Origin of the sequence: Paenibacillus sp. FSL R5-0345 (assembly GCF_000758585.1) — a bacterium.
Lineage (GTDB): Bacteria > Bacillota > Bacilli > Paenibacillales > Paenibacillaceae > Paenibacillus_AQ.
On sequence record NZ_CP009281.1, the window covers coordinates 3,685,927 to 3,801,269 of the forward strand.

The following is a 115,343-nucleotide window of genomic DNA, read 5'->3' on the forward strand; positions in this document are numbered from 1 at the left end:
GCTCCGATATGATGAACGCCACCACAAATTACGAGCAAGAGATCACGTCCGACAGCCGTCGCCGTCAGCTCAATATCATCAGGATTAATCTTGTTAGAAGCCAATAGTATCTCCTCACTACTCTACTTTATATAATGCCACGTATTTCATCCAAGGATTGAATATTTTCTTGCACCATGAATTGCTCAAGCTCTTCAACAAGCTGACTACCCGCTCTTAAATTCATGAAATTGTAGGTTCCCACCTGAATTACCGAAGCACCTGCCATAATAAATTCAATAATATCAGTAGCTGTGGTGATGCCCCCCATTCCGATCACCGGAATAGATATGTTCTGAGCAACCTGATGCACCATGCGCAAAGCCACTGGCTTAATTGCTGGTCCGGACAGTCCGGCATACAAGTTATTAAACACACTGCTTCTCCGTCTCACATCAATCTTCATACCGGAAATAGTGTTAATCAGAGAGACGGCATCTGCTCCCTCTTCCTCACACATTTGCGCCATTTCAACGATATTCTCAGCACCTGGAGACAGCTTTACCGCAAGTGGCAGCTTAGTAGCACGTCTAACAGCTTGTACTACTTTTTGAGCTTCAGAAGTCTTGATCCCAAATGCGATTCCACCCTCTTTTACATTTGGACAGGAAATATTCAACTCAATCATATCAACAGCTGTTTTACCTAAGCTTGATCGTAGATCAGCATCACGTTGGATCATTTCTGCTCCAAGTACGTAATCTTCAAGCGTCCCGCCCCCAAGATTCACCAAACGAGCGGTATCGAGTGTTTCCCAATAAGGGCATTCTTTTTCCAAGAACGCGGCTACACCAGGATTCTCCAATCCTACACTATTCAGCATACCAGAGGCTGTCTCATATACTCGAGTGCCAGGATTACCTGCTTTTGGATGGAGGGTGAGCCCTTTGCCTGAGATTCCACCTAGTAAAGATACATCATACAGCTTTCCGTACTCACGACCAAAGCCGAATGTGCCTGAAGCCATTACAATCGGATTCTTAAAATGCACGCCTGCAATTGTTGTGCTCATCTTAGTCATGGAATATCACCTCCTCTGAAAGGAACACAGGTCCGTCTGCACAGGCTTTTCGTTGTCCATCACGACATGAAACACTGCAGACAAGACAAGCACCAATACCGCAAGCCATTCGGTTCTCTAGAGAGAGGTAAACTTTTGTTTTGCTGCCTGCCTCTTCAGCTGCTATGCCTTTAAGCTGTGCAGCTTTAAGCATTGGGTGCGGACCGCAGACAAAAATATGATCATATTGACTAAAGTCTACACGATCCAAAATAAATCCGCCTACATCTACTGTAAGCTCGGCAGCCAATGGACGAAAGGCTTCTGTCCGATAAGCCTCCCGACTAAATCCTAGAAAGACATCACAACCGGGGAGCTGCTTTGCACAATAATATAGCGGCGCTATTCCGATCCCACCACCGATAAGTGCAACCTTCCCTTCTACCTGCGGGAATCCCGTACCAAAAGGTCCTTCAAGCTCCACAGAATCACCAGGAGTCAACCGAGAAAATATCTCTGTACCTTCCCCTACTACGTGATATAAAAATTCAATACTATCTTCGTTCACTTCATGTATACTTAACGGTCTGGAAAGGATGGGATAAGCTCCCCATGCCCGTAACATGTAGAATTGACCCATTTTACCGCCACTATTCGTTTCAACCTTAAGGTGGTACACTCCGTCTGTTAGCCTATCGTTACTTAAAACCATCCCCACGTTATCAAGCTCCTTCAAATTTTATCTTTATTAAGATTGCCTTAGAAGGAACATAAAATCTGTGACAAACTTCACATTCAAAGCGAGCTATCCTTTTTTCCAGATCCCACGTTCATAAGGTTTGGGTACGTTATGCACGCCTCCAAGCGCTTCTTCCGCATGTAAAGCCCAATATGGATCACTTAACATCCCACGGCCAACTGCTACCAGCTCCGCCCGTTCTTCCGCGACAATGGACTGTGCCTCAGGATAAGATTCAAGCCGCCCTACTGCAATTACTGGCACCTGTAATTCACTGCGGATAAACTCAGCCAGATCCACTTGATAAGCAGGTCCGGCATTGGGCCCGCCATTTGAACCTATTGGACCTTCCCCACCTGAAGAAACATGGAACATATCCACACCAGCATTCTTATACCGGCGGCAAATATCCAGGGCATAATTAGCATCATATCCGCCCTCTACATATTCCTTAGCAGATATTCTCATAATCAATGGCATGTCCACAGGAACTACTTCTCGGACAGCTTTAACTACTTGTTCTCCGAACAGCGCAGGATCTTGGCCATATTCATCTTTTCTGATATTGGTCAATGGTGAATGAAACTGGTGAATTAAATAACCGTGTGCACCATGAATTTCAACCGTATCAAATCCTGCCTCCACAGCTCTGCGCGCACCTTCACGAAAAGCTTCGATCAACTCTAAAATCCCATCCTTAGAAAGAGCCTGTGGCGTTTTAGATTTAGAATCAAAAGGAATTGCTGATGGAGCTACTGGCGGCTCTGCATCCACGGCTTTCCGTCCAGCATGTCCTAATTGAACTGCGATTTTTGATCCATAGGCATGTACACCATCTGTGATTCTACGATAAGCATCAATTTGTGAATCACTCCAAATTCCTGTATCTCGATTAGTGATTCTACCGTCTGGATGTACGCCAGTCATTTCCACGATAATAAATCCTGTACCACCAATAGCACGGCTTACATAATGAACATAATGCCAATCATTAGGGATACCATCCTCTTTATCCACCGAATACTGGCACATAGGTGGCATAACAATACGATTCTTCAGCGATAACCCCTTCAATTCATACGGTGCAAACAAATCAGACATTCATGTCTCCATCCTTCCGTAATCTATAATTGACTCGGGAATTCCCCGTTCTATTAGTATACACGCATTGGTTCCTTCAAGAAATCTTAACCAATACTGTATTGTTATCAGCATAAATCTACCCATCTATGGAGATAACAATTAAGAATATGACGGTGATCAGGTAGTAAAGGAGGCAGATGGGGATGTATTTTCAACGGAGAGGTCAGAAACTGCTTGTAATATTAGGAACAATCATAACTATGCTATTCCCAACCTATTCTTCAGAGGTTGCGTCAGCGCCTGTGCAGAGTCAGAAAACTCCGCAAGAACAAACACAAAGCGCACCTGTTTCAGACGAAGATAAGGCAATTTCAGCAGGTAGCGCTGCTACAAATAGTTCGACGCTTAACAACAATAAGAACACTAAGGGTCTGACGTTAAGTCAGCTATTACACAAATATCCAGAAACTTTTAAGACAAGTGGGCCTCGGAATAAAGTCATCGCACTTACTTTTGATGATGTTCCTGATCCAAGATTTACCCCCCAATTGCTAAACATCCTAAAAAAATATCATGTCAAGGCAACCTTCTTTGTGGTGGGAAGTAGAGCAAAAAAACATCCAGCGTTGGTAAAAAGGATGATTAGAGAAGGTCATGCGATTGGTAATCACTCGTATAACCACCCTCAGTTTGTGAAATTAGAGATGAATGATTTTCGGACACAAATCATTAAGACCGAAAATATTATACAGACCTTGGCGGGATATAAACCTCGTCTAATTCGCCCACCTTATGGGGACATCAGTGAACAACAGTTAAAGTGGGCGAAAAATCATGGCTACACGCTGGTGAATTGGAATGTGGACTCTTTAGACTGGAAGGGACTTTCCAAAAACCAAGTTAGAAATAACATTCTAGCTCATATTGGAAGAGGAGCGATTATTCTTCAACACGGTGGAGGAGGTCCTGGTAGTCAACTACAAGGAACGATTCAAGCCTTGCCTGAAGTAATCACTATTATGAGCAAACGGGGTTATACATTCGTTACTGTTCCTCAATTACTACAGGTATCCAAAAGTAAATAAAGAATCCCCACAAACATAGACTTAATGATATTTTCTAAAAAAAAACGGAGGCAGCCGCTAAGGACTCCCTCCGTTTCCTATTTATCTTTTTTAGAACTTTTCATATCTCTTATTTATCTATATAAGTCTTTCTATTTTTATCTCTCTATTTAACAATGTATAATTGTACATATTGATAACCAAAAGATGATACAAAGCTTTGGCTACCAGGAATAAAGATATCTATACGATTACCCTTTATAGCACCGCCCACATCTGTTGCCGTAGCTAAGAAAGCATCTTTAGGCAATCCATCATGTGAATGACCAGTTACCAACACTTTGGTACCGAGTGGAATCACATTTGGATCAACTGCAATAGTACCAAGCTTGAGCGGATTTCCGAAATAATCTACAGCACCCCATCCGCCATTCTCACTGCTTGCTGATGAATAAGCTGATGCTTTAACTTGAATCGTTTTGTCATAATTAAAGGTCTTACCCCATGCTTCAACTGTTTTGGTCCCTGAGTTTACATTCAGATTTGGTGTAATCACTGGTGAATTGTCAGTTGTAGTTGTAGTTGTGGTTACGGACTCAGCCTGCATTTTACTAGGTATCGTAATCTCAAGACCTTCGTAAATATTAAGTGCTGCAACGTTTGGGTTTGCTTTCATTAATTCATTCATACCTACATTGTATTGCTTGGATAAAGTATAAAAAGTATTGCCTTCTTTAGCGATATGAACGCTGTCTGCATGTGCTGGTACAGCATGCAACAATGCACTGATTCCCATTACTGCAGCAAGGGCTTTAATTGTTCTAAATTTGTTCTTCATAATTGCCTCCTCATTAGATGGGCGTGAACGGTATGACTTCCGTATACGCTCGTGTACATTTTGAGTACCTATGTACATCCCGTGTGATTTCATGGTGTGTTGTGGTCTTTTGTAAAACTGACAGGACTTAATATATCACAATTTTGTAACCTGTGCCTATGTAATTGTTACCATTACGAAATATCAAGTTTCAATTTTGTCATCTTTTCAGATTTCAGTTAACATATTTTTTGTTATGTAAACTTCGTATAAAGATTCATGCACCTTTTTTTAAAAAAATATCATATAAATTTCCCGAAGATTTTACATAGCGTTAACATTTCATGCTTTATCCAATAGTAGAATGATAGAATATGATAAATAGATTAGATATAGATAACGAATCATATTTGGAGGTCTCATGAATACAGAAGAGAATAAAAACAACCAAAGCAGTCCAGCCACTGCTTACCTCAATAGAGATTTGAGCTGGATCGAGTTTAATCGACGCGTGCTTAAAGAAGCGCAAGACCCAGATAACCCGCTTATGGAACGCGCTAGATTTCTGGCTATTGTCTCAAGTAATCTGGACGAATTTATAAGTGTTCGAGTAGCAGGAATTCAAGATCAAATCCGGGCGGGGTATACGAAAAAAGATTTCACTGGCTACACCCCTTCCGGGTTATATAAACGTCTCATTAAGAGAGTTACCAAAATTGTTGCCGATCAATACCGGATTTTCCGTGATATTTCACGGAGCTTGCATAAAGAAGGAATCGTTTTTGTGGATTATGAGGATCTCACTCATGCACAGGAACAGTCCATAGAACAATATTACCGGGATATTATCTATCCTGTACTTACACCAATGGCTGTTGACCAGAGTCGACCGTTTCCACTCGTTCATAGCCAATTCATCTATTTAGCAGTAGTTCTTACTCGTAAGAATGGCCTTGAAGAGGAGCCTTTTTTTGCAATTCTGCAAATTCCATCAAATCTGCCGAGATGTATCCCTCTTCCACACCGATCAAACAGTAAGAAACGGCAGTTCGTATTTATAGAGGATGTCATTCGTCATCACATTCAAACATTGTTTAGTGGTTACGAGCCAGTGGCTGTTAGTGAATTTCGTTTGACCCGCAACTCTGATCTCACGATCGACGAAGAAGGGGCCGAGGATCTTCTAGAAGAGATTGAAAAAGAGCTGCGCAAGCGTCGTCGCGGTGTCCCTGCAAGACTTGAAGTACAAAAAGGCATTCATCCTTATGCTTTGGAACAGCTGCAAGCTGAGTTTGAACTGGAGGACTTCGTATTCGAAATTGAAGGTCCACTAGACCTAAGTTTCCTTCGTAATTTCGCTGGAAGTATTAAAGGCTTTGGTTACTTAAACTATCCAAGTATCGAGCCCGTCTACCCTGCTGAATTTGAAGAAAATGAGGATTTCTTTGAGGTATTGCGTGAGCGGGATGTCCTAGTCTACCACCCTTACGAATCCTTTGACGCGATGACGGACTTTATCATTCAAGCCTCAGAGGATGAACAGGTGATGGCCATTAAGATGACTTTGTACCGGGTTAGTGGAAACTCTCCGCTGATCACTGCACTCGCTAATGCTGCTGAATCCGGGAAACAGGTAACTGTGGTTGTAGAGTTAAAGGCCAGGTTTGATGAGGAACGTAACATCGCTTGGGCTCGCCAACTCGAAAAATCCGGATGTCATGTCGTTTATGGTTTAGTTGGACTCAAAACGCATGCCAAAGTTACTTTGATCGTCCGTCAGGAAGGTCAAGAATTACGTCGCTACGTGCATGTAGGCACAGGAAACTACAATGACAGTACCGCCAAAGTATATACGGATCTCAGTCTATTTACCGCTCAAAGCGATATTGGACTCGATGCTTCTGAGCTATTTAATCAAATGACTGGCTATTCCGCCAATTTTGACTGGAACTCCTTTATTGTTGCTCCGACGAATATGAGTCTTTCCTTACAAAAGCTGATGCACCGTGAAGCGGAGCATGCTGCAGCTGGTAGACCTGCACGTATCATTGCCAAAATGAACTCTCTTTCCAATCAACAAGTCATTGACGATTTATATGGTGCTGCACAGGCCGGTGTATCGATCGATTTAATCGTTCGGGGAGTTTGTTGTCTTCGTCCAGGGATTGAAGGCTTGAGCGAGAACATTACGGTTCGTAGTATTGTCGACCGCTTTCTGGAGCATTCAAGAATTTACTATTTTGAAAATGGTGGAAAGCCTGAGGTTTATTTATCCAGTGCAGACTGGATGACAAGAAACCTAACCCGCCGGATTGAGCTGATGTGCCCAGTCAAAGACAGCAATATTCGTAAACAGATAGTTAAGATTCTTGAACTATCCCTTAAAGATAATGTGAAGGCCAGCTTCTTACAGCCTAACGGATATTACGAGCAACCAGACGACAAAAAGGCCCCTTTCCGGAGCCAGTTCGCAGCTATGGATGTTACACGTTGGAAGGGAACCCGAGTTTTACCTTTACCGCCCAAGCATTCTTAAATGCTTTTAAGGCGTTCTCAATGTCCTCTAGACCGATCAGAAGTGCTGAGGCGCCCTCAAGGTCCAGATGAAGTGAATTGCCGTGTAGATTAGCTTTCAAGCCACTTACAATCCCGATCTCGGTGCTGTCCAGTGCAATACTTAGCTGAACAAGCGATCCGAGCTTATGAATCCACTCTTCGTCGGAAGGCAGTAAAATGTCCTTATACATTTGGGACAGTTTCTGCTTCCGGCTTTTTGTGCTATACGAGGCAATCATCGCGCATAAGATAAGCTGACGGTGTGTTAGCCCACGAATCGGTGAATTCATTAGCCAATACAGGGTATGACGTTTGGATTGATAATAGTTAATGTTAGATCCCGTGCGATGCAGCATGATGGATACATAAATCAACATCTCATGTTCAGCTTTATTCTCCTCATCCTTGAATGCATCAAACAGACTTAGCGCAAGCTTGTTGATATGATCCAAATACCGTTTAGAGGTACGAATATCAAACCGAATGATCGTATTTAAACTGTATTCAAGCGCACTGTCTCGCACCGGTTGCTCCGGCTTCAGTAGATCATGAAGCATACCTTCTCTGAGCCCTTCACCGCTGATTACAGCCTGGCTAGCACCAACATACTGATATACCGTATGGAAAATAATTAAACCGGATACAATGATATCTGCTCGGCTCTTAGACAGCCCATCTAAATCTTTACGTTTATCGTAAGGCATTGAAGGTAATGTGTTCATAAAATGCTCAATCGTCTCACTAGCCATGGTGTAACCATGCGAGTTAGGTAATGAGTATGCTCTCGTTTTTTGATCCAGCTTGCCTAAAGAACGCACTGTCCCTCCCAGTCCAAATAACGGAAGACCCGCTGTTGCGTTAAGCCAATCATGTTCTACCAATCTCCCCAGAACAAAAGTCTCCAGCTTGTGAATCTGATCTCCGTTCCAGTTACCACCTTGTCCGAACATCAGGTTTGTATTCACCGCTCCAAATGGAAAGGAAATGCTATGTTGATAACGGCGTCCGCGAAAAAGTGTGATTTCAGTACTGCCGCCACCAATATCTATGACATAACCATCCTCAACATTAAAAGCGTTTATGACACCTAAGAAGCCAAAGTAAGCCTCCTGATGACCACTAATAACCTCTATTGGAATCGCAGAAGCTTCTGACAAGAAGGTAATAATTTCATTAGAGTTAGCTGCGTTTCTGATTGCCGCTGTAGCACCCGCACGTATAGTCTCCACTTCAAAAGCATTGCAGATCTCCTTAAACTGACGCAAGACAGGAATAATGGTCTCCATATCCTTCTGCTCCAGTCGACCTTCCTTCGTAATCTTCTCACTAAGACGTGCAGAGTACTTACACTCCTTGATGATCTTATAGCCTCCCTCCGGCGTTGTATCATAGATTACAAGACGTATGGAGTTAGAACCAATATCGATAATGCCTATACGGCGCAGATCATCTCTCATTATGTATGTACTCCTTTTCAAGTTGATTGACCATCTATTATACATGGTTTACATAAATAAATGAACTCAGTCCATTATATCCTCAATTAACGCAACTGTTAAAAAAATAAAGCGGCGCCCGGATAACTTGTCCGAGTGCCGCTGTAATTTAACTTATTATAACACTTTACTTAAAAAATCCTGCGTACGTGCATGTTGAGGATTCCCGAAGACTTGTGCCGGTGTACCCTGCTCTACAATGACGCCACCATCCATAAATAGAATACGGTCGCCCACTTCGCGGGCAAAGCCCATCTCATGCGTAACAATGACCATTGTCATCCCATCTTCTGCAAGCTTCTTCATAACCTCCAGCACCTCACCGACCATTTCTGGGTCAAGTGCTGAGGTTGGCTCGTCAAAGAGCATCACATGGGGCTGCATCGCCAGCGCACGGGCAATCGCGATCCGCTGCTTCTGTCCTCCGGATAGCTGAGCTGGATAAGCATCCTTCTTATCTTCCAGCCCTACAGTTTTCAGTAACTCCATTGCAAATTTATCTGCTTCAGCCTGCTGCTGCTTTCTCACCTTAATAGGTGCGAGAGTAATATTTTGCAGAACTGTTTTATGAGGAAAGAGGTTAAACTGCTGAAATACCATCCCCATCTTCTCACGTGTGACATTAATATCATGTTTTTTAGAGGTAATCGATTCACCTTCAAACGTGATTTCGCCACCTGTTGGCTGCTCCAGTAAATTCAAACAACGCAGGAAGGTACTTTTACCCGATCCACTCGGTCCGATCACGACGACGACCTCACCCTTATGAATCTCCAAGTCAATCCCTTTGAGAATTTCCAGCTTCCCATAATTTTTTTGCAAGTTCTTAACGGCGATCATCGGTATTCAGCCTCCTTTCCAATCTGCCAAGGATCTTGGATAGCGTAAATGTCAGTACAAAGTACATAAATGCGATTATTACCAGTGGTGTCATACCATCGTATGAAATCGTTGTAACCGTACGGGCTTGAAACATCAAATCCGTAACGCCGATAAAAGAAATAATCGATGATTCCTTGATAATGGTGATGAATTCATTTCCGATTGCCGGAAGAACACTTTTCAGTGCCTGAGGGAGAATAATATGACGCATAGTCATCCCTTGCTTCATTCCAAGCGAACGGGCTGCCTCCATTTGTCCGCGATCTACCCCCTGTATCCCAGCACGGAAAATCTCTGCAAGGTAAGCAGAACTGTTAATGGATAAAGTGATTGCCCCCGACTGAATCGGTGTAAACTCAATACCGAACGTAGCCAATCCATAGTGGATTAGGAAAAGTTGTACAAGCATAGGCGTGCCACGAAGGAATTCTACCCAGGCTGTTGCCAAGAAGCGAAGCACACCCCATTTGGACATACGCAGCAATGAAACGATAATTCCTAGAATAAAACCAAAGAAGACACCCAGAACGGCAAGTAACAAAGTATACTGCAAACCGGTCAGGAAAAAATCACGATAATCATAAGCCATTTTAAATAAAGTAATATCCATAACCTATCCTCCCATCTCCAAAAAAATAGAAAATAGCTATTGCCGCTATTTTCTGTATACACATACAATTTACTTTAGCAGACTTAAAAAATATCCGTTGTTTCTTTACTTCGTGCTATCTGCAAGCTCACTAGCTGCCGTCACATACTCATCAATTTTACCTTCAGAGTTTAAACGTGTCAGTGTGCTGTTTACTTGATCCAAAAGCTCTTTATTGCCTTTCTTAATACCAATTGCATAACCATCGTCTTCAACTTCCGGCTTAGCATCAGTAATTACAAGACCAGGAACATTCTTAACGAATGATTTGGCGACAGGTCCTTCAATGATAGCAGTATCTACACGATTAGATTGCAATTGTAGAACGATTTCGGAGATTTTACCAAGAGAAGTGATCTTAGCTCCCTCTATCCCTTTAGCGATTTCTTCTTGAATCGATCCAGTCTGCACACCAATTTTTGTACCTTTTACAGCGTCCATAGTGGCGTATTTATCTTTATCTGCTTCGCGCACAACAATGGCTTGTTCAGCTTTGTAATAAATGTCTGAAAGGTCAACTGCCTTTTTACGTTCTTCAGTTGGGCTCAGTCCAGAAATTACAATATCTACTCTTCCGCTGGACAATTCGTTTAGCAGTGAATCGAATGGCAAGTCCTTAATTACAAGTTCAGCGCCCATATCAGCAGCAATTTCCTTAGCAATATCGATATCGAAGCCCACGATAGTATCTTTACCGTCTACTACTTTATGGAATTCGTATGGAGGAAAATCAGCACTTGTTCCCATTGTAAGCTTCTTAGTAGCCCCACCGGAATTAGCATTACCAGTTGCAGCGGTATCATTATCATTTTTATTTTGACCGCAGCCTGATAACAGACCTACCGCTAATATCATACCTAAACCAAGTTTACCCCATTTGTTCATTTCTATATCTCCCCTATTCTTATGAAAAAAATCCAAGTTGTCTCTTTGACCGACTTATTATAAATCAGAACGCATGAATATGCAAAGGCATAATTGTGACAATAACTTCCTTTTATTGGGTTTCAAAGCAAATGATTCATTGTTCAGAAAATAATTATTCAACATTTATTCAAATTTTATATAATTTTATACATTTTTACTATTCCCTAACTTAACCAAATCATGCGGCTAGATTTCCATATCCCCCATAAAAAAGAGTACTCCTGAAGTATGAGCCAAACTTCAAGAGTACTCCTTATTAAACTGTTAGAGAATAGGATAAACCTTTAATCCGTAATTTCATTATAAATATCAATGTACTGCTGAGCGGATACATTCCAGCTGTAATCGCCAGCGAACGCGTTTTTCGTAATCTTTTTCCAGTGCTCAGGCTGCTTAAATAAAGAGATCGCCCGGCGAAGCGTAAACATCATATCGTGGGCGTTGTAGTTGCTAAACGTGAAGCCATTACCTTCACCGGATTCTTCATTGTAAGCTTGGACAGTGTCATTTAAACCACCCGTTTCCCGCACTACTGGTATGCTTCCGTAGCGCAATGCGAGAAGTTGACTGATCCCGCAAGGTTCAAACTTGGAAGGCATGAGAAAGATATCGCTAGCGGCATATATTTTGCGTGAGAGTGCATCATTAAACAGGATTTGTGAAGATAACTTTGTTGGATAACGCCAAGTTGCCTCCTTGAACCAACGCTCATAGGACTCATCCCCCGTTCCCAGCAGAACAAATTGAATGTCATCATTATAGAGTAGCTCATCCAATACTCGAGTAAGCAGATCTAAGCCTTTGGAATCCACAAGACGAGTAACCATGGCAACCATAGGGATATTAGCATCCACAGGTAATCCTAATTCCTCTTGCAGGGCTAGCTTGTTCTCCGTTTTCTTAGCCAGATTAGAACGATAACGTGTAACAAGACTTGTATCAGTTGCAGGGTTATAACTTTTCGTATCAATCCCATTCACAATACCGCTTAACACATCCGCTCTCGCATTCAACAATCCATCCAGCCCATAACCATAATATGGGGTCCGGATTTCTTCTGAGTAGGTTGGACTAACGGTGGTGACTCGATCGCTGTATACAATGCCACCTTTTAAGAAATTCACATTCCCGTAATACTCCACGCCTCCAAAATAACTGCTATCCAGACCTAATAGCTCCCCAAGCACCTCATAAGGAAACACTCCCTGATACAACAGGTTATGTATAGTAAATACACTTCGCATTTCGCTGTAAAATGGATTGTGTCGATAATGTCCCTGAAGCAGCATTGGGATCACAGCCGCATGCCAATCATGGCAATGCAAGACATCAGGCTGAAAATCAATAGCCGGTAGGCACTCCAGCACCGCACGATTATAAAACGCGAAGCGTTCACCATCATCCATATATCCGTAAATTCCGTCCCGCCCAAAATAGTACTCATTGTCAATAAAGTATACCGGAATACCGTCATAAACCATATGTTCGATCCCACAGTATTGATTACGCCAGCCGATTGGCACATAAACTTCCGTTATATGTTCCATTTTCGAAGTAAACTTTTCAGGAATCCCACGATATTTGGGCAAAATCACTCGTACATCCACCCCGGCACCCTTCAGCGCTTTAGGTAATGCCCCAATGACATCGGCCAGGCCACCCGTTTTGACAAATGGATGAGCTTCAGCTGCGGCAAATAAAACTTTCATGATTATTTCCCCCTTTAAAGTGTACGGATTCTCTATACTTGCTTTGAACTATTACTCATTACTATTACTCATTTGCCTCTTTACTCTTACCCACTCGTGCTGTTTTCTTAAACACTAGGAAGCTAAGAGGCGGTAATGTTAGCTCTATGCTGTTCACCTGATTATGCCATTCCAGCTTTTTGCTCTTCTGAGGTGCATTGTGTATACCCGAGCCTCCGAATGCTACATCTTCCGAGCTAAAGATTTCTTCATAAGTCCCTTGACGTGGGACACCTATACGATACTGTTGACGCTGGGCAGGTTGAAAATTGATGATAAACAGTAAGGTATCTCCAGGCTTCTTACCTTTACGCATATATGAAATTACGCTTTGTTCATTGTCATCTGCATCAATCCATTGATAACCCTCTTGGGAATGGTCAAGCTCCCACAGAGCTTTCTCCGAGCGATACAGTTTATTTAGAGCAGCAGTATAGGCTAGCATGCCACGATGGCTGTCATAGTCCAGCAGCAGCCAATCCAGCTGTTCCTGATCCTTCCATTCGATAAATTGACCAAATTCTCCTCCCATAAACAGGAGTTTCTTTCCGGGATGGGATATTTGATAACCAAGCAGCTGCCTAAGTCCTGCGAACTTTTGTTCATAAGAACCCGGCATTTTGTCGAGCAACGACTTCTTACCATGTACAACCTCATCATGCGATAGCGGTAATGCATAATTTTCGGCATAAGCATAACATATTGGGAAAGTTAATAAATTATGATGATATGGACGCCCCCAGAAATCATGTTCTATGTAGCCCAATGTATCATTCATCCATCCCATATTCCATTTGTAATTGAAACCTAGGCCACCTTCATGAGCAGGCGCAGTAACTCCCGGCCAAGCACTGGATTCTTCTGCCATCATCAATGCTTTAGGAAAATACTGAAATATCGCTTTATTCAGATTCTGAATAAACTTAATAGCCTCTAAATTCTCAAGACCACCATTCACATTCCGCCGATATTGATGAGCCTGCTTTTCAAAATCGAGACGAAGCATGCTGGTAACCGCATCTACACGCATCCCGTCAATATGATAATACTCAAACCAAAAGAGTGCGTTTGAGATAAGAAACGAAGAAATCTCTGGCTTGCTGAAATCAAAGGAAAGAGTTCCCCAGCCTGGTTTTTCCGCCAACATCGGATCTGCATATTCATAAAGCGGTGAACCATCAAACATTCTTAAACCGTGAGCATCCTTTGCAAAATGAGCCGGAACCCAATCCAGAATCACACCTATTCCAGCTTGATGCAGATGATCGATTAAATACATCAACTCGTGGGGTTCACCATATCGACTCGTCGCCGCGAAATACCCCGTTCCTTGATAGCCCCAAGATAAATCGTATGGATGCTCCGCCAGCGGCATAAACTCAACATGGGTATAGCCCATTTCCACCAAATAAGGAATTAATAATTCACTCATTTCTTTATAGCTGTAAAATTCTCCGTCTTCTTTTTGACGCCAAGTTCCAAAATGCATCTCATAAATGTTCATCGGTTGATGATATGGAGCTTTACTCTTTCTCCGCCATACCGCATCCCCCCATCGGTAACCACTGAGATCCGTAACAACGGATGCAGTCGCCGGGCGAACCTCAGCTTTGAAGGCAAATGGATCAGCTTTTAGGAAGCTTGAGCCATCACTGGCAACAATCCTGTATTTGTAAAAAGTTCCCGGCTCTATTCCCGGAAAAAAACGACTCCAAAATCCTGAATCGGGTATCTTATATAACGAGTCCATGTCCTGTGTTCCATCCCAGCCGTTATGATCACCAGCTAGTCCTACATATGTCGCATGAGGAGCCCACACGGTAAAGCGCACGCCCGTAACGCCTTCTTCAGCGGCAGTGTGCGCACCCAGCATAGAATAGCTGCGATAATTGGTGCCCTCATGGAACAAATAAATATCAGCAGCTGACGGAAGGGTATCGATTGTTGCTATTTCAGCCAATTCTACACCACCTTTTTTGAATGCTTGTACCTATTACATTAACCGAATATTACCATTTTGAAAATGATTTGATGTGAAAACAAAAGATTTTCTGATAAAGAAATATTAATTGTAATTTTTCTTTTTACACAGCAATATACTTCACCTATGTCGTTTCAAGTGCTTGTCGTAAGTTTATATTACAAGCATTGACAAAATAATGGGAGGGATAACAAATGAATAACAAAAAAGATTGTATCGCCATGCTCTTGGCAGGAGGGGAAGGCCGTAGATTGGCTCCCTTAACTTCCAGTATGGCTAAGCCTGCAGTCCCTTTCGGTGGACAGTACAAAATTATTGATTTCCCACTAAGTAATTGTGTAAATTCCAAAATTGATACAGTAGGTGTCCTGACACAGTATGAAGCTGAATCCTTGCATGATCACATCGGAGAAGGTGAACCTTGGGGCTTACATAGTCAAAAGGACAAAGGCGTCACCCTGCTTCCTTCCGGTGTTGAAGGCAGAGATAGCTATACAGGAACTGCTGATGCGATTTATAAGAACATTGAATATATCGATAGCTGCAATCCAGAACATGTACTCATTCTATCCGGTGACCATATTTACCATATGGATTATCGGAAAATGCTAGAATATCATGTAGGGAAAGCTGCAAAAGCCACCATCTCCGTGATGGAAGTACCGTGGGATGAAGCCAGTCGTTTTGGCGTAATGAACGTAAATGATGAACTAAAAATTTCTGAGTTTGCGGAAAAACCTAAAGTACCTAAAAGTAATTTGGCTTCCATGGGTATTTACCTGTTTGAGTGGGCTTATCTGAAGGAGCACTTGTTGCGGGATGCAGCTAATCCGAATTCCAGTCATGACTTTGGTAAAGATGTTATACCAACGATGCTTGATCAGAATGATGATTTATTCGCTTACCGCTTCAAAGGATACTGGAGAGATGTTGGAACTGTGGGTAGTCTCTGGGAAGCTCACATGGACCTTCTGCAAAAAAACAATGGCATGAAGCTCGACAAAGCACATTGGCCGATGTACAGCCGGATCCGCCGGACTAAGCTATCTGTCCATAAACCACGTGTTCAGATCCCATCAACGGACTCACTCGTGAATGAATTCTGCACACAAGAAGGCAGCTTACAACGTTCTGTAATCTTCAACGGTGTAGAAATCGGCAAAATGAGCCAGATTAAACAAAGTGTTATTATGCCTGGCGTCCGCATTGGGCGTGGAGTACAGATTGAAAATGCCATTATTGGCGAAGGTGCAATTATTAAGGATGGGACTGTCATCAAGGGAAGTATAAATAATATTGTAGTCGTTGGGCCTTATGAGACCGTAGCTCCAAAGCCAGCGGTTCGGAACCAACCCTCCCGTCTATTTCAGGATGTTTATGAGAAGACAGGACGTCTACGGGAAGTTCTCCCTTCATAATAACCATTATATAGAAAAATACTTTATCAAGCAAAAACGCCTTCGGCGTCCCAAATGGACGGTAAGCGTTTATGCGAGAAATATAAGGATAATGTATAGTGTGAAACTTATATATCCTTATATTTATAAAAAGGGGCTGTTGTCCTGGTCGATCATGACCAGAGCAACAGCCCTTTCGGTTGTTAGAGGTTAATCTTATGAATTTTGAAGTGCTGTCCATTCTCTATCTAACATGCTCATTTCCACACAATCTACATATTGATCCCCAAACAGCGCTGCCTCACGTTGAACGCCCTCCCGCTTAAAGCCCACGGCTTCGTAAGTTTTCAAGGCAACAGTGTTGAAAGCAAATGCACCCAGGGAAAGTCTATGCATCCCCATGCTCTCAAATCCAATCCGAAGCATTTCATTCATCATCCTTGTTCCAAAGCCTCTACCCTGACAATCTGGATCTACAACTGCCCTACCTATTCGTGCAAATCGATTAGACCGGTCTATGGTTGAAAAGCTGATATGACCCACGACCTCTAGAGTAGCTTCATGCACCGCACAAAAGATCAAGCGGTCAGAATTCGCTGGATGATTAGCTCCACTCAAATACTTAGTAAGCTGGTCATCGTCAAGTGGGAAGGTTAGTGAAGGTCCAGCCCACTGCTTCAGATAATCAGGTGATAAACTCCATCGTTTCAAGTGTTCAAAGTCCGATTCAGACATAAATCTAAGAATCAGACGATCGAGATCAGGTGTCTCCTCAAAATGCTCATAAAGGTTCACTAAACGACCATTTCCCATATCGTTAGTGCCCATGTAATGAAAACCCATGCTTTGATAATAACGATTGAGTTTAATGTTGTGTGCGACGGTATCAAATCTGAGTCCTCTGCACCCAAGTTCTTTAGCTAGCACCACAGCATACATAAGCATATGCTTCCCAAGTCCCTGACTGCGATGTGTACCCGCTACAGCCAGCTTATGCAAATAAGCATAGGCCTCATCATTTTTATCTCCCCAGTATTGAGGGTCAGTAAATTGTAACGTGAACATTCCAACTACAACATCATCGACAAGCGCAAGATAAACATGCCTGTCGTTAAAATAGCCTGCAATATCAGACTCATTGAATTGTCCTGGAGTCCATTGTTTAATCCCGTTTAGCTCCATCCAATTTGCTGCTTCCTGCAGTATACTTAAGATATCACCTGTCCGGTCGGGTTCTCCGCGAACAATCCTAATTGAGTTCCCCAAGACATCCATTTCCATACCCCCTAGACATCTGAATCAGGTAATATAGCTTGATTTGGCATTACTTGATCTGAAACGACCTCAGGTGGTTTCTCAGTAAGTGGTAAGATTACGGTAACTTCCGTCCCTTTTCCAAGCTCACTTACCATATCCAGTGTCCCATTATGAAGTTCTACAATCTGCTGTGAGATCGCTAACCCCAAGCCAGTTCCCCCATTGAGTGCATCCACTTGAAAGAATCGGTCTTTAACTCTGGAGATATGCGCTTCACTAATCCCAATTCCACTATCACGAACCATGATAGCAGTCTCAGTTGAGGACAGTCTCTTCGCAGACAATTCTATACTGGAGTCCTCATGGGAAAACTTCACAGCATTATCTACCAGATTCAAGAACACTTGCTTTAGACGATTAGCATCGCCTTTAACATAGATCCCATCTTCACATTCCAGAAGCAAGTGGATACGCTTCTTCTCCGCCTTAGCCCAAATATTCAGTATCGTCTCCTGAAGTAACACTTTCACGTCAACAATCCCAATGGATAGCTTCATTTGGTTCTGCTGCAGCTTTGAAAAGTCGAGAATCTCCTCCACTAGACCAATCAGTCGTTCACTTTCTTTAGAAATAATACTAACACCAAGCTTCGTCTCCTCCGGATCATAGCCGCCAGAGATCAATGTCTCACTCCAGCCCTTGATACTCGTAAGTGGTGTTCGTAGCTCATGTGAAATAGAAGAAATAAAATCATCCTTAATCTGATTGCTTCGCACAATTTCTTGAGCCATATAATTCAGCGTTGAAGCTAAATCACCAATCTCAAACTTGTAATTCCCCTTAATTCGCACATTAAATCTGCCCTTAGCCATCTGGGCTGAAACCGCCGTAATGTTATTGAGCGGTTTTACGATAGAATTGGCAAGTCCGAAGCTGAATACGATAACAACAGCCAAGACAGCTGCACCTATTCCAATCGACAGTAATGTAAGATTAAGCAAGTCGTTGTTAATGCCTTCTAGTGAAGTAAGATACCTTAGAACATACGTATCACGGCCGTGAATCTGTAACATTTTAGATACAGCCATAACGCTCTCGTTAGTACCACTCTGGCGCCCTACCCAGCGGCCAATACTGCCTCCTACTGCTTCTGGGACGTCACTGGTTGTAATCGTACGGTCAGGCTGAAAACCAGTTGAACTGGTAATCATATCCCCATTCAGGGTCAATACTTCCAGTTCGGTATTGTTCAGCGAAAATCTATCCAGCAGCTCTTGCAGCTGGTTCGAATTGTTATCGCCACCTAACTGATATTTATGGTAGAACGTCTCTGCCATGGTAATGTGGTTTTTTATCTTGCTATAAACACTGTCATAATAATACGTTCTGATGGCAAGCAAGAAGATAACTTCTACAAGGAGAAGCGCCAAAAAAACTACAAGAATGTAGTGTAGAACGATTTGCCTGCGCATCCCCTTCTTAATCATTGTACTTGGCCTTTCCATCTATATCCGTGTCCCCATACCGTTTGCAAAAATTCTGGCTCCGACGGATTATTTTCTATCTTTTGGCGCAGACGACGAATATTCACATCCACGATTTTGGGATCACCCATATACTCCTTACCCCACACATGATCCAGCAGAAGATCGCGGCTGAGCGGTGTATTTTCTTTTTCAAGAAAGAATTGAATTAATGAAAACTCCGTTGGCGTCAGTTCAATCGCTTCATTATCACGCTTGAAATGTTTGGAAATTAGATCCAGGGTGAAAGGACCTGAAACAAAAGAGACCTTCGCTGACTGTTCACGATGAACGTTCACTCGACGCAGCAAGGATTGAATTCTAGCTATCAGTTCTGTCGGGCTGAATGGCTTACTAACATGGTCATCAGCACCTACGGATAAAGCATACACTTTATCTTGCTCTTGAACCTTGGCAGTCAGAAAAATAATACCCAAACGTTCATTGGTTTCTCTAACTCGTCTACATACTTCAAATCCATCAATACCTGGAACCATTACATCCAATAGGGCGATATCAATATCAGGAATCGTGGTTAACTTGTGAAGAGCTTCATGCCCATCCGCAGCCTCTATCACTTCGAAACCATTACGCTTCAAGTTGATAACAATAAAACTACGAATAGACTCCTCATCTTCCAGTATCAGTACTTTACTCATCTATTCCCTTCCTTTCTATAGGGGAAGCAATTTTATTACTTCCTTCCGTTGTTGTACTTTGTTCTAACTTACCGCGGTAGGCGATAACCTTAGCTGCATCACGTGCAAGAAGATCCCAACCGTCATTCTTTACCCGGTCCCATTCAGAAGGAGAAAAGAAAGCAACCTCAGCAACCGTCTCACCTGTATCAGACATGATGAACTTAAGGTTCTCATCCAAAACCGATTTCGTATCAACCGTCACCTTCTCATGCCATTCTGGAGAAAAATTAATATTGAATCGATCCGATGGATCATGATATAGCTGGGTTGTGAAGGTCAGCCCGTCTTTTCCATCCCATTTATAATAGGAGGTAAAGTATGGAATTTCAGCTGGATCGAAATACTCCCACCCTTTGGGTACCTCAAGCAATCCAATTTCAATAATGCCATCATGATCAATATCTTCGCTTGCAATCCGTCGATCTTTATAAGTCCGCGCATCACCTGGTAAAACCACACGCAGCTTATTATTCTCCATAAGAACAATCGAGGAATAAGCAGATTGAGAATCCACTGCAGCATCCAATACGATTCCTTCTTTATCCTCCGAGATTTTTCCTGCAACAATATTGTAATAATTGTTAAAATAAGGGTCTATATCATCAAGTTTATCGAGAACCTTAAAGCCATCATCATTGTACTGATAGATTGAAATGGTCGAAAATTCATTTCTTTTAAAATAAACAACGGTGATGTCTTCAATTCCGTCTCCGTTTAGATCATCAATCATATATTTTGTATACGGATGTGAAAGCAACTCTACCAATGAACCGCTGGAATAGCTATAGACCACTAGCCCCTTTTCTTCACCTCGTGAATATCCGGTAACAATTTCAAGCTTCCCATCACCTGTCATGTCCTTTATATCAACCGACTCCAGCACAGTTCCGTCACCATCGAATACAAGCTTTTTGACCCAGGTGTCGCCTTGTTTCTCCAAGATCATCCCGTGAATCTCTACAGCTTCTCCAGGTGTCTTATAGAACACTAGTGTCTCCATTATTCCATCCTTATTGAGATCCTCAGTAAAGATGGTACTATCCTCGTCATTGGTCGGTCGAATCAACGTGGACCCCGCTGGCTTAAGTGAATTAATAGCAGCCATAAGTGTTGCTTTGTCAGCAGACAATTGTGGGGATTTCATCTTAGAAACAGGATCACTGATGAAAGTACAACCCGACAAAACGGATAAAGTCAGCGTTGCGGCTACAAAGCACCTAAGACTTCTCATATTCAACTTCATCACTCTTTTCCTTATCCGTGTCCAAAATTTAAAGATTTGCACGTTCTTGGAACGTTAACCTACGCCCCTTTATATCATGCTTAATTCTGCCATCTTCTAGTACCCAAAGACGAGTAGCAAAACGTTCGGCTAATTCTATCGGAAGTACAGTTATAACTGTAAGGCCAGTTTCTTTACACAGCTTCCGCAATGTTTCCAACACATTCTCTGCGGACTTAGGATCTAATCCCGTTACCGGCTCATCCGCTAAAATCACTTTCGCACCATGAGTCAATGCTCTCGCAATTGCTACACGCTGCCTTTCACCACCACTAAGTTGGCTCGCCTTCATCTTCGCCTTATCCAGAAGGCCGAGGGCATCCAATTCATCCATTGCACCCATATAATCATCTGAACGTACCATCCCAGTAACCATTCGCCATAAAGGCGTTTGCGCGGACTGGCCGATCAGTACATTTTTCAATGCAGTACGGTTCGGATTGAGCTCTGCATTCTGCTCCAGGTAAGCCCACTCGCGGCGGATCTTTCTTTTACCTGTAAAGGCACTCGCCATAATATCTATACCGTCTACTCTAAAATTCCCTCTATCCCATTTCTCACGCAACGCTAAACAGCGCAGTAAAGTCGTCTTACCGCTCCCGCTAGCTCCAAGTATTGCTACGAATTCACCCGGTTCTAATTGAAAGCCTATATCCTGTAGAACTGGATTTTTATCTTCCCCAACTGCCTTGGCTAAGTGTTCAACTGTGATCATAGTTCAGCCTCTCCCTGTCTTTATCTATAATCTATAGTGTACTCTGAAAGCCAGATGAATTTCCATGCGAGCACTCGTTCTTATCTTACCTCAAATTTTTTGCCGTGGCGAGAAAAATAACCCAAGCAATCCGAACATGATATATAAAGCGCCCATCAAACCGAAAATCCCCCCGCCCCAGCCGACTTGCATGAGCAAACCGCCGATACCTGGACCTATAATACTGCCTATACTAAAATGAAAAGAAGCAACCACATTTGCAGCAGGCAGTAGATGTCGTGGTAAAATATCCGCAGCTAAGCTTAGCCCTAATGAGAAAAAGGAACCTACAAGTCCACCTGCAATCATCAGCAGTACCATAGTCACTTTAAAATGGTCTCCTGCTAGCGGCAGCAATGCGAAGGCAATTCCGCCTCCAATCCCGGTTAGAATCAATACCTTCTTTCGACCAAAACGGTCGCTCCAGAGCCCTAGTGGGAATTGTAACAACAGTCCCCCTATACCTGCAAAAGGCAATAAGGCTGCAATTTGATCCGTGCTGTAACCGATCCGGAGGCCATACACTGGAAAATTACTGTTTAAACTCGCTTCCATGAAACCGTATAAGAGTGCAGGAATTAAGGCGAACCAGGCTAAACTGTAACAACGTCCAAACCGGCGTACCTGGCTTTCTCCACTCTCAACTTTATCTGGGCGGGAATCCGGAAGCATTGTAACGGCAAGTATTAGGACTAATAAAAAAAGAAATGCTAGAACTATAAAAGGTGTTGCCTGACCAAATCGCAGCAGGCTAATTCCCAGCGGTCCCAAGCTAAAGCCCAGGCCATAGGACATCCCGTACAGGGATAGATTTCGTCCGCGATGCTCGGCAGGCGTCATTAGCAGTACCCATAGCTGTGCGGCATAATTGATAGCTGCATCACCAACACCAACAAGCAAACGCAATACAAACCATATTTTGATGCCAGGAAAAAAGGGGAACAGAAGTAAGCTTACTAAGACTAGGCTGATCCCGCCAGCAATCAATTTTTTGAATCCAATCGCTCCGAGAACTCTTTCAGCAATCAAGGTCATTCCGAATGATCCTATGTATAGAGCCGCTGCATTTAGTCCATTAAGCGAAGAGGAAACTCCTTTCTGCTCCAATAGAATGGATAATACGGGAAGCAGCATTCCTTGGCTGAGTCCAGCCGCTATGGTAGCGGTAATAAGAATCATGAAATTCATTTTGCTGTTACTGCGAATAGATACTCTTGGCCGGTCTGACACAGATGATATCCCCCTAAGATTAATAACGCTAATTTGATCTAACGCCAATTGGCAAACACCGAACATTATAGTGGACAACCCTCTTCAAAACAAGAGATAATATGAAGATGTTACGGATTTCCTGGGGGTGCATGAGACATGGAGTATGAATTAAAGATCGACGTATCGCCGGTGTATGAACTGCTAGACAGTTTTATGTTATATGTAACTAGAAAATGGATCTCCAATTTGGATATTGGTTCCCACTGGATAAGTGATGTGGAAGATCGCATTTCTTCTCATAAGGTAACAGCTTTAATGCAAGCCGCTGAGTGGCCATTTACGGATTATGATGTGCTGTATGCCTGGGTTTACATTCGAGGACCTGCAACCTCAGTGCTGCATTTCTTCGATGATCTGGATTCCGCTTCCATAGAAGAATGTTATCAGCAGATTGCTCCCCTCATTCAAGAGTTTACGATTGAAGATGCATTGCGGATCCGGAACAGCTATAGTCCACTCTTGCGTCTCTGGTACGAACAATACTTCCGCCATGTGGAGCACAAAATTTTACCGCTATTAATTGAAGATGCTTCTGAGAAAAAAATGCTTGAAAGCAAAATGGACCCCATTTCTTTAATTGAATACGCATCAGGCGGTGTAGTTTTCGAGGAGATTAAGGATCTAAAGACGATTGTATTATTGCCAACTGTTCATAATCGTCCGATTAACACCTACTGCTTCTACAAAACTATGGTGATCGTACAGTATCCTGTAGATGTGCCTTTAGAAGACGAAAATGAACCCCCTATGGTGCTGTTGCGCATGACTAAGGCGCTTTCCGACCCCACCAGACTTCGGTTACTCCGCTATGTCGCACATGAACCAAAGTCATTGTGGGAGATGCAATCCGATCTCAATCAATCCAGAGAAATGCTCATGCACCACCTTATGATTCTACGAGTAGCCGGCTTACTCCGCATCCATCTAAGAGGTGAACAAGACGAACGCTTCAGTATTCGTCCAGATGGCGCCTCAGAGCTTCAAATGTTCCTAGAGTCTTATATTTACCTATAGACCACTATACAGATACAGATCCAAGGAGTGAGAGATATGAAATACATGACACAACAGGTGATTTTCGATCTAGATGATACACTGGTTCACTGCAATAAATACTTCGATTTGATTTTAGGGCAATATTTTGAGCTGATGACAGATTGGTTTAATGAATTTGGACCGAGCACGAGTGAATTACGCAACAAACAAATAGAAATTGATGTGCACACGGTCAACACAAGTGGTCTTGCCAGCGATAATTTCCCTAAATCCCTAATCGCTACCTACCGTTATTTTTGTGCTAAATATAATCGCCCGACAGACCGTTTTCAAGAACAGCAATTACACAAGCTCGGACTAAGTGTCTACGACCAAGAAATCGAAGCTTATCCCGGCATGGTTGAAACGCTCGATACGTTGAAGCAGGACGGTCACCATTTATTCCTGTACACAGGTGGAGACGATACGATCCAACAACGTAAGATAGAGCAAATGAAGCTGGATGCTTACTTTGATGATCGGATCTATATTCGTCAACATAAAAATGTTGAGGCACTTGAAAATATTTTGACTACACAAGGGTTTGACCGCAAACGTACCTGGATGATTGGTAACTCGTTACGTACAGATGTACTCCCAGCAGTGACCGCAGGCATTAACAGCATCTATCTAAAGCAGCAGAATGAATGGAGTTACAACCTTATAGAACTGGAGCAAGAGATGCAACAAGCTGTGAAGACCATTTCCTCCATCCATGAGGTGCCTCCTGTTATTCGTACAGCTACCCTGCAGAAACTCTAGGTGCTGCGTAAACTTAGACATTGTTACAAATGACATATCCACTCTATCTCTAGGATGATTATACTATTTTTGTATAATTCCCATATGAGGTAGGAGATGAGATATGAACAAGAACGTTAAGTCCAACCATTCTCGAACTAACAAACCAATGCTTCCCATGCTCTTAGGCGTAATAGTAGTAATCCTTGTCGCTGTTATTGTCTTTATTCTGAATGACAAGACGGACAGTACTGAGGGACTACCTAACTACACCGATGTGAAGGGGAGCATTGTTGTTGACGGGCTGAAATATGAAAAGCAACCTCATCTTGGTAGTCCTGATGCCAAAATCAAAGTTATCGAATTCGCAGATTTCAAATGTCCCGCCTGCAAAAATTGGACAGAGAAATATCTGGATACTTTTGTTAAGGACTATGTGGAGACCGGAAAAGTTGAACTCTTCTTCATGAACTTTGCCTTCTTGGATCGAGATTCCTATCTAGCGGCAAGTGCAGGTGAAGCCATCTATAAGCAAAGCAACGAGAAGTTCTGGGAATACCTCCATAAGCTATATGCCAATCAAGGTGATGAGAGCAAAATATGGGCCACACAGAAGTTCATTCTAAATTTCGTCAAAGATAACATTGAAGGCATTGATTATGCACAATTCGAGACAGATCTCAAGAATCATACCTACATGTTCGACGTCAAAGAAGACTTCAAAATTGCGGGATCCTACGGGGTTAATGGTACACCTAAATTTATGGTAAATGGTGCCCTACTTCCAGACTCCTCCTATGAAGGGCTAACTGCAGCGATTGAAGCGCAATTAGCTAAAGCTACTGAATAATTAGCGAATAAAAAAGGTGTCTCTGCCACGTATCCAACATGGCTGAAGACACCTTTTTGCCGTACATAGATTCTTTCCCATCGGCTATGACTCTACTGCTAGTTGGCCCGTATCCATATTCTGAAGCACTAATTTGCCTTCAAGTGGCGTACCGTCTTCGCTGGTTAGCTTTAGCTTGCCCGTCCGACCTTTCTCAATCAAGGCTTTCACTTGCGCATCCGTGAGTGTACGACCATGGTTCTCTTTCCAGATCACGAATTTGCAGCCCTCCTTGTAATGAGAGCAGCCGTAGCCTTTTTTACCCATAAAAATCATACCGCCGCAGCCGGGACGTGGACAGTTTCCGATAATTTTAGGCCCTGAATTTACAGCTTCCGCTTCGCTACTTGCCTTACGTTTTCGCGGTGCCGCAGGTTTTTCAGTGGTTTTACGGGTTGTGCTTGCACCGCCTCGACCTTTAGCACCTGTATTGACAGAAGGCGTCTCCCCTTCAAAAGAGGTTTTGGACGCCCGAGATTGTACTCGTACTTTATCGACGATCATACAAGCGAATCTTTTTACATTCTCCATAAACTGTCCGTCCGACGCCGTTCCTCTGGAGATTTCGTTCAAGCGACGCTCCCATTGTCCGGTCATTTCAGGCGAAGTTAACAGCTCAATGCCCGCTCCACGTATCAGCTCAATAGCTGTGCGTCCTTTTTGCGTGATGGCAATTTTTTTACCTTGCATTTCAATATATCCTACATTCTTAAGCCGTTCTATAGTTGCTGCGCGGGTAGCCGGAGTTCCTAGCCCTGAATCCTTCATGGCATCGCGAAGCTCTTCATCCTCAATCTGCTTGCCCGCACTTTCCATCGCTCTTAGCAGCGTACCTTCTGTATAGTGCTTTGGTGGCTGTGTATCTTTCTCTTTAACGACAGCATCACTACAGATCACTTCATCTGCTGGAGCGATAGCGAACGGTTCATTCACTTCAATTTCTTCGTCTTCCTCATCATCCTTGTTTTTACCTTTAGACGACTTGGCTTTATCCTTTTTCTGGTCGGCATAAATGACCTTCCAACCTAGGCTTAACAATTCCTTGACTGTGGTTTTAAACTTTTCGTCTTCTACCTCGGTCATCACGGTATGCACTTTATACTCCGCTGCCGGATAAAACTGAGACAAAAAGCGCCGTACAATCAAATCATACAGCTTTCCCTCATCTACACTAAGTCCTGATGCTTTACGATATGTAGGCAAAATCGCGTGGTGATCCTCGACCTTCGAGGGGTTACAGATGAATTTATTCCCTTTATGAACCAGATTGCGATTCGCACCCTTCACCCATTCATCATAAGCCGTCCCTTGCAGCGCTGATAAGGTCTTATGCATCTCAGGAATATTCTGTTCGGTAACATAGTTGGAGTTCGTCCGCGGATAAGAGATCACCTTATGCTTTTCATATAATGCTTGAGCAATATCGAGCGTCTTTTTTGCGGAAAATGCGTACTTTCCGTTCGCCTCCCGCTGCAGCAGCGTTAAATCATACAGCTTATTCGGATACTCTTTCGTTTCCTTGACCTCGTAGGACTCAATCCGGCCCGGTTTTCCTTTGACCTTGGCAGCTAGCGCTTCCGCCTTCTCTCCATCAGTCAGCCGATCTCCCTGCCACATCCCTTTATAGGTCATTTCATTCTGAGTAAAATGTCCCTCCACCTCAAAAAACTTAAGGGAGGAGAACGCCTCAATTGTCTTCTGACGATCGTAAATCAGCGCAAGCACGGGCGTTTGAACTCTACCCACGGACAGCAGCACATTATGCTTTGTAGTAAAAGCACGTGATCCGTTCATACCAATGAGCCAATCCGCTTCACTGCGTGCTTTTGCCGCTTTCGTTAGATTCTCATATTCCGATCCATCCTTCAGCTCCTGAAATCCTTTGCGAATAGTCTCTGGCGTCAAATCCGAGATCCATAGTCGCTTCACAGGATGCTCCAGCTTTAAATGGCGTTGAATAAGTGAAAAGATATGCTGCCCTTCTCGCCCCGCATCGCATGAATTCACTAAAAGGTCACTTCGTTTCGCAAGGTCTCCGATTACCTTCAGCTGATCGATCGTCCGCGCATTAGGCACCAGTTTGAACTGGTCTGGAATAATGGGCAGATCATTAATGTTCCACTTTTTGTATTTAACATCATAAGCATCCGGCTCGGCCAAACCGATTAGATGCCCTATTGCCCACGTAATAATGTACTGCTCCCCTTCAAGATAGGAACGGTAATTTTTGGCCTTCGGTTCTATTGCGGCGGCGATATTCCGCCCCATATCCGGTTTCTCCGCAATAATGAGTGTCTTCAAAAACAATCGCTCCTTACCTTTTCGTTCTTAAGTCCAAAATGCGTCCAGTATTCTATTATAACATTAACCTCGGATTTTTTTAATGGATAGGTTAGAAGGCTATTAAAATTCAGACTTCACTTAGTCTTTTCTATGAATTAGAATAGTTTGGTAAACTGAATTATAAATCGGAGGAATGAAACCGTGCCCGAGAATCACAAATTCACAGAACCTTTTACGGACAGAAACGGCCACTATCTTAAAGCAGAATGTGAGAACTGCTTCGGTTTGTGCTGTGCCGCCTTGCCTTTTTCAGCTTCAGTTGATTTTGCTATGGATAAAGCAGCCGGCCAGCCGTGTCATAACCTACAATCAGACTTTCGCTGTGGTGTACATACAGATTTAAGAACACTAGGATTTCGTGGTTGTACGGTATATGACTGTTTTGGCGCTGGGCAAAAGCTCTCTCAGGTTACATATACTGGTGAGGACTGGCGAACGAATCCAAAAACTGCGAAGCAAATGTTCGAGGTATTTCCGGCCATGTGGCATTTACACGAATTGTTATGGTATCTAAACGAATCTTTAAACTTAGAAGTCACCCATACTATCCATGTTGAGCTGCAAGCAGCACTCGATGAGACGGAACAACTCACTTTACTTAACCCTGAATCCCTACTAAAAGTAAATGTTGACGCTCATCGAGCAAAAATAAATCTGTTGCTGCTGCAAGTCAGTGAACTTGTACGTACTGAAGCTCGCCGTAAACTAAAAAAATCTTCGAGAACTTTCAGCCGGGGTGCCGATCTTATTGGTGCTAACCTCAAAGGTGCTGATCTCAGAGGCGCCAACTTACGTGGAGCCTATTTAATTGCTGCAGATCTTAGAGATGCTGATCTTAGAGGTGCCGATCTCATAGGAGCAGATTTCCGTGATACTGACCTTAGAGGCGCTAATCTAACTGAAAGTATTTTTCTAACTCAAGCTCAGATTAATGCGGCGAAAGGCGATGACTATACAAAATTACCGCCAGCACTCTCCCGCCCTGAACAATGGTATTCGGTTTGAGTTATAGAAATTAATTCAGCTGTGAAAAGATCGCTTGGATACGAGTAACTGCTTCGACTAACTCTAGGACCTCTTTTCCTGCTGTGTTTCTTTCTAGATACTCCACCCTTCCCTGTGTTGCTTCCTTACCAACCACTAGCGTTACAGGTATACCAATCAAGCTTGAATCCTTAAATTTAACGCCAGCACGTTCATCCCTATCATCCAGCAGCGTCTCAATACCGAGCTTAGTAAGCTGAACATATAGATCCTCTGCAACTGCCAGTTGCTCCGAGTCCTTAAGAGACATTATCAAAATATGAACCTGATAAGGTGCCAATGCAACTGGCCACATGATTCCTTGATCATCATGATTCTGTTCTACAATCGCGGACAATAGACGTGAGATCCCAATTCCATAACAACCCATGATCATAGGCTGACTTTTGCCAGAACGATCTAAAAAGGAAGCTCCAAGCTTCTCACTATATCTGGTACCTAATTTAAAGACATGCCCAACTTCTATTCCTTGTTGAAAATGAAGCACGCCATCCTCGCATTGTGGACAAGCTTCACCTTCTGCTACATTGCGGAAATCCCCCACATGTTCAAGCCCAAAATCTCTACCCGGTACAACATTACGGAAGTGATAATCTTTTTCTCCTGCTCCCGCAATCCCCTGGGTCATTCCAGACACTGTAGCATCAACTAGTACAGGTAGTGTCAAACCCACCGGCCCCACAAACCCACTCTCTACACCCGTTAAGGATTTCACAGCATCATAGTCAGCAAGCTTAATCTCCGTCGCACCTAAATATTTACTCACTTTTATCTCATTTACTTCATGATCTCCTCGAACCACTACAGCAAAGAATTGTCCGTTTCCTTCATAAATTAGTGTCTTCATCACTTGTTCTGGCTGGATATCCATTTCCTGCTCTAATTGATCAATAGTACGAAGATCAGGGGTGTGGAATTTCTCTAACACAGATAATTCGAAGTTCATTTCTTTCTTATTAGACTGTATGGCTTCTGCCTGTTCCAGATTCGCTGCGTAATCACAAGAAGAACAAACAGCAACCGTATCCTCCCCGATATCAGCCAGTGCCATAAATTCATGGCTGCCCCCTTCTCCGCCAATTGCACCAGAATCTGCATGAACAGCTCTGAACTTCAATCCACATCGCTTAAATATCCGGTGATAAGCATCGAACATTTGGTGGTATGATTTATCAAGTCCTTCTGAGCTTATGTCAAAAGAGTACGCATCCTTCATCAAGAACTCTCTACCTCTTAGCAATCCAGAACGTGGTCGCCGTTCATCTCGAAACTTAGTCTGAATTTGATACACGGTAACAGGAAGCTTACGATAGGAGCTGATCTCATTCCGCACAAGTGTGGTTACTACTTCTTCATGCGTTGGACCGAGAATGAATTCCCGCTCATGACGATCTTTAAAAGTCATCAACTCCTTACCATAAACATCATAACGTTCTGATTCCTTCCAAAGTTCCGCTGGCTGCATGGATGGCATTAAAATCTCCTGCGTTCCGGAATGATCCATCTCCTCTCTCACAATCGCTTCTATCTTCCGCAGAACCCGCCGTCCAAGTGGTAAATAGGTATACACTCCCGCAGCTAATTGGCGGATATACCCCGCACGCAGCAATAACTGATGACTGATTGTCTCCGCCTCCGAAGGCACCTCACGAAGAGTTGTTAATAATAAATTGCTTTGTCGCATCTTAAATACCCTCCCCAAAAATTATCTCTCTAAATGCAAAAAGACACATTCGTCAGGGACGAATGTGTCGTGATACCACCCTTATTCAACTGCCAGCTCAACATACAATCCATTCTGATTTGGCAATCCTCAAATCGGATAACGGTCGATTCCGGTAGCGGGTTAGTAGATACTATCGCTACAGCTACCAAGGCAGGATACCACTCACACGTGTTTGAGGAACCTTTCACCCGGTGGGTTCCCTCTCTGTTCTAACGCTTCTTGAATCGTAGATCCTTGTTCAATGCTTTTATCATGTGAATAATGTATTTAATTTATAGGATACTGATATCTATGTCAAGCATCGCTTTATTTAAAAAACCGTTTTTCCAGCAGGTAAACTGCTTTTGAAACGGCTTATTATACAATTATTATCTTAACGTTTTAAACAAGAACGGTTGACCCCATCAAGTATTTATCCACTTCACGTGCAGCTTCGCGACCTTCGTTGATAGCCCAAACCACCAAGCTTTGACCGCGGCGCATATCACCAGCAGCAAATACTTTGTCTACGTTCGTATTGAATTTACCATAACGTGCTTTCACATTTGAACGACGATCTGTCTCAAGATCAAGCTCTTGAATAATATCTTGTTCTGGGCCATCAAAGCCAATGGCAATCAGAGCAAGTTGAGCAGGATATACAGCTTCGGTGCCTGGAACCGGCTGATAGATCTTACGACCTGTCTCATCCACAATCCGGCGGATTTGGACGGTGTGAAGTTCTTTCAAATTCCCCTCTTCATCACCAACAAATTTAGTGGTCATGATAGAGAACTCACGCGGATCATCCCCAAAAATGGCTTTGGCTTCTTCTTGCGCATAATCCAGCGTGTATACATTCGGGAATTGTGGCCAAGGATTAGCTATCGGATCACGTTGTAACGGTGCTTTTTCATGTGTACCAAATTGAGTGATACTGCTGCAGCCGTGACGAAGCGCAGTGGCAACACAGTCAGAACCTGTATCCCCACCGCCCAAGACGATCACGTCTTTACCTTCAGCGGACACATAGTTGCCATCCTCAAGGTTGGAATTCAAATAGCTCTTAATCGTACCATTTAAATAGTCCATAGCATACATTACACCCTTAAGCTCACTACCTTCAACGTTAAAGCGGCGTGCCTTAGTAGCTCCACCACACAGAACGACTGCATCATACTCATCAACAAGTTGCTGCGCAGGAATATCCTTACCAATCTCTGTATTCACTACAAAATTAATACCTTCAGCGGCTAATAAATCTACACGACGTTGCACAACTCTCTTATCGAGTTTCATAGTCGGAATGCCATATGTGAGCAGACCGCCGATGCGGTCACTGCGTTCAAATACAGTTACAGTATGTCCAGCCTTATTAAGTTGTGCAGCTGCTGCGAGTCCAGCAGGCCCAGAGCCTACGATTGCAATCTTCTTGCCTGTACGTTTCTCTGGAGGATTAGGTACAACCCAGCCTTCTTCAAAACCTTTATCAATAATAGCTAGCTCTATGGTCTTAATGGTTACCGGCTGTCCAATTAGACCCACTGTGCAAGAGCCTTCGCAAGGAGCAGGACAAATACTCCCAGTAAACTCAGGGAAATTATTAGTCTTATGCAGGCGTTCCAATGCTTCTTTCCAGAGTCCGCGGTACACCAAATTATTCCACTCCGGAATTAAATTGTGAACTGGACAACCTGAGGTTCCTCCAGCCATATCAATTCCTGTATGGCAATAAGGAGTTCCGCAATCCATGCAGCGCGCTCCTTGTGTCTGAAGCTCGTCCTCGGATAAATGATGGTGGAACTCCTCCCAGTCTTTTACCCGCTGCTCAGGATCCCGATCCCCTGGGAGCTGCCGTTTATACTCCATAAAACCTGTAGGTGTAGACATGTTTACGTTTCCCCCATCCGTTCTCTTCGTGTTGAAGTATAGTACATTGTAGCATATTGCGGCTTCGTATGGTCGTGAGCAGCGCAATGAAGTACCTGCACATTCTATACCTGTAGATTATCATTTCTAATTTTAATTATAGTAGCACTCATTACTTTTGCACAGTAATGGATTAATCTACTGTTTTTTTGTACTATTTCACATGTTATGTCAGAGAAAACGTTTTATTGCTATTCCGTACGTTCATAAACAAGAAAACGGTAATCATACGGATTCTTCTCATCACGTATTCCCTTCTTATTGGAAATCTCTTTCCACACACTCCAGTCAATATCAGGAAAGCGGGTATTCCCTTCAAAATCCTGTTCAATTTGGGTTAACAACAACTTGTCAGCATAAGGTAACATCAGTTTGTAAATTTCTGCACCACCGATTACCATCAGCTCATCGTCTTTTCTACCCTCTCTGAGAGCCTCCTCAAGCGTGTTTACAACCTCTGCGCCTACAGGAGCATAATCTGTATCTCTTGTCATGATTAAGCTTGTTCTGCCCTTCAGAGGCTTCCCTCCAAGGGAATCCCACGTTTTGCGGCCCATAAGCATTCTCTTTCCTAGTGTCTCTGCTTTGAAATAAGCGAAATCCAGCGGTAAATGCCATGGCATATCATTATCTTTTCCAATGACATGATTGGTGCCCATTGCCCAAATTAAAGTAATACTCACGAAACACGCTCCTTCCTGCCTATAAAGAACAAAAAATCTTGATTTATGACAATAATGTTATACTGCGATCGGCGCTTTAATCGAAGGGTGCGGATTGTACCCTTCAATAACTAGGTCTTCCAGCTCGATATCAAAAAGTGATTTCTTATTTGAATTAATAACCAATGTAGGTAATGGTCTTAAGTCTCTTGATAATTGCTCTTTAACTTGTTCAACATGATTTGAATAAATATGTGCATCACTAATGCTATATACAAACTCGCCTACTTCTAGACCACACTCATGTGCTATTAAATGAGTAAGTAATGAGTAAGAAGGGATATTGAAGTTAGCTCCAAGAAAAGAGTCCGCACTGCGTTGCAGCAAGTGACAGCTTAATTTACCATTTGCAACGTAGAACTGGAACATAACGTGGCAAGGTGGTAACGCCGCTTTACTCCCTTTTGCCCCAGCATTTATAACATCTTCTGGGTTCCATGCGCTAACAATTAATCGACGGGAATCAGGGTTTGTTTTGATCTGATGAATAACATCTTGTAATTGGTCAATGGATTCACCTGTAGAAGATGTCCAATTTCGCCATTGCTTACCGTAAACATTCCCCAGGTCACCATGTTTCGCTGCGAACGCATCATCTTCTAAGACACGATCACAAAATGCTTTCATCTCTGCTTGATAAACTTGATTGAAATCTTCATCAATTAAACAACGATTCCCGAAGTCTGTCATATCTGGACCAGTATATTCATCTGATTCAACCCATCTTTTGAAAGCCCATTCATCCCAAATATGATTATTGTTTTTCAGGAGATAACGGATGTTTGTGTCGCCTTTAATAAACCATAATAATTCACTTGCGATTAAGCGGAACGGTGTACGTTTTGTTGTAAATAGTGGGAAGCCTTTTGATAAATCAAATCGCATTTGATAACCAAATACACTAATTGTGCCTGTTCCGGTACGATCTTCTTTTGTCACACCGTTATCTAAAATATATTGTAGAAAATCCAAATAGGTTTGTTCTAACTCATTCGTCAATTTACTGCACCTCCGTAATATTTCACCTCATATATTATATCTGAAAAATTCGATTTTTGTAGGAGGTAAGATATTTTTAAAATTTATTTAATAATATGAGGAGTTCACTACTCCGATATCCTTAACTCTACTCTAACCCCATACGCACGAAGTGAGGCTTGTCCACCTATAGGGAAAGTAATCATAGGAGATGTATGCCCAAAATCCACGTCCGCAATGACAGGAATATCTGATAACTCTTCTTTCGATGTTATGATTTTGGTCAACAAATTCTTTGTCATGCGTGATCCTTGTTGGAATCTGCCAATAACCATTCCTTTGACATGCTGAAAATCTGGTTGATGAATCAGTGATTGTAAATCCCTATCAAAGGTTACAGGCGATGATTCATAATCATCCTCGAGAAATAAAATCGAATTATTTAAACTAGGCATATACTCCGTTCCCTGCAAAAGATTTAACGTACAAAGGTTCCCGCCGATAATCGTCCCTTGCGCTTCTCCATCATTGATAATGTATGGACCTTCATTTCTGATAAACACACGGTTCTCCTGATCCAAATACCACTCATCATCACTCCAATGCTTAGATGGCCTTACCAATATTTCTTTATTGTCCATCATCAGCTTGCGGAAATATTGGGTGGTATATTCATTGTCGTGAAGCATAGCGAAGCTTGAAAAATGCGGTCCGGAATAAGTAACTAATCCTGTTTTGGCATAAATTGCATTACTTAGAGCCGTAATATCTGAATACCCGCATAATCGTTTAGGGTGCTCTGCAATCAGTGAGTAATCGATATAACGTAGCAGTTGATTGCTATTAAAGCCACCAATAGTCGTAAGAATTCCTTTAACATTCGGATCTAAAAAAGCTTCATGCAAATCCTCTATTCTAGATTCAATTGAAGAGGAAACAAACTCATCCTTCTCAAAGGAATTTACGGAAAATGATATCCGAAATCCTAATTGCTGTAGCTGCTCTTTGGCAATTTTCCTTTGTTCAGCAGCAATTAATGACAGACTTCTGGCAGGTGAGATGATCCGCAACTCATCACCAGGCTTTAACTTATTGGGTTTCATCATTTGTCCTCCCTATATAAGTTTTTTAAATACGGATGATTGATTTTTATAGTGTATTCGCTCAATTTGCTTCATCTCCTTCCATTATATCTATTTTCAAAAATAAGTGAAAAACTCAAAAAGGCGAAACGCAAATGCGTTCCGCCTTTTTTGTGCCTGCTAGAGCAATTGGGTAGAGAAATTATTTCATTACGTGAATAGGATGACCTTCAACCAGTTCAGCAGCTTCCATGACGATTTCGCCAAGGGTTGGATGCGCATGAATAGTCAAAGCGATATCTTCAAGTGTTGCGCCCATTTCAATTGCCAAACCAAGTTCAGCGATCAAGTTAGAAGCTTCGATACCAACGATTTGTGCACCAAGCACAAGGTTGTTTTCGGAGTTAGCAACAATTTTGATGAAACCTTCTGGGCTGTTCAAAGATACGGCGCGGCCATTCCCTGCGAATGGGAACTTGCCAGCTTTCACTTTGTAGCCTTTGTCTTTTGCTTCTTTCTCTGTTAGACCTACGCTAGAGCACTCAGGATCTGTAAACACAACTGCTGGGATGACTTTGTAGTCAACAACAGATGTAAGTCCTGCAATCGCTTCTGCGGCAATCTTACCTTCGTAAGAAGCTTTATGTGCCAATGCCAGACCTGGAACAACGTCGCCGATAGCGAAGATGTTAGGAATGCTTGTGCGACCTTGGTGATCAACTTTGATCAATCCGCGATCGTCAAGCTCTAGACCGATCAGATCCAGACCAAGTTCACCGTCTGTGTTAGGACGACGGCCTACAGTAACAAGCAAGTAATCCGCAGTTACTTCTTTGGATTCGCCACCAACAGAATATTTCACGGTAACTTCCTTGTCGTTCTGTACAGCACTTTCAGCTTTAGCGTTAGTTACGATTTCGATGCCAGTTTTGGCCATGTTCTTCGCAACAAGACGAGTCATATCTTTATCGAAGCCTGGAAGTACAGTATCCAATCCTTCAATGATTGTTACTTTAGTACCAAATTTGGAGTACATTTGACCAAGCTCAGCGCCGATGTAACCACCACCGATTACGATCATGCTCTTTGGAATTTCTGGAAGTTCCAGAGCTTCAGTCGAAGACAAAATGCGTCCACCGAATGGGAAAGGTTTCAATTCAATCGGACGGGAACCTGTAGCAATGATACAGTGCTTGAAGCGGTAACGTGGGGATTCATGATCATTGAACACACGCGCTTCTGTGTCGCTGATAAACATGCATTCGCCGTTAAATACTTCAATTTTGTTGCCCTTCATCAAGCTAGTCACGCCGCTAGTCATTTTCTTAACTACGCCGTTTTTGAACTCTTGAGTTTTGGCAAAATCCACTTTAACGTTCTCAGCTGTAACACCGAAAACTTCACCATGCTTAGCAGATTCGAACTGATGTGCAGCAGCAATCAGTGCTTTAGAAGGAATACAACCACGGTTCAAACATACACCGCCGAGTTCCGATTTATCCACGATGAGGACCTTTTGGCCGAGCTGGGCGGCACGAATTGCCGCCACATACCCACCAGGACCTGCACCAATGACCAATGTGTCAATATCTAGAGAAGCGTCTCCTACTACCATAATTATACCTCCATAACCAGCAGCTCAGGATTATTGAGCAGCGATTTAATGTAGTTCATAAAGTTTTGAGCAGTCGCACCATCGATAATACGGTGGTCAAAGCTGAGTGACAACGCCATTACAGGAGCAACTACGATTTCACCATTCTTCACAACTGCTTTTTCACTGATACGGCCAGTTCCGAGGATAGCCACTTCAGGGAAGTTAATGATTGGAGTAAAGAACATACCGCCAGCAGAACCAATGTTACTGATAGAGATCGTGCTGCCTTTCATTTCGTTAGCAGACAATTTACCGTCACGACCACGAACTGCAAGGTCAGTGATGCTGCTAGCGATCATCCAGATGCTCTTACGGTCAGCGTCTTTGATAACTGGAACAATCAAACCGTTAGGTGTATCAGTAGCAATACCGATATTGTAGTATTTCTTGTAGACAATTTCGCCTGCTTCTTCATCAATCATAGCGTTGAGTGCTGGGAATTGACGGGAAGCTGCAACCAATGCTTTAACGATGAACGGAAGGTAAGTAACCTTAACGCCTTTTTTCTCAGCGATTGGTTTCATACGTGTACGGAATGCTACCAGTTCAGTAACATCTACTTCGTCCATAATGGTAACGTGCGGTGCAGTGTAAGCCGATTTAACCATTGCATTGGAGATCGCCTTACGAATGCCCTTGAATGGTACACGTTCTTCTTCAAGACTAACATTACCGCTCGCCGCTGCTGCTGGTGCTTTAGCTTCGGTCTTAGCAGCCTTAGGAGCTTCAGAAGCTGCCGCTGCTGGTGTTGCAGATGCTGCTGGTACTGAACCGCCTTTCAGGAATGCTTCAACGTCTTCACGAGTGATTTTGCCGCCTTTTCCAGTTCCGTTCACTTTAGAAATATCCACTTTTTGCTCACGAGCAAATTTGCGAACGCTAGGTGTAGCCAATACATCACGGTCAGGAGCTGGTGCTGCACTAACAGATCCGCTTGCAGGGGAAGAAGTTGTATCTGCACTGCCTTTTGCTACATCTGCTTCTGCAGCTGCATGACCGGCTTGTTCAGGAACGTCACCTTCTGCAGCAATGATAGCTACAACATCGCCGACCCGGCATACTTGACCGTCTTTAGTCAGAACTTCCAATACAGTACCGTTCACTGGACAAGGAACTTCAACTACCGCCTTGTCATTTTGAACTTCCATGATAATATCATCATCGGTTACTTTGTCACCGGCTTTGATATGCATTTTGATGATTTCACCTTCATGCAGACCTTCACCCAGTTCTGGGAACCGATATTCAAAGTTCGCTGATTTAGCATTCGCAGGAGCTGGTGCAGCAGGTGCAGGTGCAGCAGGAGCTTCTTCAGCAGCATGACCTTCTTGCTCAGGTACATCGCCCTCAGCTTCGATAATTGCTACAACTTCGCCAACACGGCATACTTGACCGTCTTTAGTCAGAACTTCCAACACAGTACCGTTCACTGGACAAGGTACCTCAACTACCGCCTTGTCATTTTGAACTTCCATTACGATATCATCATCCGTTACCTTGTCACCGGCTTTGATATGCATTTTGATGATTTCACCTTCATGCAAACCTTCACCTAGTTCAGGGAATCGGTATTCAAACTTTGCCACTTTGAAAACCTCCTTGTGAAATTGGGACTGACCTTATGATTAGAATTTAGAAGAAGAAACGACGTTGTCATCCTATATAGGATGACAACCGTTTCTCATAGAATTTTTTAGAAATCCAAAACTTTCTTCACGCCTGCAATGATACGCGCAGGGTTTGGAAGCCATGTATCTTCAATTTGTGCGAATGGATACACTGTGTCAGGTCCTGCGATACGAAGCACAGGCGCTTCCAAGTGCAGCAATGCTTTTTCATTAATTTGTGCAATAACCTCAGCAGCAACACCGGAGCTCTTTTGAGCTTCTTGTACTACGATAGCACGATTAGTCTTCTTCACAGACGCTACAATAGTGTCGATGTCGATTGGACTTACAGTACGAAGGTCAATAATTTCAACGTTAATGCCTTCTTTTTCGAGTTGCTCGGCTGCTTTGGTAGCTGTATGTACCATCAGCCCGTAAGTAATGATCGAAACGTCAGTACCTTCACGAACTACATTAGCTTTGCCAAGTTCAACAGTGTATTCACCTTCTGGTACTTCAGCACGGAACGCATGGTAAAGGTTCAAATGCTCCATGAAGAATACAGGGTCATTGTCGCGAATAGACGCGATAAGAAGTCCCTTAGCATCATATGGGTTTGAAGGAATTACTACTTTAATACCCGGGCTTTGTGCAATCAAACCTTCAAGTGAGTCTGTGTGAAGCTCAGCAGCCTTAACTCCGCCACCAAAAGGAGTACGGAATACGATTGGAGCATTATATTTACCGCCAGAACGCCAACGCAGACGTGCCGCTTGAACGACGATCTGATCAAGTGCTTCAAAGATAAAACCTACAAATTGAATTTCTGCAATTGGGCGGAAGCCTTGTACACCAAGACCAAATGCCAAACCACCGATAGCGGACTCAGCTAGTGGAGTATCAAAAATACGATCTTCGCCAAATTCCTTTTGCAGTCCTTCCGTTACACGGAAAACGCCACCTACATTACCAACATCCTCTCCGAAGATAAGAACGTTAGGGTCACGATTCAGTTCAACGCGCATCGCGTCGCGGATCGCTTCTTTCATATTCATTTGTGCCATTGCCTGATATCCCCCTTATTCAAAATCGGCTTTTTGCTCTTCCAGATGTTTAGGTGTTACTTCGAACATGCTGTCGATCAAGCCAGGTATTGTCATTTTTTCGGTTTGTTCAGCTTTTTTAATCTGCTCGTTAACAGTAGCTTTCGCTTCGTCTTTCACGCGCAGCGTATCTTCTTCAGTCCAAAGACCTTTCTTCTCCAAATACTTGGCAAGACGGTTAATTGGATCCTTTTCACTCCATTGTCCTTCTTCTTCTTTCGAACGGTATTTACTTGCATCGTCAGAAAGGGAGTGTGGACGGAAACGGTAAGTTACAGCTTCGATCAATGTAGCACCTTCACCATTACGTGCACGCTCAGCAGCGTCACGAACAGCACTGATTACCGCAAAGATGTCCATGCCGTCAACTTTGATTCCCGGAATACCAGCTGCAACCGCTTTGTGAGCGATCGATTTGGAAGCTGTTTGTTTTGCGAACGGAGTCGTAATCGCGTAACCGTTGTTTTGAACAAAGAAGATAACAGGCAGTTTAAAGCGACCAGCAAAGTTCAAGCCTTCATAGAAGTCGCCTTCAGAAGAACCGCCATCACCAGTGTAAGTAATTGCAACACTCTTTTGTTTCTTCAATTTAAAGCCCATTGCAATTCCTGTAGCGTGCAGGATTTGCGCGCCGATGATAATTTGTGGCATCAATACATTAACGCCATCAGGAATAGCTCCACCATGTTGGTGTCCACGGGAATATAGGAATGCTTGGTACAATGGAAGTCCGTGCCATACTAGCTGCGGAATATCACGGTAGCCTGGGCATAAGAAGTCTTCTTTTTCCAAAGCGAATTCGCTACCAATCATAGTAGCTTCTTGACCGGATACCGGTGCGTAAAAACCAAGACGGCCTTGACGACCAAGATTTACTGCACGATCATCCCAAGTACGGGTAAATACCATACGATACATAATTTCTTTCAGTTGATCGTCGGTTAAATCAGGCATTTTATCCTTGTTGATAATTTCTCCATCCGGGGAAAGTACCGTTAGAGCCTCGACGTCCTCTGTATACACTTCATAAGGAACTTTACTCATTATCTTCACCTCAATAAAAAAATTTGAATATCAGCTGCCTCTGTTATAATATTATTATACACCTGTTTGGTTACTTTCGTCAAAGAAATACTTATAAAATTTATATTTCTTTAAATTTTGTATGTATAACAGGTGATATATTTTTATATAACAGTTTAAAGCTTTTGGAACAAGTAAATGATTAATCACACAGTTACTCAGCTATTTATTTTAGAGCAAACCGTTGTGTATTGCAAAATTCGACAAGAAAGGTGACGTGGCAACTATGAGCGATTCTGTTTTTCTGAAACGCACAATTGTAAAAGAAACGCTTTGGAGTGAACATCTGCAGGAGGAACGCAAATTACGCATCTATCTCCCTCCCGGCTACAACGAAGTCTTGAGCTATCCCGTTGTGTATTGCCAAGACGGAGAAGAATTCTTTAACTTTGGCCGCATCGCTACACTTGCTGGACGTCTTATTATAGAAGAAGACGTGGAGCCCTTCATCATTGTTGGTGTCGAAGTAGACGTCGCTGTTCGGACTCAAGAATATGCGCCGTTTGGCAGCAGATTCAAGCAGTACTTATCTTGCTTTTCCGAAGAGATTATTCCCTTCATTGAACAAAAATATCCTGTACGCCGTACTCCGGACGAACGAATCCTAGCAGGTGACTCTCTTGGGGGCAGTGTATCGCTCCATCTTGCACTTGCTTATCCTGCGATCTTTACACGTATCATCAGCCTTTCCGGGGCTTTCTATCCTGAGTCCCGCGAAATGCTGGCCAAAGAAGAGGATCTTTCCTGGCTCAACATTAATATGGTCGTCGGTCTTCAGGAAACTGACTACAAAACGGATACCGGCATTTATGATTTTGTTCAGATGAATCGAGAAACTAAAACATTGCTTGAATCACGCGGAGCAACCGTATCCTACCGAGAGAAGGACGGACGTCATCTCTGGGGATTTTGGCAGAAAGAGCTACCAGAGTCTCTACTCTATTTCTTAAACGCATAATGACCAGTTGATAGTAGTAAATAGTGAACATCTAAAGAACAGTATGTAGATTACTTGTTTGCGCTTACAGTTTAATCCAGCAACTTTCCTCGATTTACCATATGAATCATAACGAGAAAGCTGTAATCCAAATTGGGTTACAGCTTTTCTCTTATCATTCTTTCCAGCAATATGTCACAGCCCGCGTTGATCAAGTCATACACCTGTTCAAAATTACCTGTAAAATACGGATCTGGTACTTCACGCAGTTCCTCCTCAGGCAATAAATCCATGAAGAACATTAGATCAGCGTCATTTCCTCCTGGAACCTTTCGAACATTCTCTCCATTAGACTTGTCCATACAGACGATATAATCAAATTTTTGAAAATCTTCACTGCTAACTAGACGCGCCATCATATTCTCATAGCTAATACCATTATGATCAAGGATACGTCTCGTTCCTTCATGCGGTTCTTTCCCAATATGCCAGTCACCAGTTCCCGCAGAGTCTACAAGAATCTTGTCTGATAATTCTCGTTCATGAATCTTATGCCGTAGAACAGCCTCCGCCATCGGTGATCGACAAATATTACCTAGACATACAAACAGTACTCTTACGATTTTCGTTCACCTCCTGGTTGTTAAACCTAAAATATATGTGAAATTATACTCAAAAGATCACACACTCTCATTTTAGCGTTGTCGAGGTCAATTGTGCAACCTTTCGATCTGCATTATACTGGACAGGATACTCAACTAGAGGTTTAAGAGGAGGAATGGATGTTATGTCATCCAAACGCGTCGTTATTTTTGCCGGTGGTGAATTATCTCCGGATTATTTCGATCTATTAGATGAAGATGATTTTATTATCGGTGCGGATCAAGGGGCATTGTTTCTCATTTCACACGGATATACACCAGATATAGCAGTAGGTGATTTTGATTCCGTTTCGCCTGAGGCACTTCAAGATATTGAGAACCTAAGTAAAAAGACCGTCACCTGTGATGCCGTGAACAAGGATTTAACAGATAGCGAGATGGCACTCGATATTGCAATAGATCAGCAACCTGATTCTATTCTACTATTAGGTGTTACAGGGACTAGAATTGATCATTCTCTGGCTAGCATTCAAATGATGACAAGAGCCCTTCAACGTCAAATCAACTGCTACGTCATGGACACTCATAACTATATAACCCTTACAGGATCCCAGGCTGTTATCAACGATTTAGGCTACACCTACGTTTCTTTGCTACCCTTAACCCCAGAAGTATCGGGGATTACCATTGAAGGTTTTCAATATCCATTGACTGACGCTACGCTGAAGCTTGGACAATCTCTTGGCGTAAGTAATAAACTGATTTCATCCTCAGGAACGGTTTCCATCCGAAGTGGATTGTTGCTGATTATTCAGAGTAAAGATTAATTACATATGGCACATGTATAACGTAAAAATGCTCCCTTTTTGCATTTTAGAAACATCATTGTAACTTTTATAGCAAATTGAAAGAAGCCGAGAAAATCCTTATATACCAAGGGTTTTTCGGCTTTTTTTATGTCCTGACAGATTAAATTATTAATTTTTTGTAACTTTTAATGAATTTTTAATATAACGCTTCCAACCCATACCCAGCCTCACTTTATTGCACCTCTACCATTTTTTATGTAATAGATAACCTGCTATACTACGAATCAGGCAAGCAAGACAGACAAACACAACAACAAAGACTAACACCTTGGAGGTACTACAACATGAATAAACAACAATGGATTAAAAAAGCGATTGTTATAGGAATGGTTACTACAATGGGCTTAGGAACAATGATGGCAACAGGCGTAGGAGCAACTAAAGTTGAAGCTGCTTCGGTGTCTAAAGCTCAAAGCATAGTGAATCTCGGAAAGAAATATATGGGAGTGCCTTACAAATTCGGTGCATCCACATCTACTACTAAAGTTTTTGACTGCTCTTCTTTTACTAAATATATCTTTAAACAATATAACGTAACACTGCCTCGTACGGCTGCAGAACAATCCAAAAAAGGAACAGCCGTATCTAAAGCGAATCTTCGTGTAGGCGATCTCGTATTTTTCTCAAGCGGTAGCAGAGCAACTGGCAAAAACGTTACTCACGTAGCTGTTTATGCCGGCAACGGTAAAATTCTGCACACTTACGGTAAGCCAGGTGTTACGATTTCCGATCTTAACTCCGGTACTTGGAAAAAAACTTATTTAAAGGCTCGCCGCGTACTGTAAACAACGGCTCTGTAGTAGAGTTCAAACTATAATAGAGAAAAAGTCTCAGGATGTGGTGCTGCCTTCGGGCGCCCTCATTACATATCCTGTTCCGCGAACAGTATGAATTAACTTGTTCCGGTGACCTTTATCAACTTTCAAACGGATATGTCTAATGTAAACATCAACAACATTCGTATCTGCGTGAAATTGGTAACCCCATACTTCCTTAAGTATCTCGACACGGGAACATATCATTCCCTGATTTGCAGCGAGATAATACAATAGATCAAATTCCTTGGGCGTCATCTTTAACTCGATCCCTTCGCGACTTACAAATCTGCGACTGGGATCGAGCATTAAACCATCGACTCTCAGCAGTTGATTTAAATTTCGACGCCGTCCAGTAAGGGTTAATAAATTTAGAATTCTGTACTTGAATTCACCGGTATGTAAAGGCTTGGTCATATATTCATTACCCCCGGCTGAGAATGCCGAAACCGCCCCAGTTCCAGATTCAGATTGTTCACCGGAAATCACCATTACCGGGAGTATCATCCCCTCTGCTCTTACAGCGGAAATAATATCCCAGCCTTCCCAAGTCCCCACCTCGTATAACTCAGCAAGCAGCAGTACCGGTTCTACTTTTGATATGGTTAAGCGGAGATCCTCGGGATCTTCGCTTTTTGTTGCTTCAAGTCCAATATCTTGTAGCACACTTTGAATAACGACTCGATCTTCTTCGCTACTAGAGCTATCAGCCATATACCATATTATTTGCTCAATCACAAAGCTCCCCCATATCTATATGACTTGCAATAGCAACACTGCGGTACTTATAGAATTCCCGGAAAACAAAAAGACCATTCCTTAGAAATGGTCTGAACCCTATTTAGCGCTTCTTTATCCGAAATATCGATGATAAAAACTTCTAGCAGCAGCAATATCTTTAGTCCCATGAATTAAGGCTCTGCCATCCGCAAAAATAACCATTCGATAAGGCCCTTCTATAAAAGAAACCAGATAAGCATTGCTGTCCACGCTTCCGCTTCCTAAACGAGACAAACGATTCGCAGTTTCCTGCAAGTTAAGCTTCTGTGGTCTCGAAGGACGGATTTGTACGGTATCTCTCCCGCATAGGACATCGCTTCGCTCGGTATTTGCTGCCGTAAGATAGGGATAAATCGGATGACTCCCACAAGAAGGGCAGTTTTCCTTTTTGGCAGCCTTCACTCCAATCTCATGATGTTCATTCCGCCACACATCGAACGTTAATAATTTGTTTCTTAATTGTGTTTTACGCTTTCCCAGTAGCTTTAGCGCCTCTGTAGTAGCATTTGCCGTAACTAATTGTACAGCTTGCGGAAGGATACCTACAGTATCACAGGTGTCCCCCCCTATAGGTACTGTCCCTAAGAGACAATGGAGACATGGGGTTTCTCCTGGCAAAATCGTATATGTTATTCCATAACTGCCTACACATGCACTATAGACCCATGGGATACCGTGTTTTTGTGCCATATCATTAATAATGAGCCGAGTATCAAAATTGTCCGTACCGTCCATGATTAGATCAACCCCAGAAATGAGCCCTTCCAGCTCTTCTGCACGGACATCAATAACGTGGGATTCAATAACAACCTCAGAATTAATCTGTTGAAGTCTTCTCAGCGCAGCGGCAGCCTTTGGCATCCGTTCTAGTGCATCTGCCTCGGTATAGAGCTGTTGCCTTTGAAGGTTACTCCACTCTACATAATCACGGTCAGCTAAAATAATCCTCCCGACCCCGCAGCGTACCAGCGTCTCTGCAATTCCGGTACCAAGCGCACCCGCTCCTACTACTAATACACTAGACTGCGCGAGCCCTTGTTGTCCTTCTTCACCAAATGGCGCAAACCGCACCTGACGAGAATAACGGTCTTCACGCTCCTCTGTATGGATCAATTGATTCCCCTCCCTGTATCCAAAAACCGGAGAACAGCAGATAGTCTGCTATTCCCCGGAAAGATGTTGATTCTAAACTTGTACAGCTGACCACTGCTCTACATCCCAAATTTTCGTAACCCAATCTTCATAGAACTCAGGTTCATGGGAGACCAGCAGGACTGTACCCTTATATTCTTGCAGTGCCCGCTTCAGCTCAGCTTTGGCAATCACATCAAGGTGATTTGTAGGTTCATCGAACAGTACCCAGTTGCTCTCACGCATCAGCAGCTTACAAAGACGTACCTTAGCTTGTTCGCCACCACTCAGCATACTAAGCGGTCGTGTAATATGCTCATTTTTCAGACCGCAACGAGCTAGATGTCCACGCACTTCATTCTGAGTTAGACTAGAAAATTCATTCCATACATCCTCAATAGGTGTAAGATTAGCTGCTTTCACTTCTTGTTGGAAGTATGCTGAATTCAGATAATCTCCAAGATAAGTTTTACCGCTGTATGTTGGAATTACTCCGAGAATGGTCTTTAATAACGTCGATTTACCCACACCATTGCAACCAACGATAGCGATTTTCTCTCCACGTTCAATGGTCATATTCAGCATAGGTAGCAACGGACGGTCGTAGCCAATCTCGAAATCAATGCCTTCAAAGACTGTTTTGCCACTGGCACGACTCTCTTTAAACTTAAAGGTCGGCTTAGCAGCTTCTTCTGGGCGATCAATTCGATCCATACGATCTAATTGCTTCTCACGGCTCTTCGCCCGACCAGATGTGGAGGCACGGGCTTTGTTACGCTGAATGAAATCTTCTTGCTTCTTAATGAAATCCTGTTGTTTTTCATAAGCATCTATATGTTGAATCTTGTTCATCTCAGCCATATCCAGGAATTTCTCATAATTTGCAGTATAACGAGTAAGTTTGCCGAACTCCAGGTGATAGACCACATTTACGACTTTATTCATGAATTCCGTATCATGGGAGATCAAAATAAATGCATATGGATACTGCTTCAAATAGTTAGTTAACCAGTCGATGTGCTCAACATCCAAATAGTTGGTAGGCTCATCCAGCAACAGTACGTTTGGTTTCTCAAGCAGTAGCTTCGCCAACAGGACTTTTGTGCGCTGGCCCCCACTTAAAGAAGCGACATCACGGTCAAGTCCAATGACGGATAAGCCTAGGCCATTCGCCATTTCCTCCACTTTCACATCAATTAAATAAAAATCCCCGATGTCCAGCTGCTCCTGGATGTCCCCCATTTGCTCAAGTAAAACCTCTAACTCTTCAGGAGAAGCGTCCCCCATCTGCTCAGTGATCTTCAGCATTTCCTGTTCCAGCTCTAAAAGCGGCAAGAAAGCGTCCTTCAATACATCACGGATGGTTTTACCTGGTGTTAAGATGGTATGCTGATCCAAATAGCCATAACGGACACGAGGTGTCCACTCTACTCTTCCACTATCTTTCAACAGTTTCCCTGTCAAAATATTCATAAGCGTTGATTTCCCTACGCCATTTGCTCCTACAATTCCTACATGCTCTCCAGGTAACAACCGGAAAGAAACATTCTTAAACAACGTCCGATCCCCAAAATTGTGGGAAACGTCTTCTACACTAAGTAAACTCATAAATTCTCAGCAAGCTCCTATCTATACTTAAATAATGCGTAAACAAGCAAAAATGCCTTCGGCGTCTCCATAGGACGGTAAGCGTTTATACGAGAAATCTAAGAATAAAGTATAGTGTAAAACGTATACTTTATTATATTTTTAAAACACGTATAAATATATATTTTAACACACTTTAGCGCAACACTGAATTAAAAGTTCGTTGAGTGAGCCGTTAAAACATACAGAACCCCTTCATTTAGCATTTTTTTTGAAAAAAACACGACTTTTCACCTTACTAGGCGCATCTAATAATCCCTCAATTATTTCATTAATGACATCCGCCAACTTCCCCTTGGGCTTGAATGGATTTTGTTGAAAAGGAAGTCCATAAACTTTGGCTGTCCCAATAAAGCTTTGTAGCAGCTGTGCAGAGGAGTGTTCAGCGAGCGGTAACCCCACTCTCCAATTCGGTTCAGCCTGTATTCCTTTTCGCCTAATCCATAGAAGTAACTCTTCGATTCTCCAATCTGCACCTGAGGCAATTAGCAGCGGCAGATCGCTATGTTTAAACTCTTCAAGAGCCCCTCCATATTCGCCAGTGCCCAGGTCCAACACCACAAATTCATAGTTTCCTCTCAGTAGATCAGCCATTTCCCTGTTAAAAGAACGATTCCAATAATGTACTCCTTTCCATGAAAAAGCAGATTGTTCGTCAGTATATGGGACAGTTGCAATCTGTGCATATAACAAACTACGAATGCGATCAAAAATCGATGAATTCATAGAACAATCAACCCATGCAGTAGACCCCTTCTGTGCAAGTAAGCTACTCACAGCAAATGAAGTATGTGTTGTTCCAAGACCTGAAGCTACTCCGAGTAAAGCGATAACGATCGATTTTCCCTTTTCTAGCGGAAACGGGACTACTGCTGTTAGATCATTTTCACGGTCCATTTCGGATTCCACACGATCTAACGCCTTAAGAACTGCTCCTGCATTCTGATATCGCTCCTCTGGGCGATGTCTTAATAAGCGTCTTATGATTGGAATAATGCCTGCTGGCATGTAATTATATAGCCGATCCTCCATCCCGTACTCCCAATGGCTACATCGCCCTCCAGTTGCCATATAGAGAATTAATGCTCCGAGCCCGTATAAATCGGATACCGGCTGACTTTGCCCGCTTCCATATTGCTCAGGTGCCGCGAAGCCAACTGTACCAAGCTTAACCGTATCTTCGGATATACCGTGCTTGTAGCTTCGAGCGACCCCAAAGTCAATTAACATCAGTTCTTTTTGCAGCGTCAACATGATATTTGAAGGCTTGAGATCACGATAAATAATCGGTGGATGATGATCATGTAGGTACTGAAGAACCTCTAATAGCTGTCTAGCCACTTTAACGATGAAGTTACATGGCAAAGGTCCGGGATTGTCCTTCATTAACTGATTTAAGCTCACGCCTTCAATATAGTCCATGATTAAATAGGAATACCCTTCTCGATCTGGAAGATAGAAATCGACAATCCGAGGCAGACGTGGGTGGTCTAGAGTGATTAACATATCGGCTTCTGCTTGGATATCAGAATGAAGCTCATCTAAGCACAAGCTTTCTTTTACAGCCCATCGTTTACCCTTTAGGCGCAAATCATCCGCAAGATAAACAATACTCATCCCACCTGATCCAATCAGATCCGTAATTCTGTATCTGTCATTAATAACCTGTCCAATCTTAAGCTTTGTCTCAAAATACAATTTAACTCCCCCTTTTTCGTAAAAAAAAAGAGAAAGCTCCCGCCATTAACGTCTTACCGCAAAATACGGTCACGTTAATAACGGGATGCTTTCCCTTAGAAATTTAGAATTTTGTTTGATTTAGTACTTAATCATATAAAGCGTAATTTCATCACGATTATGGAATAGCTGCTTGGCACGCTGAATCTGCATGCGCTCTCCTTCAAACATCGCAATAATTTCCTTGATCATCGCTAGCGGCTTCTTATGCATCAGTTTTACGGTCACAATAGCTGTCCCACCCGGCGACAGGCTGTGTAGCAGCCCAGTTACAAGCTTCGCCATCAGCTTAGGACTCCAGCTCATATCGCAAACGAGCAGATCAAATTCATTATCGCGGAATTTCACTTCTCCAGCGTTTTTACGAAGGATCTTCAAACCCGGATAATTACGTAGGGATTCATGCATTAATGCAGGGTCAACCGCCGTAACCTTCATTCCACGTTCCAGCAAGAAAGAAGTCCACCCTCCTGGAGAAGCGCCAATATCTAACGCATTACGGAAGCTGTAAAAAGGGATATCAAACTCCTTCTCAGCTTCCATAAGCTTGAACTTAGCGCGTGAGATTTGTCCATCTTCCTTACGAAAACGGATGGCGCCGCCATTCCAGCTAGATAAATTCGCTTCTGGTCTGGATACACCTGCATATAAGGCATTCCCGTCAGCGTAGACAGAAATGACCCAGGCTGGATCTTGCACTGTAAATTCTGCGCCTAAGCTCTGCAACTGCTCTTGGAGCCATTCACGAAGTTCTCCCGGACTGTCCTGCCAGAAGGAAGGATCCCCCTTACGAACGTTCAGGGATACTTTCTCCCCTTCCAGCTCGCTGCGTCGACTTAAATAGACTGCCAAACGCTGTAGTGCCTCCATGGTTCCTTCATCCTGAAACTCAACAGGCTGTATATGACGCAGGAAAATAGGCAGGTTCTGAGTGAGTAGGCGCGTTACTTCCTCCGGTTCACATTGCAATGTAGCCAAAAAGATTTCTCCCGGCAACAGCAAAGTACTCTTCACAGCACCGAATAAACGGCGAAGCTCTTCTTGCGCATAAGGCGCAAAGCCGTGATTAGCTGTACAAATATATCGGGAATACACTACTTCTTCCGGAGCGATGGTCTGCTCTTCGGTATCTTGTCTAAAATCGTTCAAATCGTTTTGCCTCCAGGTCTAATTTTAATCCAGGGACGACCGCTATCCCATTCAACATCAACAGGAATATCATAAGTGGCCAAGATCATTTCTTTCGTTAATACTTCTTCTTTCAGTCCAGATCCAGCTAGCTTACCCTCACGAATTAATGCAACATGCGTGAAAAGCGGGACAATTTCTTCCACATGGTGAGTTACGTACACTACAGAAACATTACGCTGTCTCAGCTTATCTATTTCAGCCAGCATTTTTTCCCTTTCATATAGATCAAGGCCGGCACAAGGCTCGTCCATAATTAATAGCTTAGGGTCAGCCATAAGACATCTTGCCAGCATGGCTTTTTTACGTTCTCCCTGTGACAAGGTCCCAAAGGGATGAAATGCCATATTGCCTAGATTCATATCTTCAAGCATACTGATTGCTTTCTCTTTTACTTCGGTAGGGATCGTCTCGTAAAAACGCAAATAAGCGTAAGCCCCTGTAGCTACGACCTCCCACACCGGATCATTTAAAGACATCTTTTCCATCAAGGAAGGACCGATATAACCAATTTCTTTACGAACCTCACGTACATCACATTGCCCATATTTATAACCCAGCACTTCTACAGTCCCTTTGCTAGGAAACAGGTAACCTGTCACAATCTCTAGAATTGTTGTTTTACCAGAACCGTTCCGGCCCAAAATGACCCAGTTCTCACCTTCCTTAACTTCTAGCGACACATCATCCAAGATTAAGCTTTCTTCCCTACGAAGAGATAAATGTTGTAATGAAATGATTATGATATAACACCCCTTATGTATTCCAGCACCCGCTCAACTGAAACCATTGAATAATAAATATTCGGATCATCTGTCCGGTCTGCAGAAACCACTAGTAGCGCAGGTACGCTGGTTATACGATAATGTCTTACAAGATTGGGGAGCATATTCACATTGCCTGCAACCATCTGGAGTTCAGGGGGTAAAAGATGGGCCGCCACTTCTAACATTCGTTCAGCAGCCTTACAAGTACCGCACAATGGAGTGTGTAAAAATACTACAAGTGGTTCTCCAGCGCTCTTGAGCGCGTCCAGTAATTCTACTTCCTGCATTTCCTTCATTTCAAGTCCGTCTCCTTGGAGATATCACGAAGCTTATCAGAACTTAGGGGGCCATTTACCAAAAGCATCCCCTCAGGTTTTGCCGTGTATAAGATCTCAAACATTTCTCTTCGCCCCCATAGACTGGAAGTGTGCAAATAAATTTCTCGGGGATATAGTCCTTCCAGTACGATCCGTCTAGCAACTTCTCCACCCGAATAATCATCCGGCCCCATATCGTAATCCAGTGATAAAATATCCACCTCACACTCACGCAGCATCAGAAGACATTCTTCCGTCGTACGAGCCAGAGCGAACCCTTTCGGTACCTTTCGAAGATCATCCATATAGATATGAATCACAATTACGCCTCCGCTTCAAACCAACCACGCACAGTAGCAATTTCTTTTCGATGACTGCCATCCGCACCCTTCTCAGTTTCCATGACAACAGCTGAGCTTCGTAAAAGCTCGGAGGACAATAAGCTTTTCAGCCCTTGCTCTCCAATATGTCCTTGTCCGATTCCAGCATGCCTGTCACGTCTTGAGTCGAAAGGAAACTTAGAATCATTTAAATGAACCGCAACAAGATGTGGCCAAAATCCGAGTTGCTCTCCTCGTTCAAGGAAGTCTTCCGTTCGCTCAGGGTTCCAGATACCGGCTGCGTAAGCGTGACAGGTGTCCAAACAGAATCCTATGTTCTCCGGAAATTGGCTGAGCTCTCGAACTTTCACGAGTTCTTCAAGTGTAATTCCTTCCGTTCCATGGTTGCCTGCTTGATTCTCAATTAGGAGCTTAGCACGGCCATCCCAGGACTGCAGCACTTCATTCATACATTGTATAATATTTTGATAGCCTTGTAACGGCTCCATTCCACCAAAATGTCCAAAATGTACAACGATGCCTAATGAACCACAAGCTTCTGCAATCTCCAAATCATTTAAGAGAGAAGCTACATAAACCTTTCGCGGAGTAACATCCTCTATACCAGCCGCCATGTTAATCCCATAAGGTGTGTGCGCAATCGAATCGATCCCTTTTTCCTGACAATAGTGCGCACAATCCCTCGTATCTCGGACATCCACCTGTTTAAGTTTCAAACTACGCGGATTTTTAGGAAAATATTGAAAACATGTTGCACCGCTCTCCCAAGCAAATCGGGCAGCTCTCCCATATCCACCGCGAATGCTAACATGAGCCCCTATTTTGGGACTATTCTTCATGCTGACAGTCTGGGCAATAAAATACTTTGCGTCCAGTCTGCTCTGTTTTAATAATGGTTCCCCCATCACGAAGGCAAGGTTCGCCTTCACGATCATACACTTTACATTGATTATTATATGATCCTGTAACTGTATCCCCAGTCATAAAAGGCATTTCCATGTACCCACCAATTTCAGTAGCCTCAGTCAGTACTTTTTGGATGCTCTCATAAAGGCGGGCTATAGAATCCGATGTTAAATTCTGAACTTGTGCAGAAGGTAAAAGTCTAGCTTCGAAAGCAATCTCATCGGCATAGCAATTTCCGACTCCAGCCATCACATGCTGATTCACCAGCAGGCTTTTGAGCGCACCACGCCGTCCCTTTAATAATCCTGTGAATCGTTCCAGTGTCATTCGACGATCCAACAGCTCAGGTCCAAGCTTACCCATTGTGGCTTCGCTTTCCTTAACGGACAGCAAATGTAGATACCCTAAGCGAAGTCCTATGAAGTAAAGGATATGATCACCAAATGCGATTTCAACCTGTGTGTTACGATCCGGACGTTCTTCCTCTGCACCATAAAAAAGCAGTCCACCTAGCATCAAATGTAAAAGTAGTCTTCGTCCATCATGAAGGTGAAACAAAATATACTTGGCACGCCGCTCAACAAAAACAACACGTGCGCCGATCAATGCTTTTCTAAAAGCGTCTGTTTCCATGTTAATTGACTTTTCTCTGTTCACGATCACATCAGATATTGGCACATTTATAATATGCTGACTTAGCAGCTTTCTATAATTCTCCATTTCCGGCAGTTCCGGCATAGCTCATCGTCCCCTCTAAGTTGGTGAAGTAATAAGATCCTAGCTATTATACACCGAGAAACGTTTTAAGTTCAGTTAAATCGGCACAAATTTCATCCGGTGAGATCCCGGTAAGATTTTTATAGAGGTCAAGATTGTCGGCATTTGTTAATCCTGTAAATACAAGAACTGTCCTACAGCCCGCATTTACTCCAGCAGCTATATCAGTTCGCATATTATCACCGACAACCACTGCATGTTCAGGCTCGATACCAAGAAGATCTGTCGCGAATTTGATTAGATGAGATTCCGGCTTGCCAATTACTACCGGACTCACACCACTAGCAGCCTCAATGGCTGCACCAATGGTACCTGCCCCCGGCATGACGCCATCATCTGATGGCAGCATTAAATCCGGGTTGGTGAGTACAAACTTTGCGCCTCCCAGAATCCAACGCGAAGCTTGTGAGAGCGACGTATAGTTGAAGGAACGATCAATACCTTGCAGTACATAGTCAGGTGAGTCTGTCACGATGCGAAGCCCCGCTTCGTTACAGGCCTCACGCAAACCCTCTTCTCCAAGTATCGCCACTGCAGCCCCAGGTGATTCCTCAGCTATGTAACGCGCGGCCGCCATTGATGAGGTACATACCTCCTCAGCTTTCGCATCGATTCCCATTCCACATAAGTGAGCAGCCACATTAGCCGCTGTGCGCGATGAATTGTTGGTAACAAATAGAAAAGGAATGCCTGCGTCACGTAATCCTTTAATCAGTAAATCAGCACCGGGAATCATTTTATGCCCATGATATAACGTACCGTCAAGATCAATCAATAACCCTTTAATCTGTTCCATTATAAATCCCTCTATTTCCATAAGAAATTTAATTAATGTGGTAAATAAATAATGATATTAATAGACGATAAACCTAAGCCCAGCTTGAATTTGGAATGGTTCATTATCCTTTGGGTTTGGTCGTATTGCCCGCTGGTATTCGGCAAGATTTCCTGCCATTCGTACGTCTTCCACGCTGTGATCACTTTAAATCTAACACACTTCGTCGAAAGAAATCGAACGAGAGTCTCAGCCAGCATTTTTTAGCATAGGACTGTCATTTCCTGCGCTTTCCCGGAAAATAATCATTTCCCCAATTGCCCGTTTTGTCTTCGATAAATTGGATATGTGCTGAATTCTTCAGCTAACAATGTCTCTGGAAAAACGAGCTCAGCTTCTTCCAGCAAAGGAATCAACTCCTCAGACGAGCTGTACCGAGAGCTGAAATGAGTGAGCAATAGTTGACCTGCATTGGCTTCCTTTGCTAGCTCTGCAGCTTGACGTGCTGTACTGTGATGGTACTGATAAGCCATTTCTGCCAGATCATGCCCAAAGGTTGCTTCATGAACGATAAGGTCTGCATCAAGTGAGAGTTCTAAAGCTCCAGAACAAGGTCTTGTATCACCTAAGATCGTAATAATACGCCCTCTTTTAGGCTCTCTGACAACATCAGCCGCGCAGATACGAATACCTTCGTCCGTTATAACATCTTCACCTTTTTTTAATTTTCCATATATCGGTCCAGGTTTCAAACCATAACTCTTAAGTAATTCCGTATTGAGGCTCCCGGGACTATCCTTTTCCGTTACCCGGTAACCATAGCTGTCAATACGATGCTCTAATAATGCCGCCTCCACTTTAAAGCCATCATCCTCGAATACCGTTCCTCCGGTATGCTCGACAATCTCAATTTTGTATGGAATACGAGATTGACTCACAGCTAAGGATATATCTAAGTATGCTTTCAATCCAGGTGGTCCGTAAACCGTTAACGGCGAGGTCCCTCCCTGATAACCACGACTCGATAACAAACCTGGAAGGCCAAATAGATGATCTCCGTGCAAGTGAGTAATAAATAGCTTTTCCAGTTTTCCTAGGCGAATCGGTGAACGAAGAACCTGATGCTGAGTTCCTTCTCCGCAATCGAACATCCAAATACTACGGCGTTCTTCCAGTAGTCTTAATGCAATCGACGTTACATTGCGCTGCAGAGTCGGTACCCCTGCATTCGTACCCAAAAAATATAATTCCATCCTTTTTCCTCCCCTCTTCTTATTGGCTGAACCCTCTCTTGTCTATTCTAAACGTCCTTCTTCCAGCAAAAAACCCCCCAGTTACGGGAGGTTCCGCTGATAGGGATACAATCCCCTTACAGACCGGGTGAATAAATGACAGAATTACAGCTTCTCTACATTAAAATACTGCGCTTCTGGATGGGCGAATACCATTGCCGACACAGAAGCCTCGGGTTCCATCATAAAGCCTTCTGTAAGGTGGACACCGATATCTTCGGGGGATAATAGCTTAAAGAGTGGTCCCTGATCTTCCAGATCCGGACATGCAGGATAACCAAAGGATACACGAATCCCTTGATACCTTGCTCCATGTCTTTGCTTCATGGTCATATCCGCAGGATCTGGGAAGCCCCATGTATCACGCATCATGTGATGAACACGCTCCGCTAGTCCTTCCGCTACTTCAAGTGCAACAGACTGCAAGGCATGTGAGCGTAGATAATCACCATTCTCCTTAAGTGCTGTAGAGAGCTCACGAACACCGTGTCCCGCAGTCACCACGAGGAATCCAACATAGTCCATAATCCCACTGTCGACCGACTTCAAAAAGTCCGCTAGACATAGATAAGGCTCAACACCTTGTCTTGGGAAAGTAAAAGTATGCAGAATCTCATCCGTATTCTGTGGATTATACACGATGATATTGTTACCACTTGATTGTGCCGGGAAGAATTGATACATCGCATGTGGAGTAATCGTACCTTCCAGCATCGCTTGATGTAGAATATCATCTACAGTACCTTTCAACTCAACAGTCCGCTCGTCACCAGCAGCTAACTGCGCCTCTACAGAACCACGTAGACCCAGATGATGACCGAGCAACATTTGCATATTCACATAAGGGATAATATGCCCCAATGGATAATTACGAATTACATGACGCTCTAAGTCTGGCGGAACAAATACAGGTGCATCTGGTGAAATTTTGGAGCGAACTGCTCTAGTTAACTTAGGAAGCTCTTGTTTAGGAGCAACTGCTACTGCAGATTCCGCTTCTACTCGAATTTCCTCGGCAATTTTCTCCCGTTCAACAGGGTTCATAAGCCGATTAGCAATATCTAGGCCATCCATAGCATCCTTAGCATACAGTACTAAACCATCATACTCCGGACGTATACGTGTTTTGGTGAACTTTCGCGTCAGTGCAGCGCCGCCTACCATAATCGGTACATCAATCCCAGCCGTACGTAAGTCTTGTGCCGTCAGCACCATCTGCTGTGCCGATTTTACGAGTAACCCAGACAATCCAATCGCGTCAGCTTTTTCACGACGAAACGCTTCGATAATGGACTCAGGTGGTACTTTTATACCCAAATTAATGATCTGATAACCATTATTTGATAAGATGATCTCCACTAAGTTCTTACCTATATCATGTACGTCGCCTTTTACAGTGGCAAGCATGATCTTACCTTTTACCGATGTCTCATCCTTCTTCATAAACTGTTCCAAATGACCAACTGAAGCCTTCATTACTTCAGCACTTTGCAGCACCTCAGCAACAATCAGTTCATTGTTATTAAACAACCGTCCAACCTCTGACATCCCAGCCATTAGCGGTCCATTGATGATTTCCAAAGGTCCTGATTTAGTAAGCGCCTCATTAAGGTCAGGAATGAGACCTTCTTTAGTACCCTCAACCACATAAGAAGCCAGACGCTCTTCTAGCGAAAGATTAGAAATTTTCTCTTTTTTCTCAACCTTCTTTCCTCGGAAGGCGGCTACAAAAGCAGCAAGTGTGTCGTCGTTCGTATTATAAATCAATTCTTCAGCAAGACGACGGTCTTCAGCAGGGATAGAAGCATAACGCTCTACCTTCTCGGTGTTTACGATCGCATAATCCAAACCGGCCTTAGTGCACTCATAAAGGAATACTGAGTTCAACACTTCACGTCCTGCTTCCGGTAATCCAAAAGAAACATTGCTGATCCCCAAGATCGTGTGAACACCTGGAAGGGCTTCTTTGATCAACCGAATTCCATCAATGGTTTCTTTGGCAGAGCCAATATATTGTTCGTCTCCGGTTCCTACAGGGAATACCAATGTGTCGAAAATAAGATCTTCTCCAGCTAATCCGTATTTATTCACAAGTAAGTCGTAGGAGCGTTTAGCCACTTCCAGTTTGTCTGTAGCCTTGATTGCTTGTCCTGTCTCATCAATCGTTCCTACAACTATTGCTGCACCATACTTATGAATCAAAGGAGTAACCAGCTCGAATTTTTCTTCACCATCTTCAAGGTTAATGGAGTTAATTATAGCCTTACCTTGACAGTACTGTAGTGCCAGATCAATAACCTTAGGATCGGTAGTATCGATCATTAGAGGAACTTTAACCTTCTTTACAACTAATTCTAAAAAAAGTTTAATATCCTCAATCTCATCACGGTCCGGATCTTGCACGCAGACGTCAATAACTTGTGCACCGCTCTTCACCTGTGCACGAGCAATTTCTGAAGCTTCCTCATATTTGCCTTCGACGATTAGACGTTTAAATTTACGCGAACCTAATACATTCGTACGTTCACCCACCATGTATGGTCGGTTGTCATTCTCGATATAGATAGGCTCAATACCTGAAAGTGCCGGTGGATGATTCCCTGTAAGCGGTCGTGGAGGAAATTGTGAGAGTGCCTCCGACATAGCACGGATATGTTCCGGTGTCGTTCCGCAGCAACCCCCTGCAATGTTAAGCCATCCTTTTTCTGCAAACGCAGCAATTTTACGCGCAAGAGAATCAGGAGATTCATGATAATGTCCATTCTCGTCTGGCAACCCAGCGTTCGGATAACAACTCACAGCCGCTGAAGAGATTGCAGAAAGCGAACGAATATGATCCCGCATGAACTCAGGGCCCGTCGCACAGTTCAGACCAATAGAGATAGGCTTGAGATGTTCTAAAGAAATATAGAAGGCTTCGATGTTCTGACCGGCAAGCGTGGTACCCATCGGCTCTATCGTCCCCGAAATCATTACTGGCAATTTGATGCCTGTCTTCTCAAACGCATTACGTATGCCTATACTTCCAGCCTTCACGTTCAAAGTATCCTGAGAGGTCTCTAGTAGTAACGCATCCACTTGACCATCAATCAATGCGACTGCCTGTTCCTCGTAGCTATCAACGAGCTCTTGGAAAGTGACTCCTCCTGTAACAGAGAGCGTCTTTGTTGTAGGCCCCATTGCGCCTACGACATATCGAGGACGATCAGGTGTATCATATTTATCAACGGCATTGCGAGCTAGCTTCGCTGCAACCAGATTAATTTCGCGTGCCCGTTGCGGAATATCATATTCGGCAAGTACAACAGACGTTGCACCAAAGGTATTCGTTTCTATGAGGTCAGCACCTGCTTCGAGATACTGCTCATGAATCGTCTGAATCACTTCTGGACGGGTTAATACTAGCATTTCATTACAACCGTCCAATTCTTCCCCACCAAAATCCTCACCTGTCAGAGGCACCTGTTGGATCATTGTGCCCATTGCACCGTCTAGAATTAATATTCTTTGTTGTAAGCTTTCCTCAAGTGTATATTTAGCCAACGTATAGTCCCCCCAGTAAAACATTAGAGTAAGTTTAGCAGAATAAAGGAATTTCGGAAAGCCTTCCTTTCCACTCTGCATTATCTGTAATTATAGGATATCATTACTATTCTTTTAATTATGGTTTCACAGAGAGTTCCTTATTAGGCATAGAATGCTGAGTTCTAGCAGTTACGTGTGATGTAACAATATATTGTCCTTCTTTCTCAAGTGTTCCTTCTGCTTGATAGACTCCATCACCAACTAGCTTCCCTTTAAGTTCAATTTTCTGTTCATTATCATTTTTACTCACAATTTCGAATAGAACCTCTTTCGCATCATCCACCGCCAAGTTATCTTGCGTCACCACAGCCTCAAAGGTCACCTTCTGATTTACAACAACCTCTTCAGGACTCCAATGTAACTCAACTTTGATAGGTTCCATAGACATGTCCATGTTCATGTTCATATTATGTATTCCAGAATGTTTGGTTTGGTCTGATGAACATCCTCCCAGAACTAAAAGTGTTGCACCTAATAATAAAGGAACGATTGTTCTTGAAATCTTCATATAGAGTCCTCCCAGCCGATTTGAGTACTAAGAATCTACCAATTCATGTTATACATTCTCCATCTATTATACACATTATTATTGGTTTTTCAGTATTTCATATCAATTCAGCTTAACTCTTGTGACTAAAATCATATACTAGATAATTTCATCAATTTTAAAAAGCAATATGTAGATATAAAGAAAGACAGTAAGCCTCCTAGTAACCCAGGAACCTACTGCCTTCTTAAGGCTCAATGATTCAAAGCCTCTTACTCTACTTTATAAAGATTGGACTAATGAAAGAAGCTCTCCAAGATGTTTGATTTCATAATCCGGCTGAATTTCCGGATCCGGCTGTTTGCCTTTTCTATTAATCCAAACCGTAGTCAAACCTGTTGCCAACCCACCACGAATATCCGTTGTAAGCTTATCACCGACCATAACCCCTTGCTCAGGTGCAATATCTAGAAGCTCTAGAGCATGCAGAAAAATATCCTTATCCGGCTTTCCTTTGCCGAAGCTTCCGGAAATTACGATATGATCAAAGAAAGGAACGATTTCAGGTACACCATCTAGTTTCTCTTGTTGCAATGCAGGGCATCCGTTAGTCAAAAGCAATAACTTCACTTTTCCCTTCAGTTCTTCGAGCACCTGAATTGTTTCTTCATAGATGTAAGGCCGATTTCTACGCTCTGCTGCAAATTTGGCTGCTAATGTCTCAGCAAGAACTTCGTCCTCTACACCAAGTGCTGCAAGACCACGACGCCACGCCTCTTTACGGTAGCCCGGTGCAAGCTGCTCCAATTGACGGAATTCCGGTTGTTCACCTGCAGTAAAGTTCCCCCAAAGTGCTTCAAACGGATTAATCCCAATCATTTTTGTAAATGGGTTCGTTTCGTATGATTCATATAGTGCTATGGCTTCTTTACGCACCGCAAGTTCCAGTTCTTGTGGATCAATCGTATCCCCAGCGGCTTCACATGCAGAACGAAATGCTTCATTGACGCTCCGATCATCCCAGAGCAGTGTATCATCAAGGTCAAATAGTACAGCGGAAATTGGCATTACAGGTCTCCCTCTCCCATGGCTGGTTAATTTCTATTCGTGAACTACTTCAATTTGGTGAGCTTTTGCGAATGCTTCCAGTCGAGTCCCCATCGCAGTTGTATCATAACGATTCATAAGTCTGGTAAAAATCCATTTCGTGCGTTTGCCTTTATGCTTAATAACAACAGCTCCACGCGAAAGGATAATTTTCTCAATATCAGAAGCTGGTAAATAGCGTTCGCGATTGAATTTTATAGTGGATAGTCTAGCATTCTCCACCTTCAAATACGGACGTCGGAAAAACAGAAGTGCTGCTAGTAAGTAGTACAAAACGACTCCTAGCCAATTCATCAGCATACCATTGCCTTTGGCCTGATCTACCGAACCAATCATCCAAAACATAGTACCAAGCACTAATAACACTACTGGAAATGCAATGTTACGGCCTTTAAAGGTTTCACTGTTCTTGCCAGGAGATTTGGATTTTGATGCGTAAATCGTTTCCTTCCCCTGTTTCTTTCTTTGCTTGTTAATTTGCTGTGTGTTACGTTGAACCATTCTTTCCCAAGAACGGGCCATATGCGTTCCCCCTAGTCATCCAGTAGTATCTATGAAAAGGAACAGGGTGTTAATGCTTAAGCCCCTTGTTACCTTGTTCATGCTCATCATTATCGACCAATTCAATCGTATTCAATTGTGCTCGGAAGTTATTGCGAATATTCCCCAAATAGATTTCACGAAGCTTGGCGCGTTCCGCCGTTTCCTCTTGATTAAGGCCTACGCTCTTCTGTTTGCGTGCCAATTCGTTAATACGCGCGACCAACTCATCAATGTTCAAAACTTTCCCTCCCCATATAAATTAATTCTAACTCTGCCATGAGAAAAAGAGCTTGTCAAGGTTTACTCCCTGCAAGCTCTTTATGTCCTTCTATTATGTTCTTAGAATATTAATAAATAGGTAAACTGAGAATATCTCCAGCATTAATCTGACTGCCTTTAATGCCATTGGATTTTTTAATTCCTTCTATATATACAGCCGTCTTCATATCCGATGGTTTATTCTCAAGAGCAATACTCCAAAGTGTATCTCCGCGTTCAACCACTACGCGCTTCTCATCCTTCATTAAAGTAGTAGATCCTGCAAATACATTACCTACTACTGTGAGTCCTGATAGTACGAGCACAATGATCAATGTAAGTTTAATAACAAAATCTCTCCGGAACAAACGCATCAATCCTTCAAGCAAAAGCGCTGTAATCTCTTTAATCTGAGCTGAATAACGGGTAACAGGATTATGTCCTAAAGATTCAACCACGGGGGCTTTATCGTAGATGCTACGGTATGTACTGTATTTTAACATGAATATCATCCTCCAAACACTTGTTCTTACTTTTGAAATTATAATAACACGAACATGTGTTTTGTTCAATACTATTTCAGAACAATTGTTCTCTTTTTTTTGAAAAGAGTAAATCACCCTATCATCTATAAAAAGAATCCAGCTGATCATTGTTTTAAAGTTCGCTTTATCAATACGAGACTACCATTTATTAACTCTTTCGAATTAATATTTATAATAGTTAGAACTTATGTTTGTGCGAACGGTAGTTCTATGTTATAATTTTCCCAAACATTACTATATGGGGTTGATTCCAATGTCAAAGATTTCAAGTCGCCAGCTGGCGATCCTGGAATTTATACGTAGCGAAGTCCGCAGCAAGGGTTATCCTCCTTCCGTTCGGGAGATTGGAGAAGCTGTTGGTCTTGCTTCCAGCTCCACAGTTCACGGTCATTTGGATCGGCTAGAGAAGAAGGGACTTATCCGTCGAGATCCAACGAAGCCACGTGCAATAGAATTGCTTGGCCAAGAGGATTCCGAGAATGTCCATCAATTCGCACAAACCGTCGCACGCATTCCTGTCGTAGGTAAGGTTACCGCCGGGGTTCCTATCACTGCTACTGAGAATATTGAAGACTACTTCCCGCTTCCAACTCACTATGTAGGAGATAACAAAGTATTTATGTTATCGGTTCAAGGTGACAGCATGGTCGAAGCTGGGATAATGAATGGTGACTATGTTATTGTCCGTCAACAACAGACAGCTGATAACGGAGATATCGTTGTAGCTATGACCGAAGAAGATGAAGCAACCGTTAAGACCTTTTATAAAGAACGTGATCATATACGTCTTCAGCCGGAGAATCCGGCGTACGAGCCTCTTCGCCTTAATCGCGTGACCATTCTCGGCAGAGTTATCGGATTATTTCGAGATATCCACTAAGTATGCACTCCTACCAAGCCAAAACGGATACCGTCCATTAAAGGATGGTATCCGTTTCTACGAGAAGCATAATGATACTGTTTACTGTAATATCAAAAGCTGTTCCACAAATGTGGAACAGCTTTTTTTTATTTTCTAACTCAAATTATCCATACTAGAACACGCGTTCGCATACGCTAAAATGGCCATTTTCTATTAATAACCGTTTAGGCTTTCTGCTCATATCCTATTAGAAAGGAGTGTTGCGCAATGCCAAATTACCGAATTATTGTAGATCTGACCCAGCGTATGCTGTATCTTCTTGATAACAACATTGTGATCAGAGGTTTCCCCGTCGGAATCGGTAAAATGTTAACCCAATCACCCTTGGGTGACTTCACTATTATTAACAAAGAACCCGATCCAGGTGGTCCATTTGGGGTCTTTTGGATGGGTCTATCTAAGCCTCACTATGGAATACATGGAAATAATGATCCCTCCTCGATAGGTCACGAAGTTTCCCACGGTTGTATTCGGATGTACAATGCGGATGTGCTAGCACTAGCTGCGATTGTTCCGATTGGAACACAAGTAACGATCAGGAATTAAATCTATCCATAAATAAACACACCTCACTCATGGTTCAATGAATGGGGTGTGTTTGTATTTAAGAATTTTTTTGGGCGTAATAGGAATTATGTGGTTATATGTCGAATAATGTTAACAGGATTTCAAATAGAAAGGAAGTGTCTGGTTTTGAACAACTCCAAAATAAGAACCCTCGTCGATTTTAAAGTCGATGCACTTGTTAAACTCTCAGGATTATTGTTAAATAACGATCAAGCTAGTGGAAAAAAAGTAAATCTACTCACCTCATTTGGCAGTATTCAAGGGACGATCTCCCCTTCCGCCTCCAATAAAGAGGATGTTTTTGACTTAAAATCTCTAATGGATGATGTCATTGTAGATGAATACATATCTTATTTAGGTGCGGAACATCCCGATAAAAATTTCAGCTATAACTTTGTAGTCCTCAATGATGTTTCTGTAAGACCCTATGCTAACTATGAATCATCGATCGAATACAAGCAGCTAATTGTGTATACCGATCAAATTACGGCTTTCAATTTCTTATAATTTTGACCTATTTACATTAATAACTCTCATCTAAGCACTCAGTAACTGCCCAAGCATGCATTAAAGGCGGATCTCTGGGTGCTTTTTTTGCTAATGCTGTAATTGTTCCTATTTTTCAACGAATTTCACTTTTAGCAGATACTAGTCGAGAAGATTTAGGCATATCTTTCATTAAGTAATAAATCTTGCTCTGCTGAGATAACTAGGAGGTGTGATTCCATGCTGATTTTCTTGATGTACATATTCGGTATTATAGGAGTTGTCTTAATTCTTAGTGCCGGTTTTCTAGAATTGAAAAAGCTATCTACTTCTTCAGATCTTTCAAAGCTGTTAAACGCAATCTCATCCTTTAACATCATATTCACCAAAACGTTCATTCCACCCAATCAATCTCACTTGATCGCCCTTAACGAATCCTATAAGAAAATAGCCATAGGCAGTAGCGATCCGAAAACACGTAAAAAAGCTATAGCAAAACTGTATTCCTTCGATAATGTAATGGGATCAGAGATTGTTGTTAACGCGCTAACCCATTCAAAAGTATCCAAAAGTCAACAAAGCAGCAAATCAACCGCTTCAAGTGCGAATATTAATGTGCTTAATAGCGCTGACGAAGAGGCTAGTGTTATTGAGGAACTTACACTTAAAATATATATGAACAGCAGTGAAATGCCTGTGTATAGTATCTCCTTCTTGCCAGGCTTATTGCCCATTAAACAATCCGACAATCAGTATAAAGAAGCTTACTCCCAAGTACAGCAATTGCATGCATTTTTCAGGACAATCGTATCCGAATAATTATCTGATTTTTTCCGCAATAAGATGTGTGAAAATCGCTATGTCTTTATATGGTGATTCACTGCCTAATTTAAGCTCCAGCTCCACCATGTGTTTATTCCAATCTTCATTCATTTTCACTTCATTGTCTGCTATGTAACCATAGATATTATGAATTCCGTAAGTCCATCTAACCTCGTATCCGCAATTCTCAAGCCATTCCGCCAATTGATCATTCGTATAGATCGTAATTTCTGTTTGAATAATGCCACTATATTCTCGCATATTCCCAATGCTATCTAGAGCTCCCTTAGGATCTTTATTCATAATGGCTTTCTTCATCACCTTGGCCACAGGATTATGAGTGATCAGAGAGAGCATTCCATTTGCAGATTGTTTTTTACTAATGTCCATTAACATTTCTTTGGGATATTCAAGATATTCAAGCACGTTGTGGCAAAATATCCAGTCATAACGCTCCGCCAACACATCTGAATTCTGTAGCGTAGTTACGCTATAAGAAATGCTGAGACCTTCTTTCATCGCAGACTCTTGAGCCTTCGCTATCATCTCCGTCGTCGGATCTATTCCGGTTACTGTGTACCCCTTTCTGGCAAATTCATGACAAGTTATCCCAAACCCACAGCCGATATCTAAAATCGATGGCTTCTTTTCTAAAAGGATGTGATTTTCAATTTGATGCCAGGCGGTCAGGTAGAACAATCTCCCCCAAGGCATTTGGATATAATTCGAATAGGAACGCATCGATTGTGCAAAAGCTTCAGTTGTTGGTAACATTACTCCACTACCTCTTTCCTCTCAATTAATATCTCTATTTCCAACAGATGAAATCTACAAGCTCACAAGCTACAAAAAAACGGTCCTCTTTGAGGCCGTTTTACTGTTTTTAAAAACCATCAACGTATTTCTATTTCTACATCAACAGAACATCTATCTTTTTATTAGAATTGCACGCTAAACCCATTAAACCGATGAATCCCCGTACCATGTGCGACAAGTCCCTGTTCACGCAAAGCACGAACCGCCTGCTTTACTTCATGCAAAATAGATGGATCTAAACCTAACGTATTATGAGAGCCGAATACTTGGGTCACCTTTGCAATGTGTGCAATCTTTTCTAAAGAAGCCACTAAATCTTCCGGACTAGTCGAAGGATAAAATGCATAAACAGGTGTAACATCATACAATAAATCCCCTGTAAACAGATACCCTTTGGCATGATCAAAGACGCTTATATGGCCTGGTGAATGACCCGGTGTGTGGTAAATTTCTAATTTACGCCCTCCTATGTCAAGCACATCCCCCTCTTGCAATAGAGCTGTCGGTTTACCTTGAAATGGCGTGTATGTACTAGGATCAAAGGATTCAGGTGGAGTTAGCGTAAGGTCTCTGCTCATATCTTTTCTGATCTGGGCAAGGGACAAGCCTTGTATTCCATTCATCAGCCAATCCTCATCCTCTTTATGAACATAGATCGTATCGAATTGTCCATGACTGCCTATATGATCTGCATGCACATGTGTGGTGATAACAGCAATAGGTAAATCCGTTAACTGATCTGTGATTCTTTTTATATTATCGATGCCTAATCCTGTATCAATCAATACAGCTTGTTCTTTTCCTAACAGCAAAAACGAATGCACCTTTTCCCAATGACCATATTCACTTATCGCATACGTTGTCGGGTCAATTTCCGTAACTGTGAACCATCGATCTTCCATCAAGAGCGATCCTCCATTCCGTTCCATTTCTCTCGGACCTGTTCTTCACCTTTATAATAGTCCGCCTGCTCATCCGCTTGATAGATCTCTTGATATGGGAGAATGTTAATTTTACCTGAGTCAGGATATTCGCAAACATCTATGCCCTGATTTGTTCGAAGATCAAGATACCTGCAGGGTGCTTCCGTATGATTATAAAGTTGATGCGCACCTTCCGGTCCCATTTCAAAAAAAATCACATCGCCTTCACTAACCTCAGTAAAACCCTCTGGAGTTCTTAACATTGCTTTTCCTGCTAAGATCACAAATATCTCTTCAGCATTTCTATGAAAATGATAAGGAAAGGAATATTTATCTGGATCTAGCGATCTAATGTCGAAAACAAGATGTTTAGAATTAGCAACCTCAGCTAGCCTCTCACTTGTATGCCAAGCAAACTCAGGGATCGGAGATAACTTTTGTTTAAAAGAAACTGTATTTTCATTAAAAATCTTCGCCATTATTAAGCCCCCTTATCCTCAAAAACTGTGCATACCATATCATTTGATTGGAAATTTAAGCAACAATGATTAATCAGGATTCTAAGAAGTCAGGATTTTTATGTCTTTTACAACCAAATAAATAACATTTTGATTCAACATATGCCGTAAAATTCATACTAGGACGATAATTTAAATGTAGGATATTATCATAGCCTCTAAGATAATCCCGTTTATCAGCCTCCAGTTCCAACTTATATCTTTCGCGATCTTCTGGAGTAAAATCTTCATCTTCATCCGTTATGCAACTAATTAATTCTTCATTAATCTTAACCAAGGCATTGTTCAGAATGTCCTTAGCCTTATCCAAAAATCCACATTGAACGTTGGCATACAAATAGCGAAGCACCCAGTCCGGACTGACCCATAATTTAGTTCCCACATAAGCATTGACCACGTTAGTATACTGATCCAGCTCAAAATAAATGTCTGCTAACCCTTCCTTATCTATCTCTGAATTCTTATCATCCATAGACCTCACAAGCTCTTCAATAGCCTCTTTTGGGTAAGAACCTGTCTTAATTTTACATACAGCATAATAATACAATGCCCAGTAGCTGTAGCATTCATTTTTAACCTGATGAGCCTTCCAATAGTACTCTGAAGCTTCTTCCAGTTGTCCCAATTGAAATAAAGATGCTGCGAGATTATATTGATTTAGAAAGGTTGGTTTAACACTAAAAGATCGTTCTAACGCTGATTTCGCTTCATTCCATCTCTCTTTTGCAAAATAAAATTGACCAAGCATTGCACTGGGAACTTCTGACTTTGGATTCAGCAGCATTATTCTTTCTAATAATAGAATCGCATCTTCTTCACGATTGATCCATCCACCACTCTCGATCTCCGGCTCTCCTTCATGAAAATAAAAGTAAGCCAAATTAGATAATGACTGTTCAGAAGGGTTTATTTCAGCATTCCTCTTGAAGAGTTTAAAAGCTTCTAAATAATCATTAACTTCCATACTAGCTATCGCCAGTTGATTGGCTATTAATGGATTCGTTGAATCTTGTTTATACGCAAATTTTAAATCATTAAGTTCATTTGTATAATCAGTCATTCTTATTCCTTTCTAAAGTTCCAACATAAATTCCATAAATTAAAATAATGCAGAGCTCTATTTAAATGAAAATTAGTTCCGTATCAACCCTACCTATGAGAATGTCGTATTTACTACTTAGTCTATCATTATTATATGTAATTTTGGGAGAATAATCAGTTTTTTGGAAATTATCCAGTAGTTAATCTACCGAAACAGGTTTACCAAACATAAAAAACCCTCAACACCAAAGGTGTCAAGGGTTTGACGGATATAGTAAAGAGTTATGTATTGCCTTGGAATGTTCCAGAGAATAATTCCAACACCTACAATTATGTTATTCTTCGAGAGTAACTGTAGATAAACTATTTATTTACGAACGACGGTAAAGCCCTTATCCTCAAGCAGTTCAATGATTCCATACTCACCCAGATAATGGAGAGCACCAACGACAATGAAATACTCTCCTTCCTTATTGCTATTTAAGTAACCTTCAATCTTTTCAGCCATACCTATATTACGATCAGTCAGCATCACTTTTCCGTATTCTGGATCACTAAATAGGCTGTTAGTTATTTTGAGCAGCGTTTGTTCATCGCCTTTCTTCCACATCTCTATCAATTCGTCTGTTGGATCATTGATGACGCCAGAATTATAATCGTCTAGCGTAGTATTGAGACTCTTCTCCTGCCGCTCCTTAGAGAAGCCAGCTAAGGTCCCCATCTGGGATTCCTGAGTTTCTAGTCCTATTACCGGGATCTTGCGTTCAAGGGCTTTCTGAAGAAAATACAGATCAATTCCTTCTTCTAGGTTGTAGTCTGCCTTCAATGCCATAACTGAAATATTTCCTTCCACCTGCCAAGGCTTAAACGCATCATACGCGTTGGCCTTCAAACCGTTCTTCATCAAAAACTCTTTTACTTTCGCATACGTTTCCTTGGATACATGATCTTTTAGTGTAGTGCCATCCTTATACATCATCATATCCACAATCCTCTTCTGCTGCTCTTCATCAGGGGCTTTGGTAAAATCAATTTCAAGACCCAAATAATCCGCTTCTGCAAAAACTTTCTCATATTTCGAATGCAGGGGGTAGAAGTTATCATCCGTAAGATGTATTGATCCTACGAGGTAAACCGTCGTTCCGTTATTCTTCACTTCCCACATGAAACCACGAGCGCCATCAATTGTTACGTCTTTCATAGTAGGCGAATTTGATGCATTCTCGATCTCTTGATTATTTACCTTCGAGGCCGCTTGCTGTGGAGACTTCATAGAGCAGGCCCCTGATACGAGGATACATACGGAAAGAATGAGCCATAAGACCGATCTTCTCCATTTTTTCATATCGAATATCTCCTTCCAATGATTCACATCAAATCGATCAGATGTGATAACCGCTAATCTCCAAAATGCCGCCTTACTCTAGTGAATATCTAAGCTCCATTCCGTTGTGAATATATTTCTACTTACTTCGGACAGACCAAGCGGTACTACCCCAGTTGCGAGAACATTGTTTAATCTGCTGTCGTTTATCTTTTTTGTTCTTTGTCTGCTCTATATTTTTGATACTCTTCTATGTATGTTCTTTATGATGATTTCTTAATAATTAATTCATTGCACGCACTAAACACAGTCGTTTCCTAACTTTACTTTTATAACCATCCTCTTACTATTACTGGATACGATTAATTATGCATTATGGTTCCATTATTTTTATTCTTAATACTTTTTCAAATTGATGATGGTAGAATCGTCCAATATCCTTGCCTTGGGCTATGGAGCAAAAGTGAGAATGAGAATCCGGGTTAATTCAGGTATGCTGCGGAGTCCGGTGTTTTCAGAGATTATCGTATAAGAAAAACAGACCCGTCAAGCAATAGCTTGGCGGGTCATTTTATGTATGCTCTAATTCAAAGTATTTCCTGACAAGTTAGAGTATGGTCACTTTATGGACGCACATAATCCTCCACAAAACCTCCTAACCTTGCCACATAAAAAAACCCTCAACGCCACATTAGCGTCAAGGGTTTAACAGTCCTAGTAAAGAGTCATGTATTGCGCTCTTTCCCACTCGTGCACTTGCGTACGGTAGATATCCCATTCGATTTCTTTCAGCTCGTAGAAGTGAGCCAGAGCATGTTCACCGAGAGCTTCGGTAATAACATGACTGCGGATCATTTCGCTAAGTGCTTCTTTCAAATCGGATGGCAAGCTTGGAATACCTTCTTCAATACGCTCTTCTTCAGACATCACATAGATGTTACGGTCAATTGGAGCTGGAAGATCAAGCTTACGTTTAATTCCGTCAAGACCTGCTTTCAACATAACAGCAAGTGCGAGGTATGGGTTAGCTGCTGGGTCCGGGTTACGAACTTCAACACGTGTGCTAAGGCCTCTAGAAGCCGGGATACGAATCATCGGGCTACGGTTACTTGCAGACCAAGCTACGTAGCAAGGAGCTTCATAACCAGGAACAAGACGTTTGTATGAGTTCACTGTTGGGTTAGTAATCGCTGCAAAAGCACGAGCGTGCTTTAAAATACCTGCCATGTAGTAACGAGCAGTTTTGCTCAGACCCAACTTGTCGCTTTCATCGTAGAACATGTTTTCTTTGCCTTTGAACAAGGATTGGTGAGCGTGCATACCAGATCCGTTGATACCGAACAATGGTTTAGGCATAAAGGTTGCATGCAAGCCGTGTTGACGGGCTACCGTCTTCACAACCAGCTTGAAGGTTTGAATTTGGTCAGCAGCAGTAATCGCATCTGCATATTTAAAGTCAATCTCATGCTGACCGGATGCTACTTCATGGTGAGAAGCTTCGATTTCAAAGCCCATTTCTTCAAGGGTCAATACGATTTCACGACGACAGTTTTCTCCTAGATCTGTTGGCGCTAAGTCGAAATAACCACCTTGGTCATTCAATTCCGTAGTTGGATTGCCTCTTTCGTCTGTCTTGAACAGGAAGAATTCAGGTTCAGGTCCAACGTTCATAGCTGTGAAACCCATTTCTTCTGCTTCCTTCAGACAACGCTTGAGGATACCACGTGGGTCTCCAGCAAAAGGTGTTCCATCCGGCATGTAAACATCACAAATCAGACGTGCTACACGACTATCTGTCACCCAAGGGAAGATAACCCATGTATCAAGGTCAGGGAAGAGATACATATCGGATTCTTCAATCCGTACGTAACCTTCGATGGAAGAACCATCAAACATCATCTTGTTATCAAGTGCTTTTTCCAATTGGCTAACTGGAATTTCAACATTCTTGATAGTACCTAATAGATCCGTAAATTGCAGACGAATAAAACGAACATTCTCTTCCTTGGCAATGCGTAAAATATCCTCTTTAGAAAAGCTCATGTGATCCTCTCCCTTTCAAACTTCTATATATTATTATTTATTAAAAAACCGGGATAACTCACCTTGAATCAAAGACACTTGTCCCGGTCTTTTACCGGAAACTAGTTCTTGCTTCAGCATTCGGTGTAACTGGGAATCGGATAGCTCTCTACGTCTAACCTCTGTATCAGGAGTAATAACAGTTGCTTCCTCGGATTCCTTAGAGACAGGATTCATCACTTGCTTAATGCCAGCAATATTAACACCCTTCTCTATCAGAGCTTTAATTTCTAATAGGCGCTCAACATCATTAAAAGAGAACAACCGCTGATTCCCCGACGTGCGTGCTGGTACGATCAGACTGTGCTGCTCATAATAACGAATTTGTCTTGCAGACAGATCAGTCAGCTTCATTACAATTCCAATAGGAAATAGTGCCATATTTCTGCGGATTTCATCACCCATGACTCATCCAACCTTCCAATGATCTTTTTCTGATCTCATTGTACATTTCCTAATACAGCGTGTCAATGGTGTGTGAGATATTCTTACAGCAATTTTCTATCACGCATACTTTGGAGCGCCATCAAAACGCCATATTTCACATGTGAATAAGTTAATCCACCTTGCATGTACCCAATAAAAGGAGCACGTATAGGTGCATCTGCAGATAACTCCAAGCTTCCACCCTGAATAAACGTACCTGCCGCCATAATAACAGGATGTTCATAACCTGGCATATCCCAAGGCTCTGGTACCACATGGCTGTCTACAGCCGCAGCGCGCTGAATGCCCTGAACAAAGGCAATTAAGTGTTCTGGACCATCAAAGGAAACCGCCTGAATTAAATCTGTCCGAGGCTCATTCCACGCTGGCTTCGTCTCAAACCCGCAGCGCTGAAATACTGATGCAGCAAAAATGCTCCCTTTTAGTGCTTGCCCTACAGTGTGCGGAGCCATAAACAATCCTTGGTAAAGGCCACGAGTTGTTCCTAACATAGCCCCTACCTCACCACCGATACCAGGAGCGGTTAGTCGATAAGCCGCCAATTCCACAAGATCCTGTCGACCACAGATATAACCGCCGGTCTCAGCAATACCGCCACCTGGGTTCTTAATTAACGAACCTGCTACCAGATCTACACCAACCTGTGGTGGCTCAAGCTCTTCGGTAAACTCACCATAGCAATTGTCTACAAATACAATAACTTCCGGTTTCATCAACTTTATCTTCGAAGTCATCTCACCAATTTCAGCTACTGTGAAAGAAGCACGCCAATCATACCCTCGTGACCTTTGGATTCCAATCACTTTAGTATTTTCGTTAATAGAGAGAGCTACCTCATCCCAATCAATCTTTCCTTCTGCCGTCAGAGCAACCTCTCGATAAGTGATCCCAAAATCAGCGAGAGAGCCTGTCCCATCGCCGGCATGTCCAATTACCTTATGTAGGGTATCATACGGACGTCCTGTGATATACAGCAGCTCATCTCCTGGGCGTAACACACCAAATAGAGCTGTTGATATCGTATGTGTTCCTGAAGCGAAATGTGGGCGTACCAAAGCAGATTCCGCACCAAAAACGTCAGCATAGACAAGATCCAACACTTCACGGCCACGGTCATTATACGCATACCCCGTTGAACCGGCAAAGTGAAAATCACTGACTTGATGACGCTGGAACGCTTCTATAACCTTCCACTGATTCTTATCTACAATACGATCAAGGGCTTTGACAGCGCCTTCTATTTCAACTTCTGCGGCCTCTGCCGCGCTCAAAATATCCTCTGCAAAAACTACCATTCGTTCTTATTCGCTCCTTACATTTACTTGCCATCATAATGACAGAAAGCGGCAGTTAACTGACGCTTTCTAGATTAGCTATTATTTTATACCTATATACGCAGCATTTCCACTTTAGGAATAACTGACAAGATTACTGCAGGTCCACAAAATCAGCAAGCATATAACCCCATTTGTCATAATCCTCTTTGTTGAGACGAACGTTATAGAGCACATCGTTCTCGTCATAAGTCGTTTCCAGAACTTCACCCACCCTATAGAGCAAGGAAGAAATGTCACCTCGGTCTCCGGGAATACGGAAGTTGAGTGTGTCGCCAGCCAGTTCATCGGCGATCATTTCGGTAATCCGAGTTAAATCTTCAGGATTAAATGCACTGATCTTCAAGTACCCTGTACCTGTTGGCAACATTTCCAGTTGTTCAGGCTGACACAGATCGATTTTATTAAAAAGTACGATTTGAGGAGTACTAGCTGCACCTAAGTCCTGCAAAATGGTTTGAACAACCTCCATCTGCTCCTCACGCATTGGTGAAGAGGCATCCACCACATGCAGCACCAAATTGGCCTCATTGACTTCCTCCAGCGTTGCACGGAAAGAAGCGACTAGATCATGCGGAAGATTCTGAATGAAGCCTACAGTATCCGTGAGCACAACCTCTTTACCACCTGCTAGTTCAAGAACACGTGAAGTAGGGTCCAGTGTGGCAAACAACTGGTTTTCAATATAGACATCCGCATCGGTAAGTTGCTTAAGCAGCGTTGATTTCCCTGCATTCGTATACCCAACAAGTGCGACTTGCACCGCTCCCGCCTTGCGGCGACGCTCCCGATGTAGCTCCCGAGTCTTAACTACCTCATCAAGCTGACGCTTCAGCTCCGTAATCCGATCACGAATATGCCGGCGATCGGTTTCCAGCTTACTTTCACCCGGACCTCTGGTCCCAATCCCGCCACCTAGTCTAGATAAGTTCTTGCCTTGGCCAGAAAGCCGGGGTAACAGATAGGACAATTGTGCCAGCTCAACCTGAATAATCCCTTCTCGCGTCTTCGCACGCCCCGCAAAAATATCCAGAATAAGCTGCGTCCGGTCAATAATCTTAAGATCCAGAGCCTCCTCAAGGTTCCGTACTTGGGCTCCGGACAATTCTTGATCAAAGATAGCTGTATTTGCTCCGAGAGCATCAGCAGCCATCCGTAGCTCTTCTACTTTACCTTTACCAATAAACCATCTAGAATCAGGCGTTTCCTTGTTTTGACGCAGCACATCCAGTACTTCAACACCTGCCGTTTCAGCCAATTGCACTAATTCCTGCAGAGAAAGCTCTGGATCAATTCCTGTTCTTTTAATTTTATCTGTGACGAGACTTACCAATATCGCTCGATCTTGTACATCTGTTTCCGTATCATGCGTAGTTATTGCCATGTATGTCATGCTCCTTATGACGGTGATAGTTTCCTGTAAATCATAATTTAAAATCTTCAGTTCGAAGCGTCATTAATTCCTGCTTGCCTGGGCTGGTACTTTCATACTGGTTAAGCAGTCTTACAGCCTGACCCCGAACAGCTTTTTCAATGGCGTTGCGAACATACCGCGCATTACTGAAAGCATGAAGACTCTCCGTCTTCTCTACTAACAAATGCTGCTTTAACTTGAGTATCGCCTGTGGCATCAAAATATAGTCGCGATCCTTTGCCATTAGTTCAGCAATCTGCAACAGTTGGTCGATCGTATAATCAGGAAATTCTACTTGTATTGGAAACCGTGAAGGCAATCCAGGATTACTCATCAAAAAATACTCCATCTCCCCAGAGTACCCCGCTAAGATAAGTATAAATTGACTGCGATGATCCTCCATGGCCTTGACCAACGTATCAATCGCTTCTTTTCCAAAATCCTTTTCCCCGCCACGAGCAAGGCTATAAGCCTCATCAATAAACAAAATGCCGCCCAAAGCCTTTTTCACCAGATCACGAGTCTTCTGTGCAGTATGACCAATGTATTCGCCGACAAGGTCAGCTCTCTCCACCTCAATGAGATGTCCTTTGGTCAGCACACCCATACGTTGGAACAGCTTGGCTACGATTCTAGCTACTGTTGTTTTACCCGTTCCGGGATTCCCTTTAAAAACCATGTGATATGCTTGCCCACCGCTTGCAAGTCCTGCCTCAGCACGCATTTGTGCAATCTGTAATAAAGCGTAGATTTCAAAGACTAGCTCTTTGATATTGTCCAGACCCACTAAACCTTCCAATTCTTGTGTTAACTCTTGGAATAAGCTAGTGTGGCCGTGATTTTTTGGAGGCAGTGGCCGACTCTCTCCAGTAGGGTGAGTTATAGCCGGAGGCTCTTGACTCCGCAATACAATGTTGATTTGTCGAGACGGTCTTTCTTCCTCCCGTCCACTGGCCGCTGCTACGCGTCCGCTCATCGGTATCACCTCATTATCCAGGGCTGACTACTCTTATCAAGTCTATTCCATCAAATGAAGTGTTATTAGAAGATTCGGGATTTTTTGGACAAATCACAGGAATAGCTGCTGAAGCTTCCATTTCGTATAGGCTAGAATCTCACGTGTTTTATGTCTTGTCATCGAAAGTACGGTGGATTCTGTAAGTCCCAGCTCAGGTTTCACATATCCAAGCTCGTCAGCAATTTCATGAGCCCGCCACCCATGATAGGTATGCGTAATGATTATCGCTGAAGACAAGCTCTCACGCGCCATAATCTCTTTACTATACAAAAGATTCTCGTAAGTGCTGGTAGCTTCATTCTCTACAAAAATGGCGCTATCCGGCACGCCTTTAGCAACCAAATAGTTACGCATTCCTTGAGCTTCGGTATATTGTAAATCAGGTTTATCTAAACCACCAGAAACAATAAGATGCGGGAACATCCCTTCTTCATAAAGCTTCAGTCCGTAATCCAGTCTTTCCTTGAGTCCAGGGCTTGGCTCATCCCCCCACATCGACATGCCAAGAATGATCCCAACTTCCGCCTTTTGCATAGGATCCGTCGTGGCAGCTTTATTAATATTGTTTAACGCATAAGCACACCACAACAATCCAGCAATCACAATAATCGATAAAGCGATAAACAACGTTCGTTTCGACCAGAATCTGCGTTTTTTGGAAACAATCCGAATCGGGGAAGACCCTCTTCCGTAGACGTACCATTCCATTTCTTTATTTCCTCCTGAATTCTCCATGATGAAATAATTCGGCACGATGCTTCAAAGATAGTGAGAAATAAGGGAAAGCATGAGCATCGATGCCGCGTAAAATAGTATTGGCTGTCTCCCAGGCGAGTTTATAATCACTCTCGGAAATATCTTCCCTCTCCAGCGCTTCCTCTAATTCATCCTCATCAAGCAAGAAAACCTCGCCGTTCCAAAGCACAACCACATCCAGATACAAATCATCAAACCATGGAACGCCTTGGTCTGTGACGCCCTGCACCTTGCAGGTGTCTATGTACCATTGAATGATATTTTGCCGTTCGTCGAACATAGCCGTCACAATATAGTGACTGTCTTTGGGGAAATATTGCAGCCAGGAATAACCTTTATCCGCAATACGATATGTATGCCGTCCATAGCTCTTCCACAGTGGTTCTTTCAGCCCGTAGATGGTATAAAGCGTAATATATCCGCTGAATTCCCGGCTCTCCACATAGCGGCAGGCAAAATGGCGACGCGTAATCCGGCGCCAGTTGGCCCGGTCTCCGAATTTACGTTTCATAGAAATTACCCTCTCCAGTATGGTGTCTTCAGCTTAACACATTTAGCGGATACACTCAAAACATCCCGTAAAATACAACCAATTATTATCACAATACAATTCGCAAATTAAGGAGTTGTAATTAGTAATGTAGCTGAAATGGTTGAACAACAGTCGTTTCGAGAACCATCTTCTTCAAGGAACATATTAATCCTGCTCAAATAAAAGAAGCTGTCTCATTAGTAGCATTCACTACTTTTGAGACAGCTTCGGGTAAAGAATAGCTTAACTTCATAAATTCTAAGCGTGTTTATTGAACAGAAGAATCTCCATTCAAATGGCCAACCTCTTGATCAGGGCTCGTCGTTGCATTACCGCTGTCATTCCCTGAGGTTCCGCCTCCAGAAGGTACATCCGGTGGCGCGGTAGGTATCGGTGTTGCTGAAGGTGGAGGCGTAGTGATTTCAGGTAAGGTACCTGTTCCACCATTATTCCCGCCTCCATTGTTGTCACCACCATTATTTCCACCATTACCATTATCCCAGCCATTGTCCCCACCATCTTCAGGTGTTGGTGTCGGAAGATTAGGATCAATAGTCGGCTCAGGTGTTGGCATCTCATCCTGCACAGAGACAGTAACCACATTTGATGGTTCACTTTCCAATTGGGTCGCAGGATCATAAGAAGTAACATAGTACTCGTAAACCAGCCCAGGCATTGCACTAAAATCTCCTGCACTAGTCGTGACCGTATTTAACAATAAGCCAAAATCTGCCTCAGAGGTCTCTCTACGATATATACGATATTCCACACCTGCAACAGGAACTGCCTTCCAGCCCAGGTTTACTGTCATCGTAGATGGATCATAGGCTGCTGTAAGACCACTAACATTCTGAGCGGGTTCTGGTGTTTCAGTAGGCTCAGGAGCAATTTCATTATCTAGCTGTGGGAAAGACTTCTTAGGAACATCCCTTAACGCTTCCTCCATCACCTTGCCCCAGAATGCTGCGGCAAGCCCACTGCTATTCTTAAGCAGATGCTTCTTACTTGGCTTGTCATAACCCATCCACACAGCTGCTGTCCATTCTGGTGTGTATCCTACGAACCATACGTCACGGTTCGAGCTGATTCCAGAATATCCACTTTGAGTTGTACCGGTCTTACCAGCAACAGGACGGTCAATCCTTGCTTTTCTACCTGTACCACTCTCAACAACCTTTTGCATCATCTCGGTCATTTGATAAGCCGTCTCCTTACTCATTACACGTTCAGGAGTTGTATTGGCTTTGAAGACAGTCTCTCCGCTGCTATCAGTGATCGATTTAATCGAATAGGATTCTCGTAGTTCACCGCCATTTGCAAAAGCACTGTAGGCTTGTGCCATTTCCAGTGTATTCGTTCCTTTGCTCATACCTCCGAGAGCCAGTGAGAGGTTCTTGTCCTCATCTTCCAGTCCAATCCCTAATTTCTTGGCGAATTTAAATCCGGTATTCACTCCAATTTCATTAAGCAACCAGACCGAAGGAATATTCTCTGATTTCTGTATAGCATCACTCATGCTGATACTCTTAGAATACCCGTGAAGGTTAGTTGGGCAATAGTTCGCGAAACACTGCTTCTCGTTGCTAAGCGTAGAATTCATGTTGTATTTTCCAGTTTCCAGTGCTGGAGCATAAGAAACGATTGGTTTAAAAGCTGAACCTGGAGAACGTCGGCTGCCCGTTACACGGCTGTAACCTTTTTTCTCATAATTCCGTCCACCTAGAAGTGCGACGATGCCACCATTCTCCTGATTGACGATGGTCATAGAACCTTGCACCAGCTCGTCGTCTACACTCTTCTCGAAGTTATCACTGTCTGCAAAAGCATCCTCTACGGTTTCTTGAGCGTGCTTATCCATCGTGGTGTAGATCTTGTAACCACCAATATTCAGATCATCTTCAGACAAGCCAAACTTCTCTTCCGCTTCTTCCACTGCGAAATCAATAAAAGCTTGGTAACGCTGTTTCTTTTCAGGCGGCTTATAATTATAATCCACGGCTTGCGCTTCGTCTCTTTCTTGCTCCGTAATATATCCTTGTTCATACATGAGCTGAAGCACTACTGCTCGTCTTTCCTTTGAAAGTTCTGGGTTGCGCAATGGATTGTAACGAGACGGTCCCTTAGGCATCGCAGCCAATGTCGCAATTTCCCAAACCTTAAGCTCATTCAGATCGCTCTTGCCAAAATATCTTTCCGATGCCGCTTTAATTCCGTAGATCGTACCCCCAAAGTTTATTCGGTTCAGGTACATGGTAATGATCTCTTCTTTAGATTTCTGGTTCTCCAACGCTACAGCAATGGATACCTCAGTCGCTTTACGGAAAAATGTCTTATCCCGTGTCAAAAAGATGTTTTTGGCCAGCTGCTGAGTAATGGTACTACCACCTTCTACCATGCTGCGTGCAGCAATATCTTTTACTGCTGCTCGGCCGATAGACCATAAATCCACACCAGAATGCTCAAAGAAGCGTTTATCTTCTGTAGCCACAAAGGCATTGATCAATAACGGAGGAATCTTCTCATACTCTACAGGATCACTTTTCTCAAGCGATAATTCACCGATTAAATTAGCATTGCGGTCATATACTTTTGTAGTTTCATTAACGGTTAGCTTATCTTGGTTCTCAAGAAGAAGTTTTTGACCATTCAGCATAATGAACAGATAACCGCCCAGTGCACAGAAAATGGCCAACGCTGTAGCAAAGAACAAGCTCCACAGCACACGCTTCTTCGTTAAAAATTTCTTTTTCTTTTTACTTTTCGGTTTTGATTTTGAATTAGAATTGGAACTGGACGATCCTCTATTTCTATTGTTATTCGTCCTTGATGAATCATCTCTAGACATGATGCCTCCTGACTCCCTTCCTTGATAAATCATGTATGGACTGCTCTGAATGAAAAGAACAACCTTCTCAGGTTGCTCTCGCACTCTCTATTCAAACGATTTATAAACAAGAAAGGTTTCACTTCAAATTTGATAAATGTTATTCTTCGTTACTATTGTCCTGCATGAGTGACACACTGCGTTGTGGTGTAAATGTGGATATCGCATGCTTATACACCATTTGCTGGCGCCCATCACTATCAATAACGATTGTAAAATTGTCGAAAGCTTTAATAATTCCCCGGATTTGAAAACCGTTGGTCAGATATACAGTAGCAGGGATATTTTCTTTGCGTAGTTGGTTCAAGAATGTATCTTGGATGTTAATGGACTTGTTCATATGACGTACCCCCAATGGTTCAATTATATTGTTCAGAAGTATATTCAAGACCTGAGAGAAACTTTCCTGCTATTATAGCACGTATTTTTGAGAAATTCTCAGAAAAGTTTTGCTCACCTTCGACATCGATCCACTCGATTTCCTTCATGTGGCGAAACCATGACAACTGTCTTTTGGCGAATCGGCGAGTATCGCGTTTAAGCAGCACCACAGCTTCCTCTAGCGTCAGTTCTCCTGCGAGGTAAGCGGCAATTTCCTTGTAGCCCAACCCCTGCATGGACACAAGGCTTCTGCTGTAACCGTTATCCAGCAGTCCTTTTACCTCAGCAACAAGACCATCCGCAAGCATGCTATCAATTCGGTCCTCAATACGTTTATATAGTATTTTCCGGTCCATTGTCAAACCGATAAGGCATAAGTCATAGGGTGACTCCTTCTTTTGAGCGGCATGTGAAGCGGACAGAGTGGTGTTTGTCTGGTGATGAATTTCCAGTGCCCGGATAATTCTTCGACGGTCATTTGGATGCAATTTCGCCGCACTGACTGGATCAACCGCTTCAAGTTTGGCATGCAGTGCAAGCGCTCCATGCACTTCTGCGAATTGATCTTGTTCTTTTCGAAACGCTTCATCAGCTACAGCTTCAGAGAATTGAAATCCGTAACACAAGGATTCAATATATAGACCCGTCCCCCCTACAATAAATGGAAGTTTCCCACGGCTGCTTATCTCCTCGATCAGTCTGCTGCCCTGCTCCTGAAATTCAGCTGCAGAATATGGGTCCTGTGGATCATGAATATCGATTAGGTGGTGGGGAATTCCCATCATTTCAGATGGAGTGATCTTAGCTGTACCAATATCCATACCACGATAAACCTGCATCGAATCGCCAGAAATGATCTCTGCATTATAGGCGGCCGCTAGCTCCAGACTTAACCTGGTTTTACCTACGGCTGTCGGTCCTAATAAGACTAGAACCTTATGTCTCTCTTTAGTTGTCAATGTGTATCACCCCGTACGATGTTTTAGAGTTGCTCCGAAGCAGCTCTGTAAAACCAAGACGTTCGAATTCGCCGCTTAAAGCTTTCTCTTTCAAAAGAACCGTTTTACGAGCGACTCTCACTGCCTCAGCTACACTCTCTAGAGATAAAGCAGCTTGATTAGCAAACTGCCGCAGCGGAGAAATCGAAGCAGAACCCGTAAGTGGCACCCGGAACATCGGATCGAAGTAAACTATATCAATACTTCGATCCGGTTGAGCTCGTAAGTAGTCCAAATGCTCACTATGCACGACATTAATTCTACGTAACGCCTCATTCACCAATACTTGCCCAGAGGTATAGTGACGCATTCCTTCATAGAGCAGTGCGTACAGCGGCAATGAGCTCTCCAGAGCGGTAACTACAGAGGACTCACCACCATGTACAGCAAACAGCAAGGAATCAGCGCCTAGACCCGCTGTGCAGTCTAATACACTATCTCCGGGAAGCATTCGAGCGGCGACAAGCATCGGTTCTATATCACCCTTCAGAATCCGCTTCGCGCGAACGAACCCCATGCTAGGGTGAAACTCCATCGGCTCCATCCCTAATCGGTGTAAACGAACAGCTTCTTGAGAAAGAATTAGAATATCCTCATCTCCGTACTTTTCCACCAGCTTGGGTATGGAGAATTTCTCCCGTGGAGCGTAATTACAGCCCGTTCTCTCTGCGAGATTCTGAGCTCGCTCTACAATTTCCATTATCGGGCTATAACCCGTAGTTATAATCATGTTGCCTCCAGTCATACTTACAACAAATTTCTATATAAGTTCATCTTAAAAACATTCTAAAAGGAGACTTACAATCACATCACCCGTTTAAACAATTTCTCTAAATCATAGGATGAAAAAGAAATTACAATCGGCCGCCCATGCGGGCAGGTATACGGTTGCTTACAAGCTGCCAGACGAGACAACAATGCCTCGACTTCCTGTTCTGTTAGTTTCTGGTTAGCCTTGATAGAAGCTTTACATGAACAGAGTATTGATGATTTTTCACGCAGCTTCGCAAGGTCAATCAAGCGTTCACTTAAGACCCACTCCGCCATTTCTTCAACGATCGCTTTTTCCTCGCCTTCAGGAAACCAATAAGGCAAGGATCGAATTAAAAATGTCTGTCCCCCAAAATGCTCAAGGTACACTCCGGCCTGCTGAAACCAATGCAGACGTTCACTAAGTTGACGACTTTCCGAAGGGGTAAACTCTAGTGTAATCGGCAAAAGTAAATCCTGAGAAGCATCTTCAGGTCGTCCGAACTTCTCATAAAAAAATTCGTAATTTATTCGTTCGTGAGCCGCATGTTGATCAATGAGATACAGCCCACCGTCATTCTGAGCGATAATATAAGTTCCATGATGCTGCCCGATATAATTTAATTCCGGGAAGGCAGGGAGTCCTGGTTCTTCCTGCTGCTGCGGAGGAGCCCACAGCTTTTCAACAGAAGGCAGTTGCTTCTGTGATGAAGCAGTTTCTTGCGGGTGATAACTATTTGTATAGTTATTGCTCACATTATTTTGACGTCCTTGTGAAGAGGAAGGCTGATAACCCGACCCATAAGATGGAGCCGCTTCACGAGTCATTGGATGATCAGTCAGCCCCTCCTGCCTGAACTCACGGGCGTTAAGCTCAACGTTTGATGTTTGTTGTCTACTGAAGGAACTACCAGCTCCCTGAGGAACTGAATCCTTGCCTCCGTCAACCGATGGCGGTGGCGGAACTGTTCCTTTGGAAAAAGCAAACTGTTCCTGTATAAAGGAACTACTGCCCTTTGGTCCGATGGTTTCTTTACCAGGACGGGGTATTAAACTTTGTCCCAGCAATACTTTACGGATTTCTTGTTCAACAAATGAGTAAAGCTCGTTCTCTTTACTAAATCGAACCTCTAGCTTAGCCGGATGAACATTGACATCCACAAGTGAAGGATGCATGTCCAGTTCAAGCACCAGCAGCGGATAACGGTTTATCGGAAGCAAAGTATGATAAGCACGCATGATCGCCGCGTTCAGACCATTGCTGCGAATATAGCGTCCTCCAACAATGGTAGTCACTGCATTCCGATTTGATCGTGTCCATTCCGGACGGCTTATATAACCGGAAATACGATAATCCAAGTCCTCTGCCGTAATCGGCAGCATAGCCTTGGCTGCGGAAGTCCCGTATACTGCTGCGATCACTTGCAGCAGATCACCGTTACCAAGCGTGTGCAGCAGCTGATTGCCATTATGATGCAAGGTAAAAGAAATCCCCGGATGCGCTAGCGCCATTCGATACATGGCATCCGATATATGACCAAGCTCCGTCTGGATACTCTTCATATATTTCAGCCTTGCCGGCGTATTAAAAAATAATTCACGCACCGCTAGATCGCTCCCACGACCCGAAGGGGAATCTTCATTCCGAATTAAATTACCACCCTCAATATCGATCAAGCGCCCTTTGCCGTCATCGGCAGTAGCCGTGAGAAGAGAGACTTTGGATACCGCCGCAATACTGGGAAGTGCCTCTCCACGGAACCCTAAGCTAGTAATCTGGAATAAATCTCGCCCATTAGCGATTTTACTTGTAGCATGGCGATAAAAAGCGGTCTCGCAATCCTCAGGCTCGATCCCTGAGCCGTTATCTTTTACTCGAATGCTCTGTAAGCCGCCTTCCTCAACCGAAACCTCAATTCTTGTACTTCCGGCGTCAATAGCATTCTCAACCAACTCCTTCACGACAGAAGCTGGCCGCTCTACAACTTCCCCCGCAGCAATCTGGTTGGCAATATGCTCGTCCAATATATGAATTTTGGCCAATTTCATTCACCTCTTATTTAGGCAATCAATTATTAAAGATCCTTCGCTTTCATCTTCAGATCATTCAGCAGGCTCATAGCCTGCAGCGGAGTCATATTCATAAGATCTGCGTTACGTACAGAAGTGATAAATTCTTTTATTGCAGGGTTCTCTTGTACTTCAGATCCTACTGCCGCCTGATTTCCACCTTTGCGATTCTTACGCGGTTCTTCCTCACCAAAGATAGACAATTGAACAACTTCATTTCCTACGAAAGAATCCGCAGGAATTCCTGACGTTTCAGCGAAAAGGCTATCGGAATGTTGGATAGATGATGTTGTTGCGATCTCTTTTACAGCGGCATGACTCTCTAGTCCACCGCCATAATGTATTGAGGAGCCTCCCGGATGCGCTGCCTGCTCGATGCTCTGAAGCAGACCGTAAGCACGATCAATAATGCCTTCAGGAAGCCCGGCAAGACGTGCACAATAAATTCCATAACTGCTGTCTGCCGCTCCCGGAACGAGCTTACGCAGGAAGTTTACTTTATCGCCACTCTCTTGAACGGCCATAGAATAATTCTTAAGCCCTTTAAGACTTTCTTCTAAGTGAGCCAACTCATGAAAATGAGTTGAAACTAATGCTTTGCAAGAAATGGTATCGTGCACATACTCAATCACCGCCTGTGCGATCGCCATACCCTCACTAGTCGAAGTTCCTCTACCAAGTTCATCTATTATGATCAAACTCCGGGCGGTTGCTTTCTCTGTCATGACCTGAATGTCGGCCATTTCTACCATAAATGTACTCTGACCTCCGATCAAATCATCGGCTGCCCCAATACGTGTGAAGATCCGATCAATAAGAGGTACTTCTGCACTGGATGCCGGAACGAAACAGCCAATCTGAGCCATAATGCAAATAAGTGCAACCTGACGCATATAGGTACTTTTTCCAGCCATATTAGGACCAGTGATCAAAAGAATATTTCCCTCTTCCTTACTGAGCGTACTTCCGTTTGCAATAAACGCCGAGTCTTTTAACACAGCCTCTACGACAGGATGGCGACCGCCTTCAAGTCGAAGATCGTACCCATCGGATAGGACTGGTTTCACGAAGCGATGCTCTGCACTCACAGCTGCCAGACATTGATACACATCAATTTCCGCTACCTTTTCTGCAAGATTCTGCAATCGCGGTATTTGGCTGCTGATTCGATCACGCAGTTCAGTAAACAGGCTGTACTCCAAATCTGTCATTTTATCTTGCGCTTCAAGAATCAGTGCCTCTTTTTCCTTAAGCTCTGGTGTAACAAAACGCTCTGCATTTGCAAGCGTCTGCTTACGTTCATAACGCCCTTCCGGCAACGCGGCCAGATTGGATTTGGTAATCTCTATGAAATAACCGAAGATTTTGTTATAGCCGATCTTCAGTGATTTAATGCCAGTGACTTGTCGTTCCTTCGCTTCCAGTTCAGCAATCCAACGTTTACCATTACTGCTAGCTTCCCGCAGCTCGTCCAACCGGGCATGATAACCAGACCGGATAATACCTCCGTCTCGTACGGACACCGGCGCATCCTCTACAATTGCTCGGTCGATATCCTCCCGGATCTCGGCGCATTCATCCATACTCGCACCAATCTCGCGTAAGGTTGCAGACCCCGAAGTCATACATAATTCCTTCAAAGCAGGGATTTGTGCCAGCGATAGCTTCAAAGCATTCATGTCACGACCATTCGCACTACCAAAGGCAATTCGACCTACCAGCCGCTCTAAATCATAAATTTCCTTCAACGCTAAACGCAGGTCCTCCCGAACAATAAACTGATTGTACAAATAATCAACCGCTTCTAGGCGACGTTCGATCGGAGCTCGCTGCAACAGCGGCTTATCAATTCTACGACGTAACAAGCGCGCACCCATGGATGTTTCGGTACGGTCTAGAAGCCACAGGAGAGATCCTTTTTTAGATCGTTCTCGGACCGTCTCAGTAAGTTCCAGATTTCGGCGCGTGAAGGGATCAAGAATCATATAATTGCCTGGTTCATAAGGGGAAATTTGACTAAGCTGTCCCATTGAACGTCGTTGCGTCTCGTTTAGATAGGAGATCAGCAGCGCTAGACATTGTCCGCGTTCTTTCTCCAAACGTACCCATGCAGCTTCACCAAATTGACGGCGTGCCAGTTCCTCTTCGCGTTTCTCCCAAGGTGTGTACACCACAGGCTTCGCTAACAGAGGCGTTTCACTGCGTAAAAGTTCCAATAAAGCTGGGTCTCCGATGATCTCGGCCGGTTCATAAATACCAATCTCATCGCGCAGCCACTCTCCACCAGATAAAACTGAAGTAACATACAATTCACCTGTTGTTAAATCACAAGCGGCTAACGCCATCATCCCATCACTTTCGGTTACACAAACGAGATAATTGTTACTTTTGTCGGCAATGATTTTTCCATCCATAACCGTTCCCGGTGTCACGACACGTACGATATCCCGCTTCACCATTCCCTTAGTGACGGAAGCATCCTCTAACTGCTCACAAATGGCGACTTTATATCCTTTTTCAATCAGACGCTGAATATAACCCTCGGCGGCGTGATAAGGTACTCCACACATCGGGATCTTCTCTGCGCCCCCGCCTTCGCGACCTGTCAACGTAATTTCAAGCTCCTTGGAAGCCAAAATGGCATCTTCAAAGAACATTTCATAGAAATCGCCCAGTCTAAAAAATAGGAAGGCATCCTTTGCCCCTTCCTTTACTTTCAAATATTGCTCAATCATCGGCGTATATTGTGCCATGGTCAACCTCCATGCCTATTTATTGCTGTCCTCCATTATAACAGAAAGTCGGCGTACAAAGTCACCCTGCGACCTCATGGAAGCTCATCCTATTCAATCCTCAGGTAAAAAATTAAGAAATCTCACACAATTACTAAGGCATAATGGGTATTACCGTTTGTTTATTTTTCAAGCATCCATTGTTCCTTAGAAAGAGGTATATTCTTCTGCATTTTAATATTGTAAAATCTTAACACAGAGTGTCAACTCATAAGAAAATCAAAGGAGAATATCAGATGATACGAAGACTCACGGAGGATGATCGGGAACTACTAATGGCATTGCTGCGGAAAGAGCCGGCTCTTAATTTATTTATCATCGGAGATGTAGAGAATTTCGGGTTTGAACAGGATTTCATGACATTATGGGGGGAGATAGATTCAACGAATGGTCGAATGAAAGCCGTTCTTTTGCGTTTTTATAGAAGCTATCTTCCCTATGCAGATGGGCCGTTTGATGTCGAGGGATTTGCTACAATCATGCGAAAAGATAACGATATTCATATGATTTCCGGTGTAACCGAAGTGGTAAAAGCCTTTGACGGAGTGGTTGACTTTAAACAAGAAAAGCAATTGTACTTTTCTGAGTTAAAGGAAATGAATCCGAAAATTAAAGCATCCAATTCATCTACTGAAAACATAAAAAAGGCAACCGTTCAGGATGTAGAAGCGATTTGCTCGCTTACGGATACTATAGAAGAGTTTGAAAGCAGTCGGGACGGATCGAGAACTAGCCTACGTAAAACACTGGCGAGTGGTACAGGCCGCACGTATTATATGAAACGTGAAGATCAGGTAATTGCAACAGCCTCAACATCGGCAGAAAATTCCATGTCGGCTATGATCGTAGGGGTTGCCACCCATCAAGCATTCAGAGAGCAAGGATTAGCTACAAGCGTAGTTGCACAGCTATGTACAGACTTGCTCCATGAAGGGAAATCTTTATGCCTCTTTTATGACAACCCTCATGCCGGGGTTATTTACAAACGTCTTGGATTTCAGGATATCGGTTCTTGGAGCATCATGTACATGTAGACAAGCATGAACGCCTTGGGCGCCCTTATTAGGCGCCCAAGACGTTCATGCGAGAAATATTAGATATATGGAATATGCGAAAAACTAATACTTTCTAATATTTTGAAATATAAGCTCAACCTTTAACTTTGCTGCACCAAAGCTCACGGATATCGCGAGATTCATCCCACGTTCGTTCAGCGGCGATATATTGAAACAAAGGCTCTATGTGTTGGGCGGCCATCTCGTAGCCGCCTAGAGCGCGCAGCTGCGCCAGCAGAGGGGGTACTGCGTCGCGCAGCGGGGATTTATCGCCGCAGTAGTAGGCGATATGCAGGTCTTCCCGGTCGAGCGGGCGCAGCGTCAGGTCTTCATAATGGCTCACGATAAGATGAGCCAGATAGACCGCGCCTTTAGCGATGACCGGGGATACCAGGAAGCTCGGCAAGGTCCGGTACTCAAAGCCGCCATGCGGCTGAGTCCGGAAATCGCCGAGCACGCCGTAACGAGGACGACGCGCTCCCGCGCGGACGTCCTCAAGCAAAAGCATGGGCAGCGCGAGATAGTTATCGAGCGCGCGCAGCAGCGGCGCTGTCAGCGTCACGCCGCTGAAGTGCAAATGGCCGCCGAGGGCCCAGCCCGTCAGCGGCATGCCTCCCGCCCGCCAGCGCAGCGTGCGGTCAGCGATGAGCCGGTCCGCCGTGGCCGCGGCGGACAACAGCTGCGCCAGCAGCGCGCGCGGTTCCCCGCGCGGCTGGGGGCGCAGCTCGGCGACTGGGAACACGCCCCGCGTTCCCGGAGGTCCGGCGTCGCAGCCAGCGACGCCGTCCGTGGGCAAGTACCGCGACGCAGGCACGACGCGGCCGGTGGATTCCCGGAGGATAATGAACTCCGGGTCCATGCCCATGAGCAGGCCGCTGCGGCCTGGCTGCTCCAGAGCAAGGTTCCGTTCCAGCGCTAATGCCGCGGAACGATATGGCTCAGGCAATGATTTGCCGGAACTCTGTAAAAGTGGAGTAACTCTCTCCACAACATACCTCCGGTTCCCCATTGCCCTCAATAGTACTTCACCACTATCCAGCCCCAAGCTGTATAAAGTTCGAACAGCAATACGCTGAAGCAATTTCATCACCCCGCGCCACTCTCCTGAGGCACTGCTCATTGATTCACTGTTATCCAAGCGATCCTCATTTAATGCCCCGGAAAACACATCTAAGGCTGCTCGCATCCCTAAACCTGCTCCAAGTGGAGTGATCTGAAGAACATTCAGATTATATACGAGTATGTTATAGCACTGTTTATGAGCCTTTTCGAAAGACGGAGCACCATATGTATCGGCTAAACGAGTTCTTTCATCAGAGGTCTGGTTTCTCTGCGTCTGTATAGATGTTTTTGTGCCTTTTTTTCGCGACAGGATCTGTTTTGCAGACGACAACGTCGCTTCAATACCACTCCTAAGTAACCTAGACTCTCTCTGCGCTGCTGACAATCCAGAATACACTTTATAGCCTTCATTCATTTTTCTCGCCCCTCCATCCCTTCCACCCGAGATTGAAAGCTCAGCACTAACTCCTTCACATCTTACTTCCCTGAATTCGAACCGATTCTCACTAAATGCATCCGATTTCCTAAAAATAAATAAAAAAAAGGAGGGCATTCGCCCTCTACGCCGCCGCCCCTCCTACATATAATGGACCATAACCCATCGATACTCAGTTAGCGGCGGCGCATCCTTCCTTACAGTTCATCATCCAGATTGTCAGGGTCCAGATCATCGTAATCGAAGCTATCACCGTCAAAATCATAATCCTTGTCTTCCGGATCATCACTTTGCTCAGTAACATACACACGGACTTTGGTCTCAGCCACCAACTCCACTTCGAATTCGCGCTCTACGCGAAGTGTCACACTGCCTCCGCCTGGCGATACGCCCGCTTCTACACAGTTGGGTTCCTGCGTTGCCTCCGCAGAGACCTCAACGGTAGAAGTGCGGTGTCTCGTGTCCAGGTACGAGAGCGGAATGAGCTCCACATAGGAGACCGTTTCTTTAGCTACCTCGGTCTGCTTGTTCTTGTCGTACGAGTACCAGATGTTTACATCGTAAGTACCAATTACTTCGATTCCGTTCCCGGCGGCAACCGCTTCGTACTGGTGGTTGATAATCCAAGCCCCCAGAATACTAGTCGGATGATGTGGCGGAGTCACGGTATGGGTTGCTGTAGAGAACTTACGACCTTTGCCGCAAATTGCCTTCGTAATGATCTCCCTTGTTTGACGTTTATGGCTTAATGACATCTTTAAACCTCCTCCATACAATCATTCACTATCAAGTGTATGCAGGTTCTAGGCATTTGTTGATTGTTAGTCTATAAATTTATTTGAGTAAGCCCTCCAAAAGGTCTTATCAGAAGACTCATAGTTCATTTTATTTCAAAATTTGTACAGATATGAGTAGATTATAAAAATGGTCCAGCCTATTACATATCTATCCTGAATGTTAAAAAAGCCTTATAAAGCGCGCTATTGCGGGATTACGCGTACAATACCAAGTGATCTATGTTTGCTTAAGTCAATAAAGTCCTCATCAATATTCACGAGCGGGCGCAGTGGATCCGTAGCAAGAATCATTATGATTTTTCCTGTCCGTCCATCTGTCAATTCCACTTCATTCCCTATCATTGACTGCATTAACTTATTAATAAAGACTCTACAAATATAAGGGTCAAGCTTACCAAACACATTTTCCTCCATTTGCAACAATACTTCATATAGAGGGGATGCTTTACGATAAAAACGGTCGGATGTCATTGCATGGAACACGTCTGCGACAGCAACAATTTTACTGAAATCAGTGATCCGATTTCCAAGAACGCCGAACGGGTAACCGCTGCCGTCCATTCTTTCATGATGCTGCAGGGCGACGAGCGCTTGCATATGATTGGTTCCAATAGTGTCACGGATCATCTCGTAACCATAAGTCGTATGCTTTTTCATAAGCTGATACTCTTCATTGGTCAACGGGCCCGGTCTAGTTAGTAATTCATCCGGAATCCTCATTTTGCCGATATCGTGCAGAGTCGCAGCGATCGTCAGCATACTCAAATCCTCAGGCTTTAATTTTAGCCATTTCCCTAGCAAAGTAGATAAAATGCCAACCGCTACATTATGTCTATATGTATAATCATCCTTGGACTGCAATGCAGCCAATACGCCATAAAAATCATTTTTTTCACTTACCTGCTGTATAAACGGAATGACTTCATTTCTAACTTCAAGCATAGGAATTCTTTTGTTTTTGTTATGTCGAATCTGTTCAAAAATATTCTCTATTGCAGCTGTGCAATCATCAATGGCTAGTTGGAAAAACTCCGCGCTGTCCAGCTGCACGACGTCATGTGACTCTAACGTGATCTTATGTTGACTGATTAATCGTATATGCTCAGCACTTAATAAAGTCAATGCGGGTAAAACAAATACACCTTTGTCATTAAAAAGGTTAGCTATAAGTTGTTTTCCGATAAATGATTCCATAACTTTGTCCATACGCCTCACCTGCCAATGCGGAAAATTCGACTACCGAACTTCCTGCTATTATTTGAACTCACCATAAAATCGTTAATCCTATCTTGTGATTAACTTTTAGTTCATACATATCTTATCGTGATTTTGACAGAGATAGTTAATACTTCACTTTATTAAAGCCTCAGTTTAAGCTTTTTTTCGTATGCTAAGACGTTTCTCCGGCTTGTAACTGACCGGTATTTTATGCCGCTTAGCGATCTTTAAATAAAGTGCCAATTCCCTACATAACTGAAGAATAGCTGACCGTACTTCAAATTCCTCACGTGTCTCCGGCAGATCCATTTCTTCGAATTCTCGTGTTAGCTCGTCCAGCAGATGTTCAGTTCGTCCAGTATATTCCTCTGCAAGCACATCCCCACTAAGCTGGTCGAACAATTCGGCAACCATCTCCCCATGTGGTAAGTGGCGATACACTTGAGACAGCAGCTGCATCATACTTTGAATCGATTCCAGTTGCTCCTTCCGCATATAGAAATAGACATTCCATGCTTCATCAGGATGAATAACATGATTCTCCATCTCACGGGTAGCTGCCGTTAGTCCCCGCTGCACTGCATTATCTGCATCAATTAATTCTTTACCGTCCCAAATATACAAAGGGTCACGAAGCGTACGGGCCATCTGAGTAAAAATAACTGAGAAATAACGATCCACTTCCTTACGGATCCCATAAATAACTCCACCCGTCTGAGGCATGTAAACCAAGTTTACCAATCCTGCTGAACCTAGTCCTATAGCCAAAAGCTCAATTTGCTGCAGCAGGACATGGAGCGACAGTTCAGCTTGTCCAAACACGCGAAATACGATAACCGAGCTGGTGACGATCCCCTCTTTGTAGCCAGACTTCACGATCATCGGAAAGCCTACGAGTACATACAGCCCAAGTACCCAGTAATGGAACCCTAGAAGCCAGAATAGGATGCAGCCAAAAAAGAGTCCCACGAGCGAGGCTAAAAAACGAGCCGTTATCGTTCGGAAACTCCTTTTCAAAGTAACCTCTACACCTAAAATTGCCAACAAGCCTGCACTCTGTGCATTAGGTATACCCACTGCAGAAGCAACTAGTACGGATAATAAAGTAGCTGCTGCTGTTTTAATCACACGAAATCCCATAACCCTATCTCTCCTTACAAACACTATACAAACACTATCCAATATATAGGTAAAGATATAGACATGTTACAAGATTTTGTGTACGGACACAATATTACATAAGGATCATTGTCTTGATAGCAATCGTTTCTCTAGATATACCACTATTTGATACATTGCCGTTGCCACTGCCGCGATAATCAAAAGACTGGACATCACGAGAGTGAAGTTAAATACCTGGAAGCCATAAATAATCAGATAGCCCAGACCAGATTTCGCGACTAGAAATTCCCCTACAATAACCCCTACCCATGACATCCCCACATTCACCTTGAGGGTGGACACCACCGTTGGGAATGAAGCAGGCAGAATCACTTTAAAGAACACCTGAACTCTGGAAGCTCCAAAGGAACGAACCACCTTGACCAGATTCGGATCTACACTGCAAAAGCTGTTGTAAACAACAAGCGTCGTAATAATCACCGTTATAGATAAAGTGGTAACAACGATAGCAGTGAATCCGGCCCCGAACATGACGATAAAAATCGGCCCCAGCGCCACCTTCGGCATACTGTTAAATACGACCATATACGGATCAAGTACTGCTGATAAAAAAGGAGACCACCAAATAATCACAGCCAGCAGTGTCCCTAACAGCGTTCCCAGTACAAAGCCTACCGCAGTCTCACCTACCGTCATCCCCAGATGCGGCCACAAGCTCCCACTAACCATATCTTCCCAGATTTGGCGAAAGACTTTTGTAGGATAGCTAAACAGTAGCTCATCAATCCAGCCCATTCTTGCTCCTACTTCCCAGAGAACAAAAAACAATAGTAACAGGCTGCCCCTTACAACATTCACTCGATTGCGCCACCGGTGCTTCGTTTTCTTATAATCGCCATGCATTTGCTGTAGCCACTGTTCACGGGAAGCTAATAACCCCGATTGCTCCGTATGCTTCATTAGCCTTCCCTCCCTGCAATCTCCATCTCTTGCCATATCTCATGAAAAAGCTCCGAAAAGCCTGGCTGATCACGTGCAAACAGCGGAGGTGCTGTTCGGATTTGCTCTGGCACTGAGAATACTTTGCGGATCTTCCCCGGATTTCGTTGTAGAAGAATAACACTGCTGCTTACTGCAATAGCCTCAGATAGATCATGCGTAACTAATATTGCAGTCGTTCCTCTGCTGCGTAAGGTCTCAGAGACCAAATCTTCCAGTTGTAATTTAATCTGATAATCCAGCGCCGAGAACGGCTCGTCTAGTAGAAGTAGTCCAGGATTTGTAGCCAAGGTACGTACCAGAGCCACTCTTTGCCGCATTCCACCTGATAACTGAGAAGGATAAGCGTGCTCTTTTCCCTCTAAGCCCATCTCCCTAAGCAGCTCCAAGGTCCGCTTTCTGCTCTCCTCGTTCAAGCTTCCAGTCAGCTCCAGACCCAAAATCGCATTGTCCAGTATACTCCGCCAAGGAAAAAGATAATCCTGCTGCAGCATATACCCAACCTCTGGTGAAGGCCCCGTAATGGTTTGACCGTTTACGAATACTTCGCCTTGAGATGGCTGCAGCAGTCCTGCAATAATCGATAGGAGAGTCGTCTTGCCGCAACCACTTGGACCTACTAGGCTAACGAACTCTCCCTGCTCGACATTAAGGTTCAGGTCCTCAACGGCCAGTGAAGCTTCACGGTCGCCAAGATAGGCATGCGTTACTCCCTTTAATTGCACTACTGGAAGCATTGTCAGCCCCTCCTTCATGTTTACACATCTTATTTAGGATCTTTGGTTCTCTCTTATTTTGAAGTGCTACTCTTTATATTCTTCTCAGCTTTCTCAGCAAAACTGTTATTCACTATTTTGTCAGCGGGAACGCGTTCTTTAAGCTCGCCAGCAAGATCGATGACATCAAGCAAATTGTTCCATTCTTCATTATCTATAATTGGATTAACCGCATAGGTATCCTGTTCCTTATATCGTTTGACTGCAGAAACCACGATGTCTCTATCTGTTTTATCAAAATAAGTCATAATCGCATCTGCAATTTCTTCAGGGCTATGTTCTTTCACCCAAAGCTGAGCACGCTGGATCGCATTCGTGAACTTCTGTACCGTGTCTCCATTTTTACTAATATAGCTATTCTTAGACATAAACACGGTGTACGGTAAATAGCCGCTCTCGACTCCAAACGAAGCCACTACTTCCCCTCGTCCCTCACGTTCAAAGATTGAAGCCTGAGGTTCAAACAACTGCACATAATCGCCAGTACCTGAAGCAAAAGCACCTGCAATATTGGCAAAGTCAATATTTTGGATCAAGGTGATGTCTTTGGCAGGATCTATTCCTTTTTTCGATAAAGTAAACGCGCCTGCCATTTGTGGCATTCCGCCTTTTCTTTGACCAAGGAAGGTAGACCCCTTCACTTTATCCCAGTTAAACTCACCGTCAGCTTTACGGGCAAACAGGAACGTTCCATCCCTCTGAGTCAGCTGTGCAAAATTAATGACCGGATCATCTGAGCCCTGCTGATACACATAAATAGAGGTTTCAGAACCTACCAATGCCACATCGATGGCGCCAGAGAGGAGTGCAGTCATAGTTTTATCTCCACCGGGGATCGTCTGTAGTTCTACGTCAAGTCCTTCATCTTTAAAGAAATTTTGTGATAAAGCAACATATTCGGGTGCATAAAAGACAGAACGTGTGACTTCACCAATCTTCACCTTCACCATCTCTGACTTTCCGCCGCAACCGGCAAGCACTGAAAAGCATAAAGTAATGATCATGAGCGACAATGACAGCTTTTTCCTAATCTTCATTCTTCATTCTCCTTTCTTACCGGGTCCTTCGCCCTTGCTTAAAGCATATGCAGATGCCTACAAAAAGGTTAAAACCTCCAATAACATAGGGAAATCCAAGAATAACCATGATATTAGCAATTTTCATTGGAATAATGGATAAATATCGATTAATTTGCTGTTTTTGTATCTGTGCAAACGTTTTACCAAAAGGGATGCATTCGAGTACTATAGGAAATAAAACGCTTTCTATTTTTTGTATCGGAAAATTGCGGTAAAAGGGGTTAGTTCATATGTATAAAGGTGCTACATCCATAACCAAAAAAAACATAATATTTAGTCTGGTAGGCATTAGCCTAACCGCATTACTGCTGACCAGTTGTTCTGGAGATGCAGGCAACAAAGCATCCATTGCTTCTCCTTCCCCTAAAACAGACTCAGTTCACCCCCCCGCTACCCCTCAAGCTACAAAAGTCATAGCTACGGTGGACGAACAGCCCTCTACGGTTTATTATGAATTATTTGTTCGTTCCTTCTATGATTCAGACGGGGATGGCATCGGAGATCTCAAAGGAATCACCCAAAAGTTAGATTACTTAAATGACGGGAATCCTGAGACCAACAACGATTTGGGAATCGGTGGGATTTGGCTTATGCCCATCAACCCATCGCCAAGCTATCATGGCTATGATGTAACCGATTATCGTTCGATAAATCCTGATTATGGGACACTTGAGGATTTTCAAGAGCTTATTACAGAAGCGCATAAACGAGGAATTAAAATCATTATGGATCTGGTTGTGAATCATACCTCCAAAGAACACCCATGGTTCGTAGATTCGGCTAAAAACACAGATAGCAAATATCGAGATTGGTACGTCTGGGCTGAAGATCAAGGCCGTGCCGCAAGCGGAGCCAGCGCTGCGGGCGGAGGCAATGCGTGGCATCCTTTACTTGGCAGTCATTATCTGGGCGGCTTTTGGGAAGGCATGCCAGATCTAAATTTCGATAATGCTGAGGTTCGTACGGAAATGAAGGACATCGGTAAGTTTTGGCTCGAGCAAGGTGTGGACGGATTCCGACTGGATGCTGCGAAGCATATCTATGAAGATCTGTTGAGTGACAAAACTGAGGCTACTACGGCTAAAAATGTATCCTGGTGGCAGGAGTTCCGCAAAGCCATGAATGAAGTTAATCCTGAGGCATATATAGTGGGTGAGGTATGGGAAAATTCTGCTGTCACCGTCGGGGCTTATTTAGATCAAGCCTTTGACTCAAGCTTTAACTTTGGTTTAGCAGAAACACTAGTCAATTCTGTAAAAACTGAAAAAGACAGCGGGACTGCCTTTACGCTAGAGCGAACGTATAAATTGTACTCCAAAATATCCGACAATCATTTTACCGATGCTACTTTCTTAACGAATCATGATCAAAACAGAGTCATGAGTCAATTAGACAACAACCCAAATCATGCAAAAATGGCAGCAGCCCTACTGTTAACGTTGCCCGGAAATCCTTTTATCTATTATGGTGAAGAAATTGGAATGCTAGGTGTGAAACCAGATGAAGGCCTTAGAGAGCCTATGAGATGGGTGGCAGCCGATCAAGGAGAGGGGCAGACTACGTGGGAGCCGGGAAGTAATAATGCGGGTGCGATCAACGTTGATGTTGAGAGCCAGTTAAATGACAGTAGCTCACTGCTTGGAAGATATCGCGAACTCATTGCATTAAGAAATGAGGTCCCAGCGCTCCGGGATGGAGGTATCCGTGACTATGCATCTGGCAATACCGGGGTTATGGCTTACGAACGACTAACAACACAGAATCAGGTGCTCGTCGTTCATAACCTTACTGGAAAAGAACAAACCATTGTTCTACATCCCAATGTCGAGGGTTTCTCTTATTCCAAGATCCTAAAGACCATTACTATCAAGTCGACCTTGAATTCAGATCAACTCACCCTCCCTCCTTATTCAACAGCTATTGTGGAGTAAGAAATGAGGAGGCATGCAACACCCATTTTGTTACTGAACCGCATAATTGAGCTTTTGTAATCGGGAGGGCTATAAGCCAGTCTTTGGTTGGATCGCTGCTCATTCGTAACAACCAGCCACTGGAATGATCACCCATGAAGCGAGCTTTTTGAAACATCCATCCACTATCACTGGATGTGCAGAGTCGTAATTCTCCTTCTGCCATGAAGCACTTCATCACCCGTGCTAGTTGGATGGAATGTACATCATCCCCTGTCTCTGCGGCTAAACAATCTGAAAGCATTTGCAACGTGGATGAGCAAGAGCTTCTTCTCAGCTCTTCAAATCTTTTTTTTGACATTAGTAATGCCGGAATCCCATGATTGTAGAGCTCCTTCGTGTTCACACATTCGAACAGCTGAAGACAAAAGCTCACCGTTTCACTTTCGTCCTTTAATTCATAGGGCAGGGATTCTGGTTTACTATTGCAGATTACTAATATTCGATCTTTATGTACTTGGAGACAAAGGTCCTTCATCTTCTCCTTTTCTTTATATTTCAATCTACAGATCCGGTCTGCGGTAGAAGCTTTATGTAACTGATCCCTTATTACTTCCCCCTCTATCCCATCTGGAAATAAAAAATGCATTAAATCCGTTACTCCATTGTCATTCACATCATTGTATCCTTCCTGTATTACATATATATGTATATTAATATAACAATCTTTATGTTATCATAAGCTAATTTTAAGGTAAAATTAAGAAACAAAGGGTATTATCATTAACATGAAATACTTTTAGCGAGGTGTCTTCAAAATGAGAATGCTCATCACTTTTCAGAACAAACTTGTACCTGTGTATTTCACAACAGAAAATAAACAGCCCACTCAGAAAGTACTTAGATTACTTAACAGTACGTTGGAGCTCAAAATTCAAAAGGGCAAAAATGCCATCCAGAAATGCCTGAATTCTCTGATTAGTATCGAAATTAAAGGCTCTGAGGCTATATTGCACAGTTATAGTGAGAATGATTCATTGGCGCTATCCCTCTATTAATAGAGGGGTAGTTTTTTTGTAAAGTTTTTTCACCTTTTAGCAGACTAAACAGCAAGTCTCTGAATGAGACTTGCTGTTATTAATTTTGCAGATTTAGTGAATTACGAGTATAAGTCAATTTCAGCTAATCTTATAGTTCTTATCTTCTGCTTTTTCAGCCTTCTGTATTCGAAGTTTAAAGAGGCTCACTAAATTTTGGCGTGTATGCTCTTCGTGACAGCTATCCAATTTCTTAATGATAAACCGATCAATGGACATGTCCATCGCTCCTTTTAATTCATTCAGATACTCATGGATATAGGGAAATTTTTCCTGTTTCCTTGTATGTTTATTAACCGGAAATTCTTTTTTTTAAACTTTAGCACTTTTATTAAACTCCTCAATTCCCAAAAAACTATTACAAAAAAATAATTTACAAACAAAAGAATACATGCTATATTATTTATAGTTAATATTAAATACACACATCCAAGGGAGCAATCATAATGTCTAAAGTTCTATTTATTAAAGCAAACAACCGTCCAGCAGAACAATCCGTAAGTGTTAAGCTCTACAATGAATTCTTGGAGAACTACAAACTTAACAATCCAGAAGATGAAATCACTGAACTTGATCTGTTCGCAGAACAACTTCCTTACTACGACAATACCCTGATCACTGGTATGTACAAAGCTGCTCAAGGTTACGAACTAACCGCTGAAGAAGCTGCAGGTGCTGCTGTAGTAAATAAATATTTGGAACAGTTTATTGCTGCTGATAAAGTAGTATTCGGTTTCCCACTGTGGAACATGACCGTACCAGCTGTATTGCATACTTATGTCGATTACCTTTGCCAAGCTGGTAAAACATTCTCTTACACTGCTGAAGGTCCAGTTGGTCTTTTGACAGGTAAAAAAGCAATCGTTCTGAACGCTAGAGGTGGCATTTATTCCGAAGGCCCTGCAGCAAGTGCTGAAATGGCTGTAAACTTCATCGTTGGTAACCTTAACCTTTGGGGTATCAAAGATATTACACAAGTAATCATCGAAGGTCACAACCAACTTCCTGCACAATCCGCTGAAATCATTGAGAACGGATTACAATTGGCTAAGGAAACTGCTGCATCGTTCTAATACAAGCCTATAAGAGCAAATTCAATATAAAGGGTGACCCTGAGCACAGGGTCACCCTTTTTGAATTTTTTTCCTATTAGTAAATTACTACTGTCAATGTTACTGTCTTTAGCAATTCTTCTAATACTCATCCAATTCTTTGCGCCACCCGTATCCTCTGGTTCTTGAAGAACTAACTTTTGAGGAAGCAGCACTTTTTCTCTTAAACTTCACTTCTTTGGTGCTTTGGTACAACAGCTCCCGCTGAGTCTTTCGGTAGTTTAGCAGTCTCTTCTCTTCCAGCTCACCAGTTCGAACCGCTTCAAGCACTGCACAGCCCTCTTCACGTTCATGGCTGCAATTACTAAACCGACAGGCTGCAGCATAACTGCTAATATCACTGAACGCCAGATCTAATCCACCTTCATCTTCCCAGAGCTGTAGCTCACGCATCCCTGGTGTGTCCACAATAATTCCTCCGTCCGGCATAACAAACAATTCACGGTGAGTAGTGGTATGGCGTCCGCGGCTATCTCCTTCTCTAACATCCTGTGTAAGCTGAAGGTTCTTTCCGCATAGCCAGTTGACCATCGTTGATTTACCACAGCCTGATGAGCCCGTTAGAGCCACTGTCTGTCCACTCCCGATGTAAGGCAGCAGTTTCTCACGGCCATTATCCTGCTGTGCACTAACTGCATGAACTGATACACCTGGGGCGGCGCTTTCCATTTCCGCGATTTTACGATCTGCATCTGAACAAAGATCCGCTTTGGTCAGCAGAATGACTGGATTTGCCCCACTATTCCACGCCATAATCAGGTATCTCTCCATCCGCCGAACATTAAAGTCATCATTCAAAGCACTGACCAGAAATAAGGTATCTACATTCGAAGCAACAATTTGTTCCTCTTGTGTGTTACCTGCTACCTTACGTGAGATGACACTATGTCGAGGCAATAACCCATGTATAATCCCATGCTCCCCCCCATCCTGCATTGAAAGTGCTACCCAATCACCGATCGCAGGAAAGTCACCTGAAGCCACAAATGTATGTCTCAGCTTTCCTGATAGTTCACCCCATGTCTCTCCCATATCAGTCATTACTCTATACTTACTTCCGAAATCACCTACAATTCGTCCGGGAACTAACTGTTTATTATTCTCCGACTCTTTCCATCTTTCATCCCATTTTGAACTCCAATTTTCATTCCAACCATATTGCTGTATGTTAGTCATTTGAATCCTCCTAAAGATCTGTTAAAGGTTTATTTTTTTGTCCTACCAGCATTTTCCGAGAACACAAAAAGCCGCCGGAATTTAAGAATCCGGCGGCGGTCCACACTTCTTGTACTCTTCTAGGACGAAAAGGACAGGAAGTGCATACACAATCAGAAAAGTGTCTTATCGTAAAGGCTAGGATAAGTTCATTTTCCCGTGCGATATATAGACAAATAGGCATTTAACTACAAAATCCTATTGGTTCTATACACGCAAAAAAGCCGCCGGACCCAATACGGTTCCCGCGACTCTAATAAGCGTAATAGAGCTTATCTGCTAAACTGCACGAATAACTTATTCGGCAGCCGCTGTTCCCGGAAGACACGTATCCACAACAGTTGAGTTCATTACATTTAAAACTGTCATAAAACATCGTCTCCTTCCGAAATAAGATGTTGTTATCATAATCGGTGCTGCCTTATAATGTCAACTACAAATTTCTATATGATTACAAAATAGACCTAAGCTCATTCAACTCACGAATCATCTTCCAAGGTTGAATGTCTAATTGATCATCCCAGGCATGTTTCCTTTGCAGCCAAATCCCTTGAAGTCCTGCTTTGCCAGCACCCCAGATGTCATTCACTGGATGATCTCCAATAAACAATGTCTGATCAGCAGTAACCCCCAGTCTGTCTAATGCAAGTTGATAAATCTTAGGATCGGGCTTAGCAATTCCTACTTCTCCGGATATGACAATAACCTTAAAGTACTCTCGTAGGCCAAGTGTATCAATTTTGGTATTCTGAATTTCTACTTTGCCGTTGGTAACGAGACCAAGAATATAACCACGGTCTTTGCAGTACTTCAGAATATCTACAGCATCTTTCATCGTTGCGCCATGATTGATATAGCTCGCATCGTAATACGCACGAATATGCTCAGCTGTAACTGGCGTTTCCCATGGCAGTATCTCGCTTAGCTCAATGAAAAATCCGTCTTTATCACGGTATCCATCAGCATCTCTATAGATCATATCCTCTATTACATCCTGCGCTTCCGCAGGTTCCAAATGTCCTAGAAAATCTTGCACAAACTGAGTACAAAAACTGCGAAATGTATTGTCACGATCCATTAAAGTATTATCCAAATCAAATAATATGGCTTGTACTTCTTTCATCAAGCGATTCCCCTTATATGCTGTTGATTTTAAGAATTGAACTTTCAGTAATCTATTGTACTATGCCTTTTAAGACAATGAAAAGACCATTCTGTAAAAAGGATTAGCTGTCTCCCCTTCTACCGAACAGTCTTTATAAGATTTATATTAGATTTATTCATTTACTCAAAATGCTCCGCTCGATGTGTCAGCATCATTTCCTCTTCTGTGATATACAGTGGGAAAGGAGGGGTTTCTTTGAGATAACTTTCTGTGGCCAGCAATCGATAATGAACCTCTGGCAACCAAGAATCTTCAACAAGAGGCAGCTGACCTGTATCACTGATGTAATTATCGACAGCAGACTGAACCATATCAAGATAATAGGGAACCAGCTTATCTTCTTCCTCGAAAACTTCATATGTCTCACGTGACATATAGAAATTCTGGTCTGGAACTCCACCTAAATATCGTTTTAGTCGACTCAAATCTATTCTTTTGTCGTCAAGGATTAAGGCTGTTCTATTAATGAGCGCAGGCATATCTTCTTCAAATTGTCTGATTGCCTGTTTGACTTGATTCAAGGTAACAGTAATGTGATCGGATTGGGGTTGTTTTTTTATGCGTTTGAAAAACATAAGACAAGTCTCCTTTCGAAAAACTATCTTTGTTAACGCTTACAATTCTATTATATTCGAATTCCTCCTTCTTAATCAGCATATTTCCAATCGACACAAATTGTTAACAATTATATGATCATTATTTGACATCTTCCCAACGAGTCCATATTTCTCGGGGATTAAGCTCATATTTATCATTCTCTCGATACATAAACTGATGCATAATAAATTCACGCCGAATGGTAGCAAAATCCTCATGAAACTGCTTAATAAACTCGTTAATTTCCTTTTCAGTATAAACTACCCTAGGTTCTAGCTTCTCAACCATGTACTGAAGGGCGATCAATTTCTTTTTATACTGTGCCGGGATTTGCCGTAGCCGTCCATCCTTCGAGAAAAAATTACGAAGCACAGACTCTTTTAGACTATTCTCAGGTGATTTCTCCTCCATATTTCTCGCTCCTTTCGAAAAAATAAACTGAAGTGAAGCCTCAGCGCCACTACTAATGAACTCCGGATTCAACTTAAAATAAACGGTATTCTTGTCGCGCCGCTCCTTAATTAAAGCCGCTTCCCGCAATTTCGCAGCATGATGAGTTACTGTCGGTTGCGATAAATTCAATTTTTCAGCCAGCGCTTGTCCATGCATTTCTCCTTGTGACAGAAGCAGCAATAAACGCAAACGTGTTGGGTCAGCCAAAGCTTTATGATAGTTCACTATTTTTTCCAACTGCATCGGAATCACACTCCTCACTTTCTTAAGCTATATTCTCATTAGATATATATCTAATTATATAACAATCAACATTACGGTTGCAATGGTTATTATGTTTAATCCTACGCTTATGGCAAAATGAATGAATTTAGGGTAGGATTTAAAGAAAAGATAGTAACAATCAGGAGGTAACCCGCTGTATGAAAGATGTAATTATTATCGGTGCAGGTCCTTGCGGCCTCTCGGCAGCTATTGAATGCCAACGCCAAGGACTGTCCAGTCTCATTATTGAAAAAAGCTTTATTGTTCACTCCATTTATTTGTATCCAACAAATATGCAATTCTTCAGTACAGCTGAGCTATTGGAGATCGGAGACGTTCCTTTCACCTCGACTAATGATAAACCGTACCGTCATGAAGCACTTGTCTATTACCGCCGGGCTGCGAAACAGTATGGTCTAGATATAGCCGCTTACGAAGAAGCGACGTCCATTGAGCCTTTGGAGGATGGAACCTTTGCTGTACATACGTCCAATATGCGGGGTGAGCATCAAACACGGATTACCGCGAATGTAGTAATAGCTACAGGTTATTTTGATCAACCGAATATGATCGGTATTCCAGGTGAAGAGCTTCCTAAGGTTACCCACTATTTCGGCGAAGCCCATCCATATACAGGGATGAAGGTTACAGTAATAGGTGGAAGTAATTCCGCCGTAGATGCAGCGCTGGAGCTTATGCGTGTTGGAGCTACAGTAGATATGGTCTATCGTGGTGAGAGCATTTCCTCGAATATTAAACCTTGGGTTCGGCCAATCTTTGAAGGGATGGTACAAAAGGGAAGGATCACCCTTCATTTGGAATCACGTGTGACTGAAATTACGGCTAATTCGGTCATCGTTACAAGTCACAATGGAGATAAGAAATCCATAGATAATGATTTCGTCCTTGCTTTGACAGGCTTCCGCCCTAGCCGGGTGCTTCTCACTTCAGCGGGAGTAGTTATGGATGACGATATGGATAAGCCAGCTTTTAACCCCTCCAGTATGGAAAGTAATATTCCAGGTCTTTATGTTGCAGGAGTAATCGCATCAGGTCGGAATGCGAATGAAGTATTTATTGAGACAGGACGTGGGCATGGTAAACTTATCGCTGATCATATTCTTTCGAAGCGAAGTTCTCACAATAAGGAGTTGAACGTTTAAGATGGACATGACCTCTTTGCTTTTGCTTGGACTTGCTGCGCTAGGTATTATAAGCAGTAATTCCCCTGTAACAATAGCAATGGTCGTCCTATTACTGCTAAGAGTTCTTGGGCTGCAGCAGACCTTCCCTTGGCTTGAAAAATATGGTTTAACCCTCGGGATTATCATTCTTACGATCGGGGTCATGACACCTTTGGCCAGCGGAAAAATATCGCTACAAATGGTCGGTCAATCCTTCCTTCACTGGAAGTCACTTCTTGCAATTGCGATCGGTATTCTCGTCGCTTATCTTGGAGGGCGAGGAGCTATCCTTATGACCAACCAGCCCACAGTTGTTGCGGGTCTCCTGATCGGAACAGTGATAGGCGTTGCATTGTTCAAGGGTGTCCCTGTAGGACCGCTTATCGCAGCCGGTATATTATCGCTCTTGATTGGCAAAATGTAAAAGGTGATCAACGATTGAACACAAAAGTAGAGCAGCGATTCTCCACTACGAGAGAATCGCTGCTCTACTTTCTTTTTATTCAGCCTGAGAAATGGACTGTGGAATTTCCTGAGATGATCGTTTTTCTACAAACAATAAATCACTAATACCATACTCTGTTTGTATTTTTTCCAGCTGGGCCAACGCCTCTGCTTCAGAATTGAAATAGCCAGCTTCCACTAGGAATAATCCCTTCTGATCCTTTAATACGCGCACGTCTTTTAACCCGAATAACATCTCTTCAGCCATGCCTTGACTCTCGCCAGAAGGCGCTGAGACCGTTCTAAGTGAATAGATAGAAGCTCCTTCCCCCACGTCACCCTTCTTATCCATCAATGTAATCGCCACCTGTGCCGGGTCCTTATATTCCTTTACCTCATAAGCAACTGGCTCTTTGAAGGTCACATTGAAACGTATCATCGAGTCATCCAATGTAATTAAAGGATAAGCATCTTGAACATACTTGCTTTCTTTTAATGTCTCAAGATCTTTAACAGCTGAGAAGTTCCTTGCCCCACTCACGGTTACGGTCATTGTATAAGGATTGTCAGTGAATTTTACGTTATAAGAGCTTGCAAGATCTTGTGTATTGTCCGAATTCGCGAAGTTTAAAATCATTTGATCACTGTTCTTCTGATGTTTCAACGAAATGAAATTAACATCTACTCCATCCTGAATCGTGCCGCCTCCTGCACTTCCATCCGTAAATTTCAAAACACTTACCAGCTTACCGAGCACTGGCACATCATTCATACTATCAGCGAAGGCTGGCACCGTATTTACGCCCACTGTAAAAGAAATAATAACTGCTGCTGCAACTGACCCTGTCCATTTTAATCCATTCATTTTTATTCCTCTTTTCTGTTGTTTATGAAGTTTTCCTCTTTCAATACCTTTACGAGAGGCTTGTGATAGTTCTTCAGGGATTTCAATATCGTTGTATGCTTTCTGTAAACGTTCCATTTGATTATCCAAAGTACTCACTCCCCTTCATATTAATTTTTAATTTTCCTAATCCCCGATAGATGACGGTTTTCACTGAACTCTCTGGCATGTCTAATACCCCGGCAATTTCTTTTATGGGCAAGTCTTCAAAATATCTCATCACAATAATCATTCTTGATCTTTTATCAAGGACTCTTAACGCCTCCTGAAGATCAATGACATCCTCTATGGGTTCTGAAGCGTAGCTGCCTTCGGGATTTTTCTCCATATACACGATTTTTTTAGATTTCCGGATAAAGTCTAAGGCACAATTGACGGCTATTTTTGTCAGCCAAGTTTTAAAATATTGAGGTTGCTGTAGTTTATGAACAGAGATATACGCTTTATAGACGGTCTCCTGCACAATCTCTAGCGCATCATCCTTATTCCTCACATAGGAGTATGCCATACGGTAAAGACGCTCTTGCATCCCCTCTATCAATGCAGTAAAGCTGTCTTCATCACCCGCTATCGCCTTTTCCTCCAGCTCTGTTGTATTCAAGTTCTCACTACCTTTCATGTTGCTTATATTTTTTAGACGCATGTGATATCCAAAAAGACTCAATAGAGTTTAAAAAAAGTGGCCCTCTCTCCCGAGAAGACCACCTAAGTAATTTATTATAATGATATATCTTATCATGTATCCAAATGCTGTACGTTAAACAATCTCGCATAACTCCCATCTATCCCCATTAGTTCTTCATGTGTACCACGCTCTGTGATTTCACCGTTCTCAAGTACTACGATCTGATCAGCATGTGTAATGGTAGACAGTCTATGCGCAACAATTAGTGTGGTCCGTTCCGACGAGAGGGATTGCAGCGCTTGTTGAATTAAATGCTCTGATTCCAGATCCAGCGCTGATGTAGCTTCGTCTAAGATGAGAACCTTCGGGTCTTTAAGAAACACCCTTGCAATGGCCACCCGTTGCTTTTGCCCACCGGACAGCTTCACTCCACGTTCTCCCACTTCTGTGTCATAGCCTAGCGGCAGCTGCTCAATAAAATCATGCGCATTGGCAGCTTTTGCCGCCGAGAGGACTTCTTCCTCTGTTGCATTAGGATTACCAAACAAAATATTATCTCGTACAGATCCGCTAAATAAGAAATTATCTTGAAGCACCATCCCAACAGCTCTTCGCAAACTCTCTTGCGTCAAATCTTGTATATCCTGGCCATCCATCTTAAGGCTACCCTTGCTGATGTCATAGAATCGCGGGATCAAGCTGATGAGAGAGGACTTCCCACCACCACTCATTCCGACAAAAGCGACGGTCTGCCCAGGTTTGATACTTAAATTGATATCCTTCAGTACCCAATCATTCTCTTCGTTGTATTTGAACCATACATTATGAAAATCAATTTCACCTCGTGCATTCGTGAGAGGTCTCGCTCCCGGTTTATCCACGATATCATAAGGCTCTTCCAGCAGCTCAAGCACCCGTTCAAGAGAAGCTGAAGCTTGTGTTAGCACTGTCGAAGAATTAATCAATCGCCGTAGCGGCGCATACATCCGGTCAAGATAGCCAAAGAAAGCAACAAAGGTTCCCACTGTCAAATTGCCGTGAATCACTTGATAACCGCCGTACCCGATGACTAGCAGTGGTGCAATATCCGTTAGTGTGTTGATAATCGCGAAGGTCATAGCATTCCAACGGGTTTGAGCCATCGCTTTTTTGAGAAAGTTACCGTTGATATCCTCGAACTGCTTCTGATCCACTTTTTCCATGGTGAAGCTGCGAATGATCGATATGCCTTGAATCCGTTCATGAAGATAGCCTTGAATACCTGCCAGAGCTTGTGAACGGTCTTTGGTTAACTTCTTAAGTCGTTTATATAGTTTGCTTACCGCAAAGGCGTAGAACGGAAGGACAGCGATAGATACTAGCGCCAGCACTGGATTCAAATAAAACATAAAACCAAGCGCAAACACTAGCGTAAATAAATCCAGCCATACATTCATCATTCCGACTTCTACTAAATTTTTGGTCTGTTCCACATCATTTATAAATCTTGAAATCGCTTCTCCCACTTTTGTATTCTGATAATACCGGAGTGATAATCGCTGTAAGTGACTGTATAGCTTATTCCGCATGTCGAACAATACCTTGCTTGTAATCAGCTGAGCAAAATACTGACGGTAATACTCCACCGGTCCTCTCACGATTACAAATAGAACAAATGCGCCTCCGAGGATGAGCATCAATTGGGATACCCGCTCTTCGACGCTCATGGCAGGGTTCATCAGCAGGTCATCGACTACATATTTCAGAATCATTGGCAGTGTTAATGGAATGCTGAACTTGATCATACCTATAAATAGCGTAAACACAATCAATTTCATGTAAGGACGTACGAAAGTAAAATATGATTTCCATTGCTTCACAGGAATATTCTGTCCTTTCTCTTTACTGAGTTGCTTAAGTACAGTTGACTTTTGCGCTCTACAGTGTTTTTATATTTTTAAGTCCATAAGTACGATAGCAGTACCCGAACTTCAGGAGGATAAAGATGTCTAGACAATTTGTGACGGAAGCCGTCATGATGGCGATTTACGGCCAGCTTCTCATATCGAGCAGCCCTGTAGAATATATAGTGCCTTATACGACCGTAATGGAATTATACGAACTGCGGGACAGTGATGATCCGTTAATGAACCGTCCAGATGATGACAAGCATGTCAAACTCAAAATTGGTGAGCTCATAGCCTATTTCGAAGAGCCGCTTAATGCTAAAAAAATCAACCGTTGTCTGGCCGTTCCTTGGGCAAAAAGCTCTGGAATTCTTCTCGGTGGACAATCAAAAATCACCATCATTAACAGCATGGATACCGCAGTCTATGGAGAAACGTTCGATCCAATCGAAACAGAGCTGCTATTGTCCTCTCAACGTGAGAAGGTGCCTATTCTTACTGACCAATTCGAGCTGATTCAACGCATTATTGAAGGTGGAGTCCCGGTTCAAGTATACGACATTGACGATTTTGATTTTGCTATGGAGGAAGAAACGTTCCGCAATTCGCACTGATTATATCAACGTAGAAAAAGCCCCTGCCTTTTGGCAAGGGCTTTTCATCATTAGTTAATAAACAAAATTAAGTCAGTTAAATCTGTACACTATCAGGCACTGACTTGGCTTCATACTTATATTCAATGTCATCCTCTGCCTCAGAATACACAATAGTTAAACCATAACCTTCCATATACCATAAGTCCTGCTCCTCCATGTAGAACACAATACCCTCTTGTTCAACTTGAATAGCCGGACGTCCAGGCGCCTCTGTTGCGATACCCAGTGAGAAGCCAGGGTGAAGTCCGCCTCCCGAGCTATAACGGGGAAATAAACGAATATAGTCTCCATTGTTAAGATCCAGTTCTCTTTTAAACCAAGCTGCCGCTGCTTGACTAATTTCCATGTTCATCTCTCTCAGCTCCTTTGTATAGTCTATATCATACTGAAAATGAATCGATATTCAAATACCTTTATACAATTAATGTTTTCCCAAGCTCCTCAAAAATTAGTTTGACAACTTTGCGAAGCGAGTGATAAACTCTGAACATAACTAACGGTCTACTAGTTATTACCAGTAGTTATTATTAAATCATTGAAAGGGGTGAGCGCGGTGTTTACGAAGTTACAGCCATATCATATCACTATTGTTGGAATTTCCAATCAACCGAATACCGAAGCAGCCCAAGTGGTGAAACCATCCTGAAGTTCCCTGCGAGTGTAATTGATCGTATAACTTTAGTTTTTGAAGGTCTCTCACATGCCTGGTGCTGTATAGCACCGTGCGCATGATAGCTGTAAATTACAGGCATATCGTCCGTTTTCGGATGATATGCCTTTTTTGTCGGTTGTCATCTTTAAAGGACGGCACCGTCGTTTTTTTCTTGGCTGTAGAGATAACCACTTGTGCTTTTTTTCAACGTCACAGCTATTACTTCAACTCGAAAGGAAGGGATTTACTTGTTCTCCGTTCTCCGCAATCTTGGCTGGTTCTTTCGCCGAGAAAAAAAGCGTTACCTGATTGGCCTGATCTTACTAATTGGTGTTGGTGTTCTTGAATTACTCCCCCCACGCCTACTAGGCAATGCCATTGACGACATAGTACGCGGTTCGATAACTACAGCATCATTAGCCAAATATATCGGCATGATCCTCCTTTTGCTGCTAGTCATTTATTGGATTACCTACATATGGATGCACAAATTATTCGGAGGCTCCAACCTCGTAGAGCGCCTGCTGCGCTCGAGATTTATGAATCATTTGATGACCATGACCCCATCGTTTTTCGAACGCAATAGAACCGGCGACCTGATGGCCCGGGCAACCAACGATATCAGAGCTGTCTCAGCTACCGTTGGATTTGGGATGCTCACACTGGTGGATTCTACGATCTACCTCACAGTCGTATTGTTCGCAATGGGTTTTCTTGTCAGCTGGAAGCTGACTCTTGCAGCAGTATTGCCATTACCATTAATTGCAATAGCTATGATTTTTTATGGTAAGGCTATCCATGATCGCTACAGTTTAGCACAAGATGCATTCGGGGATATGAATGATCAGGTTCTCGAATCTGTCTCAGGTGTTCGAGTTATCCGAGCTTATGTACAAGAAAGACTCGATGAGAAACGTTTCTCAGATATTACTGAAGATGTATACAACAAGAACATGGCTGTCGCCCGTGTCGATGCCTTCTTCGAACCGACGATTCGGTTCTGCGTAGGGCTCAGCTACATTATCGGTCTTACCTATGGGATTTATCTTGTGTTCCGAAATCAGATCACGCTAGGTGATCTTGTCTCCTTCAATATGTACCTCGGGATGATTGTGTGGCCGATGTTCGCCATTGGAGAGCTAATTAACATCATGCAACGTGGTGGTGCCTCTCTCGAACGTATTGATGAGACCCTAAACTCCAAAGCGGATGTTCAGAGTGCTGCACAACCGGTTCATGTTGCCAATCCTACCCGAATTGAACTAAACGATGTGACATTCCGTTATCCCTCATCGACGATTGACAATCTAACCAATGTCAGTCTGACCTTGAACCAAGGGCAAACACTAGGTGTAGTCGGTCGTACGGGAAGCGGTAAATCAACGCTCCTCAAACAGCTGCTTCGTGAATATCCGACAGGTAATGGTGAAATCCTCATCTCTGGAGTTCCGATTCAACAGATTTCATTGGATCAGCTACACAGCTGGATGGGTTATGTTCCTCAAGAGCAGATCCTTTTCTCCAAATCAGTACGTCAGAATATTCAATTTGGTCTAGACAACGCGGATGACGATACGATCATGAAAGCTATCACAGCTGCCGCCTTCCAAAATGACTTAGGAACATTATCCGATGGTTTAGATACATTGGTGGGTGAACGTGGAGTATCCTTATCCGGTGGACAAAAGCAACGTGTATCCTTATCCAGAGCCTTTATCGCAAATCCAGATGTTCTGATTCTTGACGATGCCTTATCCGCTGTTGACGCTCGTACCGAAGCTCAGATTATCGAGAACATCCGACAAGAGCGTGCAGGAAAGACTACATTAATCTCTACGCACCGCCTCTCAGCTGTTCAACATGCCGACATTATCGTCGTACTGGATAACGGACATATCGTGGAACGTGGCACGCACCAAGAGCTGCTGGATATGAATGGTTGGTATCGTGAGCAGTATGACCGGCAGCAAGTAGAGAATAATTTATCGAATGATTAAAAGACATACTAGCTATGATTATGCAAAACATTTAGGAGGTGTCACCGTTGACAAAGAGTACAGGCAAACGCCTGCTTGAATACGCATTGACTGCGAAAAAAACCTTTATCGCAGCTCTTCTGCTCCTTTCCATCGGGGTAGCGGCGGAACTGGCAGGCCCATTTATCGCCAAAAGTATGATTGACAATCATATGTTGGCCATCGAAAAGCCTTATTTTAGTACTACGTCTCCAGATGAGGCGGTTCAGTATAACAACACTTATTACAAACGCGGAGACCGTTTTGAACCCGGGGAAGCTAAGGGTCAAGAAATTCGCATTCTGCAAGAGGGAAGAACCTTTTACTTTATTAATGAAGCTGTAACACAGCCTGATGGTGAGCGAAAGTTCAGCAATGGTGAAATGCATATCACGCGCGGTGAAGATGAAGCCATCTATCCTGCGGTTAAACTATCAGCAGATGAGCTGTTCGATTTTTACAAACCTGAGCTTCCAGGAATTTATCAGCTGGTCGGTTTGTACGCTATCTTCCTAGTCATCTCGGTCTTTGCCGAATTCGGCAAGACTTATTGGCTGCAATCTTCGGCGAATCAGGTAATCCGAAAGCTGCGAACCGATGTGTATGCGCATATTCAGCGACTTCCGGTTTACTTTTTTGACAACCTGCCAGCAGGTAAGGTAGTGTCACGTGTTACTAATGATACCGAGGCGATTAAGGATCTCTTTATTGCGGTTCTCTCCAATTTCAGTACCGGTATTATTAATATTACTGGCGTATACATCGCCTTGTTCTTGCTTGACGTTCGACTAGGTCTGATCAGCTTGTTCATCATCCCGATTCTTATTCTTTGGATCGTGCTTTATCGTAAAATCGCAACAAAATACAATACGATCATCCGCTCACGCCTGAGTGAGATCAACGCTATCATTAATGAATCGATTCAAGGAATGTCCATCGTTCGCATATTCCGCCGTCAAAAGCAGCTTGGTGAAGAATTTGAGAATCTGAACGATGACTACTTGAAATATCAGAATAAAATGTTGAATCTGAATGCCTTTACCTCCCACAACCTGGTGAACTCTCTACGCAGTCTCTCTTTTGTGATGGTGCTTTGGTATTTCGGACATGGCAGTATTACGGGTTCTACATTTGTATCTTTAGGTGTGCTGTACGCCTTCGTCGATGTGCTTGGACGTTTGTTCCAACCGATTACGGGTATGGTGAATCAACTCGCAAACCTCGACACTTCTATGGTATCTGCGGGTCGTGTCTTTACACTTATGGATGAGCCCGGGGAGAATGTTACCGATGGTTCCATGCCGCGTTATAAAGGAAAAGTGGAGTTTAAGAATGTATCTTTTGCCTACAAAAAAGACTTCGTCCTTCGCGATATTTCCTTTGAAGCACGCCCGGGAGAAACTGTTGCTCTAGTAGGTCACACCGGATCTGGTAAAAGCTCGATTATCAACTTGTTATTCCGGTTCTATGATCCGCAAAAAGGGGAAATCACGATTGATGGCCAGAAGGTTACGGATATTCCGAAACAGTGGCTGCGCAATCACATGGGGATTGTTCTTCAAGACCCTTACCTCTTCACTGGTACCATTGCTTCCAATGTCAGCCTAGGAGATGAACGAATCTCACGCGAACGGGTAGAACGGGCTTTACGGGAAGTCGGAGCTGATAAATTGTTAGCTCACCTTCCTCAAGGTTTTGATGAACCCGTTATTGAAAAAGGGAGTACCTTATCCGCAGGACAGCGGCAATTAATTTCTTTTGCCAGAGCGCTCTCCTTCGACCCAGCTATTCTAATTCTTGATGAAGCCACCTCCAATATCGATACGGAGACAGAAAGCGTTATTCAAGATGCACTAGAAGTTCTTAAAAAAGGTCGCACCACATTCATCATCGCACACCGTCTATCGACCATTCGCAGTGCAGATCAGATTCTTGTTCTGCATCACGGAGAGATTGTCGAACGGGGTAGCCACGATGAGCTAATGGCACTCGGCGGTAGATACTTCCGAATGTACCAGCTACAAGTAGGTGCTGGTTCTAACAGTATAGACAATAATAATGGTGCACCCTCAAGACCTTCATTAGGTAGCTTGCAACCATCGTTAGAGAAAATGTAAAATATGCCCTGAGTCACATCCAGTGATTCAGGGTTTTTATATACTTGATATTAGAACATTTGTTCTGTAAAATGAAAAATAATACATAAAGGTCAAGGGGGCATTTGATGCGTACATACACAGTATCTAAGAAGCAAGCTCGACTTTTTCTCCTGGCTCACCAAAAGTTAACTAAAGGTGCACTTCCTGCCGGTAAACTTAGCATTTATGATTATGTCCGTCACGTAGGTTGTATTCAATATGATCCACTTAACATCGCAGGCCATAACCATGAGCTTGTTCTCCAAGCACGAGTTCCCGGGTTCACACCCGAACAAGCCCAGGAGCTTCTGTATCAGGACAGACTATTATTAGATGGCTGGGACAAGAACATGTCCATTTATTGTACAGAGGACTGGCCTTATTTTAAACGCAGAAGAGATGCATCAGCCTCGTACCATCAGGCAAATGAACCTGTGATGCTTACAGTAGCGCAGGTTCGTGAAGAGTTATTGAAGCGCGGGCCTCTCTCCTCTCTGGATCTAGATGGTAAGGACAAGGTAGATTGGGCTTGGGCTCCAGCTAGGTTAACTCGGGCTGCGTTGGAAAGTATGTACTTTTGGGGTGAAGTAGTCGTTCATCATCGTGTTCATACCCGCCGTTATTACGATTTCACAGAACGTCTGCTTCCTCATCATCTTTTAAACACTGAAGATCCTAACCCCACTGATGAACAATTTCATGATTGGTATGTGCTGCGAAGAATAGGCAGCATCGGACTGTTATGGAATAAATCCGGAGACGGCTGGCTAGGGATTTCCGGTCTGAAGAGCAAAGAACGTACTGCAGCGATTCAAAGGCTGTTAATAGCCGACAGTCTAAGGGAAGTTCTAGTTGAGGGAATTAAGCTTCCACTCTACATCCGTAGTATAGACGCGCCAACCTTAGAAGCTGTATTACAACAGGAATCAGAAGAAGATGCGCGTCATTCAAATTATTCGTTTGCGGCGGTATTAGCACCACTGGATAACTTGTTATGGGATCGAGAATTAATCCGCCAATTATTCGGATTTCATTACCGCTGGGAAGTCTATAAACCCGCCTTGGAACGGGAGTATGGTTATTATGTACTGCCTTTATTGTATAATGATCGTTT

General features: G+C 43.1%; 104 protein-coding genes (2 of these 104 only partly in view). 24 read left to right on the forward strand and 80 right to left on the reverse strand.

Annotated elements, in window-relative coordinates; all coding sequences use genetic code 11:
• From R50345_RS16325 to R50345_RS16340, 4 genes are all read right to left on the reverse strand, one after another.
• Positions 1 to 104, reverse strand: the beginning of a protein-coding gene (locus R50345_RS16325) for a prenylated flavin chaperone LpdD (RefSeq protein ID WP_231573789.1). Its footprint begins 235 nt before the window's first position; only the first 104 of its 339 coding nucleotides appear in the window; it begins with the start codon at positions 102 to 104; the stop codon falls past the left edge of the window.
• 23 nt (positions 105 to 127) lie between these two features.
• On the reverse strand, positions 128 to 1,060 hold the full coding sequence (locus R50345_RS16330; RefSeq protein ID WP_042128240.1) for a dihydroorotate dehydrogenase: 933 nt from the start codon (positions 1,058 to 1,060) through the stop codon (positions 128 to 130).
• Positions 1,053 to 1,757: a dihydroorotate dehydrogenase electron transfer subunit gene (locus tag R50345_RS16335; protein WP_156114818.1), complete on the reverse strand. Its 705-nt coding sequence runs from the start codon at positions 1,755 to 1,757 to the stop codon at positions 1,053 to 1,055. The genes R50345_RS16330 and R50345_RS16335 overlap by 8 nt, the downstream gene beginning before the upstream one ends.
• 87 nt (positions 1,758 to 1,844) lie before the next feature.
• Complete coding sequence (locus R50345_RS16340; protein ID WP_042128242.1) at positions 1,845 to 2,879, reverse strand: NADH:flavin oxidoreductase/NADH oxidase; 1,035 nt, start codon at positions 2,877 to 2,879, stop codon at positions 1,845 to 1,847.
• 185 nt (positions 2,880 to 3,064) lie between these two features.
• On the opposite strand from R50345_RS16340, the gene R50345_RS16345 reads away from it, so the two are divergent.
• On the forward strand, positions 3,065 to 3,946 hold the full coding sequence (locus tag R50345_RS16345) for a polysaccharide deacetylase family protein (RefSeq protein ID WP_042128244.1): 882 nt from the start codon (positions 3,065 to 3,067) through the stop codon (positions 3,944 to 3,946).
• A gap of 145 nt (positions 3,947 to 4,091) precedes the next feature.
• Here R50345_RS16345 and R50345_RS16350 read toward each other — a convergent pair whose 3' ends face one another.
• Positions 4,092 to 4,763, reverse strand: a complete 672-nt coding sequence (locus R50345_RS16350; protein ID WP_042128246.1) for a 3D domain-containing protein — start codon at positions 4,761 to 4,763, stop codon at positions 4,092 to 4,094.
• A 400-nt stretch (positions 4,764 to 5,163) separates the two neighbouring features.
• Between R50345_RS16350 and ppk1 the strand changes: the two genes are divergently transcribed.
• A complete protein-coding gene (gene ppk1, locus R50345_RS16355; RefSeq protein ID WP_042128248.1) occupies positions 5,164 to 7,278 on the forward strand; it encodes a polyphosphate kinase 1 in 2,115 nt (704 codons plus the stop codon).
• On the opposite strand, the gene R50345_RS16360 is transcribed toward ppk1, so the two are convergent.
• The 6 genes from R50345_RS16360 to glgB all read right to left on the reverse strand — a co-directional run bounded on the left by R50345_RS16360 (position 7,226) and on the right by glgB (position 14,960).
• A complete protein-coding gene (locus R50345_RS16360) occupies positions 7,226 to 8,755 on the reverse strand; it encodes a Ppx/GppA phosphatase family protein (RefSeq protein ID WP_042128250.1) in 1,530 nt (509 codons plus the stop codon). The two genes, ppk1 and R50345_RS16360, sit on opposite strands and share 53 nt — an antisense overlap.
• Before the next feature lie 156 nt (positions 8,756 to 8,911).
• Entirely contained in the window at positions 8,912 to 9,634 is a 723-nt protein-coding gene (locus R50345_RS16365) for an amino acid ABC transporter ATP-binding protein (protein WP_042128251.1), read from the reverse strand.
• Entirely contained in the window at positions 9,621 to 10,286 is a 666-nt protein-coding gene (locus R50345_RS32445) for an amino acid ABC transporter permease (RefSeq protein WP_042128253.1), read from the reverse strand. The genes R50345_RS16365 and R50345_RS32445 overlap by 14 nt, the downstream gene beginning before the upstream one ends.
• Positions 10,287 to 10,391: 105 nt before the next feature.
• On the reverse strand, positions 10,392 to 11,210 hold the full coding sequence (locus R50345_RS32450) for a transporter substrate-binding domain-containing protein (protein WP_042128255.1): 819 nt from the start codon (positions 11,208 to 11,210) through the stop codon (positions 10,392 to 10,394).
• A 326-nt stretch (positions 11,211 to 11,536) separates the two neighbouring features.
• Positions 11,537 to 12,961: a glycogen synthase GlgA gene (gene glgA / locus R50345_RS16380; RefSeq protein WP_042128258.1), complete on the reverse strand. Its 1,425-nt coding sequence runs from the start codon at positions 12,959 to 12,961 to the stop codon at positions 11,537 to 11,539.
• Positions 12,962 to 13,025: 64 nt separating this feature from the next.
• A complete protein-coding gene (gene glgB / locus R50345_RS16385; protein WP_081954101.1) occupies positions 13,026 to 14,960 on the reverse strand; it encodes a 1,4-alpha-glucan branching protein GlgB in 1,935 nt (644 codons plus the stop codon).
• Positions 14,961 to 15,175: 215 nt separating this feature from the next.
• Between glgB and R50345_RS16390 the strand changes: the two genes are divergently transcribed.
• Positions 15,176 to 16,399 (forward strand): glucose-1-phosphate adenylyltransferase, encoded by a 1,224-nt coding sequence (locus R50345_RS16390; protein ID WP_042128261.1) that lies wholly within the window; start codon positions 15,176 to 15,178, stop codon positions 16,397 to 16,399.
• A gap of 195 nt (positions 16,400 to 16,594) precedes the next feature.
• Here the strand turns inward: R50345_RS16390 and R50345_RS30850 are convergent, their stop codons facing one another.
• The 6 genes from R50345_RS30850 to R50345_RS16420 form a co-directional block, all read right to left on the reverse strand.
• Positions 16,595 to 17,653 (reverse strand): GNAT family N-acetyltransferase, encoded by a 1,059-nt coding sequence (locus R50345_RS30850; protein WP_197069684.1) that lies wholly within the window; start codon positions 17,651 to 17,653, stop codon positions 16,595 to 16,597.
• Positions 17,654 to 17,664: 11 nt separating this feature from the next.
• On the reverse strand, positions 17,665 to 19,122 hold the full coding sequence (locus R50345_RS16400; protein ID WP_042128263.1) for a sensor histidine kinase: 1,458 nt from the start codon (positions 19,120 to 19,122) through the stop codon (positions 17,665 to 17,667).
• Positions 19,119 to 19,817: a response regulator transcription factor gene (locus R50345_RS16405; protein WP_042128265.1), complete on the reverse strand. Its 699-nt coding sequence runs from the start codon at positions 19,815 to 19,817 to the stop codon at positions 19,119 to 19,121. The genes R50345_RS16400 and R50345_RS16405 overlap by 4 nt, the downstream gene beginning before the upstream one ends.
• A complete protein-coding gene (locus tag R50345_RS16410) occupies positions 19,810 to 21,003 on the reverse strand; it encodes a hypothetical protein (protein ID WP_231573791.1) in 1,194 nt (397 codons plus the stop codon). The genes R50345_RS16405 and R50345_RS16410 overlap by 8 nt, the downstream gene beginning before the upstream one ends.
• Before the next feature lie 127 nt (positions 21,004 to 21,130).
• Complete coding sequence (locus tag R50345_RS16415) at positions 21,131 to 21,856, reverse strand: phosphonate ABC transporter ATP-binding protein (protein ID WP_042128267.1); 726 nt, start codon at positions 21,854 to 21,856, stop codon at positions 21,131 to 21,133.
• Positions 21,857 to 21,946: 90 nt separating this feature from the next.
• A complete protein-coding gene (locus tag R50345_RS16420; protein ID WP_042132237.1) occupies positions 21,947 to 23,101 on the reverse strand; it encodes an MFS transporter in 1,155 nt (384 codons plus the stop codon).
• 162 nt (positions 23,102 to 23,263) lie between these two features.
• Here R50345_RS16420 and R50345_RS16425 point away from each other — a divergent pair, with 162 nt between their 5' ends.
• From R50345_RS16425 to R50345_RS16435, 3 genes are all read left to right on the forward strand, one after another.
• A complete protein-coding gene (locus R50345_RS16425; protein WP_042128269.1) occupies positions 23,264 to 24,181 on the forward strand; it encodes an ArsR/SmtB family transcription factor in 918 nt (305 codons plus the stop codon).
• Positions 24,182 to 24,217: 36 nt separating this feature from the next.
• Positions 24,218 to 24,964 (forward strand): HAD family hydrolase, encoded by a 747-nt coding sequence (locus R50345_RS16430; RefSeq protein WP_042128270.1) that lies wholly within the window; start codon positions 24,218 to 24,220, stop codon positions 24,962 to 24,964.
• Positions 24,965 to 25,067: 103 nt separating this feature from the next.
• On the forward strand, positions 25,068 to 25,793 hold the full coding sequence (locus R50345_RS16435) for a DsbA family protein (RefSeq protein WP_042128272.1): 726 nt from the start codon (positions 25,068 to 25,070) through the stop codon (positions 25,791 to 25,793).
• A gap of 84 nt (positions 25,794 to 25,877) precedes the next feature.
• On the opposite strand, the gene R50345_RS16440 is transcribed toward R50345_RS16435, so the two are convergent.
• Complete coding sequence (locus tag R50345_RS16440; RefSeq protein ID WP_042128274.1) at positions 25,878 to 28,133, reverse strand: type IA DNA topoisomerase; 2,256 nt, start codon at positions 28,131 to 28,133, stop codon at positions 25,878 to 25,880.
• 183 nt (positions 28,134 to 28,316) lie between these two features.
• Here R50345_RS16440 and R50345_RS16445 point away from each other — a divergent pair, with 183 nt between their 5' ends.
• Positions 28,317 to 29,180, forward strand: coding sequence for a pentapeptide repeat-containing protein (locus R50345_RS16445; RefSeq protein ID WP_042128276.1), 864 nt, complete (start codon positions 28,317 to 28,319; stop codon positions 29,178 to 29,180).
• Between the two features lie 10 nt (positions 29,181 to 29,190).
• On the opposite strand, the gene R50345_RS16450 is transcribed toward R50345_RS16445, so the two are convergent.
• The 9 genes from R50345_RS16450 to pdhA all read right to left on the reverse strand — a co-directional run bounded on the left by R50345_RS16450 (position 29,191) and on the right by pdhA (position 41,046).
• The gene (locus R50345_RS16450; RefSeq protein WP_042128278.1) at positions 29,191 to 30,903 is read right to left on the reverse strand and encodes a proline--tRNA ligase; all 1,713 of its coding nucleotides are present in this window, start codon (positions 30,901 to 30,903) and stop codon (positions 29,191 to 29,193) included.
• Positions 30,904 to 31,326: 423 nt separating this feature from the next.
• Positions 31,327 to 32,814 carry a glutamate synthase subunit beta gene (locus R50345_RS16455; RefSeq protein ID WP_042128279.1) on the reverse strand — a complete coding sequence of 496 codons (1,488 nt, stop codon included), beginning with the start codon at positions 32,812 to 32,814 and terminating at the stop codon, positions 31,327 to 31,329.
• A gap of 230 nt (positions 32,815 to 33,044) precedes the next feature.
• Positions 33,045 to 33,536 (reverse strand): dihydrofolate reductase, encoded by a 492-nt coding sequence (locus tag R50345_RS16460; RefSeq protein WP_042128280.1) that lies wholly within the window; start codon positions 33,534 to 33,536, stop codon positions 33,045 to 33,047.
• A 57-nt stretch (positions 33,537 to 33,593) separates the two neighbouring features.
• Positions 33,594 to 34,574, reverse strand: coding sequence for a thymidylate synthase (locus R50345_RS16465; RefSeq protein ID WP_042128282.1), 981 nt, complete (start codon positions 34,572 to 34,574; stop codon positions 33,594 to 33,596).
• A gap of 107 nt (positions 34,575 to 34,681) precedes the next feature.
• Positions 34,682 to 35,656, reverse strand: a complete 975-nt coding sequence (locus R50345_RS16470) for a S66 family peptidase (protein ID WP_042128284.1) — start codon at positions 35,654 to 35,656, stop codon at positions 34,682 to 34,684.
• A 181-nt stretch (positions 35,657 to 35,837) separates the two neighbouring features.
• Positions 35,838 to 37,250 carry a dihydrolipoyl dehydrogenase gene (gene lpdA / locus R50345_RS16475; protein WP_042128286.1) on the reverse strand — a complete coding sequence of 471 codons (1,413 nt, stop codon included), beginning with the start codon at positions 37,248 to 37,250 and terminating at the stop codon, positions 35,838 to 35,840.
• Between the two features lie 2 nt (positions 37,251 to 37,252).
• Positions 37,253 to 38,878 (reverse strand): 2-oxo acid dehydrogenase subunit E2, encoded by a 1,626-nt coding sequence (locus R50345_RS16480; protein WP_042128288.1) that lies wholly within the window; start codon positions 38,876 to 38,878, stop codon positions 37,253 to 37,255.
• Between the two features lie 107 nt (positions 38,879 to 38,985).
• Entirely contained in the window at positions 38,986 to 39,963 is a 978-nt protein-coding gene (locus tag R50345_RS16485; RefSeq protein ID WP_042128290.1) for an alpha-ketoacid dehydrogenase subunit beta, read from the reverse strand.
• 15 nt (positions 39,964 to 39,978) lie between these two features.
• Positions 39,979 to 41,046 carry a pyruvate dehydrogenase (acetyl-transferring) E1 component subunit alpha gene (pdhA, locus tag R50345_RS16490; RefSeq protein ID WP_042128292.1) on the reverse strand — a complete coding sequence of 356 codons (1,068 nt, stop codon included), beginning with the start codon at positions 41,044 to 41,046 and terminating at the stop codon, positions 39,979 to 39,981.
• Positions 41,047 to 41,311: 265 nt separating this feature from the next.
• Between pdhA and R50345_RS16495 the strand changes: the two genes are divergently transcribed.
• Positions 41,312 to 42,043: an alpha/beta hydrolase gene (locus R50345_RS16495; protein ID WP_042128294.1), complete on the forward strand. Its 732-nt coding sequence runs from the start codon at positions 41,312 to 41,314 to the stop codon at positions 42,041 to 42,043.
• Positions 42,044 to 42,180: 137 nt separating this feature from the next.
• Here R50345_RS16495 and R50345_RS16500 read toward each other — a convergent pair whose 3' ends face one another.
• Positions 42,181 to 42,645 carry a low molecular weight protein-tyrosine-phosphatase gene (locus tag R50345_RS16500; RefSeq protein WP_042128296.1) on the reverse strand — a complete coding sequence of 155 codons (465 nt, stop codon included), beginning with the start codon at positions 42,643 to 42,645 and terminating at the stop codon, positions 42,181 to 42,183.
• A 164-nt stretch (positions 42,646 to 42,809) separates the two neighbouring features.
• Here R50345_RS16500 and R50345_RS16505 point away from each other — a divergent pair, with 164 nt between their 5' ends.
• Positions 42,810 to 43,451, forward strand: coding sequence for a thiamine diphosphokinase (locus R50345_RS16505; RefSeq protein WP_042128299.1), 642 nt, complete (start codon positions 42,810 to 42,812; stop codon positions 43,449 to 43,451).
• Positions 43,452 to 43,777: 326 nt separating this feature from the next.
• Complete coding sequence (locus tag R50345_RS16510) at positions 43,778 to 44,278, forward strand: C40 family peptidase (RefSeq protein ID WP_042128301.1); 501 nt, start codon at positions 43,778 to 43,780, stop codon at positions 44,276 to 44,278.
• 45 nt (positions 44,279 to 44,323) lie between these two features.
• Here the strand turns inward: R50345_RS16510 and R50345_RS16515 are convergent, their stop codons facing one another.
• The 18 genes from R50345_RS16515 to R50345_RS16600 form a co-directional block, all read right to left on the reverse strand.
• On the reverse strand, positions 44,324 to 45,046 hold the full coding sequence (locus R50345_RS16515) for a response regulator transcription factor (RefSeq protein ID WP_052414627.1): 723 nt from the start codon (positions 45,044 to 45,046) through the stop codon (positions 44,324 to 44,326).
• Between the two features lie 114 nt (positions 45,047 to 45,160).
• Positions 45,161 to 46,201 carry a ThiF family adenylyltransferase gene (locus R50345_RS16520; protein WP_042128302.1) on the reverse strand — a complete coding sequence of 347 codons (1,041 nt, stop codon included), beginning with the start codon at positions 46,199 to 46,201 and terminating at the stop codon, positions 45,161 to 45,163.
• A 72-nt stretch (positions 46,202 to 46,273) separates the two neighbouring features.
• Positions 46,274 to 47,827 (reverse strand): ABC-F family ATP-binding cassette domain-containing protein, encoded by a 1,554-nt coding sequence (locus R50345_RS16525; protein WP_042128304.1) that lies wholly within the window; start codon positions 47,825 to 47,827, stop codon positions 46,274 to 46,276.
• Between the two features lie 234 nt (positions 47,828 to 48,061).
• The gene (locus tag R50345_RS16530) at positions 48,062 to 49,564 is read right to left on the reverse strand and encodes a serine/threonine protein kinase (protein WP_042128306.1); all 1,503 of its coding nucleotides are present in this window, start codon (positions 49,562 to 49,564) and stop codon (positions 48,062 to 48,064) included.
• A gap of 120 nt (positions 49,565 to 49,684) precedes the next feature.
• On the reverse strand, positions 49,685 to 50,752 hold the full coding sequence (locus R50345_RS16535) for an SAM-dependent methyltransferase (protein WP_042128309.1): 1,068 nt from the start codon (positions 50,750 to 50,752) through the stop codon (positions 49,685 to 49,687).
• A complete protein-coding gene (locus tag R50345_RS16540; protein ID WP_042128310.1) occupies positions 50,749 to 51,531 on the reverse strand; it encodes an ABC transporter ATP-binding protein in 783 nt (260 codons plus the stop codon). The genes R50345_RS16535 and R50345_RS16540 overlap by 4 nt, the downstream gene beginning before the upstream one ends.
• Positions 51,531 to 51,854 carry a thioredoxin family protein gene (locus tag R50345_RS16545; RefSeq protein ID WP_042128312.1) on the reverse strand — a complete coding sequence of 108 codons (324 nt, stop codon included), beginning with the start codon at positions 51,852 to 51,854 and terminating at the stop codon, positions 51,531 to 51,533. Before R50345_RS16545 ends, R50345_RS16540 begins: the two co-directional genes overlap by 1 nt.
• Positions 51,851 to 52,195 (reverse strand): cyclic-phosphate processing receiver domain-containing protein, encoded by a 345-nt coding sequence (locus R50345_RS16550; RefSeq protein WP_042128314.1) that lies wholly within the window; start codon positions 52,193 to 52,195, stop codon positions 51,851 to 51,853. The genes R50345_RS16545 and R50345_RS16550 overlap by 4 nt, the downstream gene beginning before the upstream one ends.
• 2 nt (positions 52,196 to 52,197) lie before the next feature.
• Entirely contained in the window at positions 52,198 to 53,055 is an 858-nt protein-coding gene (locus R50345_RS16555) for a deoxyribonuclease IV (RefSeq protein ID WP_042128316.1), read from the reverse strand.
• Positions 53,045 to 53,860, reverse strand: a complete 816-nt coding sequence (locus tag R50345_RS16560; RefSeq protein ID WP_042128319.1) for an Fpg/Nei family DNA glycosylase — start codon at positions 53,858 to 53,860, stop codon at positions 53,045 to 53,047. The genes R50345_RS16555 and R50345_RS16560 overlap by 11 nt, the downstream gene beginning before the upstream one ends.
• Before the next feature lie 46 nt (positions 53,861 to 53,906).
• Entirely contained in the window at positions 53,907 to 54,695 is a 789-nt protein-coding gene (locus tag R50345_RS16565) for an HAD-IIA family hydrolase (RefSeq protein WP_042128321.1), read from the reverse strand.
• Positions 54,696 to 54,979: 284 nt separating this feature from the next.
• Positions 54,980 to 55,927 carry a ribonuclease Z gene (gene rnz, locus R50345_RS16570; RefSeq protein WP_042128323.1) on the reverse strand — a complete coding sequence of 316 codons (948 nt, stop codon included), beginning with the start codon at positions 55,925 to 55,927 and terminating at the stop codon, positions 54,980 to 54,982.
• A 144-nt stretch (positions 55,928 to 56,071) separates the two neighbouring features.
• Positions 56,072 to 59,449, reverse strand: coding sequence for a methionine synthase (gene metH / locus R50345_RS16575; protein WP_442950208.1), 3,378 nt, complete (start codon positions 59,447 to 59,449; stop codon positions 56,072 to 56,074).
• Positions 59,450 to 59,627: 178 nt separating this feature from the next.
• Complete coding sequence (locus tag R50345_RS16580; RefSeq protein WP_042128328.1) at positions 59,628 to 60,059, reverse strand: FixH family protein; 432 nt, start codon at positions 60,057 to 60,059, stop codon at positions 59,628 to 59,630.
• 261 nt (positions 60,060 to 60,320) lie between these two features.
• On the reverse strand, positions 60,321 to 61,106 hold the full coding sequence (locus R50345_RS16585) for an HAD family hydrolase (RefSeq protein ID WP_042128330.1): 786 nt from the start codon (positions 61,104 to 61,106) through the stop codon (positions 60,321 to 60,323).
• Between the two features lie 33 nt (positions 61,107 to 61,139).
• Complete coding sequence (locus R50345_RS16590; RefSeq protein WP_042128332.1) at positions 61,140 to 61,667, reverse strand: hypothetical protein; 528 nt, start codon at positions 61,665 to 61,667, stop codon at positions 61,140 to 61,142.
• Positions 61,668 to 61,716: 49 nt separating this feature from the next.
• Entirely contained in the window at positions 61,717 to 61,926 is a 210-nt protein-coding gene (locus tag R50345_RS16595) for a DUF896 domain-containing protein (protein ID WP_042128334.1), read from the reverse strand.
• A 109-nt stretch (positions 61,927 to 62,035) separates the two neighbouring features.
• On the reverse strand, positions 62,036 to 62,449 hold the full coding sequence (locus R50345_RS16600; RefSeq protein ID WP_042128336.1) for a LysM peptidoglycan-binding domain-containing protein: 414 nt from the start codon (positions 62,447 to 62,449) through the stop codon (positions 62,036 to 62,038).
• A gap of 295 nt (positions 62,450 to 62,744) precedes the next feature.
• Between R50345_RS16600 and lexA the strand changes: the two genes are divergently transcribed.
• The 4 genes from lexA (at position 62,745) to R50345_RS16620 (ending at position 65,285) form a co-directional block, all read left to right on the forward strand.
• Entirely contained in the window at positions 62,745 to 63,371 is a 627-nt protein-coding gene (gene lexA / locus R50345_RS16605; protein ID WP_042128337.1) for a transcriptional repressor LexA, read from the forward strand.
• Between the two features lie 249 nt (positions 63,372 to 63,620).
• A complete protein-coding gene (locus R50345_RS16610) occupies positions 63,621 to 63,959 on the forward strand; it encodes a L,D-transpeptidase (protein WP_042128339.1) in 339 nt (112 codons plus the stop codon).
• A 147-nt stretch (positions 63,960 to 64,106) separates the two neighbouring features.
• Entirely contained in the window at positions 64,107 to 64,487 is a 381-nt protein-coding gene (locus R50345_RS16615; protein WP_042128341.1) for a hypothetical protein, read from the forward strand.
• Between the two features lie 219 nt (positions 64,488 to 64,706).
• On the forward strand, positions 64,707 to 65,285 hold the full coding sequence (locus R50345_RS16620; RefSeq protein ID WP_042128343.1) for a hypothetical protein: 579 nt from the start codon (positions 64,707 to 64,709) through the stop codon (positions 65,283 to 65,285).
• On the opposite strand, the gene R50345_RS16625 is transcribed toward R50345_RS16620, so the two are convergent.
• The 18 genes from R50345_RS16625 to mutS all read right to left on the reverse strand — a co-directional run bounded on the left by R50345_RS16625 (position 65,286) and on the right by mutS (position 87,329).
• Entirely contained in the window at positions 65,286 to 66,062 is a 777-nt protein-coding gene (locus R50345_RS16625) for a methyltransferase domain-containing protein (RefSeq protein ID WP_042128345.1), read from the reverse strand.
• A gap of 164 nt (positions 66,063 to 66,226) precedes the next feature.
• Positions 66,227 to 67,006: an MBL fold metallo-hydrolase gene (locus R50345_RS16630; RefSeq protein ID WP_231574278.1), complete on the reverse strand. Its 780-nt coding sequence runs from the start codon at positions 67,004 to 67,006 to the stop codon at positions 66,227 to 66,229.
• Positions 67,006 to 67,506, reverse strand: a complete 501-nt coding sequence (locus R50345_RS16635) for a cupin domain-containing protein (RefSeq protein ID WP_052414628.1) — start codon at positions 67,504 to 67,506, stop codon at positions 67,006 to 67,008. The genes R50345_RS16630 and R50345_RS16635 overlap by 1 nt, the downstream gene beginning before the upstream one ends.
• Before the next feature lie 73 nt (positions 67,507 to 67,579).
• A complete protein-coding gene (locus R50345_RS16640) occupies positions 67,580 to 68,605 on the reverse strand; it encodes a CDC27 family protein (RefSeq protein ID WP_042128350.1) in 1,026 nt (341 codons plus the stop codon).
• A gap of 348 nt (positions 68,606 to 68,953) precedes the next feature.
• Positions 68,954 to 69,931 carry a TraB/GumN family protein gene (locus R50345_RS16645; RefSeq protein WP_081954104.1) on the reverse strand — a complete coding sequence of 326 codons (978 nt, stop codon included), beginning with the start codon at positions 69,929 to 69,931 and terminating at the stop codon, positions 68,954 to 68,956.
• A gap of 693 nt (positions 69,932 to 70,624) precedes the next feature.
• The gene (glnA, locus tag R50345_RS16650) at positions 70,625 to 71,953 is read right to left on the reverse strand and encodes a type I glutamate--ammonia ligase (protein WP_042128352.1); all 1,329 of its coding nucleotides are present in this window, start codon (positions 71,951 to 71,953) and stop codon (positions 70,625 to 70,627) included.
• A 33-nt stretch (positions 71,954 to 71,986) separates the two neighbouring features.
• The gene (locus R50345_RS16655) at positions 71,987 to 72,397 is read right to left on the reverse strand and encodes a MerR family transcriptional regulator (RefSeq protein WP_042128355.1); all 411 of its coding nucleotides are present in this window, start codon (positions 72,395 to 72,397) and stop codon (positions 71,987 to 71,989) included.
• Between the two features lie 83 nt (positions 72,398 to 72,480).
• Positions 72,481 to 73,734: a methionine gamma-lyase family protein gene (locus tag R50345_RS16660; protein ID WP_042128357.1), complete on the reverse strand. Its 1,254-nt coding sequence runs from the start codon at positions 73,732 to 73,734 to the stop codon at positions 72,481 to 72,483.
• A 133-nt stretch (positions 73,735 to 73,867) separates the two neighbouring features.
• Entirely contained in the window at positions 73,868 to 75,157 is a 1,290-nt protein-coding gene (gene hflX, locus R50345_RS16665; protein WP_042128358.1) for a GTPase HflX, read from the reverse strand.
• A gap of 40 nt (positions 75,158 to 75,197) precedes the next feature.
• Positions 75,198 to 76,163: an AAA family ATPase gene (locus R50345_RS16670; RefSeq protein ID WP_042128361.1), complete on the reverse strand. Its 966-nt coding sequence runs from the start codon at positions 76,161 to 76,163 to the stop codon at positions 75,198 to 75,200.
• A gap of 93 nt (positions 76,164 to 76,256) precedes the next feature.
• Positions 76,257 to 76,913 (reverse strand): YdcF family protein, encoded by a 657-nt coding sequence (locus R50345_RS16675; protein ID WP_042128363.1) that lies wholly within the window; start codon positions 76,911 to 76,913, stop codon positions 76,257 to 76,259.
• Positions 76,914 to 76,917: 4 nt separating this feature from the next.
• Complete coding sequence (locus tag R50345_RS16680; RefSeq protein WP_042128364.1) at positions 76,918 to 77,472, reverse strand: ribonuclease FAU-1 family protein; 555 nt, start codon at positions 77,470 to 77,472, stop codon at positions 76,918 to 76,920.
• Between the two features lie 289 nt (positions 77,473 to 77,761).
• The gene (locus R50345_RS16685) at positions 77,762 to 80,338 is read right to left on the reverse strand and encodes a transglycosylase domain-containing protein (RefSeq protein WP_042128367.1); all 2,577 of its coding nucleotides are present in this window, start codon (positions 80,336 to 80,338) and stop codon (positions 77,762 to 77,764) included.
• 139 nt (positions 80,339 to 80,477) lie between these two features.
• Positions 80,478 to 80,717 (reverse strand): RNA chaperone Hfq, encoded by a 240-nt coding sequence (hfq, locus tag R50345_RS16690; RefSeq protein WP_042128368.1) that lies wholly within the window; start codon positions 80,715 to 80,717, stop codon positions 80,478 to 80,480.
• Positions 80,718 to 80,736: 19 nt separating this feature from the next.
• Complete coding sequence (gene miaA / locus R50345_RS16695; protein ID WP_042128369.1) at positions 80,737 to 81,717, reverse strand: tRNA (adenosine(37)-N6)-dimethylallyltransferase MiaA; 981 nt, start codon at positions 81,715 to 81,717, stop codon at positions 80,737 to 80,739.
• The gene (locus R50345_RS16700; RefSeq protein ID WP_042128370.1) at positions 81,707 to 82,486 is read right to left on the reverse strand and encodes a class I SAM-dependent methyltransferase; all 780 of its coding nucleotides are present in this window, start codon (positions 82,484 to 82,486) and stop codon (positions 81,707 to 81,709) included. Before R50345_RS16700 ends, miaA begins: the two co-directional genes overlap by 11 nt.
• Before the next feature lie 74 nt (positions 82,487 to 82,560).
• Positions 82,561 to 84,549 carry a DNA mismatch repair endonuclease MutL gene (mutL, locus tag R50345_RS16705; RefSeq protein ID WP_156114819.1) on the reverse strand — a complete coding sequence of 663 codons (1,989 nt, stop codon included), beginning with the start codon at positions 84,547 to 84,549 and terminating at the stop codon, positions 82,561 to 82,563.
• A 32-nt stretch (positions 84,550 to 84,581) separates the two neighbouring features.
• A complete protein-coding gene (gene mutS / locus R50345_RS16710; RefSeq protein ID WP_042128374.1) occupies positions 84,582 to 87,329 on the reverse strand; it encodes a DNA mismatch repair protein MutS in 2,748 nt (915 codons plus the stop codon).
• A gap of 275 nt (positions 87,330 to 87,604) precedes the next feature.
• Here mutS and R50345_RS16715 point away from each other — a divergent pair, with 275 nt between their 5' ends.
• Positions 87,605 to 88,402, forward strand: coding sequence for a GNAT family N-acetyltransferase (locus R50345_RS16715; RefSeq protein ID WP_042128377.1), 798 nt, complete (start codon positions 87,605 to 87,607; stop codon positions 88,400 to 88,402).
• 115 nt (positions 88,403 to 88,517) lie between these two features.
• On the opposite strand, the gene R50345_RS30345 is transcribed toward R50345_RS16715, so the two are convergent.
• From R50345_RS30345 to R50345_RS16750, 7 genes are all read right to left on the reverse strand, one after another.
• Positions 88,518 to 89,900 (reverse strand): putative amidoligase domain-containing protein, encoded by a 1,383-nt coding sequence (locus R50345_RS30345; RefSeq protein WP_197069685.1) that lies wholly within the window; start codon positions 89,898 to 89,900, stop codon positions 88,518 to 88,520.
• A 218-nt stretch (positions 89,901 to 90,118) separates the two neighbouring features.
• A complete protein-coding gene (locus R50345_RS16725) occupies positions 90,119 to 90,676 on the reverse strand; it encodes an outer spore coat protein CotE (RefSeq protein ID WP_042128379.1) in 558 nt (185 codons plus the stop codon).
• A 225-nt stretch (positions 90,677 to 90,901) separates the two neighbouring features.
• Positions 90,902 to 91,924 (reverse strand): HD-GYP domain-containing protein, encoded by a 1,023-nt coding sequence (locus R50345_RS16730; protein ID WP_052414631.1) that lies wholly within the window; start codon positions 91,922 to 91,924, stop codon positions 90,902 to 90,904.
• 165 nt (positions 91,925 to 92,089) lie between these two features.
• A complete protein-coding gene (locus R50345_RS16735; protein ID WP_042128381.1) occupies positions 92,090 to 93,076 on the reverse strand; it encodes an aromatic acid exporter family protein in 987 nt (328 codons plus the stop codon).
• A 105-nt stretch (positions 93,077 to 93,181) separates the two neighbouring features.
• Positions 93,182 to 94,018 carry an ABC transporter permease gene (locus tag R50345_RS16740; RefSeq protein ID WP_042128383.1) on the reverse strand — a complete coding sequence of 279 codons (837 nt, stop codon included), beginning with the start codon at positions 94,016 to 94,018 and terminating at the stop codon, positions 93,182 to 93,184.
• Complete coding sequence (locus R50345_RS16745; protein WP_042128385.1) at positions 94,018 to 94,794, reverse strand: ABC transporter ATP-binding protein; 777 nt, start codon at positions 94,792 to 94,794, stop codon at positions 94,018 to 94,020. The genes R50345_RS16740 and R50345_RS16745 overlap by 1 nt, the downstream gene beginning before the upstream one ends.
• Positions 94,795 to 94,847: 53 nt before the next feature.
• Positions 94,848 to 95,870 (reverse strand): ABC transporter substrate-binding protein, encoded by a 1,023-nt coding sequence (locus R50345_RS16750; protein WP_042128388.1) that lies wholly within the window; start codon positions 95,868 to 95,870, stop codon positions 94,848 to 94,850.
• Between the two features lie 272 nt (positions 95,871 to 96,142).
• Here R50345_RS16750 and R50345_RS16755 point away from each other — a divergent pair, with 272 nt between their 5' ends.
• Positions 96,143 to 97,843 carry an alpha-amylase family glycosyl hydrolase gene (locus tag R50345_RS16755; RefSeq protein WP_042128390.1) on the forward strand — a complete coding sequence of 567 codons (1,701 nt, stop codon included), beginning with the start codon at positions 96,143 to 96,145 and terminating at the stop codon, positions 97,841 to 97,843.
• Here the strand turns inward: R50345_RS16755 and R50345_RS30350 are convergent.
• Positions 97,830 to 98,498 (reverse strand): hypothetical protein, encoded by a 669-nt coding sequence (locus tag R50345_RS30350; RefSeq protein ID WP_052414632.1) that lies wholly within the window; start codon positions 98,496 to 98,498, stop codon positions 97,830 to 97,832. The two genes, R50345_RS16755 and R50345_RS30350, sit on opposite strands and share 14 nt — an antisense overlap.
• Positions 98,499 to 98,640: 142 nt before the next feature.
• On the opposite strand from R50345_RS30350, the gene R50345_RS16765 reads away from it, so the two are divergent.
• Positions 98,641 to 98,880 carry a hypothetical protein gene (locus tag R50345_RS16765; RefSeq protein WP_042128392.1) on the forward strand — a complete coding sequence of 80 codons (240 nt, stop codon included), beginning with the start codon at positions 98,641 to 98,643 and terminating at the stop codon, positions 98,878 to 98,880.
• 485 nt (positions 98,881 to 99,365) lie between these two features.
• Complete coding sequence (locus R50345_RS16770; RefSeq protein WP_042128394.1) at positions 99,366 to 99,992, forward strand: FMN-dependent NADH-azoreductase; 627 nt, start codon at positions 99,366 to 99,368, stop codon at positions 99,990 to 99,992.
• A gap of 120 nt (positions 99,993 to 100,112) precedes the next feature.
• Here R50345_RS16770 and rsgA read toward each other — a convergent pair whose 3' ends face one another.
• The 4 genes from rsgA to R50345_RS16790 all read right to left on the reverse strand — a co-directional run bounded on the left by rsgA (position 100,113) and on the right by R50345_RS16790 (position 103,704).
• The gene (gene rsgA, locus R50345_RS16775; protein WP_042128396.1) at positions 100,113 to 101,207 is read right to left on the reverse strand and encodes a ribosome small subunit-dependent GTPase A; all 1,095 of its coding nucleotides are present in this window, start codon (positions 101,205 to 101,207) and stop codon (positions 100,113 to 100,115) included.
• Between the two features lie 490 nt (positions 101,208 to 101,697).
• Positions 101,698 to 102,369: an HAD family hydrolase gene (locus R50345_RS16780; protein WP_042128397.1), complete on the reverse strand. Its 672-nt coding sequence runs from the start codon at positions 102,367 to 102,369 to the stop codon at positions 101,698 to 101,700.
• A gap of 161 nt (positions 102,370 to 102,530) precedes the next feature.
• Positions 102,531 to 102,986: a DUF3939 domain-containing protein gene (locus R50345_RS16785; protein ID WP_042128399.1), complete on the reverse strand. Its 456-nt coding sequence runs from the start codon at positions 102,984 to 102,986 to the stop codon at positions 102,531 to 102,533.
• A gap of 121 nt (positions 102,987 to 103,107) precedes the next feature.
• Positions 103,108 to 103,704: a DUF2087 domain-containing protein gene (locus tag R50345_RS16790; RefSeq protein WP_042128401.1), complete on the reverse strand. Its 597-nt coding sequence runs from the start codon at positions 103,702 to 103,704 to the stop codon at positions 103,108 to 103,110.
• A gap of 179 nt (positions 103,705 to 103,883) precedes the next feature.
• Between R50345_RS16790 and R50345_RS16795 the strand changes: the two genes are divergently transcribed.
• Together R50345_RS16795 and R50345_RS16800 are read left to right on the forward strand one after the other, a co-directional pair.
• Entirely contained in the window at positions 103,884 to 104,888 is a 1,005-nt protein-coding gene (locus R50345_RS16795) for a YpdA family putative bacillithiol disulfide reductase (RefSeq protein ID WP_042128403.1), read from the forward strand.
• 1 nt (position 104,889) lies between these two features.
• Positions 104,890 to 105,333: a DUF441 domain-containing protein gene (locus tag R50345_RS16800; protein ID WP_042128405.1), complete on the forward strand. Its 444-nt coding sequence runs from the start codon at positions 104,890 to 104,892 to the stop codon at positions 105,331 to 105,333.
• A gap of 75 nt (positions 105,334 to 105,408) precedes the next feature.
• Here the strand turns inward: R50345_RS16800 and R50345_RS16805 are convergent, their stop codons facing one another.
• The 3 genes from R50345_RS16805 to R50345_RS16815 all read right to left on the reverse strand — a co-directional run bounded on the left by R50345_RS16805 (position 105,409) and on the right by R50345_RS16815 (position 108,741).
• Positions 105,409 to 106,347 carry a hypothetical protein gene (locus R50345_RS16805; RefSeq protein WP_042128408.1) on the reverse strand — a complete coding sequence of 313 codons (939 nt, stop codon included), beginning with the start codon at positions 106,345 to 106,347 and terminating at the stop codon, positions 105,409 to 105,411.
• Positions 106,340 to 106,858 (reverse strand): sigma-70 family RNA polymerase sigma factor, encoded by a 519-nt coding sequence (locus R50345_RS16810; protein WP_042132244.1) that lies wholly within the window; start codon positions 106,856 to 106,858, stop codon positions 106,340 to 106,342. The genes R50345_RS16805 and R50345_RS16810 overlap by 8 nt, the downstream gene beginning before the upstream one ends.
• Before the next feature lie 134 nt (positions 106,859 to 106,992).
• A complete protein-coding gene (locus tag R50345_RS16815) occupies positions 106,993 to 108,741 on the reverse strand; it encodes an ABC transporter ATP-binding protein (protein ID WP_042128410.1) in 1,749 nt (582 codons plus the stop codon).
• Positions 108,742 to 108,866: 125 nt separating this feature from the next.
• Here R50345_RS16815 and R50345_RS16820 point away from each other — a divergent pair, with 125 nt between their 5' ends.
• Positions 108,867 to 109,382 (forward strand): hypothetical protein, encoded by a 516-nt coding sequence (locus tag R50345_RS16820; RefSeq protein ID WP_042128412.1) that lies wholly within the window; start codon positions 108,867 to 108,869, stop codon positions 109,380 to 109,382.
• 76 nt (positions 109,383 to 109,458) lie between these two features.
• Here R50345_RS16820 and R50345_RS16825 read toward each other — a convergent pair whose 3' ends face one another.
• Complete coding sequence (locus R50345_RS16825; protein ID WP_042128414.1) at positions 109,459 to 109,776, reverse strand: HesB/YadR/YfhF family protein; 318 nt, start codon at positions 109,774 to 109,776, stop codon at positions 109,459 to 109,461.
• A gap of 548 nt (positions 109,777 to 110,324) precedes the next feature.
• Between R50345_RS16825 and R50345_RS16830 the strand changes: the two genes are divergently transcribed.
• From R50345_RS16830 to R50345_RS16840, 3 genes are all read left to right on the forward strand, one after another.
• Positions 110,325 to 112,073 (forward strand): ABC transporter ATP-binding protein, encoded by a 1,749-nt coding sequence (locus R50345_RS16830; protein ID WP_042128416.1) that lies wholly within the window; start codon positions 110,325 to 110,327, stop codon positions 112,071 to 112,073.
• 47 nt (positions 112,074 to 112,120) lie between these two features.
• Positions 112,121 to 114,208, forward strand: coding sequence for an ABC transporter ATP-binding protein (locus R50345_RS16835; protein WP_156114821.1), 2,088 nt, complete (start codon positions 112,121 to 112,123; stop codon positions 114,206 to 114,208).
• Positions 114,209 to 114,315: 107 nt separating this feature from the next.
• A protein-coding gene (locus R50345_RS16840) for a winged helix-turn-helix domain-containing protein (RefSeq protein WP_042128420.1) crosses the window boundary here: on the forward strand, positions 114,316 to 115,343 show its 5' portion. The gene runs 226 nt beyond the window's last position; the window shows 1,028 of its 1,254 coding nt (coding positions 1–1,028); it begins with the start codon at positions 114,316 to 114,318; its stop codon lies off the right edge, out of view.

Excerpts from the sequence above, each read along its gene's own strand:
- R50345_RS16580 (WP_042128328.1), bottom strand. The coding sequence starts at position 60,059 with ATGAAGATTTCAAGAACAATCGTTCCTTTATTATTAGGTGCAACACTT.
- R50345_RS16825 (WP_042128414.1), bottom strand. The coding sequence starts at position 109,776 with ATGAACATGGAAATTAGTCAAGCAGCGGCAGCTTGGTTTAAAAGAGAA.
- R50345_RS16455 (WP_042128279.1), bottom strand. The coding sequence starts at position 32,814 with ATGTCTACACCTACAGGTTTTATGGAGTATAAACGGCAGCTCCCAGGG.
- R50345_RS16430 (WP_042128270.1), top strand. The coding sequence starts at position 24,218 with ATGAAATACATGACACAACAGGTGATTTTCGATCTAGATGATACACTG.
- R50345_RS32445 (WP_042128253.1), bottom strand. The coding sequence starts at position 10,286 with ATGGATATTACTTTATTTAAAATGGCTTATGATTATCGTGATTTTTTC.
- R50345_RS16620 (WP_042128343.1), top strand. The coding sequence starts at position 64,707 with ATGCTGATTTTCTTGATGTACATATTCGGTATTATAGGAGTTGTCTTA.
- R50345_RS16655 (WP_042128355.1), bottom strand. The coding sequence starts at position 72,397 with ATGGGTGATGAAATCCGCAGAAATATGGCACTATTTCCTATTGGAATT.
- R50345_RS16435 (WP_042128272.1), top strand. The coding sequence starts at position 25,068 with ATGAACAAGAACGTTAAGTCCAACCATTCTCGAACTAACAAACCAATG.
- rnz (WP_042128323.1), bottom strand. The coding sequence starts at position 55,927 with ATGGAATTATATTTTTTGGGTACGAATGCAGGGGTACCGACTCTGCAG.
- R50345_RS16365 (WP_042128251.1), bottom strand. The coding sequence starts at position 9,634 with ATGATCGCCGTTAAGAACTTGCAAAAAAATTATGGGAAGCTGGAAATT.
- R50345_RS16785 (WP_042128399.1), bottom strand. The coding sequence starts at position 102,986 with ATGTTTTTCAAACGCATAAAAAAACAACCCCAATCCGATCACATTACT.
- R50345_RS16505 (WP_042128299.1), top strand. The coding sequence starts at position 42,810 with ATGTCATCCAAACGCGTCGTTATTTTTGCCGGTGGTGAATTATCTCCG.
- R50345_RS16555 (WP_042128316.1), bottom strand. The coding sequence starts at position 53,055 with ATGAAGAATAGTCCCAAAATAGGGGCTCATGTTAGCATTCGCGGTGGA.
- R50345_RS16685 (WP_042128367.1), bottom strand. The coding sequence starts at position 80,338 with ATGTCTAGAGATGATTCATCAAGGACGAATAACAATAGAAATAGAGGA.
- R50345_RS16750 (WP_042128388.1), bottom strand. The coding sequence starts at position 95,870 with ATGAAGATTAGGAAAAAGCTGTCATTGTCGCTCATGATCATTACTTTA.
- hfq (WP_042128368.1), bottom strand. The coding sequence starts at position 80,717 with ATGAACAAGTCCATTAACATCCAAGATACATTCTTGAACCAACTACGC.
- R50345_RS16510 (WP_042128301.1), top strand. The coding sequence starts at position 43,778 with ATGAATAAACAACAATGGATTAAAAAAGCGATTGTTATAGGAATGGTT.
- R50345_RS16410 (WP_231573791.1), bottom strand. The coding sequence starts at position 21,003 with ATGAAATCCCCACAATTGTCTGCTGACAAAGCAACACTTATGGCTGCT.
- R50345_RS32450 (WP_042128255.1), bottom strand. The coding sequence starts at position 11,210 with ATGAACAAATGGGGTAAACTTGGTTTAGGTATGATATTAGCGGTAGGT.
- R50345_RS16560 (WP_042128319.1), bottom strand. The coding sequence starts at position 53,860 with ATGCCGGAACTGCCGGAAATGGAGAATTATAGAAAGCTGCTAAGTCAG.
- R50345_RS16645 (WP_081954104.1), bottom strand. The coding sequence starts at position 69,931 with ATGAAAAAATGGAGAAGATCGGTCTTATGGCTCATTCTTTCCGTATGT.
- mutS (WP_042128374.1), bottom strand. The coding sequence starts at position 87,329 with ATGGCACAATATACGCCGATGATTGAGCAATATTTGAAAGTAAAGGAA.
- R50345_RS16725 (WP_042128379.1), bottom strand. The coding sequence starts at position 90,676 with ATGTCATTAAGCCATAAACGTCAAACAAGGGAGATCATTACGAAGGCA.
- R50345_RS16585 (WP_042128330.1), bottom strand. The coding sequence starts at position 61,106 with ATGCCAATTTCCGCTGTACTATTTGACCTTGATGATACACTGCTCTGG.
- R50345_RS16565 (WP_042128321.1), bottom strand. The coding sequence starts at position 54,695 with ATGGAACAGATTAAAGGGTTATTGATTGATCTTGACGGTACGTTATAT.
- R50345_RS16350 (WP_042128246.1), bottom strand. The coding sequence starts at position 4,763 with ATGAAGAACAAATTTAGAACAATTAAAGCCCTTGCTGCAGTAATGGGA.
- R50345_RS16735 (WP_042128381.1), bottom strand. The coding sequence starts at position 93,076 with ATGGGATTTCGTGTGATTAAAACAGCAGCAGCTACTTTATTATCCGTA.
- R50345_RS30850 (WP_197069684.1), bottom strand. The coding sequence starts at position 17,653 with ATGGATGTCTTGGGGAACTCAATTAGGATTGTTCGCGGAGAACCCGAC.
- hflX (WP_042128358.1), bottom strand. The coding sequence starts at position 75,157 with ATGGCAATAACTACGCATGATACGGAAACAGATGTACAAGATCGAGCG.
- pdhA (WP_042128292.1), bottom strand. The coding sequence starts at position 41,046 with ATGAGTAAAGTTCCTTATGAAGTGTATACAGAGGACGTCGAGGCTCTA.
- R50345_RS16640 (WP_042128350.1), bottom strand. The coding sequence starts at position 68,605 with ATGACTGATTATACAAATGAACTTAATGATTTAAAATTTGCGTATAAA.
- R50345_RS16360 (WP_042128250.1), bottom strand. The coding sequence starts at position 8,755 with ATGAGAGATGATCTGCGCCGTATAGGCATTATCGATATTGGTTCTAAC.
- R50345_RS16425 (WP_042128269.1), top strand. The coding sequence starts at position 23,264 with ATGGAGTATGAATTAAAGATCGACGTATCGCCGGTGTATGAACTGCTA.
- R50345_RS16800 (WP_042128405.1), top strand. The coding sequence starts at position 104,890 with ATGGACATGACCTCTTTGCTTTTGCTTGGACTTGCTGCGCTAGGTATT.
- lpdA (WP_042128286.1), bottom strand. The coding sequence starts at position 37,250 with ATGGTAGTAGGAGACGCTTCTCTAGATATTGACACATTGGTCATTGGT.
- R50345_RS16470 (WP_042128284.1), bottom strand. The coding sequence starts at position 35,656 with ATGAAACCCAATAAGTTAAAGCCTGGTGATGAGTTGCGGATCATCTCA.
- R50345_RS16790 (WP_042128401.1), bottom strand. The coding sequence starts at position 103,704 with ATGCAGTTGGAAAAAATAGTGAACTATCATAAAGCTTTGGCTGACCCA.
- R50345_RS16625 (WP_042128345.1), bottom strand. The coding sequence starts at position 66,062 with ATGTTACCAACAACTGAAGCTTTTGCACAATCGATGCGTTCCTATTCG.
- R50345_RS16765 (WP_042128392.1), top strand. The coding sequence starts at position 98,641 with ATGAGAATGCTCATCACTTTTCAGAACAAACTTGTACCTGTGTATTTC.
- R50345_RS16590 (WP_042128332.1), bottom strand. The coding sequence starts at position 61,667 with ATGGCCCGTTCTTGGGAAAGAATGGTTCAACGTAACACACAGCAAATT.
- glnA (WP_042128352.1), bottom strand. The coding sequence starts at position 71,953 with ATGAGCTTTTCTAAAGAGGATATTTTACGCATTGCCAAGGAAGAGAAT.
- R50345_RS16450 (WP_042128278.1), bottom strand. The coding sequence starts at position 30,903 with ATGCGACAAAGCAATTTATTATTAACAACTCTTCGTGAGGTGCCTTCG.
- R50345_RS16545 (WP_042128312.1), bottom strand. The coding sequence starts at position 51,854 with ATGAAGGAAATGCAGGAAGTAGAATTACTGGACGCGCTCAAGAGCGCT.
- R50345_RS30345 (WP_197069685.1), bottom strand. The coding sequence starts at position 89,900 with ATGAATGAAGGCTATAAAGTGTATTCTGGATTGTCAGCAGCGCAGAGA.
- R50345_RS16405 (WP_042128265.1), bottom strand. The coding sequence starts at position 19,817 with ATGAGTAAAGTACTGATACTGGAAGATGAGGAGTCTATTCGTAGTTTT.
- R50345_RS16715 (WP_042128377.1), top strand. The coding sequence starts at position 87,605 with ATGATACGAAGACTCACGGAGGATGATCGGGAACTACTAATGGCATTG.
- R50345_RS16485 (WP_042128290.1), bottom strand. The coding sequence starts at position 39,963 with ATGGCACAAATGAATATGAAAGAAGCGATCCGCGACGCGATGCGCGTT.
- R50345_RS16730 (WP_052414631.1), bottom strand. The coding sequence starts at position 91,924 with ATGGACAAAGTTATGGAATCATTTATCGGAAAACAACTTATAGCTAAC.
- R50345_RS16670 (WP_042128361.1), bottom strand. The coding sequence starts at position 76,163 with ATGAGCGGACGCGTAGCAGCGGCCAGTGGACGGGAGGAAGAAAGACCG.
- metH (WP_442950208.1), bottom strand. The coding sequence starts at position 59,449 with ATGGGCACAATGATCCAACAGGTGCCTCTGACAGGTGAGGATTTTGGT.
- R50345_RS16755 (WP_042128390.1), top strand. The coding sequence starts at position 96,143 with ATGTATAAAGGTGCTACATCCATAACCAAAAAAAACATAATATTTAGT.
- R50345_RS16700 (WP_042128370.1), bottom strand. The coding sequence starts at position 82,486 with ATGATTATAACTACGGGTTATAGCCCGATAATGGAAATTGTAGAGCGA.
- R50345_RS16600 (WP_042128336.1), bottom strand. The coding sequence starts at position 62,449 with ATGTTAAAATACAGTACATACCGTAGCATCTACGATAAAGCCCCCGTG.
- R50345_RS16740 (WP_042128383.1), bottom strand. The coding sequence starts at position 94,018 with ATGAAGCATACGGAGCAATCGGGGTTATTAGCTTCCCGTGAACAGTGG.
- R50345_RS16415 (WP_042128267.1), bottom strand. The coding sequence starts at position 21,856 with ATGATCACAGTTGAACACTTAGCCAAGGCAGTTGGGGAAGATAAAAAT.
- ppk1 (WP_042128248.1), top strand. The coding sequence starts at position 5,164 with ATGAATACAGAAGAGAATAAAAACAACCAAAGCAGTCCAGCCACTGCT.
- R50345_RS16780 (WP_042128397.1), bottom strand. The coding sequence starts at position 102,369 with ATGAAAGAAGTACAAGCCATATTATTTGATTTGGATAATACTTTAATG.
- R50345_RS16680 (WP_042128364.1), bottom strand. The coding sequence starts at position 77,472 with ATGAAACGTAAATTCGGAGACCGGGCCAACTGGCGCCGGATTACGCGT.
- lexA (WP_042128337.1), top strand. The coding sequence starts at position 62,745 with ATGTCAAAGATTTCAAGTCGCCAGCTGGCGATCCTGGAATTTATACGT.
- R50345_RS16770 (WP_042128394.1), top strand. The coding sequence starts at position 99,366 with ATGTCTAAAGTTCTATTTATTAAAGCAAACAACCGTCCAGCAGAACAA.
- R50345_RS16330 (WP_042128240.1), bottom strand. The coding sequence starts at position 1,060 with ATGACTAAGATGAGCACAACAATTGCAGGCGTGCATTTTAAGAATCCG.
- R50345_RS16390 (WP_042128261.1), top strand. The coding sequence starts at position 15,176 with ATGAATAACAAAAAAGATTGTATCGCCATGCTCTTGGCAGGAGGGGAA.
- R50345_RS16795 (WP_042128403.1), top strand. The coding sequence starts at position 103,884 with ATGAAAGATGTAATTATTATCGGTGCAGGTCCTTGCGGCCTCTCGGCA.
- rsgA (WP_042128396.1), bottom strand. The coding sequence starts at position 101,207 with ATGACTAACATACAGCAATATGGTTGGAATGAAAATTGGAGTTCAAAA.
- R50345_RS16675 (WP_042128363.1), bottom strand. The coding sequence starts at position 76,913 with ATGGAATGGTACGTCTACGGAAGAGGGTCTTCCCCGATTCGGATTGTT.
- R50345_RS16630 (WP_231574278.1), bottom strand. The coding sequence starts at position 67,006 with ATGGAAGATCGATGGTTCACAGTTACGGAAATTGACCCGACAACGTAT.
- glgA (WP_042128258.1), bottom strand. The coding sequence starts at position 12,961 with ATGAAAGTTTTATTTGCCGCAGCTGAAGCTCATCCATTTGTCAAAACG.
- R50345_RS16660 (WP_042128357.1), bottom strand. The coding sequence starts at position 73,734 with ATGGTAGTTTTTGCAGAGGATATTTTGAGCGCGGCAGAGGCCGCAGAA.
- R50345_RS16340 (WP_042128242.1), bottom strand. The coding sequence starts at position 2,879 with ATGTCTGATTTGTTTGCACCGTATGAATTGAAGGGGTTATCGCTGAAG.
- R50345_RS16400 (WP_042128263.1), bottom strand. The coding sequence starts at position 19,122 with ATGATTAAGAAGGGGATGCGCAGGCAAATCGTTCTACACTACATTCTT.
- R50345_RS16495 (WP_042128294.1), top strand. The coding sequence starts at position 41,312 with ATGAGCGATTCTGTTTTTCTGAAACGCACAATTGTAAAAGAAACGCTT.
- R50345_RS16525 (WP_042128304.1), bottom strand. The coding sequence starts at position 47,827 with ATGAGTTTACTTAGTGTAGAAGACGTTTCCCACAATTTTGGGGATCGG.
- R50345_RS16745 (WP_042128385.1), bottom strand. The coding sequence starts at position 94,794 with ATGCTTCCAGTAGTGCAATTAAAGGGAGTAACGCATGCCTATCTTGGC.
- R50345_RS16345 (WP_042128244.1), top strand. The coding sequence starts at position 3,065 with ATGTATTTTCAACGGAGAGGTCAGAAACTGCTTGTAATATTAGGAACA.
- R50345_RS16610 (WP_042128339.1), top strand. The coding sequence starts at position 63,621 with ATGCCAAATTACCGAATTATTGTAGATCTGACCCAGCGTATGCTGTAT.
- R50345_RS16635 (WP_052414628.1), bottom strand. The coding sequence starts at position 67,506 with ATGGCGAAGATTTTTAATGAAAATACAGTTTCTTTTAAACAAAAGTTA.
- R50345_RS16820 (WP_042128412.1), top strand. The coding sequence starts at position 108,867 with ATGTCTAGACAATTTGTGACGGAAGCCGTCATGATGGCGATTTACGGC.